Source organism: Kitasatospora sp. NPDC036993 (genome assembly GCF_055607525.1).
Genome location: NZ_JBVJRP010000005.1, coordinates 1 through 115,343 on the forward strand (window position 1 = coordinate 1; position 115,343 = coordinate 115,343).

Genomic DNA, 115,343 nt, shown 5'->3' on the forward strand with positions numbered 1-115,343 from the left:
CGGAACAGGCCGAGGCTCTCGCCGATGGTGACGACGTCTGTCATGGAACCGCTCCTGAACCGCGGGTCCGGGAGGCGCTGCGGGAGGCTCCACGCGTGTCTCCCACGCCTCTCGTGCCGCACGCTGTGACCCCGCGTACGACTACAAGGCTCACCCGGAACCGGAGGTCGTGCATCCCCGTGGCAGGCGCTCGCGGGCCCGGACCTGCTCCGTGGGGGACAGTAGCGGGTCGCCGGGCGGTGCGGCCGGGCGTGCCGTCCCCTACGCCAGGTCCTTTCCCATGATCGTGCACATGGTCTCGTACCTGCGGATCGAGCCGTCCGGCGCCTCCTCGTCCCAGGCGTCGGGCTTCCGGTCGAAGGCCGTGTATCCGAGCCGCTCGTACAGCGCACGGGCCCGCGGGTTGTCGTCCTCCACAGCGAGTTCGGCCCGCCGGAGGCCTCGCGCCAGGATGCGGTCCTCGGCCGCCCGGACGAGCAGGGTGCCGAGTCCGCAGGACTGGAGGGCCGGGAGCACGGCGAGCTGCCACAGCGTGCCCGCGCCCGGGGCGGCCCGGTAGTCGACGCCGCCGATCGCCACGGGGAGGCCGGCGGCGGTGCACACGGCGAGGTAGTCCACCTCGCCGGCCTCCGCCCGCACCAACTCCCGTGCGACATGGCGCAGATGGGTCGCGGATCCCGACCAGGTGCAGGACGGCAGGTCGGCGGACGTCAGATCGCGGACGTGGACGGGTACGACGACCTCGGTCGGTTCGACGGGAAGGGAAGTCATGCCTCCATCCCACCAACCCGAGGGCGTTCCCGCGACCGAATTCCACCGTGCGCCGGCGACCGCGCGTGCCCGTGACCGTGTGCGCCCGCGACCGCGTGTTCCGCGCGGCCGACCGTCGGCCGTGCTGATCGCCGCCGCCGACGCGACGTCGGCCCTCACCACCCGAACCCGGCGGCGAGGACCGACGTCACGGCCGGGGCTCAGCCGCCTCCCGGCAGTGTCCGGTCAGGTGGGCCGGCCGTCACCTCTTGGCCGGCGAGCGGACGTAGACGTGCCAGTCGGAGCCCTCACCGCCCGGGACCAGGTTGGGGCTGTTGTCGCCGAACAGCACCGTCCTGCCGTCGTCGGTCACGAACGGTTCGAGGGAGGCGCCGTCCTGCTCCCCGCCGTCGGGGGCCGTGCTGAGGAGTTCGGTGCGCCCTGTCCTGAGGTCCTGCCGGTACAGGTCGTGGCGCGCCTGGCCGGCCCGGATGATCGTGTCGGAGCAGCCGCCGGAGAAGTAGATCCACCGGTCGTCGGCGGTGATGGCCGCCGACGCGTCCCCCCAGCAGATCGCATCCGGGTTGGCGGACGTCCTGATGCTCAGGACCCGGTCCGTCCGGAGGTCGTGGACGAAGAGCTCGGTGCGGGACTTGCCGCCAGGCAGCGGGGTCGCGCTGAGGCCGTACGCGGCGTAGCGGCCGTCGGGGCTGAGGCGCAGGCGCGGGTCCGCCGAGCCGGGCGTCCCGTCGGCGGTGAGGCCCGCGACGACGGTGGTGCCACTGGTCAGGCTGGTGGCATAGACGGTGGTGTAGCGCGGCCGGGCCAGGCCTGCGGTGCCGCCGTCCGTCGCCGGCAGGAGGTTCGTGGCGTGGGAGCTGAAGCCGACCGTCCTGCCGTCCCCGCTGATCGTCGGGTGTTCGGAGGCGCCGTCCGCGGCCTGCCCGTCGGCTCCGCGGCTCACCAGGCGGGTGGCGCCGGTGACGCGGTCGGTGACGTAGACGTTCCGGGTGTTCGGCGTGACGGGTGCCCCCGGCACGACATCGGCGCCGGCCGACATGAAGACGATGCGCCGGCCGTCGGCGCTGATGGCCGGATCGTAGGAGCCGGAGTCGCCCTCGCCGGACGCGGTGCCGTTGGTGACGGCGCGGGTGTGGCCCGTCACCCGGTCGCGGACGTGGACGTTGAACACCCCGTTCGCCTCGGCGGAGAACACGACGTAGCGGCCGTCGCCGCTGATCCCGGCCGTCTCGCCGGTCGAGGTCAGCGGGGTACCGTCGTCTGCGCGGCTGACGAGTTCCGTCCGGCCGGTCCGCAGGTCGCGGACGTACAGGCCGAACAGGAGGCTCGCGCCGTCCGGCACCAGGTTCGTCGCGGACGAGCCGAACAGCGCGTACCGGCCGTTGCCGCTGACGCCCAGGGTCACGGAGTGGTTGTTCGCCCGGGCGCCGTCCACGCCGAGGTCGACCTGGGTGATGGGGCCCCACGCCGGCGCGGCCTGGGCAGGTGCGGCGGTGACGGTGACGGCGGCGGCCATGGCGAGCACGCCGGCGGCGTGCGCCAGTCGACGGGCGCGGGTCGTTCTGTTCGTCGGTTGCATGGTGATGTGTCCTCCCCGGGTGGTTGGTCGGGCCCGCTTCTGCTCCCCGTGTCGGCGGGCCCGGGGGAGAGCCAAGCGCCGGTTTCCGCCCGCAGTCAACGGTGCGGGCGGAAACCGATCGAGAATACGCCGTCGGTCAGGGCCCACGGCCCGGGCCGTCAACTCCCGTCCCGTGCGCGGCTCCTGGACGACATCGATGGATGACGCCAGAGGACGGCCGGCCTGATCACCCCCTCCTGCCGCACTGATCCCGGTTCAGGACCCGGCATCCACCCGCCCGTTCCGGCAGCCCGCCCCGTCGGCCCCGGCGTCGACACCCGAGCCTCACCACTCGACCGGCGAGCCGGGCTGCGACTAGATTGTCAGGTTCCCGACACTATGTCGGGGCAGGTCGCAGACCGCCTTCCGGGAGGACGCCCGTGCACCGCACCGCCGCCAGAACCACCACCGCCCTGCTCGCCGCCGTACTGGCCGGGACTGCCCTCGGGGCCGCGCCCGCCTGGAGCCGTCCGGCCGAAGGCCCCCGGGCGGTACACCAGGTGGAGGTGTTCGCCGAGGACGGCGGCATCTCCCGCGCCCAGGCCCCGACCGGCTCCCCCTACCTCGCCGACCGCCCCCAGGGCCTGGCGCCGGTGCGGGGCGACGGCGAGGTGACGGCGCTGGTGCACAACGGCGAGCCGGCCGCCAAGCTGGACGTGGTGGTGATCGGCGACGGCTACACCGCGCAGGAGCAGGAGAAGTTCCGCGCCGACGCGACCGCGAAGTGGCGCGAGCTGACCGCCGTCGAGCCGTACGCCGCCTACCGCGGGCTGTTCAACGTCTGGGCGGTGTCGGCCGTTTCACCCGAGTCGGGGGTGACCGGCGATCCGGACCAGGCGACGGTGCGGCACACCGCGCTGGGCTCGTACTTCTGGTGCGACGGCGTGGAGCGGCTGCTCTGCGTGGACGAGAAGGCGGTCGAGTCGTACGCGGCGAAGGCCCCGCAGGCGGACCTGGTGCTCGTGGTGGCCAACACCACGAAGTACGGCGGCGCCGGCTACAACGACGTCAAGTCCCCGCTCGGCTACGAGGGGATCGCCACCGTGGCGGGCGGCAACGCGAAGTCCGGACAGATCGCGGTGCACGAGATCGGGCACTCGCTGGGCAAACTGGCCGACGAGTACGCGTACGACGGCCAGGGGACGTACCAGGGCGACGAACCCGCCGAGGCCAACATCAGCACGCTGACCGCCGACCGGATGCGGCAGCAGGGCGCCAAGTGGTCGCGCTGGCTGGGCCGGACCTCGCCGGACGGCGGCACGGTCGGCACCTACGAGGGCGGCGGCTACTACCCGGCCGGACTGTACCGGCCCACCGAGAACTCGATCATGCGCTCGCTCGGACGGGAGTTCAACCTGCCCGGACGCGAGGCGATGATCGCGGGCTTCTACCGCCACGCCACGCCGCTCACCAGCTCCACCCCCGCCGGCAGCCGGCTCACCGCGGCGGACCGGCTCACCGTCGAACTCCCGGTGTCCGGCACCCGGCTGCGCTGGTACCTGGACGGGCGGGAGCTGCCCCGGCTGGGCGGCCGCACCGCGCTGGACCTGGCCGAGCTCAAGCTGACCGGTCCCCGCTCCCGGCCGCACCTGCTCACCGCCGTCGCCACCGACCCGACCCCGGCCGTCGCCGACCCGGCGCTGCGCCCGAGGCTGACGGCGAGCCTGTCCTGGACGGTGACGCGATAGCCGGTCCTCCGGCCGGGAAGCCTTGCCCCCGCGCCCGTCGGCCCATCGTGGGATGGTCCGACGGGCGCGGGGTGCCGCCGTCCACTCAGCTGCACCAGCCCGGGCCGGTCCCCCACCAGTCGCCGGAGTTGTAGTCCCGGCCGCCGAAGTAGATGCACTGTCCGGGGGCGTACAGGTAGGCCGTGGCGTAGTAGCTGAAGTTCGCCGGCTCCTCCTGCCTCCCGCTGCCGTCGCCGAAGGTCAGGTAGGCGCCGGTCAGCGTCGGGGTTCCGATCCTGGTGTTCTTGATGGTGGCGACGCAGTTCTTGCCGGTCGACCTGCTGTAGGTCAGGTAGACCGTCGAGGTGCCGCCCGGCAGGTCGAAGGAATGGGTCCTCACCGGAACGCCGCGGGGCGCCGGCGTGTTCTCCGGCCGTCACCTGCGCCCCGGCGATGTCGTGGAGGTCGAGGTCGAGGGGATCGGTGCGCTCCGCAACCGGGTGGCGGCCGCCCCCGATGCCACGAGTGCCGGTCTCCCCTCGGGCGTGGGGAGACCGGCACCGTGAGCCGGGCCCGCTACGGCAGCGGGATGCGCACCACCTGAGGGTCGTGGTCGCTGAGCTGGGCGGCGAACTCGCTGTTGATGTGGACGATGTCGTAGGCGTACGACGTGGCCGCCAGCGAGCGGGAGATCAGGATGTGGTCCAGCACCTGCGAGTTGCCCTCGTACACGTAGGTGTAGCGCTCGGGCAGCGGCAGGGTGCGCGGCAGGTCGGTGAGCGAGCCGCCGGCCGTGAGGATGTCGGCGGTCTGGGAGAACTCGAAGTCGTTGAGGTCGCCGAGCACGATGACCGAGGCGTTCGGATCCACGGCCAGGATCTGGTCGGTGAAGCCCTTCACCACCGTCGCCTGGGCGTGCCGCTGGCTCTCCGAGGGGTGGGTCGGCTGCTGGTAGCGGCCGAAGAGGGGCTGGTCGCCGCCCTTGGAGTTGAAGTGGTTGGCGATCACGAAGACCGGCTTGCCGTTCCAGCGGAACTCACCGGCCAGCGGCTTGCGGCTGGCGTTGAACGCCGCGTTGCCCGGGTCGATCCGCCCGGGCGAGTACGCCAGCTGCGGCGTGCCGCCCGCGTTCACCACGGAGTCGGCGGTGGTGGAGCCGGCGCCGGGGCGGTCGGTGAAGGAGAGGCCGCGGTCGGTGCGGAACAGGAACACCTGGCGGATGTTGCCGCCGGGCTGGCCGCCGTCCTGGTCGTTCACCGGGTCGATCGCTCGGTAGGAGTAGGCGGGGCCGCCGGCCGCGGTGATGGCCGCGGTGAGCTTGGCCAGGGTCTGGGTCGCGCTGACCGTGCCGTCGTCGGTGGCGCCGGTGTTGTCCTGGATCTCCTCCAGGGCCACCAGGTCGGGCGAGCGCAGGTTGGTGACGATGCCCGCCGCGAGGCCGTCGAACTTGCTCTGCGGGTCGGACGGGGCGAGGTTCTCCACGTTGAAGGTGGCCGCGGCGAGCTGGCCGGCCGTCGGCGCGGCGGTGACCTCGGGGGCGATGCCGCCGGAGGTGACCGCCGGGGTCGCCGTGACCTGGAGGGTGAAGTTGCCGAAGGCGTAGTCGAGTACGCCGACGGTGGCTCCGGTCAGGGTGTCGCCGACGTTGGCGGTCGGGGTGGGCGCGAGTGCCTTCCCGAGGACGACCCGCTCCGGGTTGCCGTCGTTCGCCTGGAGCAGGATGCCGCCCCGGTTGGTGCGGGTGGTGCTGCCCTGCGGGACGACCGGGACCTCGCCGAACTTGTTGGTCGGGCCGACCACGGCCGCGTTGTCGATCTCGACCCGCATGCCCTCCAGGGACTCCCAGAAGTCCAGGCCGTCGGTGGCGGGCTGGAAGTTCCCCGCGGTCTCGACGTCCCCGGAGGTGACGCTGGAGATGACCGCGGACGGGGGTATCCGCCCGCCCGGGCCGACCAGGGTCGCGGCGGGCAGCGGCGCGTTGTGGGCGACCACCGTGACGGCGGGCCCGGTCAGTTCGGTGATCGACAGGTTGGTGGTGCCGCCGGTGCCGCCCGGGCGGTACTGGCTGACGGTGGCGCTCACCGTCACCGAGTCGCCGACCGCGACCGAGGGCGCGCCCGCGGTGTAGACGTAGACGCCCTCGCTGGTGCCGGGGTCGTTGTCGGGCTGCGGGTCCTGGTACCAGAAGCCGCTGGGGCCGACGGCCGTCACCACGCCGGGCACGGCGCTGACCGCGGTGCCGGCCAGCGGGGAGGTGCGGGCGGCGCCCTGGATGTCGTGGATCCGGGTGCCGCCGGGGTTGCCGCCCCCGCCGGTGAAGGAGGAGTTCCGCGGCGTGGGCGCGGTGACCGCGAAGTCCGCCGCGTTGTCGTCGGTGTCGGTGGCACCGCCGCCCGCGCGCAGGGCGGCGGTGGCGTTCGCCAGGTTGCCGGTCGGCGAGCCCTCGGCGGAGCTCGCGCCGCTGCCGTAGCCGACGAGGTCCTTCACCCCGGACTGGCCCGCGCAGCCCGAAGCACAGGTCAGCGCCGTGCCGTTGGTGACGAGGGCGACCTTGCCCGAGGTCGCGGACATCGCGATCGTGCCGGTGGCGTCCGGCGTCGGCAGCGCGGTGCCCGCACCCGCCCCGGCGGCCTCCTGGACGAGGAGGTAGTGGCCGGGCGCGATCGTCCCGGAGAGGGCGGTCTTCGACCAACTGGCGCCGGCCGCCGAGGCGTACTGCACCGTCCAGCCAGTGACGGACACCGGGGTGGTGCCGCGGTTGTACAGCTCGACGAAGTCGTTGGCGTACGGGGCACCGGAGTTGCCGCCACCGCCGTACACCTGGCTGATCACGATGTCGGGCGACACCGCCTGCGCCACGCCGCCGGGCAGCGCCACCAGCGCCGCCACCACGGCCGCGGCGGAGGCCGCCGCCAGCGTCCGGCGCCGCACGCGCGGCGCGCTCGGGGTGATCCGGGGATTCGGGGTGCTCCGCATGAGGCTTCCTCCTGACCGCCGTCCGGGCTCGCGGCCCGGCGGTGTGACCACGGATGGGAAAGGTTCGGCGCTGAGGTTGTAGCAGTGCCACCAGATCCCTACCGTTCGCTTCGGGCAACGGCCAGAGGTACGGCGGAAGAACGTTTCTACGCGCGACAAGTGGGAGGCCGTGCTCCGCATGACCGCACGCGGTGTCAGCGGCAGGGCCCGGCCTGCCGCGACGACCCCCGGGGTCGGGCCCGTACCGCCAACACCTCTTCACTGAAAGGGACTTGAACGACAGAGCCCGGGCCAGGCAGCGCCCTCGCCGCCGGACCCGGGCCGGTCCGCGTCACCGCGCGCGGCACTCCGCGCATCGCTCCGCCGGGTTCAGTCCGGTCGCCGTTGCACCGGCGCCGCCAGGGGCGGGCGCCGGCGCAGGGGTGCCAGTTCGCGCTCCAGGGTCCGGACGTCCAGCGCTATCCGCGTCGCGATCTCGCGCGGACCGGTGCCCAGGGGCAGCCGGCGCGACCAGGAGCGCGGCTTGGCCGGGCCGTCCTGGACCATGTCGAAGTTGAGCCGCACCGCGTCGGCGGCGTCGGCCAGGCTCACCAGGATCCTGGTGTCCGCGAGGTCGATGCTGACCTCGTTCCCGATGCACGAGCAGGCCACCAGGCCCTCGATGTCCTCCTCCGCCAGGTACCTGGCCAGGGGTACCGCCCTTCCCCGGACCAGAAACGGACGTTCCACCGGAGTCACCGGAACCGCCTCCTCCCCCAGCAGTCGTACGGAGCCTCGGCCGCGGCGCAAACGCGCCGCAACAGACCGGGCCCGGCCCATGCTCCACCACATCCGCGTGGATAGCCAACGGGGTGTCCGAACTGGCCAATTGGGCGAACGCACCGACCCGGCGCACCGGCGCACGCCCCAGCGCACCGCCCTCGCCGGACGGCCTGGCGGCAGGGGCGTCCCGCACCGGACGGGACGGCGCGAGTGCCCGCCCGCACGACGCGGACGGGCACAGCGGTGGTACTCGGTCCCGCCGGCCCCGGAGCCCGCCGGGGCTCGGCGGGCGGCCGGGACCCAGCGGCTGCCACGGCCGCGCTCGGCCACGAGGCCCCGCCGGAGTGCTCGAACGCGCTTGCACCCCGAGGTCAGTCGCACGATTGGAAACGTATCGAATTCCTGCTCGCACCTACTTGACTGATCATCAGACTTCTTGCCCATAGGGAGATTGTCCGTGCACGTGCTCCCGATCCATGGATAGCATCTGAATTCCATTCTGTTCGAGCGCTAATCGCCTGGGAGGGGCGGCGCCGGACAGACCGACAGGAGTCTTCACAATGCGCGTGTCCAAGCACGTCCACCCCGTCAGCAACCGCCCGACCGCGGCCGACGTAGCCCTGCCACCGGCGCTGCCCTACCCCGACGGCTGGTCCGCACTCGCCTTCTCCGCCGAGCTCAGGCCCGGCGCCGTCCTGACCCGCCGGCTCGCGGGCGAGGACGTCGTGCTCTACCGGCTGCGCAACGGCCGCCTGCGCGCGATCCGCCCGTACTGTCCGCACCTGGGCGCCCACCTCGGCCTGGCCTCGGTCGAGGGCAACGACCTGGTCTGTCCCTTCCACCGGTTCGCCTTCGACGCCGACGGCCGCTGCGTGCGCACCGGGTACGGCAGCACCCCGCCGCCCAAGGCCGCGCTGGCGCAGCTGCCGGTGCGCGAGGTGAACGAGGCGGTCTTCGTCTGGCGCCACCACGACGGCCGGGAGCCGGACTGGGAGATCCCCGCCTGGCACCGGCTCGGCGACGGGCGGCAGCCGCTGCGCTACGCCTCCTTCGAGATGCCCGGCTACGCCCAGGACGTCATGGAGAACTCCTTCGACCTGGGTCACTTCGTCACCCTGCACGGCTGGCCGGAGGGCGAGTTGGCGGCACCGGTGGAATTCGACGGGACCAGCTTCCACATCTCGATGCTCGTCCGGGAGACCTTCCCGCTGCTCGGGATGCGCGAGGTCCACGTCGAGGTGGACGGGTACGGCCTCACCGCCCTGCACACCGACGTGCACACGCCCTCGCTGGGCCTGGAGATCTGCTCGCTGGTGATGGCCACCCAGGTCGCCCCCGGCCGGATGCAGCTGCGACAGGCGGGCCGCTTCGTGCTGAACGAGCCCGCCGGGCTGCCGCCGGCCCTCGCCCGGGCGGTCAGCCGGTCGGTGACCAGGCTGCTGGCGGGCTTCATGTTCAAGCGCAACCTGGAGTTCACCTCGGCGGACTTCCCGATCTGGTCCACCAAGCGGTACGTGTCGCCGCCCCGGCTCGCCCCGGGCGACGGGCCGATCGGCGCGATGCGGCACTGGGCCCGGCAGTTCTATCCGCAGGACCACCAGGCGCACCTGCCCGGGCCGGGACCGCTCGCCGACCGCAACGGGCAGGACGCGCCCGCGCCCAGCGGGGTCTCCCAGGGCTGAGCCGGCTCTGCCTCCCGCCGCCTGAACCCGTCTGGATCCATCCGGACCCGCCTCTCGACCCGCCCCTGATCCGGCCCCTGATCCGCGCCGACGGCCCGGACCGGAACCGGGCGTCCCGGCGGTACCGTCTGCGTGGAGTACGGACGGGCGGGGCGGGGCGAGGGGAGTCGGCGTGGAGGCACTGGGGGACGGGGATCCGCGGCAGGTGGGCGAGTACCGCCTGCTGCGGAGACTCGGCGCGGGCGGGATGGGCCGGGTGTACCTGGGCCGGACGGCGGGCGGCCGTACCGTGGCGGTCAAGCTGGTGCACGAGCAGTACGCGGCGGACCGGGAGTTCCGGATCCGGTTCCGCAACGAGGTGGCCGCGGCCCGGCGGGTCGGCGGGCGGTGGACGGCCCCGGTGCTGGACGCGGACACCGAGGGCGCCCAGCCCTGGGTGGCCACCGGGTACGTCGCCGGGCCCTCGCTGGCCGCCGCGGTACGGGAGTTCGGCCCGCTGCCCGAAGCCGCCGTCCGCTCGCTCGGGGTGGGGCTCGCGGAGGCCCTGCGCGCCGTGCACGCCCAGGGGCTGGTGCACCGGGACGTCAAGCCGTCCAACGTGCTGCTGGCGCTGGACGGACCGCGCCTGATCGACTTCGGGATCACCCGGGCGCTGGACGCGACGACCGCGCTGACGCGGTCCGGCTTCGTGGTCGGCTCCCCCGGCTACCTCTCCCCCGAGCAGGCCGGGGGCCGCGGCACCGGGCCCGCCTCGGACGTCTTCTCGCTGGGCGCGGTGCTCGCCCACGCGGCCACCGGCACCGCGCCGTTCGGCTCGGGGGTGAGCGCGGCCGTGCTGCTCTACCGGGTTCTCCATGAGGAACCTGAACTCGACATACCCGACCGGGAGTTGCACGCCCTGGTGACGGACTGCCTGGCCAAGGACCCGGACCGCCGCCCCACCCCGGCGCAGCTGCGCGAGCGGCTGACGGCCACCGATCCGGCGGCGGGCGAGCGGCTGGAGCGGCGGGGCTGGCTGCCGCCCGCGATCGCCGCCGCGCTGGCCGCGCTCGCGGTGGAGCTGCTGGACCTGGACGGCGAGTCCCCCGCCCGGCCCGCCGGGCCCACCGGGCGGTTCGGCCCGGCGGAGCCGTGGCCCGCCGGGCCGCCGATCCCGGGCACGCCGACGCCGTACCCGTCACCGCAGCCCCCGCCGTACCCCTTGCCGTACCCGCACGCACCGCACTCGGCGACGCAGCCGCGGCCCGCCCGCAACCGGCCCGGTCCCGGCACGCTGCTGCTCATCGCCGTCCTGGCCGTCGCCATGGCGGGCACGGCGGTGTTCCTCGCCACCCGCGACGACGACACCCCCTCCGGCGGCTCCGGAAGCACCTCGCCCACCGCCGGCTCCGGCTCCGCCTCCCCGACCCCGGACGGCGAGGTCCCGGACGCCTTCCTCGGCTCCTGGCAGGGCACCCTGGGCAGCCAGCAGACCCTGCTCAAGCCGGACTTCTCGATCACCATCGCCCAGGGCCGGGCCGACGACCCGGTCGCCCAGATCCACAACAACGAGGGGGCCGGGACCCGCTACTGCGACGCGACCGCCAACCTGGTCCAGGCCACCGCCGACCGGGTGGTCCTGCGCACCGCCCCGATGAACTCGCTCAGCGGCTGCGCCCCCGTCCCGTACGACCAGGTGTACACCCGCAATCCGGACGGCAGCCTGCACCTGCTGGTCGGCGGCTTCTCGGGCGATCTGCGGAAGAAGTAGCCCAGCTCCCCCACTCATCGCAGGACGGCCCCAACTCCCTTGGACTGTCACACCGTTCGGCTCTGCCGGGAATCCCTCACCAGAACACCCGGAACCGCGCTCGACGCGCACTTGAGGAATCAGGCCCCCGGCTCCGCAGCCGGGCCGCCGCCTGGGGAGCGGGCGAGAGCAGCGCGCTCCAGGCGGCCTGGGCGCTGCTGCTGTACCGCGCCGAGCAGTCGGACCGGCCCCGCAGCCCCAACGGCGCGGTGCGGGTCGGCTTCGCGGTGACGGTCTCCGGTCGGGGCATCCCGCTGGACGGCATCGACCGGCTGCCCGGCGCCCTGCGCAACCCGCTGCCGGTCTCCGTCCGGGTGCACCCGGGCACCACCGTGCCGCAGCTGCTCGCGGCGCTGCGCGACGGGGTGCTCGACCTCGCCGGGTACGAGTGGGTCTCCCCCGGCCAGGCCCACCGCTGGACGCCCGGCGCGCGCGGGCAGCGGCCGAACAGCCTGGTCGTGCTGGAGCACCGGTCCGCCGGTACGCACCAGCTGCGGCTGGAGACCGACCTGGCCGCGCACGGCATCCACGTGGAGAGCCCCGTCCCGGCCGGCACCTTCACCTCGTACCCCATCACGCTCGCCGCCCACTACGACACCACCGGTGGGCTGGTCCTCACCAGCACCCACGACCGGGCCCTGCTCGCCGACCGCGACGCCGTCGAACTCCTCGACCAGAGCGCCCACTTGCTGCGCTGCTTCCCCGAGCTGCCGAGCGGTCTCGGCACCACCGAACTGCTGCGCTCCACGCTCGCCGGGCAGCCCGCGCCCCGGCCGGGCGCACCGGCCGGTACCGCGGAGCCCCCGGAGCCGGCCGGGCCCGCGGTGCGGCTGGACGTGCTGCGCGGAGCCGGCCGGCCGGGCGCCGGCTGGGTCCTGCTGCTGCCCCCGGCCGGCGACCCGCAACCGCGCCACCCGGGCGCCGCCCGCGGCCGGCCGGGCCCGCAGGCCCTCGGGGTGCTGCGCCCGGCCGTGCCGGCCCCGCCCCCTGCCGCGTACCGCCCGGTACTCGGCCCGCTGCTGGAGTCCCGCGCGCCGATCGCCCTGGTCGCGCCGCCGGGGCTCGGGATCACCGCGTACGAGATCGCCCGGCTGGGGGCTCCGGCGCAGCCGCCGCTGGTGGTGCTGCTCGACGAGGAGGGCGACCTGGCGACGGTGGCCGGCCTGCTGGCGGGGCTTCCGCGCCGTCGCTGAGGCCTGACCCGGAGCCGGAGCCGGAACCGGAGCCCGAGCGAGCCTGAGCCGAAGCCTGAGCGAGCCTGAGCCGGCCGACAGTAGGGTGGCGTCCGTGGCCCGATTCGTCCTGACCCGCCGTTCGCCGCTGCCGCCCGCCGAGTGCTGGCAGCGGCTGACCGCCTGGCCCCGGCACGGGGATCGGGTGCCGTTCACCCGGGTCTCGGTGGCCCGGGGCACCGGCCGGGAGACGGGTGACCTCGTCCTGGCCAGGACGGTCCTCGGGCCGCTGCGCGTCGACGACCCGATGGAGATCACCGAGCTGGTCGCCCCCGGCCCCGGCCGGGACGGACGGTGCCTGCTGGTCAAGCGCGGCCGCCCGGTGCGGGGGTGGGCCGAGCTGCGGGTCCGGGCGGTGGGCGGCGGCAGCGCGGCGGTCTGGACGGAGGAGCTGACGGTCGCCGGGCTGCCCCGGCCGCTCGACCCCCTGCTCGATCCCGTCCTCGCCCGGGCGGGGCGCCTGGTCTTCGGCCGGGTCCTGGAGCACCTCCTGCGGCCGTAGCCCGAACCGGCCTCCACCCGAACCCCGGGACACCTGGCCCCCGACGCGGACGGTCGCGGCCGTGGATCGGGCACCAGGCTCCGGGCACCGGGCACCGGGCACCGGGCACCGGCCGTACGGGAATTCGTGGACGTGCCCCCTCCCGCCACGACCCCGTCCCGCCCTCCCCGGCCCGCACGGACCGCCTGCCGGGAACGGGTCAGCCGGGAAGGCGCGGCCCCGCGCCGAGCGGTACGCCGAGGCGCTCGGACTGGGCGACCGAGGCGGGTGAATCCTGGCTCCGGGCCGCCTCCGTCGGGATCCGCGGAGCCGTGGCCGGCCCGCCCGGGGCCGGGGTGTAACCGGGCAGGTGAACGGTGCCCCAGGTGTACGGGTCGGCCTGGGCGCTGCCGAACGGGGACCAGGCCAGACGGCTCCCGCCGGTCCTGTCGGTGGTGTCGGAGTCGTACACGAGGACGTTCGCGGTCATCCGCTCGGGGTCGACGGCGGCCGGCAGGTCCGCCAGCGGGATCCGCACCTCGACGGTGTAGCCGCGGTAGGGATCGGTGACCCGGGAGGCGACGGTCAGCCCGGGGGCGGTGCCGGCGGCCGGGCCCTGGTGGTTGTCGGCGTCGCGCTCCGCGCAGGGCCCACCGCCGTTCGCCGTGAACGGCAGGACGCCGGCCTTGAACGTGGTCGAGGTGTCGTCGGAGTCGCCGCGCGGATCGATGCCGATCTCGACGGCGTCGGTGCGCCAGTGCCGCTTGCAGTCGTTCAGGGCGTCCAGGGCGCTGCCCGTCCGGTCGTCGGTGACCTGGACGAGCACGTACAGGTCGTCGCCGTGGCGGGAGAGCCGGGCGGTCGCGGAGCAGTCGGCGGGGGCGCAGTCCTGGCCCGCCCAGTGCCGCAGCGGGAGTTCGGGCCCGGGGTACTCCCCGGGGCCGGCGGTGCCGTCGACGACGGGCGGGCGGTCGAGTGCCGGAGCGTCGGTCGCGGGAGCGGCGGGGTAGCCGGGCTGGGCGTCGTCGGCCAGCCAGGGCATCTCCACCCGCCGGGTCCAGTCGCGGAACTCGGCGTACAGCGGCCTCAGCCCGGCCTGGTCCCGGACGGGGGCGGGGACCGGTTCGCCGGCCCGGGCGAGGACGGTGAACCACTCGCACGGCAGCTGCCCGGGCGGGGTGTCGACGGTGGCGGGCAGCGAGCCGAGACCCTGGGTCAGGTACCTGCGGGCGGCGTTGCGCTCGATCTGGGCGAAGGTCTCGCCCGAGGAGCCGGAGCGCGCGCCGGTCCACACCCCCTCCACGGGGAGCCCCGTGTGCGGATCGGTCAGCCGGGCGCTGGCGCAGGACGGTCCGACGGGCCCGTCGAAACCCCAGTTCTGGGCCAGCAGCCGGGAGGGCCGCCACGGCCGGTACCCCTCGTCGGTGATCTGCTCGGGGAACGCCGTCGGATCGCCGGCGAGCCGGAACGCCTCGACGGCCAGCCGGGCGGCCTCCTGGTGCCCGCCGTGCTGGTCGAAGGGACGCGGGTCCATCGTCACCACGGTGGCCGGGGTGGTCGCCCGGAGGAGGCGGACGATCCGCGCGAGCGTGTCGGCGGGCTGTTCGGGCACCCCGTTCCAGACGGAGGAGACCAGCGGCGCGGAGAGGGTGTACCAGAAGTCCGGCTTGTCGAGGTAGAAGACGTTGTCGATCCCGGCGAGGCCGACGGCCTCCCGTTCCTCCGTCTCACGGATCAGGCCGAGCCGGGCGCCCTCCTCCGGCCCGACGGCGTTCCCGCCGCCCTCGCCCCGGGTGATGGTCACCACCCCGGTGCTCCGCCCGCTTCGCTCCCGCCACCGGGCGAAGGTGGCCAGCGACTGGAACTCGTCGTCCGGGTGGGCCCCGATGAACAGGACGTCGGTGTGGGCCGGGTCCCGTCCGGCCGGTGCCACGGCACCGGCGGCGGAGCGGGGCGCCGCGCTGTCGGCAGGCACGGCGAAGGCGCAGGCCGTGGCCGCGGCGACGAGGACGGCCGGCCAGCTCCGCCGTACCAGGTTCTGGATCACGGTGCGTGCGTTCCCTTCCGTGCGGCTGTCGCGAGGTGACCGGCGCCCACGGCTTCCCTCGCCTTCTGGTGCCGCCGCACGGCGGCTCGGGCGCGATCCATGCTAGGGATGCCCAGTCGCGGCGGAGTGACACCAGGCCCGGGCAGCGGGCCGGCAGGACCCCGGCGGGGCGGCCGTGCCGCCCGGCCCCGTGCGGAGCCGGAGCGGCACGCCCCCCGCCCGGCGGCCTCACCGGTGGGTGATCAGGCCGGATCCAGGTAGTAGAGGTCCGGCTTGCTGTCCTGAACCACCTGGGCGATCTCGTTGCTGTGGTTCGAGGAGGCGACCCATGTGCCGGAAACCTGGGCCTGGATCGCGAACAGGTTGCTGCCCGCCACCTTCGACTGGTTCTTGGGGCGCACCAGGGCGCGCCCGACCGGAGCGCGGGTCAGCAGCGCCCTCCGCCGAGCATGATCCGCGCGATCAGCTCCTGCCGGCTGCCCACCCCGGTCTTGGTGAACACCGACTTCAGGTGGTCCTGCACCGTGTACGGCGTCATCGCGAGCAGCCGGGACACGTCCCTGGTGTCGCTGCCGCGCACCAGCAGCAACGCCACCTCCCGCTCACGGGCGGTCAGCCCGTACGCGGCCAGGTAGAGCGGCATCACCTCGGCCGGCGAGGCGGGCGAGGCCACCACCGTCACCGCGTCCCGCGCCTCGCCGCCGCGCAGGGCCGCGCCGTGCAGCAGGTACCAGCGGTCGTCCCTGGCCCACACCCGCACCGGCAGCTGCGGTACGACCAGCCCGTGCGCCGTCCGGCGGGCGTGCTCGGCGGCCATCGCCACGCTGGTCGGGACGGTGAGCGAGCTCGGGGTGGGATCGGCCAGCCGGGCGAGCAGGTCCTCGGCCGGCCCGGACAGGGCCTGCAACCGGTTGCGCCGGTCGAGCACCAGCACCGCGGGCCCCTGGTCCGCCCCGTCCGGGGCACCGCTCGCGGACCCGCCCGGCGCGTGGCACGCCCTCAGCGCGTTGCCCAGGTGCCGTGCGGCGACGTCGGCGAGCTCGCGGTGGCGCGCCAGGTACGGGCCGCGGTCCGGGGCCCGCAGGAACGCCGCGCACCCCCACATGCCGCCCGCCGCGTCGAACACCGCTCGCAGCTCGTCCCCGAACCCGGCGGGCGCGACCTGCTCCCTGAACCGCACGCTCTCCTCCAGCCGCCCCCGGCTCGCCCGGCTCAGCGTCTCGGCGTGCACCCCGCTGCGCCGGATCTTGGGAAAGGTCGCCAGATCGTCCGCCCACACCTCCAGCCGCACGGCGTGCTCGAACCCGTCGAGAGTGAGGTCCTCACTCTGCACCGAGTTCACCAGCCCGGTCGCCGGATCCGCGGTGTGCCAGCACACCGCGTCGAACTCCAGGACCGGGCGCAGCAGTTCGTCCGCCCGCCGGAAGACCTCCGGCGCCGTCAGCCCCGCCCCCGCGAGCTCCCGCATCCCCTCGATCGCCGACCGCGCCGCCACCCCACGAGCCCCACGTCGTCCCATGCGGGGAAGCTAGCATGCCGTTCGCACTCGCACCCGTACGGCCGAAAACGGTCGCCTTCCGCACGCGAGGATCCGGCCCCGACAGGTGACGACACCTCAGAAATGGCCGTGGGTCAGCTACTTCGGTCTCCCCGCCGTGCTCCGGCGGAGGCCCGGCGCCAGTCCAGGTACTGCTGACGGACGTATGCCCGCGTCTCGTCGCCGTCGGCGGTGACACCGTCGTGCTCGGTCAGGTACCCGGCCGCGATCCGTGCCCCCGCCACCTGCTCGCGGTCCGCGTCACCGCCCGCCAGCGCCAGGCGGTCGGCCCGGGCGGCGGTGCGCAGCAGGTACTCTCGCCGCCTGCGGGGCGAGCTCCTGGTGGCACTCCGGCGGCCGGCCAGGTCCTTCTCCTCCTGCTCGACACCCGGGGCGTCCGCGTACGCCTCCGCCGCCGTCGGCACCGGTCCGGCCGGTACGACCGGCACCGGCCGGGGCGGCAGCGGCGGCAGGCCGCGGACGTGGAGCACGTCGTTCGCGAACTCCGGCTGGTCGACGGGCAGTCCGTGCCGGCCGAACACGGCGAACAGCTCGGCGAGGGCACGCGGCTCGACACCGCGTGGCCGGTCGTCGCCGGTGACGCCGATCCGGCCGAGCTGCGGGCCCCAGAACCGGCCCGGCGGGTCCACGAGGCGCAGCCGGAGGGTGAGGTGGTGGCCGCTGGTCTCGGTCTCCTCCTCGAACTCCATGGCCAGGCCGCGGATCTCCGACCAGGCGTAGCGGCGCGGGACCAGCAGCCGGACCAGGGTGAGGCCGTCCTCCTCCTCCCGCAGCCAGAAGGTGTGCGGCACCGTGACGGCCGCCGCCACGGCGATCAGCACGCCGATCAGGGTGGCCTCGCCGGGGCTGCCGGCACCCGATCCGACCAGCGCGAACATCGCCACCAGGGCCAGCGCGCAGCCGATCCCGATGTTGCCTCCCCACTGCCGCATGAACGACAGCCGTACCGTCCGCATCCCGCCCCCTGGTGTCCGTCGGTGTGCCGGCTCCACGCTCCCGGGGAGCACCGGGCCCGGGCAAGCACCAGCGGGGAGCTGTGACGGCCCCGTGACGAAGCCGCCGTACCGCGTCACGATGTGTCGGTTCGCTCTATGACACCGTCAGGGCCGGGCCGGCCGCGAGAACCCGGCACAGCCCTCCGATCGGAAGGAACTTCGATGACGGAGCCCGACCACACCACCGAGCACCACCAGGCCGAACGACGGCTGCACAGCTCGTCGTTCGGCCGGGCAGCGGTCGCGTACGCCGAGCACCGCCCGGACTACGCGCGGGCCGCGGTGCGCTGGGCCCTCGAAGCCGCGCCCGGCCCGCGGGTGCTCGACCTCGGCGCGGGGACGGGCAAGCTCACCGCCACCCTGGTCGCACTCGGCTACGACGTCGTCGCGGTCGAACCCGACCAGGCGATGCTGGCCGGACTGCGCGGCTCGCTCCCGGCCGTCCGCGCGCTGCCGGGCAGCGCCGAGGCGATCCCCCTGGCGGACGGGTCCGTCGACGCCGTGGTGTCCGGCAACGCGATGCACTGGTTCGACATGGACGTCGCGGGCCCGGAGATCGCCCGGGTGCTCGCACCCGGCGGAGTCCTGGCCGGCCTGTGGAACGTCTTCGACGACGGGGTCGACTGGGTGGCCGGCCTCGCCCGGGTCGCCGGCCCCGCCGCCATCGGCCCGCGCGACGTGCCCGCGAGCTGGCGCACCGCCACGGCCCGGATGCACCTCCCCGCGTCGGGCGGGGCCGCCCGCTTCGACTCCCCGGAGCAGGCGGAGTTCCCGCACGGGCAGGACCGCACCGCCGACTCCCTCGTCGCCACCCTCGCCACCAAGGCGGGCATCCTGGTCATGCCGGAGCAGCGGCGCGAGGCCCTGCTCGGCGAGGCCCGCGCCTACCTCGCCGCCCGCCCGGAGACCGCCTCCGGCGAGTTCACCCTCCCGATGCTGACCAGCGTCCTGCGCGCCCAGCGGATCTGACCGCCTCGCCGCCGGATCCGGCGGTCGAAGGATGGAGGCCTCAGTCCCCCGCCGGTGCCGGGGCCTGCGCCGGCCCGGCCGGGTGGTCGGGTTCGAGGACGAAGACCGGGATCACCCGCGGCGCCCTCTCCTGGTACTCGGCGTACGGCGGATACGCGGCGACCGCGCGCCGCCACCACCGGGCCCTCTCGTCCCCGGTGAGCTCACGGGCCGTCATGCCCTGCCGCTCGGGGCCGTCCTGGAGGTCCACCTTTGGGTCGGCCTTGAGGTTGAAGTACCAGTCCGGGTGGCGCGGGAAGCCGCCCTTCGAGGCCACCGCCGCGTACCGCCCCTCGTGCTCCACGCGCATCAGCGGAATCTTGTGGATCCTGCCGCTCTTCGCACCGCGCATCGTGACGATGACGACCGGCAGGCCGGTGTCCCGCAGCGTGGTTCCCCGCGTGCCTCCCGAGCTCTCGTACAGCTCGACCTGTTCGCGCACCCACTGCGCCGGACTCGGCTGGTACTCGCCCTCGAGAGGCATCGCATTCACCCCACTGTCGTGTACGGACCGTGCCGGGACGGTCCGGACGCAGGCCTCGCACGAAGGGGACACCGCCGTCCCCGCTCTGCCGACACGGCCAAGTGTGACGGCAACGCTCCGGTGTCGCACCCGGCTCCACGTCCCCGCAGGTCATCGACCGTTCGTGAACGCCCCCGCGGCCGGCGGGCTGCCGGGCCCGCTCCGTGGTCAGCCCCCCCCCCCGCAGGACGTGCGAACTCGACCGCCGGGCCAGTGTTTCCCCCGCGTTTCCCCACGGCTCCGGGGACGGGAAAGTGCTACGCGCGGAGGGCGGGACCGACAGGAGGCCGCCTCCGTAATCTCGTTGCAGGGCAGGCCCGCCCGACCGAAACGGGATCGCTGGAGGTTCTGTGGGATACACCGTTCTGAGCACGACCAGCGTGCCGGCCGAGCAGCGTTTCGACTGGTGGTGCGACCTGATAGGCCGCTCCGTCGCCCCGTCCGGATCCACAGCCGCCACACCTCCGACTTCGTGGCCGACGCCGGCGCCCTGGATCTGGGGGCGGTCCGGCTGACCACGATGTCCTTTGGGCAGCGCGGCCTGGGAACTGACCGCCGCCTTCCTCGCCCACCACCTCGACGCACACGACCGCCTGCCACCGGAGGCCCGCAACCGCATGCTGCTGGCCCGGATCAACGCCTTCATCGAGGACAACCTGGCCGAACCCGCCCTGTCCCCCACGTCCGTCGCAGCCCACCACGGCATCTCGGTACGGACGCTGCACTACCTCTTCCGGCAGCAGGGGGAGACCGTCGCGGCGACCATCCGCAGTCGCCGGCTGGCGCGCTGCCGGGCAGCCCTGAGCGACCCGGCCCTGCGTGCGCTGCCCGTCCACGCCGTCGGCGCGCGCTGGGGCCTCGCCGACGCCGCCTCCTTCAGCCGATCCTTCCGCGGCGCCTACGGCGTCACCCCCGCCGAGCACCGGCGATCGACGCTCCCCGTCGTCCCCGCCAACCGTCCCGCCCGCCTTGCGCACGGTGTCAAGGAAGGCTGCGCCGAGGGCCAATGACGCCGGCAGGGGGCCCGACGCAGACTTCTCGCACTGGGCCGAAGCCACGGCCCATCCCACGACCGAGGAGCGAAGATGCGAGGAGTGAAGACGCGCGCACGAGGACTGCTGCTGACAGCTGTGGCCACGCTGAGCCTCACCGCCGGCACCGTGGCCGCGGCCGCCCCGGCGAGCGCGGACAGCTGCGTCAACGGGTGGTTCTGCCTCTACTACAACTCCAACGGGGGCGGTGCGTTCGTCAGGATCGGCGGGAACATCCCCAACCTGACGGACTCAAGTTCAACGCCTGCGGCACCAACTGCAACGGCGTCGGTCAGAGCGTCTGGAACAACGCCGGCTCGGCGCGGAACACGAACGACTTCTACGCCGCCACGGTCTTCTTCAAATTCAAGTACATGGGGAACACCGACTTCGTTCCGACCAACTTCCTCAGCAATCTCCCCAATACGAAGAACGAGGACGCCTCGGTGCTGTTCGGCCCGTGAGCAGGCGAACCGTACTGACGGCGTGCGCGGTCGCCGTCTGCGTCGCGGTCGGCGGGGCGGTGGGCTACACGGCCACCGCCGGCCGCGGCCCGGACCGCGCCGGCAGCACGCGGACGGATCTCCCCGTACAGGCGTACCTGCTCACCTACCAGCAGCGCGACGACCTGAACAGCGCGTACGAACGGCTGGTGGAGCGCTGCATGAGCGAACGGGGCGCGCCGATCCAGCCGCTGGCGCACGTGCGCCCGCCCCTGAAGGACTTCCTGGAACGGCGCTACGGCCTGACCGACCTGGAACAGGCCGAACGGTACGGCTACGGGCTCCCTCCCACCAGGGACGCCGCCGCGGCCCCGGCCCCGCCGGAACTGACGGAGGCCCAGCGCCTCGTCTACGACGGCGGTCCGGGCGAGGGGCCGTCGCGGGGCTGTGCGGGCTGGGCCGTGCGGCAGATCGGCGACACCGCCAGGGTCCGGGAGACGCCGGTCGCCATGGAACTTCAGCGGAAGTCGTGGGACGCCTCGGCCAGGGACCCCCGCGTCGTCGCGGCGACGGCCAGGTGGTCGGCGTGCATGAGCGCGCTCGGTTACCACGCCTCCTCGCCCGTGGACACGGCCGCCACGCCGACGTCCGACCCTGCGGCCGAGCGGGCAGAGGCCGCCTCGGGCGTACGGTGCAGCCGTTCGTCCGGCGTCATCCGCGAGTGGTTCGCGGTCGAGGCCGCGTACCAGGACGAGATGATCGAACGGAACAAGGACGCCCTGCTCGCCGAACGGTCCGCCGCGCTGCGGGTCGTCGACCGGGCACACGCGGTGCTCGACGGCTGAGCCCGAGATGACGCGGCGTCAGAAGACGGCCGGCCCGCCCGCATGCGCCACAGGGCGAGCCGGTGCGGCCCGGTGGGATCAGGTCATCGAGCGCAGCACGTTCCGCCTGACCGGCTGCCGCCGGTTCGGCCACCGCTACCTGGCCTTCCTCGGCCCCGCCACCGCCTCGTGCCGCTTCGGTCGCCTCCTCGGGCTCGCCACAGGGGAGACGGCCGTGGCCGCGTTCGGGACGGGCGGCCGGGAGCGGAGGTCCGGGGTGGAGCGTGCGGGAACGGCCGGGGCCCGCGGCCGGGCGAACGGACATTCGGCCTGATCGCCCCGCCGCGCCCCCGGGGCCGGCCCGGTCCCCAGCCGTGGCGATGCGTGCGTCCGGCGCACCTGCGAGGGGGCGCCCGCGGGTCCGTGTGGCGGCTGTCCGAAAAGGCCTCCGCGCCCGCGGGGCGCGGTTGCGCGGGCCTGGCCGCCGGTCCCGCCGTGCTCAAGCCCGCGCTGCACCGGGAGTCCGACATCGGACCGGACGACCCCTGCGACGTCATCCGGATCCCCACGTCCGTGTTCCCCACGGTGGCACCCCGGCTGGCGCAACTGCCGTACCTCGCGCACTGCCGCGGCGCCAACACCGGGGACCGGCCCGTCCTCGGCCTCCAGGAGGACGGGCTGTTCTCCGTCGTCGTCGCCGGCCGCTTCCCGGCCGCCGGCCCGCCCGGCTCACCGCCGGACGCCCGCACCAAGAACATCGTCCACCTGGTCTCCCTGGAGGGCCACGAGCCGCTCCTCGGCCCCGACCCGGACTTCCAGGGCCGCACGTCCGTCGCCCTGCTGTCGCTGTGCGCCTGGTCGTTCTGGGCGGAGCCGGACGGCAAGGCGCACTTCCGCGACCTCGCCGAAGGACTCACCCGGACACCGGACGGCTCCCGGGCGGCCACCCGCGAGGAGATGTGGCTGCGGCTGCCCTCCCCCTACCCGGACGCCGACGGCACCCCGCCCGCCCGGCGGCAGGTGGCCCGGCGGATCAACGACGGCCACCTGCCGCTGCCGTACCTGACCCGCTCCGGCGAGCGCGCCTTCGGGTGGTACCGAGCGCCGACCTGGACGCCTTCCTGCTCTCCGACGCCGCCCGCGCGGCCGTCACCGAGGCCCTGGACACGGACGACGGCCTCAGGACACGGCTCGCGCCGGTCGTGGACTGGCTGGGGCACCTGCTGCTGCTCGCCCCGGTGCCGTTCACCCACCTCGTGCCGGACTCCCGGATGCTGCCGCCGGAGTCCCTGCGCTTCTTCCACACCGACCCGAACTGGCTGGACGCGCTGGTCGGCGGGGCGCTGGGGATCGGCGCCCAGTCGAGCCGGGACACGCTCCAGGACGCGGTGGTGGCCGCCGCCGTCCGGACGAAGGCCGCGCAGGCGGCGGCCCGCCACCGCGACCGGCAGCGCGACGCCGGCCCCGGCGATCCGGACGCCACCCTCGGCCGGGTCTGCGGGATCCTGCTGCGCTCCGCGCTGGTCTCCGGCTGGCCCCACCTCGCCGTACGGGCCGTCGACGTGACCGGTGCCCCGCTGCCGGTGCTGCGGATGGAGCACCTCTCCCCGACCGTGCTGCTGTGCCTGTTCAACGGGGTGCCCGCCACCGTCGAACTCGCCGAACCCCAGGAGGGGTTCCGCTTCGGCGTCGAGGACGACGGACTGATACCGCTGCGCAGCCTGCTGCCGGACGCCGGACCACGGCTTCCGCTGGGCGAGCAGCTCGGCCCCGACGTCACCTTCGACGTCCTGCGCCACCTGCGCCCGTCCGCCGACCCCGCCGTACGGGTCCTGGACCTCACCTCGCTCGTGCCCGCGCTGGCCACCGCCCTGGACACCGCGCACGGCACGGACGTCGGTGGGGTCGGCCCCGCCGACCTCGCCCTGCAACTGGTCAAGGTGCCGGAGGCGATCCGCTTCGACGGCCCGGACGGAGACCGCTTCCCGGCGCCCGGAGGAGACCCGCGTTGAGCACCCGCCCCGCCCTCGTCGTGCCGGTCGCGCTCGACGCGCTCGTGGTGAACCCGGCCCTGCTGCGCCGGGACGGCTTCCGGACCTGGCGGCAGAACTACCTGGCCCTGGACGACTTCACCAGCCCCGAACCCGACGAGGGCGACCGGCAGAGCGACGACCCCCAGTTCCGGCAGACCGGCGTCCACCTGCACTGGGCGCTCCCCCGGGGCCTGCGCCACGGCGTGCAGGACCCGGCGACCGGGGAGGTCGACTACCCACTGGTGCCCAACCGCTGGCTCGTCACCCGCTTCAGCGGCACCGGCACCCGGCGGGTCAGGGCGTGGGTGATCGAGAGCGACTGCCCGCACACGGCCTACGCCCTGCGGCAGGGCCACCCCCTCGAACACTCCAGCCCCCACCTGGTCACCGACGCCACGCTGAGCGCCTGGCGGGCCAGCCGGGACCCCTACCGCGGCGCCCGCACCGACGCGTCCCCCCAGGTCCTGCTCGGGCTCGCCTTCCCCCTCGCCGACGGCACGCCCTGGACCGAACGGGCCGCGGCAGACCGGCTGTTCCTCACCGCCATGGGCGCCGGCGACCAGCACTTCACCACCTACGTCCCGCACAACACCAACGTCTTCTCCTTCATCGACGACCTCTCCGACGTCACCGCGGCGGACACGCTGGGGTACCAGGTCATCGGCTGGTACTCCGACCCGGCCGCCGACGTCCTCGCCACGCTCCCGCCCGGCACCTCGTACGCCGGCCTGCTCGACCGGCTCGCCGCCTGGCTCGGGGCCGTCGGCGACTGGGGCATCCTCGCCCAGGAGCTCACCGGCTTCAACGACCGCCTCGCCGCCCGCGACACCCGCGCCTTCCGCCGCCCCACCACCCGGGACGACGACCTGCCGCACACCGCGGGCCTGGCCGGCTACCCCGACGCCGACACCGAGGACGCGCTGCCCGCCCGCTACCGGGGCCGGGTCACCAGCGTCCCCTACCTCCCCGGCGGCGAGAGCGCGGACTTCCACGAGACCCGCCAGGGCCAGATCCACGTGCGGGAACTCTTCCTCTACGACAAGTTCGGCCGCGTCCTCGACGTCGTCAGCCCCGACCTCCGGCAGGGCGGCCTGCACGAGTACCGCGGCTTCCCGCTGATCGTCGACACCTCCCTGACCACGGAGTCCTCACTCACCCCGACCGTCGCCGCCGTCTCCCAGCTGCCCCCGCGCCCGCTCCAGCCCGCCCGGCTCGACTTCGACCTGCTGGACGCGGCCACCGGCACCCGGGTGGTGGAGACGGCCGCCGACCCGAGCCCCGTCACCGGCTGGCTGCTGCCCGTCCACCTCGACCGCGCCCTGCTGCTGTACGACCCGGCGGGCCGTTTCCTGGGCACCTACCGGCTGCTCACCGACGGCTCCGGCACCCGCACCGGCCAGTGGGAGCCCCCACCCGACGGCACGGTCACCAGCCTCGCCCAGGTCGAGGCGCTCGCCCCGGACCTCGCCGGCCTGGTGCGCTCCCGGCGCCTGGCCACCGAGGCCAACCTCAGCGCGTTCCTGGACGTCGTCGACTCGACCCTGTGGACCACCGACCCGCTCGGGCGGCGCACCGACCAGACCCTGTCCGCCCTGATCGGACGGCCGCTGGCGCTGGTCAGGGCCCGGCTCCGGCTGACCCTGGACGGGCCGCCCCTGACCGACCCCGGCTGGGCGGCCACTGGACGTCGCACGACCTGACCCCGGCACAGACTAACGCGCAGTTCCCTGACCGCCCGCCGACGCTGGAGGACGGTCTGCTCCGGCTCCTGACCGAACCCGAGCCCGAACCCGAGCCCTGAACCCCCGCTCCCCCGCTCCCCCGCTCCCAGTTCGGATCCTGCCCCCGGTTCCCAGCCCCGTCCGAATCCGAGTCCGAGCCCGGCCCCGGGCAGTCAACCTCACGCACCAGGAGGCCCCGCCGTGTCCGACCAGCCCCCGCTGCTCACCTACCGCCCCTCCACCAGCCCGGCCCCGCTCCAGGCGAGCACCCCCGGGACCGGGACCGACGGCCGGGTCAACCTGGCCGTCAGCACCGGCAAGAACACCGTGTACTGCCATCAGATCCTGCTGAGCATCCCGAAGGACGCGGAGAGCGGCGGCGCCTACTTCGCTTCCAAACCGCACGTCTCCACCGGCTCCGACCGGTGGACCGTGGCGTCCCTGGTGTCCGTGTCCGCGGAGGAGATCGGCGGCAAGGGCAAGGCCGAGTTCTGGCGGGCCACCCTCAAGTCCGCGGGCGAGGAGTACGACCAGGTCGAGGGCACCCTGGACTTCGGCATCACCGGCGAACTCGGCACCAGCGCGGGCACGATGAACTGCTACATCACGGAGTACTCCGCCACCACGCCCGGCCGGAAGAACTACAGCCACGAGACGTTCATCCTGCCCCTGCCCGTCACCGGCCCGGTCTTCTACCTGCACGCCTTCCTCGCCCGCGGCAGCGCCAGTGCCACCGCCCCGAAGACGGTGTTCAACCGGAACGACTCCGTCTACCTCTCCTGGGAGAGCAACGGCGCCTACTTCCGGGTGTACGACGGCGAGGGCCGGATCGTCCACGAGGGCCCCGAGACCTTCTGTTCGCCCGGCGCCGACCACCTCACCATGGACACCACCTTCACGGTCGAGGCGTCCATGTCGTCGACGCCCGAGGGCGATTCCTTCAAGCCGGTCCACCAGTACGCCACGCTCGCCCTCAGCGTGAAGGACCCGGTCCTGGCCGCGCTGACCGTCGAGGGGGAGATCTCGGGCCGCTCCGGGCTGGACCTGGCCGGCACCGCGACGGTGTACTACCTGACGGTGAACGGCTCGGCCGGTATCGGGAGCAGCCTGTCGGTCAGCGGCAGCGCCACCGTGCAGAGCAGTCTCACCACGAACGGCTACCTGAGCGTCGGGAGCACCGTGTACGCGAACAGCGACCTGCGGGTCAGCGGCACCCTGGAGGCCAACGGGGACCTGAACGCCAACAGCACCCTGAACGCCTACGGAGAGGTCCACGCGGTCAGTGACAACTTCGTCCGGATCCGCGAACTGCGCGGCCCGTACGGCGTGAAGCTCACCATCAACAGCAACACCGAGCTGATCTCAGGATGTGAGCTGGACGTTTCTGGGGACATCAAGCGCAAGGGCCACGGGGTACTCTCCGACCAGGACACCATCGGACTCAACAACCAGTACTACGGCGGCTATCTCTACGCCAGCGACTACGAGAGGGACAGCGACCGCCGGATCCCGTACGTGTGGGTGCCGGGCGACCGGGTGGCCCAGTCGTACTGGCAGATCTCCCGCGGCTGACAGCGGCCGGGGGAAGTCTCCGGGAGAGCCTCTCCCGGATCGCTCCGCCGCCGCGCCCGCCACCACCATCACCACCACCCCGAGAAGAGGCCGTCATGACCATCGGACACCCGGACGCGGTGGTCGTCGGAGCCGGCGTGATCGGCTCCGCCATCGCCCTCGAACTCGCGCGCGCCGGACGGCAGGTGGTCGTCGTGGACAAGGCGGGCGCCGTCGGTCACGGCTCCACCAGCGCCTCCAGCGCGATCATCCGGTTCAACTACTCGGCCTTCGACAGCGTCGCGACCGCCTGGGAGGCCCAGCACCTGTGGGCGTCCTGGCCCGATCACCTGCGACTCCCCGGCCGCCGCCCGCTCGCCGCCTTCCGCCGCACGGGCGCCGTCCTGCTGGACTCCCCGTCCGTCGCGACGTCCGATTCGGCCGCGCTGCTCGACCGCGCCGGCGTCCCGTACGAGCGCTGGGACGGCCCGACGCTGCGCGAGCGCCTCCCCGGGATCGATCCCGGGCGGTACTGGCCGCCGAAGCCGGTGGACGACGACGCCTTCTTCGCCGACCCGTCGGGCGAGCTCGGCGCCCTGTTCACCCCTGACGCCGGGTACGTCGACGATCCGCAGCTCGCCGCCCAGAACCTCGCGGACGCGGCGGCCGAACTGGGCGCACACTTCGCCCTCCACCACACGGTGGTGGCCGTGGACGGGCACGCGGACCGGGTGACGGGCATCCGGCTCGCCGACGGGACACGGATCACCGCTCCCGTGGTGGTCAACGCCGCCGGCCCCTGGTCGGGCGGCCTCAACCGGCTGGCGGGCGTCGGCGACGACTTCACGATCGGCGTGCGCCCGCTGCGCGAGGAGGTCCACCAGGTCGCCGCACCGGACGGCCGGGCCGCCGGCCCCTTCCCGCTGGTAGCCGACCTCGATCTCGGCACCTACATCCGCGAAGCCCCCGGAGGTCACCTCCTGGTCGGCGGCACCGAACCGGACTGCGACCGGCACGAGTGGATCGACGACCCGGACACGGCCGACCCCCGCCCCACTCCCCGGCGCTTCCGCGCCCAGGTGACCCGGGCCGCGCGCCGGTTCCCCGCGATCGGCGTCCCCAACCGGCCCCTCGGAGCGGCGGGGGTGTACGACGTCGCCGACGACTGGACCCCGATCTACGACCGCACCGCCCTCGACGGCTACTACGTCGCCATGGGCACCAGCGGCAACCAGTTCAAGAACGCCCCGCTGGTGGGCCGCTACCTGGCCACCCTGATCGACGCGGTCGACTCCGGGCACGACCACGACAGCGACCCGGTCCACCACCGGTGCGAACACACCGGCGCCCTCGTGAACCTGGGCGCCTTCTCCCGCCGGCGCCCGGTCCGGGCGGACGCGGCGCGCACGGTCATGGGCTGATTCCCCACAGCTCCCCAGCCGTCCTCCCACGCCGACCGACGACAGTCAAGCGCGCACCGGGCGCACCGGTCCCAGCAGGGGTAATACCTCAGAGCCAGTCCTCATCACCCCGGTCGACGTCGTGCAGCGTCTCGCCGAACCGCTCCAGCGCCGCCTCCGGCCCGCAGCCGAAGGCGCGGCCGATGTACTCCCAGGTCATCATGCTGCTACGGGCCTTGCGGCCGGCCAGCAGCGCGGTCGAACCGGCCGCCCGCTCGAACCGGGCGGCCGCACGGGCGGCGGCGTACGGCCTGCCCTCCGTCAGGTCGCAGATCCGGTCCACCAGCGCCGCGACCAGCTCCTCGACCTCGCGCGGCACCACACCCTCGGCCAGGTCGACGTGCCACTCCCAGTCCGCGAACGGCCCGGTGGCCTCGCCCACGGCCTCGGTCGCCGCGTCGTCACCGAAGTCCAGCAGGTGCAGCCGCTCGCCCCGCCAGCCGCAGCTGCACCCACTGCGCACCGCGGCGGCCCGGGGACCGTCCGCACCGTTGTAGAGCCACCAGGTGGTGCGCCCGTCCGGCAACGGCTCCGGCTCGCTGCCGTCCGCCAACACCGCCGCCGGGAAACCCTGGTGGCGCCCGCTCTCCTCAAACCATGGCATGCCGTGCCCCTCGCCTCCCTGAAGTACAGCACCAGGGTTCTGAGTCCGTGACGCGCTGTCAAGGCTTCGCGACAACCGGTGCGCTCCGCAGCTCAAGGCGGCGCGCACCGGCCGCCGCGCGCCGGTCGGGGGTCGGTCGGCCGCCGGCCCCGGGTGGCGGCGCCATCCGCCCTGGCAACGGCCCGCGATGAGGCCGCCACCGGCCCCGAACCGCACCCCACCGCAGCTCGGCACATCGGCATGTCGAGGCGCGGTTCGACCGCGTCGGCCGGCCGGTCACCGGCCGTACGCCCGCTGGCACGCCTGCCTGCCCACCGGGCAGGCCTTCCCGATTACGAGATGATGCGCGACTGCGACACCCTGCTGGTGGTCGGTTCGAGCTTCCCGTACAGCAACTTCCTGCCCGGCTTCGACCAGGCCCGCGCCGTGCAGATCGACCTGGACCCGTCCATGATCGGGATGCGTTACCCGTTCGAGGTGAACCTCGTCGGCGACGCCGCCGGAATGCTGCGCCGCCTCATCCCGCTGCTGGAGCGCAAGGCCGAAGGTCCGTGGCGCAAGTCCGTCGAGGACAACACGGCCCGCTGGTGGGAGGTGATGCGGCGGCGCGCCGAGGTCGCCGCGGAGCCCGTCAACCCGGAGTACGTCGTCCACACCCTGGACGCCCTGCTGCCCGAGGACGCCATGCTGGCCGCCGACTCCGGCTCGGCGGCGAACCGGTACGCCCGGCACCTGCGGATGCGCGGCACCATGCGCGGCTCGCTCTCCGGCACACTGGCCACCATGGGCCCCGGGGTGCCGTACGTGATCGGCGCCAAGTTCGCTCACCCCGACCGCCCGGCGATCGCGATCGTCGGCGACGGCGCGATGCAGATGAACGGCCTGGCGGAGCTGATCACCGCCGCCAAGTACTACCACGAGTGGAGCGATCCGCGCCTGGTGGTGGCGGTGCTCGACAATCACGACCTGAACCAGGTCACCTGGGAGATGCGGGCGATGCAGGGCGCGCCGAGCTTCCTGCCCTCGCAGCACCTGCCCGACGTGCGCTACGCCGACATCGCCCGGTCCTTCGGCCTGGACGGGGTGCGGGTCGAGAGGCCCGAGGACGTCGGGCCCGCGTGGACCGGGGCGCTGGCCGCGCGGCGCCCGTTCGTCATCGACTTCCGCACCGACCCGGCGGTGCCGCCGATCCCGCCGCACGCCACCTGGGACCAGATCAAGGCCGCCGCCTCCGCCGTCCTGCACGGCGACAGCGACCGCGGCTCCGTCATCCGCCAAGGGGTGAAGGCCAAGGTCCAGGAGTTCCTGCCCGGCGACGGGAGCTGACCGTGACCGCGGAAGCCGGCAGCGAGGGCCTGGACCTCACGGCCCTGGAACGGGCGCTGCGCGCCGAGGTAGACGGGGAGGTCCGCTTCGACGCCGGCAGCCGCGGCGCCTACGCGACCGAAGGATCGAACTACCGGCAGGTCCCGCTCGCGGTGGTGCTGCCCCACACGGTCGAGGCCGGCGCCGTGACCCCCGCTGCCGGCCCCGGTGACACCTGCGGGTGTGACCGACACCCCCGATCGGTGGTCGCCGGCGCCGGGCAGACGGGAGAGCAGGCGTTCAGCCCGCCTCGGGGAAGCGCTCCCAGACGCGGTGCGTGCCGAGTTGCTCCGCCAGCGCCGAGACGGCCCGCGAGCCGTCCGTCTCGGTGAACACACCCGGCGCGTGCGGATCGACGCCCGCCGCGGCCCACAGGGCGCGGGCGTCCGCGAGACCGGCGATCGGCTTGGCGTGCCGGTAGGCCTCGTTCACCAGCAGGACGACCCGGGAGTCGAGCGTCCGCTGGCCGCCCGCGACCGCGCCGGACTTGGCGTCCCGTGCACCACGGTCATCGGCACCGGGCTCGGGAGTATGGGCCACCAGGAGCGCGTCGAACTCGACGGAGCGGGCGGCGGCGAAGGTCCGCTGCACATCGAGGTCGTCGGCCGCCGGCGCTCCGGTGGGGCCGATGACCAGCGGCAGCAAGCCCGCGGCACGCGCGGCGTCCCGCACGCCGCGGACGACGGCGGGGTCGCCGCCGGTGCCGGCGATGATGCCGAGCACACGGCCGGTCGCGGGCCACCGTTGCCCGAGCTGGGACAGGGCCCGACTGGGGGTGACGTCGACGTGCGCCGCGGCTGCCGGCGCCGGCAGACCCAGCCCGGTGGCGACCTCCCGGCAGAGCTCGTCGTCGATCCGCGCCAGGACGGTCAGCACGCGTTCCCTGATCGCCTGTTCGTGGACCTTGGACAGTTCGAAGGTGTAGGCGGCGATCACGTGCCCGCGTTCCACCGGGCTCAGGCTCAGCCAGAACAGCCGGGGCTGGCTGAAGTGGTCGTCGAACGAGGCGGGCGCCTCGCGCACCTTGGCTCCGGCCGCGATCGGTGTGGGGTGCTCCACGAAGGCGTGGTCGGCGGCGCCGGCGAAGAACGGGCAGCCACCGTCGAGCGAGTTCGGCTTGTACGGCGCGACGCCGCTGTGGACGGCGTCCTGGTGGAAACCGTCGCGGAGCATGTCGTTGACCGGGGCGTGGGTGCGGTTGACCGGGATCTGGGCGAAGTTCGGGCCGCCCAGTCGCGTGATCTGGGTGTCAAGGTAGGAGAAGAGGCGACCGGAGAGCAGCGGGTCGTCGGTGATGTCGATGCCGGGAACGAGGTGGCCCGGGTGGAAGGCGACCTGTTCGGTCTCGGCGAAGTAGTTGGTGGGGTTGGCGTTGAGCGTCATCAGGCCGATCGGCCGGACCCGGGCGAGCTCCTCCGGAACGAGCTTGGTCGGGTCGAGCAGGTCGATGCCCTCGAAGGTCTGCTCCGGCGAGTCCGGGAACGTCTGGATGCCGAGCTCCCATTGCGGGAACACCCCGGCCTCGATCGCGTCCGCCAGATCCCGACGGTGGAAGTCGGGGTCCATGCCGCCGATCAGCTGTGCCTCCTCCCACACCAGCGAGTGCACTCCCGCCTTCGGCTTCCAGTGGAACTTCACCAGCGTGCTCGCGCCCTCGGCGTCGATCAGGCGGAAGGTGTGGATCCCGAAGCCCTCCATCATCCGGTAGGAACGCGGGATGCCACGGTCGGACATGTTCCACAGGGTGTGGTGGGTGGCCTCGGTGTGCAGGGAGACGAAGTCCCAGAAGGTGTCGTGCGCGGACTGGGCCTGGGGGATCTCCCGGTCCGGGTGCGGCTTGGCGGCATGGACGATGTCCGGGAACTTGATCGCGTCCTGGATGAAGAACACCGGGATGTTGTTGCCGACCAGGTCGAAGACGCCCTGACCGGTGTAGAACTTGGTGGCGAACCCGCGGGTGTCACGAACCGTGTCCGCGGAGCCGCGCGACCCCAGCACGGTGGAGAACCGCACGAACACCGGTGTCTCCACCCCCTCGGCCAGGAACGCCGCCTTGGTCACGCCCGCCGCCGTGCCGTAACCGCGGAAGACGCCGTGCGCAGCGGCACCCCGGGCGTGCACCACCCGCTCCGGGATCCGCTCGTGATCGAAGTGCGTGATCTTCTCGCGCAAGTGATGGTCCTGCAGCAGCACGGGGCCGCGGGGTCCGGCCCTGAGCGAGTGGTCGCTGTCCGGCAGGCGGACGCCCTGCGCCGTGGTCAGGTACCCGCCGTTCTGCGCCCGCGCGGCGTCGGCCCCGGCGGCACGGCCTGTCGCCGACACCGCCGCGGGTGCTTCCTGGTCGGGCTTGGGCGGCAGCGGCGCACGCGGCTCGGTCGGTTCCGCCACGGACGGTGACTGCGGGCCGGGGGCACCGGGTACCTGTTCGGTCACTCTCCGCACAGGGTGGGGCTTGTCCATGACTACTCCGATCGGATGTCCGGGCCCGCCCGGGATCGGCGGGGGTACCGGACGCGCGGTTCGCCGCAGCGCCCGGGCGCTGCGGCGGCGAAGCTGGTCCGCCATCGTCTGCCCACCTTCGGCGGGAGCACGCGACCCCGGCGCCCGAAAGGGGCCACCGGTCGCCCGACGAACCTCGCCCGTCGAGCCTCCCCCGGTTGCGGCCCCGCACTGCGCGCCGTGTTCACGGTTCACCCGGGCGCTGCTCGGCCTGACGCCCGGGGCGTCGGCGCCCACCCCGGACGCCGCCGCTACAGCCCGGGGGTGTACGGGGCGATGCCGATGATCAGGATGTCGCGCCGGCCGTCCTCACCGTCGTCGCCGAGCCGGACCGGGCCGACGTAATGGCTGACGCGGCGGTCGTGAACGCCGTAGCCGTCCAGCGGCTCGGTCAGGACGAAGCGGTCGTGAAGGGCCTCGGGCGCCAGCGCGTCGGGTTGCCGCCCGGCACTCTCGGGCGTGGCGATGACGTTCTCCCCGCCCTCGACGTTCCGTCGGCCGATCAGGTGGGCGAAGGTGAAGGTGGCCGGTGAACCACCGTCCTGGTGCAGGCAGTTCGGCGAGGAGACCGCTTCCTCGTCCCGACCGTGCACACCGAGCGCGATCAGGTGGATGCCGACGTAGACGGGGACCCGATGGAGGTCATCCAGCCACAGCGCGTGCCCCAGGTCGGCGCGGATCAGGGCGTCGAGAAGCCGGTTTCCGCGCAGGGCGGGCGGGATGTCGGGCAGTCTCCGGAGCACTCGTGGGTACTCCGGGTTGTGCTCGTCCTGCCAGTACTCGGTGACGGTGCCGAACTCCTCGTCGGGCGCGCCGGGGATGTAGGACAGCTCACCGGTCCACGGCAGGTACACGGCGTGCGAGTAGCGGCGGAACCGGTTGGTCGCCCACGCATACGGATCCCGCGGCAGGTCCCGGTAAGCAGCGGCCAGCACGGCGAAATCCTCCGCCAGGGCTCCGGCGTCGACCCCCAGGTCGGCGGAGTCCAGCCGGGCGTAGCCGTCCCGCCGGACCGTCGTGGTCCGTCCCGCCGGCTGGACTCCGCCCATCCGGCCGGACGTGTTCGCGGTCTCGTCCATCGGCTGCTCCCAGCGCTCGCGGCCGGGCTCCGGCACGGGGCCGTTTCCCCGCCCTGTCCCGCCGTGCCCTTCCACGCTGGCACGCCGCGGGCGGTCGCACCGCCGGGGCGTCCGCCGTGCGGATGAGCGCGGGCCGCGGCCGGCACCAGTCGGAAGTGCGCACGGCTCCGGCCTGCTCGACCGCTGTCTCGCCCGCACCGGCATCGACGCCCAGCAGGAGGACGGCCCCGGGCGGCCGGAGGACCTCGCCAACCTCTGGACGCCGTCGGACACCTCCGACGACCACGGCGCGCACGGCCGCTTCGACAACGAGGCGCGCGAGCGCAGCGCGCAGCTGTGGGCCTCCCAGCACCACGGCCTGCTCGCCGCGGGCGGTGCGGCACTGCTCGGCGCCGCGGCGGGTTCGCTGGCGCGGCGGCGGCTCCCGGCCCTCCCCTGTCGCACGCCGGCTCCATGACCTCGGCGTGGTCCGGAACATCAGGGTCACCGGGTGGGAGCGGTTCGCCTCCCTCAGCGAGAGCCTGCGCCAGGGGCTGACCGGCCCCGGGTTCGTGGCCGACGTCGCGGACGGAACCGCCTTGTGAGGTGAATGGCGTTCACCTATAGTGGTGAACGCCATTCACTTGGAGGGGGTCCGCAGTGCCCATTGATTCGCCCTCCCCACACCCACACCCGCACCCACCCCCGTCCGCCGATCGCCGCGTCATGGCCGTGCTGGCGGCAGGGGGAATCGTCACCACGCTGGTCCAGACCGCCGTCGTGCCGCTGCTGCCGCAGTTGCCTCGGCTGACCGGCGCGGCGCCCGTCGATGTCGGGTGGGTGGTCACGCTCACGTTGCTGACCGGGGCGGTCGCGACGCCGTTGCTGGGGCGGGCCGGGGACATGTACGGCAAGCGGCGGATGCTGCTGGTCTCGCTCGGTGCGCTCGCCGTCGGGTCGCTGGTGTGCTCGTTCGCCTCCACCCTCCCCTGGCTTCTGGCCGGCCGCGGGCTACAGGGGGTGGGGGCCGCGGTGGTGCCGCTGTCGATCAGTTTCCTGCGGGGCGTGCTGCCGCCGCATCGGACGGGTTCGTCGGTGGCGCTGATGAGTTCGACGGTGGGGATCGGTGCGGCTCTCGGTCTGCCACTGGCCGCGCTGCTGGTGCAGTTCGCGGACTGGCATGCGATGTTCTGGGCGATGACCGTGCTCTCGGCGGCGGTGCTCCTGACGGCCTGGTGGGTGCTGCGGGAGGAGCCGGTTCGCTCGCCGGGACGGTTCGACGTGGTCGGGGCGTGCGGGCTGAGTGCGGGGCTGGTGCTTCTGCTGCTGGCGCTGTCCAAGGCGGGTGAGTGGGGGTGGGACAGTCGGCGGGTTCTGGGCCTGTCGGGGGCGGCGCTGCTGATCCTGGCGGGGTGGACCGTCCAGCAGCGCCGGGCGTCGCGGCCGCTGGTGGACGTGCGGCTCGCGACGCGTCCTGCGGTTCTGCTGCCGCATGTGGCCGCGTTGCTGGCCGGGTTCGCGTTCTACGCCAACTCCCTCGTCACCGCGCAGCTGATCCAGGCACCTCGGGTCACCGGGTACGGTCTGGGTCTCTCGGTGGTGGCGGCGGGTGCGTGCCTGCTGCCCAGTGGTGTGATCATGGTGCTGTGCGCCTCCCTGTCCGCCCGACTGTCCGCCGCCCGTGGAGCCAGGGCCACGCTGACCCTGGGCACGGTGGTCATCGCGACCGGGTACGGGCTGCGCTTCGTCGACAGTCGGCAGTTGTGGGCGGTCATCGCCGGTGCGGCCGTGGTCTCGGTCGGCACGGCGCTCGCCTACTCAGCGCTGCCCATGCTGATCATGCGGGCGGTACCGCTGGAGCAGACCGCCGCGGCGAACGGCCTCAACGTCCTCATGCGCACCATCGGGCAGGCCCTGTGCAGCGCGGTGGTCGCCACCGTGCTGGCGGAACACACCCGTGTGTTCGCCGACGTGTCGGGCGTGGCCGTGACGGCGCCTACCCTGGACGGGTACCGCGTGGCCTTCGCCACGGCGGGGGCGGTCGCGTTGCTGGCCCTCGCGGCCGCCCGCCTCATCCCACGCCGGCCGCGACCCGCACCGTCCCCCCTCCAGGAGGCTGAACACGATGCCCGGCCCGAGCTCCGCCTCCCCCCGCAGCGGCCACCCGCGAACGACGTCCAGGAACCCGCCGGCACCGGCACCGCCGACGTCCGCCCCGGCACCGGGCCGGGCGGCACGACCGCGTGACGCCGACGCGCGGCGCACGGAGATCCTCGCCGCCGCCCGGCGTGCGTTCGCACGCCATGCCTACGCCGACACGACCATCGCCGCCATCGCCGATGACGCGGGCGTCAGCCCGGCACTCGTGATGAAGTACTACGGCTCCAAGGAGCACCTGTTCAACCAGGTCTTCACCTTCGACGCCGACGCCACCGCCCTGTTCGACGCCCCTCTGGACGGCCTCGCCCGGCACATGGTCCTGCACCTGCTCGCCACCCAGCGCGGCCGGACCCGCGACCCGATCCTGCGCATCGCCTTCTCCCGTCACCACCTGGAACTCGGCGGTCAGGCCCGGGCCAACTTCCGCACGCAGGTCATCGACGCCCTCGCCGCCCGACTCCCCGGGCAGGACCCCGCGCTGCGAGCGGAACTGGCCATCGGCGTGCTGCTCGGCCTCGGGGCCCTGTACGCGACCGTCCAGGCCGACCGGCTGACGAGCCTGGCCCCCGACGAAGTCGCCGATCTGTACGTCCCGCTCCTGCAACCCCTGCTCAACGGCGAGGCTCCGGCACGTCGCTGAGCAGTACGTTCCCTGCACGAGCCCGGTGATCTTCCGCCGGGCACGCCCGCTCGCAACAGTGATCCCGCGTCAGACGTACACGCTCCGACGTGCCTTCCCGGACGCGCACTTTTCGAACACCCTGGCGGTCCTCGTGGCCAAGGGCTACTGGGCCAGCGCCTACCGCACCATATCCGACCCCGAGAAGCTGGCCGCCTACAACGAGCCGGCCGCTCCGGCCGTCAAGGCCGGAGGCGGACGGGTGCTCGTCCGCGGCGGGCAGCACGCTGGCCGCCGCGGAGTCGCTCGCCGGTGGCCTGCTTGCGCTGGGCCGGCCGACGCGGCCGGTGGGCGGCGCGACGACCGACCGTGAGGTCGCGCGGCTCCCCGCAATGGCTCGACGGATACGAGGAAAGGAGCAGCGCCATGGGCCGATTCGACGCATTCGCCGAATTGTTGGACTACCCGGTGTATGTCGTCACCGCGACGGCAGGGCAGGACCATGCGGGGTGTCTGGTCGGCTTCGCCGGCCAGTGCTCGATCCACCCGCCCCGCTTCGCCGTGTGGATCTCCAAAGCGAACCGTACCTATGCCGTCGCGTCGCATTCGCAGGTGCTGGTGGTCCATCTCCTGCCGACTCACCGGCATGACCTCGCGGAGCTGTTCGGCGGTCGTACGGGCGACGACGTCGACAAGTTCGCGCCGCCAGCAGCAGGGTGGAGCCCGGCGGCAGGTGCACGGTGGCGTTTCCACGGGCGGCCTCGACGCCGGTGCCCAGGAGCAGGCTGTGCGGTGCGTGGAGGAGTTCGGCTCGGCCGTCGTGCGTGACGACCAGGGGCGGCGGGTGGCCGGCGTTGGTCCACGTCCAGGTCCAGCCGGACTCCGGGTGCGGACTCAGGCGTCCCAGAACGAGGGTGGCCATCAGCCGGTCGGTGACCCGGCCCATGGCGTGGTCGAGCTGGTCGACCACGCCGCTGGGCGGGCCCGGATGGGACCAGGCGAGGGCGCGGAGCATGTTGCGCAGCTGGGCCATGCCCGCGGCGGCCTCCAGGTCGTGGCCCACGACATCGCCTATGACCAGGACGGTGGCGTCGCCGGGCAGGGTGAAGACGTCGTACCAGTCGCCGCCGACCTGGGAGGCGTCCGGCGCGGACAGGTAGGCGGCATGCAGTTCGACCCCGGGCAGGTCGGGGAGGTGGGGCAGCAGGTGGCGCTGCATCGTCTCGGCGACCCGCCGCTGGCGCTGATACAGGCGCGAGTTGGAGATCGCCACGCCGGCCCGGCGGGTGATGTCCTCCAGCAGCGAGAGGTCCCGGGTGGCGAACCGCACCCGGCCGTCACCGCGTCCCAACGTGAGCGCGCCGAGGACCTCCTTGGCACCGCGGACGGGGGCGATGGCGGCCGAACGCATGCCCGTGGCGGCGAACAGTTCGTGCTGGACGACCGCGATGCCCGAGTCGGGTCGGCCTTGGTAGACCTGCGGGCCGGCCAGGGAGGCGGCGGTGCCGCGCAGGGCGCGCGAGAGCGGCATCGGGGACTGCGGCGACACGGCGGGTATCGGCCCTTCCAGCTCCGGATGCCGGACCGGGCGGCCGTCCCGGTGCTCGACCACGCGGGTGCGCCAGATGTCGCCGGTGTCGTCGATGAGGTCGATCACCATCCAGTCGGCCAGGTGCGGCAGCACCAGGCCTGCCAGCCGGTCGACCATCTCCTCCTCGTTCATCGTCGACGTCAACGAGGTGGTGGTCTCGGCGAGCAGGGCGAGCCGTTCGAGTTCGGACAGCTGCCCGGGAGCGTCGGGAGCCGTGTCGGCCGGGCGGAGGTGGAACAGCACCAGGGTCGCCGGACCGCCGGCCGTCTGGTAGGGGGGTTGCGGTCCACTGCACCGGCAGCAGCACGCCGTCACCCCGCGCGAACCACGTGCTCGCGCCACTGCACGCGGCACGGGACAGCACTGCGTCCATGAGCGGGCACTGCGCCCGTGGGAGAACACTGCCGTCCGGGCCGCGGTGCAGCAACTCGTGGTGGTCTCGGCCGAGCACGTCCGCACGCGCCGTTCCCAGCAGCGCGAGGGCGTGGTCGTTGACCGCGACGATCAGCCCGCTGTCCTCGACCACGTACGCGCCCAGGTCGCCGACTTCCGGCGCCGAACCCGACGGCGCGACCGGCACCGGCTCCTGCCCTCGCATGGGACTCACCCTTCGCCCATCGGATGGGAGTTGGAAGGTGGCACCAGTGGATCACGCGATTGCCGCATCCGCGGGACGCGGGTAAACCACGTCCTGACCCGGTGGCACGGCGGCGAGGCCCGGAAGCCGCCCCGCTGTTCACATGCTGGTGAGCAGCTGCGGCGACAGGGTCTTGATCACGGGTGCGCTCACCCCGATCACTCCAGCGGACCGCGCGGATGCAGGCTATGCCGCGGCGGCCCCCGTGGTGTCCAGCAGCTCGGCGAGCTCGGACCGGTGACCTTTGCGGCGGCGTCGAGGGCGAGCTGGGTCATCTTCTGCTGGTGCTCGGTGGCTGTCTTCAGGGCTTCCTGGGCGCGTTCGCCGGCGGCCTTGTCGTTGCCGGCGGCGGCTTCGATGCCCTTGGTGAGCACCTGGCTCATGCTGTTGAGGCCGCTCATGTCCCGGAACAGGTTGGCGGTCGCGATGGCCTGCGCGGTCTGGAGGCCGACCGGATCGGGCATCGCCACCAGCGGCGTGAACTTCGCCTGGGAGACGCCCATGCCAGCCGCCGTGGTGTCGGGGTTCTGCGCGCGCGAGGCGGTGGAGATCGGGGCGATGTCGGCCGGTGTGATCTGGATGGGCGGGTCCTTCCAGTTCCAGAAGCGGGTGAGGTCGATCTTCTCGGCCGAGTTGGACCGACCAAGGACGGCCTCGGCGAAGACGCCGTTGGTGGCGATGGCGATCGTGCTGGCCACCGGCGTCCCGAACGTGTTGTCGCCCGCCTGGCGGGTCTTGGTCCAGTCATCACGTTCCTGCTCGCTGCCGAAGTTCCAGCGGAAGCCGAGGTAGTTGCCGGTGGCGGCGATCGGCTTCGGGTCCAGCAGCATGCCGAGCGGGACGGGTGCCGCGGTCGAACCCGACGGCGTGTAGGAGTAGTTGGCGAGGATGCGGCTGAGCGTCAACTCGTCGGCGTTGGCCCAGACGGCCCGGCTGTAGTGGCGGCGGTTGTCGTTCAGGCGGTCCAGGACCGCCTGGGGCACGCTCGCGCCCCGCACGTGGAAGCCGATGGACGAGACGTAGGTGCGGCCGCCGGACTTCACCGTCGAACCGAACAGCCCGCAGATGGCCGAGGCGCCGCCGGCGTCCTCGTTCAGGTCGGGTGCGGCGGCGGTGGTCGCGGCGATGCCGAAGTCGGCCACGCCCGAGGTCATCGTCAGGCGCAGCCCGGCGAGGCCGCCGCGGGCGGCCGTGCCGGACCAGGCGTCGACGGAGATCAGCTTGTCGGCGCCGCCGAAGGTGTAGGAGTCGTGTTGCTGCGTGCCGGAGTCGCCGGGGTCGCCGTAGCGGACGGTGCGAGTCGGGAAGACCACCTGGATGCTGCGAACTCCGGCATTGTCGGACCAGACGTCGATCCTGGACGCGTAGGAGGAGTCGTCCTTCGGCTGGTCGTCGAAGGCTGTCGGTGCCTCCCGTGCCAGGATCCGGGACAGTGTCCCGTTACTCATGAGCACCCAGTAGTCCCCGTCGGCGGCCGAGGCGATCTGCGCCAATCCGACGATGTTCTGTAGGCCACCGGTCGTGGGACGGGCCAAGGCCGTCGTACCGGGCGCCATCACGAAGGGCAGAGTCTCGGTGCTGGACTGGGGCTGTACGACGGCCCAGACCGCACCGCCGGAAGTGGAGGACAGACGCTGCACGCCCGGGCCGCCCCGTTGCAGCCAGCCGGTGCCGCTGCGCTCGTACATGGTACTGGACCGACATCGCGTGCATGTGGTTGTAGTTGGTGACGACCCGGGTGAGGACCTGGTCCTTCTCCGACTGCCACGTCTCACGGACGGCCGTCATGTTCCTGCTGCGGGCCGCGGTCGCCAGCTGCTGGGTCCGCGCGCTGATCCGCTGCGACGCCTCGTCCGCGACCGACCGCACACCGGTTGAGCGCGACACCGCGGTCGCGATGCCCGTGCTCGACGACCTGCTCCAGTCGCCGCCGATGCCGAAGAGTGAGACGCCGACGCTGCCGCCGGAGCTGGACGACTGGCTGGCCTGGAACCCGAAGGAGTCGCCGTACTGCTCCTCGCGGGCGATCGCGTTCGCGACCTCGCTGATCGACCGGTTCTGGTCGGTGATTCCGGACAGTGCCTCGTTCTCGGACGCCGTCTCGGTGCCGGTGGCCTTGGTGGTGCGTTGCCAGTCGACGACCGCGACCCTGGTGCTCTCGCCGGGCGCGAGCGCGAGGCTGTGCAGCAGTCGGCCGAGCGTGACGCCCTGAGCCGACCAACTCTGCTCCGTGGTGACGATCATGCCCTCGGCCGGGCGCTCGTAGAACGGCAGGTTCTCCTCGCCGGGGTCGATGGCACCGGTCAGTTTGCGCGCGGGCTTCGCCCCGGGGATGTCGGTCAGCACCACCGAGCGGTACCGGACGATCTCCGTCGGGTAGTTGCCGGTAGTCGGAAGCAAGTCCCTCGGTGTCGCACCGTCAAGAGCCGCCTTGTCCACCTCCGTCGTGGGCGACGCACTCGTCGGACCCGTCGAGGTGGCCGTTGGCGTGGTGGCAGGTGTTCCGGTGGTCGGGGTGGTCATCCCGATTCCCGTCTGCGAAGAGGGCGAGGGAGATACCGACATGGCCGCCAGGACTTGCAGCGCCTACGCCAAAAGGCGAATGGCGCCTTCCAGGCCGCTCGAAACTACACAGCCTGATCACAGCATCAGCACAGTTGGCCGAACTTGGCCGGAACCAGTTCCCGCCCCGAGGCCCTTCGGTAGCACCGGCTCCAGGAGGTCGTGCGTAGCCAAACGGCACCGCGCGCCCCGGCACCACGCAGGGCTCACGGCACGACCGGCGACCCAGGAGGTCCGCGGAGCAGCTGCCGAGCCGGAGGCGGGCCGGGGCGGTTGGGTTCAGGCGCGGGCGGGGTGGGTGAGGCCGTGCCAGGCGGCGTAGCCGCCGAGGAGGTCGGAGACGTCGGGGTGGCCGTGGTGGCGGAGCAGGCTGGCGGCGATGGAGGAGCGGTGGCCGCCGGCGCAGTGGACGACCAGGGGGCGGTCGGTGGGGATCTCGTCCAGGCGGGCGGGGAGTTCGGCCAGGGCGATGTGCAGGGAGCCTTCGACGGATCCTGCTTCGCGTTCGCCGCTGGTACGCACGTCCAGGACGGTGGGGGGCTGCTCGCCGTCGAGGGCGGTGCGGAGTTGGTCAGCGGTGAGGCGACTGGCGGGGGTGAGGTCGTCGGCGAGGGCGGGCAGGGCGTTGCCGGGGTTGCGCAGGTAGCCGGCGATGTGGTCGAAGCCGATGCGGGCGAGGCGGGTGACGACCTCGTCCTCGCGGTCCTGGGGCGCGATGATCGCGAGGGTGCTGTCGGGGGTGAGGACGGTGCCGGCCTGTTCGGCGAAGCGGCCGTCGAGGGGCACGTTGACGGCGCCGCGCACGTGTCCCGCGCCGAAGTCCTCGGGGCTGCGGGCGTCGAGGACGACGGCGCCCGCGGTGCGGGCCTGCCTGAAGCTCTCGGGGCACAGCGGGCGGGCGGCGTTCGCGCGGTCGAGCAGCGGGCGGTCCTGCCGGTTGAGGGCGGCGTCGTGGCCGAAGTAGGCGGGGGCGGCGGACTGGCCGGCGGTGACGATGCGGACGAAGGTGTCCTGGTCCATCGGCCGGCAGGCGTAGTTGGTCCGGCGCTGCGCGCCGATGGTGGACCGCTTCTCGGTGGAGAGGTTCTTGCCGCAGGCCGAACCCGCCCCGTGGGCGGGGAAGACCAGGGTCTCGTCGGGCAGGGCCATCAGCTTGCGGTGGACGCTGTCGTACAGCATGGCGCCGAGTTCCTCGGCGGTGACGCCGACCGAGGCGAGCAGGTCGGGGCGGCCGACATCGCCGATGAACAGCGCGTCGCCGGTGAGCACCCCGTACGGGACGGTGTCGTCGGGCTGCTCGAAGACGAGGATGCTGATCGACTCGGGCGTGTGCCCGGGCGTCTCCATGATCTCCAGGGTGACGTCGCCCAGCTCGATCCGCTCTCCGTCGGCCAGCTTGCGGATCGGGTACTCGGTCTCCGCCCGCCGCCCGTACCCGATCCAGGCGCCGGTGCGGTCGGCCAGTTCGAGGTGACCGGCCAGGAAGTCGGCGTGGAAGTGGGTGTTGATTACCGCCTCGACGGTGAACCCGTGGGCCTCGGCGTCGGCGACGTACTCGTCCACGTCGCGGCGCGGGTCGACCACGACGGCGCGGCCGGTGCGCTCGTCGGCGATCAGGTACGAGGCCTGGGAGAGGCAGTCGAGGTAGAACTGGGCGAAGTACACGGGAACCCTCCTGGGCCGCATCGGGCGCCACAGCGCCGTCGTGATACCCCCCTCGGTATATTTGCCAGCATACGGCCTCCGAGGCCGATACGGGCGGGGGTATCGGTGAACGATTTCGATAATACCCCCGGGGGTACTATGGTGGACATCGAGGGGGACGGCCGCCGCCACCGAGCCAGGTACGGGCGGGGCCGAGGAAGCGCCGGCCACGCCGCCGTACCGGGCCACCGGGCCCGTACGGACACCCGTGCGCCCGACGCCGCCCCCGATCCGCCGGACCGCCGCGGTCCGGCCTGCACCACTGGAGACACCCCATGCCTTTGCTGCCGCACGCCCACGGGCCCGGCCCCGATGGGCACAGCGCCCCCGGGCAGACCACCCCCACCAAGGCCCAGGAGCTCGCCCGTACCGGCGCCGCCGTCCTGCTCGACGTCCGGGAGGCCGCCGAGTTCACCGTCGGCCACGCCCCCGGCGCGCTGCACCAGCCGCTGATCGCCCTGGTCGCCGGTGTGCCGCTGCCGCCCGAGGCGGCCGACCGGACCGTGCTGGCGGTCTGCCGCTCCGGCAATCGCTCCCAGCGCGCGGCGGAGCTGCTCGCGCAGCGCGGTGTCGAGGTGCTGAACGTGGCCGGCGGCATGCGCGCCTGGGCGCTGGCCGGGCTGCCGGTCACCACGCCCGGAGGCAGCGCCGGGCACGTGATATGACCACGCTGCTCCTGGCGCTCGCCGCCGGTGCGGTGGTCGGGCTCGCGCTGGGCGGGCTGGGCGGTGGCGGCAGCATGCTCGCCGTGCCCGCGCTGGTCTACCTGCTGGGCTTCAGCCCGGCGCTGGCCACCACGGCCAGCCTGGTGATCGTCGCGGCGACCTCGCTGACCGGGCTGCTCGCCCACGCCAGGGCGGGCCGGGTCCGCTGGCGCACCGGCGCGCTGTTCGCCGCCGCCGGACTACCGCTAGCCGCGGCCGCGGGGGCGCTGTCCGCCCACCTGCCGGGCGCGCTGCTGACCGGGGCCTTCGCGGTGCTGGCGGCGCTCGCGGCCTGGCGGATGCTGGTACCGCCCAAGGCGCAGGCGCAGGAACGTTCTGCCGCAGGCCTCGGCCGCTCCACGGCGGCGGGCGCCGGGCTCGGCGCCGTCACCGGACTGCTCGGCGTCGGCGGCGGCTTCCTCGCCGTGCCTGCCCTGGTCTCGGTGCTCGCCTTCACCATGGCCGAGGCCGTCGGGACCAGCCTGCTGGTCATCTCCGCCAACTCGCTCGCCGCCCTGCTGCCCCGCCTCGGCGCGACCGGCACCATCGACTGGGCCGTGGCCGCCCCCTTCACCGGGGCCGCGATCCTCGGCGCCTGGGACGGCAAGCGGCTGGCCGACAAGCTCAACGGGCGCACCCTGCAGAAGGTCTTCGCCGTCGCCCTGCTCGGCGTCACCGCGCTGATGCTGGTCACCACGCTGACCTGATCACGGCACCGGGCCCACCCCCACAGTCCCTCCTTCCCGACACCCGGACACCCGGACACCCGGACACCCCCACCGTTCCCCGAGAGGACCCGCATCCCCATGACCACGCCGCTGACCGTCGAGCAGTTCCAGCCCCGCCTCGGACAGCTCACCATCATCGACGTCCGCTCCCCCGGCGAGTACGCCGCGGGCCACATCCCCGGCGCCCTGAACGTCCCGCTGAACCAGCTGGACCGCGCACTGCCGGCGCTGCGCGAGGCCGCCGGCCACAACGAGATCGCCGTGGTCTGCGCCGCCGGGCCGCGCGCCGCCAACGCCTGCGGCCGGCTCGCCGAGGCCGGCATCCCGACCCTCACCCTGGCCGGTGGCACCAACGCCTGGGCGAGCGCCGGACGGCCGCTGGACCAGGTGGCCGGCGCCCGCCGGACGTGGGCGATGGACCGCCAGGTCCGCATGGTGGCCGGCTCGCTGGTACTGGCCGGCCTGCTGGTCGACCTCGCTCTGCCGGGCGCCCGCTGGGTCTCCGCGGCCGTGGGCGCCGGGCTGGCCTTCTCGGCGCTGACCAACACCTGCGCGATGGGCTCGGTGCTCTCCAAGCTCCCGTTCAACCGGCCCCGCCCCGGCGCGCCGGGCCTGGACGAGACGCTCGCCACCCTGAAGCGCTGAAGCACTGACCCGCCGAGCGGCTGACCCGCCGACCCACTGAGCCGCCGACCCACTGAGCCGGTGCGCCGCCGAGCCCGGTCCCGGCCCCGACCGTCACGGGGCCGGGACCATCCCCGAGGACGTGAAGGTCCCTGCCCACCCCCGCCGGGCAGGGACCTTCACCTTTCCCGCCGATCACCTCCCGGAAGCCGTCACCGCGCGGCCCGTTGACGCGAACGCGCCCACCATGTGAAATGTCACCCATCACATGCGATGCATCCTAACCCTGAACCTCATCCGATTTGAACGTTCAAACCGCATCGCCCCGTCCCCCCGACCGGAGGTAGCCAAGCCATGCCGCCCCGCACCCGCGCCTTACCGACCGGTGTCGCCCTGCTGGCCGTGCTCGCCGCCCAGGCCCTCGGCGCCGCACCGGCCCCGGCCGCCTCCGGCACCCCGCTCGTCGACGGCGGCAGCTACCTCCTCGGCTCCGCCCTGGACGGCAACTGCCTCGGCCCGCAGTACGCCCAGCCCGCCCCCGGCACCCCGGTGACCGGCGCGGCCTGCGGACGGCCGCTCAGCCAGCGCTGGCAGCTGCGCCGCACCGGCGACGCGTACCTGCTGGTCAACGCGGCCACCGGCCGCTGCCTCACCCTCGGCGGCCCGGAGCCCCGGCCGGCCACCGCCGACTGCGGCGCCTCCCCCGAGGCCGAGCGCTTCACGATCTCCCGCGCACCGCAGGGCACGTACACCCTCACCGCCCGCGGCACCGGCGCCTGCCTGACCGCCGACGCCACGCCGGCACGCCACCACTGCGACGCCCGCCCCGCCCACCGGTGGACGCTCACCCGCACCGAGCCGCTGGTCCTCGCCGACCCCGGCTTCGAACAGGGCTCGGACGGCTGGACCTTCACCGCCCACACCGGCACCGCCGCCAACAACCCGCACGGCGGCAGCCGCCTCGCCTACCTCGATGCCGGGCCCGGGTACGCGGTGAGCCAGCAGGTCACCGCCGTCACCGCGGGCAGCTACGACCTGTCCGCCTGGATCGCGACGGGCGGCGCGGGCGGCAGCCTCTCGGTCAGCGTCAACGGCACCGTGGTGCACTCCCTCCCGCTGCCCGAGCAGACCGTCTACGCCAAGTACTCCCTCCCCCGGGTGCCGGTCTCCCCCGGCGACCGGCTGACCCTCACCGTCGGCTCCTCCCCCACCGGCTGGATCAACGTGGACGACGCCGCCGTCGCCCCGTCCGCCCCGAACGACCCGGTCATCAGCTCCTCCGACCCCGAGGTCGTCGCGCTCTTCGACTGGGCCAAGACCAAGGCCAACAGCTGGGTGCAGCAGGCCGGCACCACCGGCGTGCTCGACCAGGACGAGAACCACCCCGGCGGCACCGGCACCACCACGTACGACGCCACCTACTGGGCCGGCTACCCGTTCCGCTCCGCCTTCTACAGCCGCGACTTCGCCCACCAGCTGGTCGGCGCCCACCTGCTCGGCCTGGACGCCGAGAACAAGACCATGCTGCGCGGCTTCGCCGGCTCCGCCACCGAGGTCAACAAGCTCTACCCGGTCTGGGCGCTCGACTTCGACGCCCGCAGCTACGCCGCCATCGACTACCGGAGCCCCGAACGCTTCGTCCGCGAGCTGCCCGCACCGTTCGAGCTCGTCCAGCAGACCGGCGAGGCCTTCCGCTGGACCGGCGACCGCGACTACGCCGACGACCCGGCCCTCGGCCGGTACGTCCGCAACACCCTCGGCCCGTTCATCGCCGCCCGCCCCGGCCCGGTCGACAACCGCGGGCTGCCGATCCCGCAGGCCACCAGCCGCAGCATCTTCGCCGGCACCGCCAGCTACGCCGAGAACGCCACCCGCACCTACGCCGAGGCCGGGGACGCGATCGGCGCCCAGTACCAGGCCTACCTCGCCGCCGCCACGCTGGCCGAAGCCCGGGGCGACGCCGCCTCCGCCGCCGGCTACCGGAAGGCCGCCGAGGACCTGCGCGGCTACGTCAACTCCACCTGGAGCGTGGACGGTTCACAGCCCGGGGAGGTCGTGCACGGCTACGACACCACCGGCAAGCCGGTCACCGGCTGGGGCTACGAGGCGAGCGTGCTGATGCCCGTCAAGCAGCTGCTCGACCCCGGCCCGCGCCGGGACGCCTTCCTCGCCGCCATCGACGCCGCCGACTCGGGCCCGGAGCGCTCGGCCAACCTGGAGGCCTACACCTACCTGCCCGACGCGTTCTTCGCGAACCACGACGGCACCACCGCCTGGAAGTGGATGCGGCAGATCCACCGGAGCACCGGCGAGCAGCACGCCAGCGGCGCGATGCTGAACGGCGACTACCCCGAGGTCCCGTTCACCCTGCTCTCCCAGACCGTCCAGGGCCTGCTCGGCGTCACCCCGGACGCCGCCGGCCACGCCCTCGCCACCACCCCGCAGCTGCCCGCCTCGATGGACTGGCTCCAGGTCGCGGGCATCCCGGTGGGCGGCGGCACGGTGACCGTCCGCCACGACGGTGCCCGGCGCAGCACCGTCACCAACACCGGCGCCGAGCCGCTCACCTGGGAGGCTCGCCTCCCCGGGCGGCACGCCCGTGTCACCGTCGACGGCGAGCCGCGGGAGGCCCGCACCACCACCGTCGACGGCGCGGCCTACACCTCCACCACCGTGATCCTGGCCCCCGGGCGCTCCGCGACCGCGGGCGTCACCGACTGACCCCCACACCGCACCACCCGCGGCCGGCCGGCCCCACCCGGCCGGCCGCACCCCCTCCGCTTCCTGACGGCCCATCATCTCGACATCCCCACCCCCTCAGGAGGGCGCACATGCGCCGAACCCGCCGCCGTCTCGCGGCAACCCTGCTGTCCCTCACCCTCGCCACCGCCGGCCTCGGAGCCGTCGGCCTCGGCACCGCCGCCCCGGCCGCCGCGCTCGGCAACGGCAACGCCCTGACCCCGCCCATGGGTTGGAACTCCTGGAACTCCCTCGGCACCGAGGTCACCCAGGAACAGGTCGTCCAGACCATCGACTTCATGGCCGCCAACGGCCTGGTGGCGGCCGGCTACGACACCGTCACCATCGACGACGGCTGGTCGCTGTGGCACCGCGACGGCCAGACCACCGACCTGGTCCGCAACGCCGACGGCGGCATGCAGCTGTACGACGCCGCCGGGAATCCGGTCAGCGGCACCGACGGCACCGGCAACGACCCCACGTCCGGCCACCTGATCCCGCGCCCCGACCACTTCCCCGCGCAGACCGTCGACGGGCACACCGTCAACGGCATCGAGTACCTCGCCCGCTACGCCCACGGCAAGGGCATGAAGTTCGGCCTCTACGCCACCGACACCTACCTCACCTGCCAGATGCACCCCGGCAGCCTCGGCCACGAGGGCACCGACGCGGCCGACTTCGTCTCCTGGGGCGTCGACTTCGTCAAGTACGACGACTGCCCGTACGGTCCGAAGATCACCGGCCCGGACGGCCACGACTACGGGACGCAGGGCGAGGGCAAGGAGCTGACCCGCTCGATCTACGCCCGGGTGCAGACCTTCCAGCACGCGCTGGACGCCGCCTCCGCCGCCCAGGGCAGGCCCAAGGTCACCCTCAGCGTCTCCGCCCAGCCCGTCCACACCGGTGCCCCGCCCCTGCTCGCCGCCGACGACCCGGCCCGCACCGACCCTGTGGTCCAGGCCGCCGGGACGGCCCCCTTCCACGCCCCCGGCTACGCGCCCACCGGCATCTGGTGCGGCCAGGTCGCCAACCTCTGCCGGATCGGCGGCGACCGGAGCAGCGATCTCGACGCGGTGCTCTGGAACGGGCAGTTGCCGACCGCGCTGGCGTACCCGGGCAACGTCCGCCCGGGCAGCTGGAACGACCTCGACCTGATGTTCACCGGCTGGCACGACGTCTACGGCCTGTGGGGCACCACCGACACCTGCCCCTGCCACAAGCCCTTCACCGACGACGAGTCCCGCACCGAGACCTCGGTCCTCGCCATGCTCGCGGCGCCGCTGATCTCCAGCGCCGACCTGCGCACCGCCGCGCAGTCCCGGCGCAGCGAGGACGGCCACACCTGGTCCACCGGGATCGACGAGGCGAGCCTGGCGATCCTGAAGAACCGCGAGGTGATCGCCGTCGACCAGGACAGCCTGGCCAAGCCCGCCACCCTGGTCGGCGCCAAGCCGGCCGACGGGCACGCCCCGGTGGTGCTGAAGCGGCAGCTCGCCAACGGCGACACGGCCGTGCTGCTGGTCAACCAGGACCCCTCGGCCGGGCGTACGGTCGCCACCAGTCTCACCGAGCTGGGTCTCGGCGGCTCCGGCTACCGGGCCAAGGAGCTGTGGACGGGCGCGAGTTCGACCGTCACCGGCCCGCTCGGCGCCGCCCTCCCGCCGCACGGCGCGGCCCTCTACCGGCTCACCGCGACGTCGGCGGGCGGGCCGTCGGGCGTGGTCGACGACGGCGCGTACCACGCGCTGACCATCGGCGGCGGCCTCGCTCTCTCGCTGCTCGGCTCCTGCACCGCGCCGCTCGGCTCGATCACCGACCTGGAGCCGCGGCGCGGCGCCGACCCGGCGCAGCAGTGGACGTTCACCGGCAACCCCGACGGCACCGTCCGGATCAGCGACGACTGCGACACCCCCACTCATCGGCACACCGTGCTCTCCGCCGGAGCCTCCGCCGGTGACAGCGCCTACCTGCTCGACCTCGCGCCCGGAAACCCCTGGCAGGAGTGGAGGCTGACCCAGGACCCGGCCGGTTCCGTCACCGTGGCCAACGTCGCCACCGGCCTCGTCCTCGACGCCGGCCCCGGCACCGCCGGGACCCCCGTCACCACCCGCCCGGCCGCCGGCCAGAGCTGGGCGCTCGGGTCCTGAGCGGCCTCCCGTTCCCGGGTGCCGGCCGTCCGCCCTGCGGGGCGGGCGGCCGGCATCCGTGCCAGCACGGCCAGGCTGAGGCCGAAGATGAGCACGCCCAGCGGGACGTGGACCGACGGGACGTGCGCGACGCCCAGGACGACCTGCGCCGAGGCGAGCACCAGGAAGCCGGAGGCGTACAGGATCGGGCGGGGCGATCCGCCGCCCGGCCGCCAGGCCAGGACGGCGGCGAGCAGGTACAGCATCGCGGCGCCGTACATCACCCGGGCGCCGACGCTGTGCAGCGTCTCGCCGTAGGAGGTGGAGAGCAGCAGGCCGGCCGTGACCGCCTGGAAGAAGACCGCCGCGGTCTGGAGCGCGACGGTGACCCGCAGGTAGCCGCGGGTGCGCTGCTCCACCACCGCCTTCGACGACGCCTCCGGCGCTGCCCCTGCCGTGCTCTGGATGGCCATGGTGTGCCGTCCCCTCTTCTGCCTCGCGGCGGTCGGTCGGTAGTGTCCCGCTGATCCGACGACGCAGGCCCGCGAAGTGTGAGGCGGGGTTCCGCACCGAGCCGATGTCACACACCGGCGGGCCGAGTGGCCGGAGTGGCGACGGACGAGCAGAACCAGGGAGCAGCACCGACCATGGGCACCGAACCGGACCTGAGCGTGATCGTCGGCGAGCGGCGGCAGCTGGTCAACCTCGCGTACCGGCTGCTCGGTTCGCTGGCCGAGGCCGAGGACGCGGTGCAGGAGGCGTACGCCCGCTGGTACGCGATGTCGCGGCGGCAGCGGGAGGCCGTCGCCTCGCCGGGCGCCTGGCTGACCACGGTGGCCACCCGGGTCTGTCTGGACCTGCTCGGCTCGGCACGGGCCAGGCGGGAGCGCTACGTGGGCGAGTGGATCCCCGAGCCGCTGCCCGACCGCGCCGAGTGGATCGGCGGCTCGGCCGGCGGCGGACCGGCCGATCCCGCGGACTGGGTCACCCTGGACGAGTCGGTGGGCATGGCCTTCCTGGTCGTCCTGGAGGCGATGACCCCGGCCGAGCGGGTGGCGTTCGTCCTCCACGACGTCTTCCGCTACCCCTTCCCCGAGGTCGCCGCGATCGTCGGCCGCACCCCGGCGGCCTGCCGCCAGCTGGCCACCTCGGCCCGCCGCCGGATCGGCGCCGCGCCGGCCCCGACGACTCCGACGGGCGAACAAGCCGGTCTGGTGCGGCACTTCAAGGAGGCCTGGGAGGCCAGGGACATCGCGGCCCTGGTCGGCCTGCTCGCCCCCGACGCCACGATGACCACCGACGGCGGCGGCGTGGCGGGCGCGGCCCTGCGCCCGGTGGTGGGCGGCGAGCCGATCGCCCGGTACCTGGTCCACTTCGCCGCGAAGGCCCCCGGGCTGACGCTCCTCGAACGGTCCGTCAACGGCGGCCCCGGCCTGGTCGCCCAGCACACCGGCGTCACCGCGACGGTGGCGGCCTTCGCCCTGGCGGACGGCCGGATCACCCACATCTGGGCGGTGCGCAACCCGGACAAGCTGCGCCCGTGGACGGCGAGCGCCCCGCAGGGCGGCTGACGCCCCCACCGAGGGCCCTCGGTCGGCGGCCCCGCCCCGCACCGACGCGCCTACAGCTCCTCCACCACCTCCACCCCCGGGCACTCCCGGGCCAGCTCCCGGAAGAGCCGGTCCCCGTCGATCACGGCCTCCGGCGGGTGCACCCCCGCCGGCCCCACCGTGCCGTCCAGCAGCTGTGCCAGGCCCAGCCCGGCCGGGACGCCCGTCGCCTCCGCCATGTCGGCCAGCAGCGCGTCCGCCCCGCTCAGGTGGGCGAGGACCACCGCCGGGCGGCCGTCGCGGGTGCCGGTGGCGGTGGCGAAGAACGGCGGGAGGGTGCCGGGGCCGCGGAAGCGGGGGGCGCGGGCGGCGGCGCGCAGGGTGCGGCGCACGGAGGGGTGGTCGAGGTCGGCGGCGGCGCTCTCGTTGGTGAGCCGGCCGTCGTCGAGGTCCTCGCGCAGCACGTCCAGGTAGGCGGCCGTGCCGGCCCTGACCACCATCAGGTCGGCCGCGGCGCCGGCGGGCCGCAGGGTGCGGCGCAGGGTGACCGGTTCCGGGTGGCCGACGGTGTAGGCGGTGCCGCGGCGGCCGCCGGGCAGATCGAGGGTGACCGGGCGCAGCGGGGGCCGCCGGACGAACCGGCCGCTCTCCACCACCGCGACGGTGCCGCTGATCTGCTGCATCCAGTGCACGGCGGCGGCCGAGACCGCCCCGCCCGGGTCCCGGAGGGAGGTGTCGGGCTGAGGGCCGACGTCGACCGGCCAGGCGGTGTACACGTCCGTCAGGGTGTCGAGGCGGGCGGCGGCCCTGGCGGCGAGCAGGTTGCTGATGCCGGGGCTGGCGCCCATGCCGATGACCGCGCGGACTCCGGCGGCGCGGGCCTCCTCGTCCAGGTCCAGCATGGCGACGGTGGGTTCCCAGTCGTCGCAGATGTCCAGGTAGTGGGTCCCGGTGCGGATGGCGGCACGCAGCACGCCGAGGCCGTAGCGGTAGTACGGGCCGACGGTGTTGAGCACGGCGTCGGCGTCCGCGAGGGCGGTGTGCAGTTCCCGCTCGTCCGTGACGTCGGCCCGGGTCGCGCGCACGGGCACCGGTGAGCCGGCGGCGAGTGCGGCGGCGGCGCGGCGGGCGGCGTCGAGGTCGCGGTCGGCGATGACCAGTTCGTGGGCGCCGGGCAGCGCGGCCAGGACCCGGGCCGAGACCCGGGCGGCGATCCGGCCCATCGCGCCGGCTCCGCCGAGGGCGAGCAGCTTCATCGTGGGTCAGCCCTTCCGGTGGTCGAGCGAGGTCAGGAAGTCGCGGATGGAGTCGAGGTAGCCGGGGGTGAACAGGGAGCGCGGGGCGGCGATGGCGAGGACGGTGCTGCGCAGTTCCGAGTGCTCGACGTCCTCGGACACCATGGTGTGGGTGGAGTCCTGGAAGCGCCGCACCCGGAGCAGGCCGGGGGTGGTGATGGTGCGGCGGTAGCCGGCCTCGGTGTCGTCGCTGTCGACGTTGACGTCCCGGCCGCCGAGGATGAGCTGCACCGGGATGCGGAGGGCGGCGAGGTCCTCGGTGGCGTCGGAGGGGTAGTTGCGCTTGTTGAACGCCCACCGTTCGGGGGTGAGGCCCTCGGTGTCGCCGCCGGCGGCCCGGTACTGCTCGAAGGTGGTGCCGGTCCGCAGGGCGGCCTGGTTGCGGTCGCTGCGGGCGACGGCGGCGGCGGTCTCCTCGGGTGAGGCGTGCCGCTGCTTCAGCTCGGCGAGCAGGTTGTAGCGGCCCTGCTGGAGCCAGTTGACGGCGGGGGCGACGGCGATCACGAATGTGACGTCCGGGGACTGCCGGGCGGCCTTGGGCATCACCCAGCCGGCCTGGCTGGCGCCCCAGAGGCCGATCCGGTCCGGGTCGATGCCGGGCTGGGCCTTGGCCCAGCGGATGGCGGCGAGGGTCTCGTCGGCGCGGTCCTGCATGCTCTGGTCGAGCCAGTTGCCGGGGGCGTTGTTCACGCCGGGCTTGTCCCAGGAGAGCGACGCGTAACCGGCCTTCGCCATGGCCTCCCAGACCGGCCGGTAGAAGGTGTCGTGGGTGGCGTCGACCGGTCCGTCGCCGTGGACGAAGACCACCAGTCCGTACGGTCCGTGGCCGCCGGCCGGCCTGGCCAGGACGCCCTGGAGCGGCTGTTTCCCGCCGGTGACGGTGACCCGCTCCTCCGTCAGGTCGTACTCGTTCTGGTACACCACCCAGCCGCCCGCGCCGACCAGCAGCACGACCACGGACAGCAGCGACCCCCAGAGCCACCGGTGCCTGCCGAACATCTTCATATCGCTCACTCACTAGTCGATCGTTCTGAAAACGACCGTACCAGACATGAACGCACTAGGATGATCGTCATGCAGGAGATCCCGACCCGGGTACTGGTGGACGCGCTGGTCCGCGCCGACGGCACGGTCGACTGCGGCGACCTCTACGCCGTGGCCGGCCGGCTCGGCATGAGCGACCAGCAGGTCCGGCTGACCATCAGGCGCCTCACCGCCGACGGCCGCTTCGTCCAGGAGGGCCGCGGCCGCCGGGCGCTGCTGCGCGCCACCGCCGCGACCCGGCGCGAGATCGAACCGGACGTCGGGTACCTGGCCCTGATGTACGCCCAGGACCGCGGCGAGGCCCCCTGGGACGGCGTCTGGCACCTGGCGGGTTTCGCCGTCCCCGAACGCGACCGCACCGCCCGCGACGGGCTGCGCGAGGCGCTGCTGCGGCTCGGCGGCGCCCCGGTGCAGAACGGGCTGTACGTCTCGCCGCACCCCTGGGAACCGGACGTCCGGGAGGCGGCCGGCGCCCTGGGCGTCCTCGGCAACCTCACCCTGCTGAGCACCCGCGACCTGCACACCGGCGACACCGCGGAGCCCCGGGAGCTGGCCCGCCACTGGTGGCCGCTGGAGGAGATCGCCGAGGGCCACCGGCGGCTGGCCGCCTCCGCCACCGAGAAGCTCACCCGGCTCACCGAAGGCGGCCTCTCGGAGACCGAACTGCTCACCGTGGCCGTCGAGTTGGCCGCCGTCTTCACCGAGGCCACCGAGCCGGACCCGCTGCTGCCCCCGGAGCTGCTGCCGCGGCCCTGGCCCGGCGCCGAGGCCCGCGCGCTGGTCGCCCGTTGCTGGGCCCTGCTGCTCGCCGACCCGTGGCCGGGCGCGCCGCGGCTGTTCGACGCCTACGCTGAGGTGGTCGCGGAGGTCACCTCCTGACCGCAGGGCCGCACCGGTGACGCGGGCGCGACCGGCTGGGCCTCGGCCGGCGCCTTCATCGACGTGTTCCGCCGCGCCTTCGGGCACGCGCCGGGCGGGCACGCGCCGCGCTGAACACCGTTGTCCGTGCGCCGTGGCAGGCTGGGGGGCATGTGCGGCCGCTTCGTCTCCACCACCACGCCCCAGGACCTCGTCACGCTGCTCGGAGAGCTCCGGTGGGACCCGGCCGAGACCTTCGCGCCGAGCTGGAACGTCGCCCCGACCGACCCCGTCCCGGCCGTCCTGGAACGCGTCGACCACGAGACCGGCGAGCTGCTGCGCCGGCTCCGGCCGCTGCGCTGGGGCCTGGTCCCGTCCTGGTCCAAGGACCCGTCCGGCGGCGCCCGCATGATCAACGCCCGCTCGGAGACCGTCGACACCAAGCCCGCCTTCCGCAAGGCCTTCACCGCCCGCCGCTGCGTGATCCCCGCCGACGGCTACTTCGAGTGGCGTGAAGTCCCCGCCGAGGGCGACCGCGGGAAGTACAAGCAGCCGTACTTCCTCAGCACCGGCGGCGTGATGCTGATGGCCGGCCTCTACGAGTTCTGGCGCGACCGCACCCGCCCCGAGGACGACCCGCTCGCCTGGCTGGCCACCGCCACCGTCATCACCACCGACGCCACCGACTCCGCCGGCCGCGTCCACGACCGGATGCCCCTCACCGTCGCCCCCGACGACCTCGCCACCTGGCTCTCCCCCGCCCACGCCGACCCCGCCGAACTGCACCACCTGCTGCGCCGCCCCGCCGACGGCGACCTGCGCGTGCGCGCCGTCCCCACCACCGTCAACAGCGTCCGCAACAACGGCCCCGAGCTGCTCGACCCGGCCCCGGACCCACTGGGGCTGGCGGACTGACCCCGGCCCCAGGACGACCCCGACGTCGAGGCGATCACCGGGCGTGGTGCTGCCGAGGCCCAAGGCGGCGGTGAGCAGCGGGTTCCGGGTGAGGTGGCCGACCAGAACGGCGGGGGCGTGCTCGATGCCGCCGGCGGTCAGTCGCGGAAGCGGCGGGCCCTGAGGTACTCGCGGGCCAGCAGGCGCAGCGCGCCCGGTTTGCCGGGGCTCGCCGAGCGGCGCAGCAGGGCGCCGAGGTCGGCGCGGGCGGCGGCACTGGTGAGCTCCTCGACGCCGACGATGCAGCGGACCATCGGCCGGTGCGCGGGCGGCACCCGGTCGATGACGGCCCTGCCCTCGGCGAGGGTGCGGTCGGCCCGGTCCAGCAGGGCGCCGAGCAGCGCCCGTACGGCGGGCAGGTCGCGGGCCTGCTCCAGGTCGGCGCGGGTGACGCCGTGCTCGGCGAGGTCCTGCCCGGGAATGTTCAGCCGGCCGTCCGCGAGGTCCTCGGCGAGGTCGTTGACGAAGTCGAGGCGCTGGCTGCCGTCGATGAAGGTGCGGCAGGCCGCCCGGTACTCGCTCTGGTCGCCGTCCGGGCCGATCAGTGCGGCGACCACCATGAAGCCGGGCAGCGAGTACCCGTCGACGTAGGCCTGGTAGTCCTGCTCGGTGGCGAACCCGGTGAAGTCCAGGTCGGCGCCGGTCGCGGCGAGGAAGTCCAGCACCCGGTCCCGCAGGACGGGGTGGGCGTCGATGCTGTGCAGCAGGGGGCGCAGCTCGGGGTCGTCGGTGCGGCCGGTGGCGAGGCTGTCGGTGACCTGCCGCTGCCAGCGGGCGGACGCCGCCCGGCGTTCGGCGAGCGGGCCGTTGTCGAGCAGGGTGTCGGTGCGGTGCATGAACGCGGTGGCCGCGAGCACGTGCGGGACCATCCGCGCGGGCAGCAGCAGGTCGGCGGCGAGCATGGCCTCCCGCCGGTACCGGGCGACCTGCTCGCGCTGCCGGCCGTAGTCGGCCCGCAGTCCGGCCTCCCGCACCCCGGCCGCGTCCAGCGCCCGCTCCCACCTGCCCACTCGGTCCCACCCCATCGCTTGTTCGACGGGGCCGAGCGTAGCCGGTGGGAGCCGGACGGCCTATTCGGGGCCGAGGGCCCGATGTGCACGAACCCGAGGCGTCCAGCCCCGCGCCCTACGGACCCCGGCGCCGGTCAGCCCTGGCGGATGGTGGCGAACCCGCAGGCCGGGGTGCAGAGGGTGACGATGCCGCTGTAGCGGTGGGTGGTGCGGCCCCGGGTGACGCTGTGCGTCGTGTGCTTCTCGCGCAGGTTGGGCTCCCGGCAGCGCGGGCAGGCGGCGCCGACCGGCCCGCCCCAGGGGCGGTTCGGGTTGAGCTTGGCGATCGAGACGGCCATCAGGACGGCGCCCAGGCCCGCGGCACCGAAGCCGATCACCCGCCACACCCCGCTCCCGGACTCCCGACGGTCGATCATCTCGTCGTAGGAGTAGGTGCCCCCGCCGCCCCGGCTGGACCAGATCCGGCACTCGCTGTGCCGGGTCATGGTCTTGCCGTCGCAGGTCGGCGGGGTGTCCGGGTCCGCCTTGCCGACGGCCAGGGCCAGGAAGAAGCCGAGGGCGATCAGCAGGCCGAACAGGACCACGGCGACGGTCCGGCTACGGCCGCTGTGCAGCCTCCTGCGTTCGTTGTACGCCGTGTCGATCACAGTTTGGGCCATGCTGCCCCCGTCGACCGTCAACGCTCTGCTCCTGGTGTCCGTACCGCTCCCGCGGCCCGTCGTCGCGGGCCGGAGGTCTCCCTCGGCGAGGGAGCGAGAAGAACCCACCATGATCGACGGGCTTCCGTACCGGACTTGAGAAGAGTTTGACCATTCAGTGATCTGTCGTGACCGAAGCCAGGTACGCGGCGGCCTTCGCCGGGTCGAGGAACCAGTCGCCGAGGTCCGCCGGGTCGTCGAAGCCGTTGGCGAACCGGTCGGCCACGGCCTGCACCCGCCCTCCCGCGCCGAGGAGTCGGAGGACGTGCGGGGGCGGCGGGGCGAGCATCGCGTTGGTCCAGGTGGTGACGGGGCCGGCGATCCGCCAGAAGTCGTCGAAGGCGGCCTGCTGGAACTCCCGGTCGAAGGGCTTGTCGCCGTGGGCGAGGATCGCCTCCAGGTAGCCGGCCGCGCACTTGGCGGCGCAGTTCGACCCCTGGCCGGTGATCGGGTCGTTGAGCACGACCACGTCCGCGACGCCCAGCACCGCGCCGCCGCCGGGCAGTTCGCCGACCGGGTGACGTACCGCCGGGGTGAACCGCCCGGCCAACGTCGCCCCCGCGTCGGTCAGTTCGACGCCGGAGCGGGTTCGGTCGTACTCCCAGGGGAGGAAGGTCCTCATCAACTCCAGTGTCACCCGCAGGTGTTCGGCCGGGTCGCGGATCCCGTCGAAGGCGTCCACGGGACCACCGGGCTGGGCCTCCCAGAGCAGGATGTCGCACGGCCCGTCCGCGGTCAGCGCCGGCATCACGAAGAACTCCCCGACGCCCGGCACCACGTTGCAGCGCACCGCCCGGAAGTCGTGCTCGGGGCGCGGTCCGAGCCCGTGCACATAGGCGGCGGCCAGCGCGCGCTGCGGCCGCTCGTGCGGGGAGCGCACGAGGTCGCGCTCGAACAGCGAGGCCAGCGTGCCCTTCCCGGAGGCGACCAGCACCAGGTCGTACGAACCGGCCAGGTTCTGGAGGTCGGCGGCGGTCACCCGGCGCAGCTCGACCCGCCCGCCGCGCTCGGCGAACAGCTCCAGCCAGGTGGACATCTTCAGCCGCTGGTCGACGGACTGGGCGTAGCCGTCCAGCCGCCCGACCCAGTCGATCACCCGCTCCGAACCGGGCCCGGCGACCGACACCCCGACGCCCTCGATCCTGGGCGCCCGGTCGGCCCACAGGTCCAGCCCGAGGGCGCGCTCGGTGCGCAGCGCGGAGTCGAACATGCACTGGGAGGACATCACCCGCCCGCCGCGCACCTCCTCCGGGCCGCGATCGGTCAGCACCGTCACGTCGTAGCCGTGGGCCTGGAGCCCCAGGGCCAGTTGGAGTCCGGCCTGTCCGGCGCCGACGATCAGAACTCTGCGCATCGCCCCTGCTCTCCTGGTGGTACGTCCCGGACGGCGGCCCGTGCCACCCTGCCGCCACCGGCCTGCATACCAGGCATCACCGCTCCCGTCCACGGGCCGTGCCGACGGCCCGCCGACGCCGTCACGACCCCCCGCCACCGGGCCCTCCTGCCACCAGCCGATCGCCCAACGCACTACGGCGGTACAGCACATGGCGGCCGTCCCGGGCGCGGGCGAGCAGGCCCGCGGCGTACAGGACGCGCAGGTGCCGGGACGCACGGCGAAGCCGGCCGGCTCACCCCGTGACCAGCCGCCGGCCGCTGATCTCCTCCGGCCGGATCCGCACCCAGCGCGGCCGCTCACCACCGGCCCAGGGGGCGGCGCCGGGCAGGCCGCTCAGGCGGTCGAGCTCGGCGGGGTCGTCCACGTAGTGCGCCGGGCCGAAGACGAGCACGCTCCAGCCGCGGCCGAGGTACTCGTCGATGTGGTCGACCTGGAAGGAGACCGCGGCCCCCTCCTCCGGGGCGGTGGCGTTCTGCTCCCCGGTGCGGTAGGCGAAGGAGCCCCGGTCCACCACGTAGTTGACCGGCAGCACCACGGGACCGGGCTCGACCGGCAGGGCGATCCGGCCGATGCCGTGGGTGCCGACCAGCTGCCAGCACTCCGGCTCGGTGAGGTCGAGCAGCCGGGGCCGCGGGCCCGGGCCGCCCTGGCCGGGCGGGGCGTCGGCCCGGCCGGACAGCAGCTCGCCGCGGGTGCTGTCGAGCGCCGCGGCGATCCGGACGAAGCCCGCCGGGTCGAAGCCGGGCCCGGCGTCCAGCAGGCACCGCAGGTAGGTGGGGGCCATCGCGGCCCGGTTGGCCAGGGCCTCCTCGCTGAGGCCCAGCTGCTCACGCCTCTCCGCGATCCGGCGGGCCACGGCGGCGGGGTCGGGGGTGTCGTTCACGGTGGTGACTCCTCGGCTTGCCGGGGGCCGTCGGGCCGTGTCCGGGCGTTGACCAGGGCGGAGCCATCCAATCGCCCGCCCTGCGCCAAGTCGAGCAACAGCACGGCCCGTGCGTGTCGGTACGACCGGCCGGGCCGCCGCGGAGGCGGCCCCGGCCGGGCCGGAGACCGTACCGGCCCGGCTCGCCTTCGCGGACCACCCCGCGCTCAGGCGGTGGCCGCCGCCGCGCGGCCGGCCACCCGGCCGGAGAACAGGCAGCCGCCGAGGAAGGTGCCCTCCAGCGCGTTGTAGCCGTGCAGGCCGCCGCCGCCGAACCCGGCCGCCTCCCCCGCCGCGTAGAGCCCCGGCACCGGCGTGCCGTCGGCGCCGAGCGCGCGGGAGGAGAGGTCGGTCTGGATGCCGCCGAGCGTCTTGCGGGTGACCACGTGCAGCCTGACGCCGATCAGCGGGCCCGCGGCCGGGTCGAGCAGCCGGTGCGGGGCGGCTGTGCGGCCGAGGCGGTCGCCCAGGTAGCGGCGGGAGTTGTGGATGCCCTGCACCTGGGCGTCCTTGCTGTAGGGGTTGGCCAGTTGCCGGTCGCGGGCCTCGATCTGGCGGCGCACCGCCGCGGCGTCCAGCAGCGGGGTGTCGGTCAGCGCGTTCATCTTCGCGACCAGTTCCTCCACGGTGGCGGCGACCACGAAGTCCTCGCCGTACCGCTTGAACGCCTCGACCGGGGCGGGCGCGCCCTTGCCGAGCAGGCGCTCGCGCACGAAGGCGCGGCGGTCCCCGGCGGTGATGTCGGGGTTCTGCTCGGAGCCGGAGAGGGCGAACTCCTTCTCGATGATCTTCTGGGTGAGGACGAACCAGGAGTGGTCGTACCCGGCCAGCCCGGGGGCGGTGCGCAGGTGGCGCAGGGTCCCCAGGGTGTCGTAGCCGGGCAGGCAGGGCTCGGGCAGCCGGCGGCCGAGGGCGTCGAACCACATCGTGGAGGGACCGGGCAGGATCCGGATGCCGTGACCGGGCCAGACGGGGTTCCAGTTGTGCAGGCCCTCGGTGTAGTGCCACATCCGGTCGCCGTTGACCAGCCGCGCCCCGGCGTCGGCGCTGATGCCGAGCATCCGCCCGTCGACGTGGGCGGGGACTCCGGTGACCAGGTGCCGGGGCGGTGTGCCCAGGCGGGCGGGCCAGTGGGCGCGGACCAGGTCGTGGTTGGCGCCGATGCCGCCGGCGGCCACCACGACGGCCTGCGCGGAGAGTTCGAAGTCCCCGGTCTCCTCTCGGGTGGTGGCCACGCCGCGCGCCGAGTCGTCCGCGGCCAGCACCCGGCCCCGTACGCCGGTCACCGCACCGTCGGTGACGACGAGTTCGTCGACGCGGTGGCGGTGGCGGAAGGTCAGCAGCCCGTCGGCGGCGGCCTGCCGGGCGTACCGGGCGAAGGGCTCGACCACGCCGGTGCCGGTGCCCCAGGTGACGTGGAAGCGGGGGACGGAGTTGCCGTGCCCGTCGGCCCTGAGGTCGCCGCGTTCGGCCCAGCCGACGGTGGGCAGGAAGCGCAGCCCGTGCCCGGCCAGCCAGGAGCGCTTCTCCCCGGCGGCGAACTCGACGTACGCACGCGCCCAGCGCACCGCCCAGAGGTCCTGGTCGTCCCGGCGGTCGAACTGCGCGCTGCCCTGCCAGTCGTTCCAGGCGAGGTCGAGGGAGTCCTTGACGCGCATCCGGCGCTGTTCCGGTGAGTCCACCAGGAACAGGCCGCCGAAGGACCACCAGGCCTGGCCGCCGAGGCTGGCGGCGTTCTCCTGGTCGACCAGGATCACCTTGCGTCCGCGGGAGGTGAGTTCGTGGGCGGCGGCGAGTCCGGCCAGGCCGGCGCCGACGATGATGGTGTCAGTGTCCATGGGTGTCCTCGGGTCGGTGCCGTCCCGGGCTCGGCGCGAGCGCGGGCGGGTGGGCGCGGGCCCGGCCGGCGGCCGTCGGGACGGGGGAGGTCAGGCTGCCGAAGGCGGCCGGCCACGGCGCCCTGCCGCCGTGCCGAAGGCCGTCCCGGCCCTCGTGATGCCGTCCTGGCGGGTGGACCGCGGCTCCGCCGTCGTGCTTCGGGGCGGGCGGGTGACCGGAACAGTACAGCGTTCGGTTTTTCGCGACAAGACCTCCCGAGGGGGCACCGGGCGGGGCCCTAGACTTCCCGGATGGCCAACCGCAGCTCGACGCCCAAGGGACGGGCGCAGCGTGACCGCGCCCTGGCGGCGGCGTTCGAGGTGTTCGCCCGCGAGGGCGAGCGCGGGACGTCCCTGCGGGCCATCGCCCGGGAGAGCGGAGTGAGCCTGACCGGGCTCATGCACCACTTCGCGTCCAAGGACGAGCTGCTCACCGAGGTCCTGCGCAACACCGACGAGCGGGCGGCGCTGCGTTGGGACGCGCTCGCGGGGGACGCCGATCCCGGCGAGTTCATGGCCCAGGCCATGGCGGCCAACGTGGCCGACCCGGCGCGGGCCCGGCTGTACGTCCACCTCGCCGCCGCCGCGCTGGACCCCGGGCACCCCGCCCACGCGTACTTCCGTGAGCGGTTCGGGCGGTTCCGCGCCGCCGTACGCGGCCACCTGGAGGCCCGGCAGGCGGACGGCGCGGTGGACGCCGGTCTCGACGCGGACTTCACGGCCGCCGCCTTCCTGGCCCTCGTCGAGGGGGCGCAGTTGCAGTGGCTGAACGACCCGTCGGTGGACGTGCCGCAGCTGGTCCGGCGCGGGTGGCGGGCGCTGCTCGGCCCGGTCAGCTGACCGGACGGTCCTCGGGCCGGCCGGCCGGCCGGTCCAGCAGCGCGTCGGCGAGCCGGCGGATGTCGTCGGCCATGTCGATCCGCGGGTCGAGCAGCCACTGGAGCTGGAGCCCGTCCGCCGCGGCGATGAGGATGCGGGCCGCCCACGCCGCCCGTTCCCGCGCCTCGGTGCCCGCTCCTTCGGCGTCCGGCCCTTCGGTACCCACGGCTCCGCTGCCCGCGGCTGCGGCATCCGGCCCTTCGGCATTCGGCCCCACGGCGCGCGCCGCTCCGGCGAGCTGCACGGCCAGCTGACGACGGTGACGGTCGTACCGGTCGCCGAAGTAGTCGTGGGCCGGGTGCTCCGGCTCGGCGGCGGCCGCGGCCAGGTCCACGAACAGCTTGACCAGGCCGGGAGTCGAGGCGTTGGCGGCCAGGATGCTCAGGTTCTCCTCGGCGCTGCGCTCCTCCAGCGCGCCGTAGCGCTCCGCGGCGGCCTCGTCCCTGGCGGCGAGGACCGCGGTGAGCAGCGCCTCCCGCCCGCCGAAGTGGTGCAGCACCCCGGCGTCGGTCATCCCGACGCGCTGGGCGATGTCCCGCACCGACACCTTGCGGCTGCCCGCCTCGGCATAGGCGGCGAGGGCCGCGTCGATGATCTGCCGCCGCTTCGCCGAGGTCTTGGCGTAGGGGCCCCTGGGCTTGGTCATGAGCGGATTCTACGAGCGCCCGGCGGGCCCCGGCTCCAAAACATTGAGCATCAAGGTTTCCAAGGCTATGGTGACCGCACCCCCACAGCCACGGCAAAGGAGCCGTCCGTGCGCCCCGCCCCCACCCACCTCCCCCCACCCGCGGACGCGGCCGGGCCACCCGCACCCCCGGCCCCGGCCCCCGCACCCCGTCTCGGCCCACTGCTGGGCATCGCCCACCTCGGCTGGATGCTGCCGGTCACCGCGGGCTGGACCCTGCTCCAGGCGCTGTTCGAACGCATCGACCCGGACACCAAACTCGCCCACTACAGCGCCGCCGCCACGGCCGGCGCCCTCAGTTCCACCCTCGCCGTGGTCGTCTTCGGCTTCCTCTCCGACCACACCCGCTCCCGCCACGGCCGGCGCAACCCGTGGATCCTGGCGGGCGCCGTCGCCTACGCGCTGTCCGTCTCCGCGATGTCTGCCGCCGGCGGCTTCGCCGCGCTCCTCGCACTGACCGTCTGCTTCCAGACCGGCCTCAACGCCATGCTCGCCGCGCTGTACGCGGTGCTGCCGGACCGGGTCCCCGCCGAGCGGCTCGGCTGGGCCTCCTCGTGGGCGGGTCTGGGCCAACTGCTCGGCCAGGGCCTGGGAGCGGTGGCGGGCGGCCTCCTGGTGACCCACCCGGAGCAGGGGCTGCGCTGGCTGCCCTGGCTCGCCGTCCTCGGCGCCCTGGCCTTCGTCCGGTTCGCCCCCGACCGGTCGAGCCTCGACGACGCCCCTGCGGACAGCCCCGCCGGACCGGTCCGCGGCGGCCTGCTGCGCTCGCTGCTGCCGCCCCGGGACGCCGACTGCTTCTGGGCGCTGATCAGCCGGCTGCTGGCGATGCTCGGCATCCACCTCGTACTGGTCTACCAACTGTTCGTACTGACCGACCACTTGGGCCTTTCCACCCGGGAGGCGGGCACGGTCGTCACCATCGGCGGGCTGATCATCGCCGTGGCCGCCGGCACGGCGGTGGCGGTGTCCGGGCCACTGTCGGACCGGGTGCGGCGCCGGAAGCCGTTCGTCCTCGCCGCCGCGGCGCTCGCCGCCGTCGGGCTCGTCCCGCTCACCGTGGCCCCCGCGCTGTGGTCCTTCCTCCTCTTCACCGTCCTGGCCTCGCTGGGCTTCGGCTGCCTCATCGCCGTCGACCAGGCGATCGTCTCCGAGATCCTGCCGAACGCGCACAGCCGCGCCAAGGACCTCGGGTTCCTCAACCTCGCCAACACCGTGCCCCAGGTGCTGGCGCCGATCGTCGCCGGGGCGGTCGTGCCCGCGTTCGGGTACTCCGCCCTGTTCGTGCTCGCCATCGCCGTCACCCTGGGCGGCGGCCTGGCCATCCTGCCCGTACGCCGCGTCCGCTGACGGCGGCCGCCGCCCTCCCCGATCTCCACCCCCACCCCTCATCCCCCAGCGCGAGAACAGGACCACCATGACCTCCGACCGGGTTTCCGCACTGAGCCTCGCCGAACAGGCCTCGCTCACCTCGGGCGCGACCGCCTGGACCACCACCCCGGTACGCGACGCGGTCCGCGCGCTCACCCTCTCCGACGGGCCGCACGGCATCCGCCGCCCCGCCGGGGACGGCCCCGGCGTCTCCTTCCTCGCCGCCAGCCTGCCCGCCACCTGCTTCCCGCCCGCCGTCACCCTCGGCTCCACCTGGGACACCGGCCTCGCGCACCGGGTGGGCGCGGCCCTCGCCCGGGAGGCGTCCGCCTTCGGCGTCGACGTCATCCTCGGGCCCGGCGTCAACATCAAGCGCAGCCCGCTGTGCGGCCGCAACTTCGAGTACCTCTCCGAGGACCCGCACGTGAGCGGAAGGATGGGCGCCGCGGTCGTCACCGGCATCCAGTCCCTCGGGATCGGCGCCTGCGTCAAGCACTTCGCCGTCAACAACCAGGAGACGGACCGGATGCGCGTCAGCGCGGACGTGGACGAGCGGACGCTGCGCGAGCTGTACCTGCCCGCTTTCGAACACATCGTCCGCGAGGCCCGGCCGTACACCGTGATGTGCTCCTACAACCGCGTCAACGGTGTCCACGCGAGCCGCCACCGCGGCCTGCTGACCGGGGTGCTGCGCGAGGAGTGGGGCTTCGACGGCCTGGTGATGTCCGACTGGGGCGCCGTCAACGACCGGGTCGCCGCCCTGGCCGCCGGGCTCGACCTGGAGATGCCGCCGACCGGCACCGACCAGGAGATCGTCACCGCCGTCGAGGAGGGCCGGCTGGCGGCCTCCGCCGTCGCCACCGCCGCCGAGCGCGTGCTGCGGCTGCGCGACCGGGTGGACCGGGCCGAGCACCTCGCCGCCTGGGACGCAAACGCCCACCACGAGCTGGCCCGTGAGGCCGCCCGCGCCGGCGCCGTGCTGCTCAAGAACGACGGCGGGCTGCTGCCGCTCGACCCGCACGCCCGTCAACGGATCGCCGTGCTCGGCGAGTTCGCCCGCACCCCCCGCTACCAGGGCCACGGCAGCTCCCGGGTCACCCCCACCAGGCTCGACACCGCCTGGGACGCGCTCCGGGCCCAGGCCGGCCCCGAGGTCACGCTGGCCTTCGCCCCCGGCTTCACCCTGGACGGCACCCCCGACGCCGCCATGGCCGCGGAGGCGGTGGCCCTCGCCGCCGAGGCCGACACCGCGCTGCTGTTCCTCGGCCTCCCCGACAGCGCCGAGACGGAGGGCCTGGACCGCACCGACCTCGACCTGCCCGCCACGCAGCTCGCACTGCTGCGGCACGTGGCCGCCGTCTGCCCCCGGGTCGCGGTCGTCCTGGCCAACGGCTCGGTGGTGACGGTCGCCGACTGGCAGCACGACGCGACGGCCGTCCTGGAGGCCTGGCTCGGCGGCCAGGCCGGCGGCAGCGCCCTGGCGGACCTGCTGTTCGGCGCGCACAGCCCGTCCGGCAAGCTCACCGAGTCCATCCCGCTCCGCCTCCGGGACACGCCCTCCCACCTGCACTTCCCCGGGCAGGACGGGCACAGCGTGTACGGCGAGGGCCGCTACGTCGGCTACCGCCACTACGACACCCTGGACCTCCCCGTCGCCTACCCCTTCGGGCACGGGCTGAGCTACACCACCTTCCGGTACGACCACCTGGACGTGGAGCAGACCGGGGAGAACGCCTGGACCGTCCGCGCCACCGTCACCAACACCGGCTCCCGCGCCGGCGCCGAAGTGGTCCAGCTCTACCTCGCCTTCGACGAGCCACGGCCGACCCGGCCGCGCCACGAACTGCGCGGCTTCGCCAAACTCCGGCTGGAGCCGGGGCGGTCGGACCGGGCCGAGTTCCGCCTCACCGGCCGCGACCTCGCCCGGTGGTCGACGGCCCGCGGCGGCTGGCGCGTCGATCCCGGCGCCTTCACCGTCGAGGTGGGCGCCTCCTCGCGCGACATCCGGCTGCGCACCCCGCTGTGGACGCCCGGCGACGAGATCCTCGACCCGCTGACCGAGATGTCCTCCCTCGGCGAGTGGCTGGCCCACCCGACCGGTGGCGCCCTCCTCACCGAACACCTGGCCTCGCTCCCGTTCGCCACTACCCTGGCCGACAGCGACGCCCGGCTCCTGGAGGCCGCCGCCCAGGTGCCCCTGCGGAAGTTCACCGGCTTCGGCCTCGGTGTCACCCCGGACCACGTCCGCGCCCTGGTCGCCGCGGCGGCCGAACGCGAGGACCGGTAGCGGCGCCACCCCGCGGGCGCGCGGGCCTCGCTGGCCGTTCCCCCAGGCCGGTCCCGGCAGTCGCGGGGACCGGCCCCGTGGCCATAGGTCATCTCTATGACCCCATAGATCAACGCGACCTACTTCGCAGGTCAGCCGTGCGGTTTGCTACAAAGGTTCAGACCACCTTGCGCCGCGCCCGACCGGAGGACCATCCGTCATGCCCCGCCCGATCCGTGTCGCGATCGTCGGAGCCGGCCCCGCCGGCATCTACGCCGCCGACGCCCTGCTGAAGTCCGACGCCGCCCAGGCGCCCGGCGTCTCGATCGACCTGTTCGAGCGGATGCCCGCCCCGTTCGGTCTGATCCGCTACGGCGTCGCGCCCGACCACCCGCGCATCAAGGGCATCGTCACGGCCCTGCACCAGGTGCTCGACAAGCCCCAGGTCCGGCTCTTCGGCAACGTCGACTACCCGGCCGACCTCGCCCTGGACGACCTGCACCGCTTCTACGACGCCGTGGTGTTCTCGACCGGCGCGATGGCCGACCGCGCGCTGGACATACCCGGCATCCACCTCGACGGCTCCCACGGCGCCGCCGACTTCGTCTCCTGGTACGACGGCCACCCGGACGTGCCCCGCACCTGGCCGCTGGAGGCCGAGAAGGTCGCCGTGCTCGGCGTCGGCAACGTCGCCCTGGACGTCGCCCGGATCCTCGCCAAGACCGCCGACGAGCTGCTGCCCACCGAGATCCCGCCGAACGTGTACGAGGGCCTGCGCCGCAACCGGGCCGTCGAGGTGCACGTCTTCGGCCGCCGCGGCCCGGCCCAGGCCAAGTTCAGCCCGATGGAGCTGCGCGAGCTGGACCACTCCCCCAACGTCGAGGTGATCGTCGCCCCCGAGGACATCGACTACGACGAGGGCTCGATCGCCGAGCGCCGCTCGGTCAAGCACGTCGACCTGGTCGCCGCGACCCTGGAGAAGTGGGCGATCCGCGACGTCGGCGACCGCCCGCACCGGGTGTACCTGCACTTCTTCGAGTCCCCGGTGGAGGTCCTCGGCGAGGACGGCCGGGTGGTCGGCCTGCGCACCGAGCGCACCGAGCTGGACGGCACCGGCAACGTGCGCGGCACCGGCGGCTTCACCGACTGGGACGTGCAGTCGGTCTACCGCGCGGTCGGCTACTACTCCGACGAGCTGCCCAAGCTGCCCTTCGACCCGGCCTCGGGCACCGTCCCGCACCAGGCCGGCCGGGTCCTGGACGGCGACGGCGCGCACCGGACCGCCACCTACGTCACCGGCTGGATCAAGCGCGGCCCGGTCGGCCTGATCGGCCACACCAAGGGCGACGCCAACGAGACCATCGCCTGCCTGCTGGACGACCACGCCGCCGACCGGCTGCCCGGCGCCGTCGAGCCCGACCCGGCCGCGGTCGAGGAGCACCTGCGCGCCCAGGGCGTCCGCTTCACCACCTGGGAGGGCTGGAAGCAGTTGGACGCCCACGAGCGCGCGCTCGGCGAGGCCGAGCAGCGCGAGCGGGTCAAGGTCGTCGAGCGCGAGGAGATGCTCCGCCACAGCGGGGCCTGAGCCGGCACGGCCCGGACTCCCTCCGTCGGCGCGCCGAATCCCGCGGGAATTCCCTCCGGAACCCGACCCGCGGGATTTCGGCCGACGATGACACCGGGAAATCCGGTGGCCGCCGCCGATCGTCCCACCGCACCCCCGGGGTGCCCTCGTCAGGGGCGGACGATCGGCAGCAGCAGCTCGTCCACGATCTCCGCCGGATCGAGCTGCACCGGGTCCCCGCCGCACAGCTTGATCCGGTACAGCATCAGCGCCGGCACCAGGTCGGTCACCAGCGGGGTGACCGCCCCCTGACGGACCTCGCCGCGCGTGGTGCCGCGGTCCAGCACCTCGGCGATCAGCGCCGTCGTCGGCTCGACCACCCGCTCCAGCACGATCTCGACGAAGGCGTGCGCCCGCTGGTTGTCGAGTTCGCTCATGACGGCCCGCACCGCGGCGCCCAGCTCGCTGAACATCGCGCCGCGCAGCCTGGTGACCACCTCCAGCAGGTCCCCGCGCAGGCTGCCGGTGTCGGGGGCCGGGCCGGACGGCGGCAGGCTGGCCCGCAGCGCGTCCTTGACCAGTTCCTCCTTGGAGGACCAGCGGCGGTAGAGCGCGGCCTTGCCGGTCTGCGCGGCGGCGGCCACCCCCTCCATGGTCAGCCGGGCGTAGCCGTCGGTGGTGAGCTGCTGGAGGACCGCCTCGTAGATGGCGCTCTCCAGCGCCTCGCCGCGCCGCCGCAGCGGGGCGCCCGACGCCGGTCCGTGCCCGGCATCCGTCTCAGCGGTCATGGTTGCGCACCTTCTTCCGTCGCCCTTCCTCGATCCCGTCGCGCCACGCATTCGCCCGCGATCTCCGGGAAATCCCGGACCGGGCGCGCGGTGGTGAATGTATTTCCTATCTCACGGACATCGCCGGGGGCCACTTTCGATGTTAGTGAACGAACCCGTTCCGGTTACCGTCCGGGTTCCGCACGATCCGACCCGATCCGGTGTTCGATTCACAACAGGACCGGGACAGGACAATCGCCCCATGCGGCTGGGGCGGCACAGGCGGTGGCATGGAGGAGCAGGTCGAAGCGGAAAGGCCTGCGGAAGCCCTCGTGGAGGATCCCATGACCGACAAAAAGGCCAGTACGGCACTGGCCGCCGCCGGTGCCGCCGCGGCCTTCGCCGCGGTGAGCGCCGGCGCTGCCATCCGGGCGTGCCGATGCCTGCTCGCGGGCGCCGAGGGAGCGCGACCGCTCCCCGAGCCCAGTGCGGGCGTCGCCCCCGCCGAGCTCAGCGCCAGGCGCTGCACACCTCCGGACCGTTGTTGACCCTCTCTCCGCCGCTCCGCTCGGAGCCCCGCCCCGCCCCCGGCCGACGCCCGTCGCGCCGGGGGCCTTTCCTGCCCTGGGGGCCTTCTCACCTTTGGACCGGCTGGGCGGCGCCCCGCGGTTCGGGCGCTGCCCGCTCAGCCGCCCGCGGGCCGGCGCGGCAGCACCGCGTGCACCCGGGTGCCGTGCCCCAGGGCGTCCACGGTGCAGCTGCCGCCGATCTCCGCGGCCCGCTCCGACATCGACCGCAGCCCCACCCCCGGCTGCGCCGGAAGGCCGTGGCCGGCGCCCGTCCCGTCGTCCTCGACGTCGAGTTCCAGCCGCCCGGCGTCCACCCGGACGACCACCGTGGCGCTGCTCGCCCGCGCGTGGCGCAGCACGTTGTTGAGCGCCTCCGCGGTGATCCGGTAGACCGCGACCTCGACGGCGGCGGGCAGCGCAGGCAGCGGGTCGGGCTCCAGCCGGGTGCTGACGACGAGGTCGGGGCCGCTGAAGGTCTCGGCGAGCCGGCCGAGCGCGCGGGACAGCCCGTAGTCGCCCAGCGCGGTGGGCCCGAGCCGGTCGGTGATCCGCCGGACCTCCCGGACGGCCGAGGCGAGGTCGTCCGCGACCCGGTCCAGCACACTGGAGTAGAGCGTCGGGTCGTCCACCGCCGCGGCTCCCTGGAGGCGCAGCCGCAGCCCGGCCAGCATCGGGCCGAGTCCGTCGTGGATGTCGCGGCGCAGCTGGCGGCGCTCCTCCTCGCGGGTCGCGACGATCTGCTCACGGCTGGCCCGCAGGTCCTCCGTCAGCTGGAGCGAGGCGACGGCGGGCGCGGCCTGGTCGGCGAGCGAGCGCAGGATGTCGCGGTCGCTGTGGTCGAGCACCCGCTGGCCCTCGCGCGGGGCGACGGTGAGCCGTCCGATCCGGGCGCCGCGGTGGACCAGGGGGAAGGCCTCGCCGCTGCCCGAGAGCTCCCCGACGGCGGCCAGCGACCGTTCACCGCCCCGGGTGGAGACGGTCAACTCCACACCAGGAAGCCGCAGTTCGTCGCCGACGGTGCGGCACAGCACGCCCGGCACCTCCTGCGGGTCGACGGTCTGGCTGACCCGCCCCGCCAGGCTGCGCAGCACCTGGTACGGCTGGGCGCGCGAGCCGTAGTACCAGCGGTCCACGACGCCGGAGGCCCAGCGCACCCCCCGGGGCAGACCGATCGCGAGCAGGAAGACGGCGGCGACCACCGTCAGCGCCCCGAGGCCGTGGCCCGGCATCAGCATGGTGGACAGCACGCAGGCCACCACCACGAACACCACGGCCAGCCCGGCGGCCACCAGCAGGCCGACCAGCACCCTGCGGGCGGCCCGGTCGAGCCGCCAGGACCCGTCCCTGACCACGACGGCGGCCAGGGTGACCGTCCACAGCGCCGAGGTGAGTGCGAACGCGATGTACGAGACCGTGCTCTGGTCGAAGTAGTCGCCGAACTCGGCCCCGCCCCACAGCAGGTACACCCCGAGGGCGATCAGCACGTTCTGTCGGCGCCGCCCGGACACCCCGCGGATGCGGGCGAGCGGGACGAGCACCACCAGGACGGCCAGCGCGACGAACACGGCGAGCTGGGCGTCGTACAGCCGGTCGTTGAGGGCCCCCAGCCACTTCGCGAAGGCGCTGCCGGCGAACGGGTTGGGCTGCCCGAACACGGTGGGCTCGGAGAAGGAGAAGCAGGCCGGGGCCAGCCGCCACAGGCCCACGGCCCCGATCGCCGGCCACCACCGCCTGCTCGGCAGCGTCCCGTACGGCAGCCACAGCGGCAGCGCGTGCCACAACGGGCCGCTGACGGCGTAGCCCGCCGACACCAGGACCACCATGGCCCCGACCACGCCCGGACTTCCCCCCTCCACCCAGAGCGGGGCCTGGGCGGCGAGCGGGACGATCAGCGCCGTCCCGTACACGAGCAGCACCCAGCCGAGCTGGTTGCCGGGCCGGTGGGCGTGCAGCAGCACCCCGCCGGCGACGGCGGCCAGGCCGTAGCCGAGCACCGGCAGGAGGCGGGCGGGCGAGGAGATCCCGGCGACGCCGAGGTGGCTCACCACGTACCCGGCCCACAGGCCGCCGGCCACCAGGCAGAGGAGGGCGCACAGCCCGGCCGCGGTCAGGTGTCGCTCCGCGGGTCCGGACCGCGGCCGCCACCAGGCTCCTCGCGCGCTCTCCGCAGCCATGTCCGCCCTCTCGTCACCGGGCCAGTCCGGATGGTTGAAGACTGCTCCACCCGTTGTCCCGGACGCATGAGGCAGCGGCCCCGTGACCGGCTCAGGATGCGTGCCGCGGCCCGACGACGGCCCGCGCCCACCGGCCGGCCCGGCCGTCAGACCGGCGGGTTGGGATGGGTCAGGCCGCGGTCGTAGGCGAAGATCACGGCCTGGACGCGGTCCCTGGCGGCGATCTTCGACAGCACCCGGCTGACGTGCGTCTTCACGGTCGACTCCGCCAGCACCAGGCGCTGGGCGATCTCGCTGTTGGACCAGCCGTGGGCGATGGCGACCAGGATCTCCCGCTCGCGGTCGGTCAGGGCGTCCAGCCGCGGGTCCGCGGCGGGCGCGGCACCCGGCGGGCGGACCGGCAGGCGGTGGGCGTAGGCGTCGAGCAGCCGCCGGGTGACCGCGGGGGCGACCACGGCGTCCCCCTCGGAGACCGCGCGGATGCCGGCCAGCAGTTCCTCCGGGCGGACGTCCTTGAGCAGGAAGCCGCTGGCCCCGGTGCGCAGCGCGGCGTGCGCGTACTCGTCGAGGTCGAAGGTGGTCAGCACGAGAATGCGGGAGCGCCCGCCGCTGGCGACGATGTGGCGGGTGGCCTCGATGCCGTCCATGCCGGGCATCCGGATGTCCATCAGGACGACGTCGGGGCGCAGGTCGGCGGTCAGCCGGACGGCCTCGCCGCCGTGGGCCGCCTCGCCGACCACCTCGGTGTCGGGCTGGCTCTCCAGCAGCATGCGGAAGCCGTAGCGCTGCAAGGGCTGGTCGTCCACGATGAGGACGGTGGTCACGTCGGGCCGCCTGTCGGGTCGGGGGTGGAAACCGGGCCGGGGACGGAGTCCGGGCCGGGGGCGGAGTCGAGGCCTGGGTCCGGGCCCGGGGTGAGGTGCAGGACGGCCTCGACGGTCCAACCCGTGCCGGGGGCGGGGCCCGCCGTGACGGTGCCGCCGTACAGGGCCGCGCGTTCGCGCATCCCGGCCAGCCCGTGGCCGTACCCGTCCGTGCGCCCGTGCCAGCGGGAACCCCCGGGCGGGCCGGTGTCCGCGACGCGTACCCGCAGCCGCTCGGCGTCGGCGGTCAGGGTCACGTGTGCCCGGGCCTCGGGGCCCGCGTGCTTGAGGGTGTTGGTGAGCGCCTCCTGGACGATGCGGTAGGCCATCAGCTGGACGCCGCGGTCCAGCCGGTCCAGCGCACCGGAGGCCGTGTACACCACCTGGGGGCCGGCGGCACGGATCCGGGCGCACAGCCCGTCGACGTCGGCGATGCCGGGCTGCGGGGTGTAGTCGGCTGCCTGGCCGCCCTGGTCGTGCAGCACGCCGAGCATCCGCCGCAGTTCGCCGAGCGCCTGCCGGCTGGTGTCACCGATCAGCAGCAGCGCCTCCCGGCCGCGTTCGGGGGCGGCCTGCGCCGCGTACGCGCCGCCGTCGGCCAGGGTGACGATGACGGACAGGTTGTGGCCGATGATGTCGTGCATCTCCCGGGCCACCCGGGTGCGTTCGGTGGCGGCGGCGAGCCGGCTGCGCTGGTCGCGCTCGATCTCCAGCCGGGCGGCCCGCTCCCGCAGCCCGGCCAGCTGGGCGCGCCGGACGCGCACCGCGATGCCCAGGGCCACGGCCGCCGTCGCGGCGCTGAACAGGAAGAACAGCGCGTCGCCGACCGGCAGCCCGCCACCGGAGACGGCCACCGCGACCAGGGCGACGGCCACCGCCATGGCCGCGCAGGACCACGCCAGGTGCCGCAGCCGACCGTGCAGCGCCAGGCTGTAGAGGGCGACCAGCAGGGCGGCGTCGGCGCGCAGGCCGACGTCCAGCGACCACTGCAGGACGAACACGGCCATGATCGCGGCGAAGGCCGCCGTGGGCCGGCGGCGGCGCCACAGCAGCGGCAGCACCAGGCCCGCTTGCAGGGCGAGCGTCTGCGGCAGCGGCAGCCGGGCGAGCACGATCCGGTGCTCGCGCGGCCCGCCCTGGGCGTGGGCGGGGAGGAGGTCGGGCAGGCAGAACAGCAGGAAGGCGACGACCACCACCGCGGCGTCGAGCGCCCAGGGGTGGTCACGGTCCGCCTGCCGCAGCCGCTGGTTGAACCGGGCCAGGCGGGCGAGCAGCGGGTGACCGGACAGGGTGTCGGCGGCCACCGTGTCGACGGCCGCTGGGCCGGCGGGCGCGGTGTCGACGGCGCCTGGGCCGGTGGGCGCTGAGCCTGCGACCGCTGGGCCGGCGGCCGCGAACGGGCTCGGGGTGGCGGTGTGCTCGCTCACCGGTGGCACCTCCCTGGTCGGCCGGGCGTCGTGGTCGTGCGGGCGGCGCCGGTTGCTCCCGGCGCCGCGGCGGATGTCCTCGGTACCGAGTCTCTCAGGCGTCACCGGGTCTCTCAGGCATCGGTGCGCACCAGCCGAACGGCCGCCGCGCCGAGGGCGAGGACCGTCCAGCCGAGGAAGACGGCCAGTCCGGCCGTCGGCGAGAGCGTGGCCGAGTCGTGGTGCAGGGCGAACATCGCCTCGCCCGCGTGGCTGGGCAGGTAGGGGCTGAGGTGGCTCTGCCAGGAGCTGGGCAGCAGCGAAGTCAGCCCGGGGACCAGCATCAGCGTGGCCACCAGCACGGCGATGCCGCCGGCCACCGAGCGCAGCAGCGCGCCGAGCGCGACGCCGATCACGCCGACCAGCGCCAGGTAGAGCCCGGCGCCCGCGAGGCCCCGCACCACCCCGGCGTCGGAGAGGGTCATCGCCGCTCGCGTCCCGGAGAGGACCCCGCTGTCGGCGGTGAAGACCGCGAACGCCCCGACGGTGCCCAGCACCAGCGCGATCAGCCCGTACACGGCGGCCTTGGACCAGAGCACCGGCAGTCGGCGCGGCACGGCCGCCAGGGTGGAGCGGATCATGCCGGTCGAGTACTCCCCGGCGGCGACCAGCACGCCGAGGACGCCGAGCGCCAGCTGGGCGAAGTTGGTGCCGAACAGCGACAGGCTCAGCGTGCTCGCGCCCGCGAAGTCCCGGTCCATCGGGCGGCCCGAGGTCATCCGCGACCTGAACTGGTACGCGGCGATCAGCCCGAAGCCGACCAGGAAGAGCAGGGCCAGCCCGAGCGTGATCCAGGTGGAGCGCAGCGACCACAGCTTCGCCCACTCGGAGCGCAGCACCCGCAGCGCCGTCACCTTGTACGCGGGACGCGCCGGCCTCGGGTCGGCGGACGCGGACGCCCGGCTCGATGCGATGGTGGTCATGCCACGCTCCTCGGGCTCTCGGTACCGACGGCGGTGGCGGCAGCTTCGGCGGTGGTGGTGCCGTGGTACTCGACGGCATCGCGGGTCAGGTCCATGAACGCCTCCTCCAGGGAGACCGTCCGGGGGGTGAGCTCGAAGAGGGCGATGCCCTGCCCGGCGGCCGCCAGACCGATCTCGCGGGCGGTGCGCCCGGCGACCAGCAGTTCCTCCGAGCCCGCCCGGCCGGTGACCTCCACACCCGGGCCGGCCAGCGCGGTGCGCAGCCGGGCCGGATCGGCGCTGACCACCTTGACCACGTCCCCGCCGGCCTGGCGGACCAGCTCCTGCACGGTGGTGTCGGCCAGCAGCCGGCCCCGTCCGACGATGATCAGGTGGTCGGCGACCAGGGCCATCTCGCTCATCAGGTGCGAGGACACGAAGACGGTGCGGCCCTCGGCGGCGAGCGAGGTGAGCAGGTTGCGGATCCACAGCACGCCCTCGGGGTCGAGGCCGTTGACCGGCTCGTCCAGCATCACCGTGGCGGGATCGCCGAGCAGCGCCGAGGCGATGCCGAGCCGCTGGCCCATGCCGAGCGAGAACGCCCCGGCACGCTTGCGGGCCACCGACGACAGTCCGGTCAGCTCGACGACCTCGTCGACCCGGCGGCGCGGGATGCCGTGGGTGTGGGCCTGGACCATCAGGTGGTTGAACGCGGAGCGGCCCGGGTGGATCGACTTGGCCTCCAGCAGGGCGCCGACCTCCTGCAGCGGCGCCTCGTGCTCGGCGTAGCGGCGGCCGTTCACCCGCACCGAACCGCCGGTGGGCGCGTCCAGCCCGACGATCATCCGCATCGTGGTGGACTTGCCCGCGCCGTTCGGCCCGAGGAAGCCCGTCACCGTCCCCGGCCGGACCGTGAAGTCCAGCCGGTCCACGGCGGTCTTCTCTCCGTACCGCTTCGTCAGCTGGTGTGCTTCGATCATCGCTCACCTCGGTGCTCCGGAGCCGGTCCGTCCCGGCCGCCCTCGCCTTACACGCTAAGTGCGGAGGCGACTCCGATCCGTGGTACCGGGGGCTGATCATCGACGCGCCCGTAGTACCGCGGTACCACCCCGGCATGGCACGGCGGCAGGTCCGACGGTCGGGCAGCGCCGGACCTGTCGCCTCCTGCGCCCGGTGGTGATGGCCCAGGCCTCGCGCAGGGCACCGGGGAGGCCGCGCCCCGCTCTGGGCGGTCAGCCGTTCGCCGCCAGGACGGCCTGGACCTCCGCCAGCAGGGTCCGGTGCTCCTCGCCGTACGTCGCCACCGCCGCGTGGACCGCGTCGGCGGCGGCCCGCAGCGGGTCCGGTCCGGCCGCGCCGAGCAGGGCGGGCAGAGCCATGTGCGGCTGCGAGAACCGCTGGAAGGGGTCCGGCGGGCCGCCCAGGTAGGTGAGGGTGCCGAACGCCGAGGTCCCGCCGTCCGTTGGCACGGGGAGTACCGACACCGCGTCCGGTTCGAGGGCCTCGTCGCCGAAGGCCACCGCGTCGAAGACCACCACACCGTGGACCACCGGACCCGGCTTGGGCATCGGCTGCGGGGCCCGGGGGTCCACGTGCGGCGGCCGGAAGGGCTCGCGCTCCGGTGGGACGGCCCGGCGGACGGTCCGGCCGGGGACGCGCGGGTCGGTGGCCAGGGTCCGCCAGAGCCGCGCCGGGTCGTCGAAGGGCGGCGGCAGCGGCCGGCCCTCGTCCAGGGCGGTCAGCCCGGCGGCGACCCAGTCGAGGCCGTCCAGGCCGGCCGCTGTGCAGGCGCGCCGGGCGGCGAACCGCGCCACCGCACGCTGGGCCCGCGGGCCGGCGTCGTCCAGGGCGTGCAGCAGGAGGGCGTCGAAGTCCAGCAGGCCCCGCACGTGGCCGGCCACCCGTCGCAGGGCCTCGCTCGGCCGCCGTCCGCCCCACTCCCACAGCTCGGCGGCCTCCCGGTTCTCCCGCTCCAGCCGCTCCTGGGCGAGGCGGGCGCGGAGCTCCTCCGCCGCCTGCTCCTCGGGAGTGGGGGGCGGCGGCAGTTTCCGGACCTCGTCGTGCCAGTACCCGGCGGTCTCCGAGGTCTGCCGCAGGACGCGGGCCGGCTCGGGCGGGGCGGGCCAGAACTGGAGCAGGTAGTGCTCCGCGTGCGGCTCGTCGGGCATCCGGGTGTCGTGCCCGCGCCCCTCGTCGATGCCCCGGGCGCAGTAGCGCACCCGGTGGTCGGTCTCGGCGAGGTCCAGGTCCCAGGCGCCGCCGCCGCCCCACTCCGTCAGGAAGGTCCGTTCGCCGGACGGACGGAAGGAGACCTCGACCACGTCCTCCCAGTCCGGGCCGGGCGGCGGGGCCTGCTCGTGCACCTCGACGGTGAAGCCGACGCTGCCGGTGTGCAACCCCGTGGTCAGCCAGAGGGCCCCGGGAACGGCCGCGCCGCAGAGTCCCACGCACTGGCCCGCGAACGCCTTCGCCCAGTCGGGTCCCGGGTCGTCGGGATCGCTCTCCACGTAGATCTGCCCGTAGTGGACCCAGACCTCGCCGTCGACCGGCCTGCGCACCTTCACGTCGCCCTCCCCCGCGCCCGCCGCCTCCCTCCCCGGAGGCGGCACGGCCCGATCGTAGGCAGTGCCACCGACAGTGGCGGGGCCGCGCCCCGGGAGGCGGGGGGTGCGGCGCCCGCCGATACTGGGCCTGTCCTCGGGCTCCCGTCGTTCGCCCGGAGGGCGGCGACCTCCTGGAGGAACCATGGAGTACGGTCTCGGCGTGCGGCTCGACCGGCCGTTCGGGCAGGCGGTGGAGGCGGTCACGGCCGCGCTCAAGGAGCAGGGCTTCGGCGTCCTGACCACGATCGACGTCCGGGCGACGCTGCGCGAGAAGATCGGCGCCGAGGTCGAGGACTACCTGATCCTCGGCGCCTGCAACCCCGCCCTCGCCCACCGGGCGCTCCGGGCGGACCGCCGGATCGGGCTGCTGCTGCCGTGCAACGTGGTGGTCAGGGCGGACGGCGACGGCACGGTGGTGGAGGCCGTCGACCCGCAGACGATGGTCACCCTGGCCGGGCCGGGGAACGGGCTGGGCGAGGTCGCGGACGAGGCGGCGCGGCGGCTGACCGCCGCCCTGGACGCACTGCGCGGATGAGGAGCAGACCATGACCGCACCCGTCGTCGCCGGCTTCGACGGCTCGCCCGAGAGCCTCGCCGCCACCGAGTGGGCCGCCCACGAGGCCCGGCGCCGTGGCTGCCCGCTCGACCTGCTCGAAGCCTGGCCCTGGCCGCACCGGGACGTGGTCGGCAGCGAGGAGACGTACCGGCACGCCCTGGACCGGCTGGAGCTCCGGGCACAGGAGCTGCGCCCGCTGGCCGGAGCGGGGCCGGTCACCTCGGCCATCGTGTCGACCGACCCGGCCGAGGCGCTGGAGGCCGCCGGGAGCTCGGCCTCGCTGATCGTGCTCGGCTCGCGCGGCCTGGGGGCGGTGCGCGGCTTCCTGGTCGGGTCGGTCAGCCAGGAGGTACTGCGCCGGGCGGGCTGCCCGGTGGTGCTGGTCAGGGCCGAGCCGGTCGAGTCCGACGGCCCGGTGCTGGTGGGCCTCGACCTGGCCCATCCGATGGACGACGTGCTGGCCTACGCCTTCGACGCGGCCGCCCGGCGCGGGGCACCGCTGCGGGTGGTGCACGTCTGGTCGCCGCCGGTCGCCAGCGAGTACATGGCGCTCCAGGCCATCGGCGGGTTGGAGGGCGAGCTGTCCGCCGTCGAGCGGAAGCGTTTCGCGGAACTGCTGGACCCCTGGCGCGAGCGCCGTCCCGAGGTGACGGTGACCGCCGATCTGATCCGCGGCAGCGCGTCCGTCGCCCTGGTGGACGCGGCGGCCGGGGCCCGGCTGCTGGTGGTCGGCCGCCGCATCCGCCGCACCCTGATCGGCGCCCACCTCGGCCCGGTCGCGCACGCCACGATCCACCACGTGCACTGCCCGGTCGCCCTCGTCCCGCACGGCTGACCGGAGCGGCCCGGCGCCGGTGAGCGCTCGGGGCCGGCGCCCGGCGTCGCGATCATCGACTTCCCCCGTTCGGCCCCCGGGGCGGGTGGTGCGGGGCGTACGGTCCGGTGAGGACCGTGACGGGCGTGACAGCCGGCCCCGTCCGTCCACCACCCGGATCACCCAGGTACCCACGGAGGCAGTCACAGTGAAGCGCATCGGCATCATCGGCGTGGGCGAGATCGGCCGGGCCATCGTGACGGGCCTGCGACACGGGGGCGACACCGGGTCCGAGGTGTACCTCTCCCCCCGGGGTGCCCGGACCGCCGCCGAGCTGGCCGAACGCCACGAGGACGTCCGGGTGTGCGGCGACAACCAGGAGGTGGTGGACCGCTCCGACCTGGTGATCCTCGCCCTGCGCCGGCGGGACTGGCGCGAGGCCGTGGCCGGTCTCCGGGTGCCCGCGGACCGGATCGTGGTCAACGTGATCCCCGGCGTGGGCACCGAGGAGCTGCGCCGCGCGCTCGGCACCGACGCGCCGATCACCCACGCCATCCCGCTGCCCCCCATCCGTGAGCGCGGCTCCGTCACGGTGGTGTACCCCTCGCACCCGGACGCGGACGCCTTCTTCGAGCGGCTGGGCGGGGCGCTTCCGGTCGCGGACGAGGCCGCGCTCAACATCATGTCCGCCCTGACCTCGACGCTGACCAGCCACTACGCGTTCCTGAGCACGCTCACCGCGTGGGCCGCCGGCCACGGCATCCCCGCCGAGGACGCCGACCGCTTCGTCCGCGGCGTCTTCCAGGGCGTCGGCCGTTCCCTGGGCGACGAGAGCAGCTCGCTGGAGCGCCTCGCCGCCGACCACGAGACCCCGGGCGGGAGCAACGAGCGCATCCGCACCACCTGGTTCGACCAGGCCAACAGCGCGGCGCTGCGCGGGGCCCTCGACGGACTCCTCGCCGACCTCGGAACCGGCCCCGAAAGCGACACCGGAACCGGGCCCGGGACCGACCGCCGCTGACCCTGAACACCGGAGCCGTCGACCGCCACCGGCGGCGCCGGCTCCGAGATCGGCCTGGTGGAGCCGTATCACGTCCGGCTGACGACCGTTAGCATGACGGGTATGACGCCGATGGTTGGCGTCGGTTCGCACAGATTCCACCGCGGTGTCAAGGAGTTGACGATGAGTCGCGCTTTCCCTCTGTCCCGGACGACCGGTCCCGTATCCGAGGAGGAGCGACGCACCATCCTCGCCGCGCCGGGGTTCGGCAAGTTCTTCACCGACCACATGGCCTCGGCCACCTGGACGCCCGCCGAGGGCTGGCACGACCGCGGGGTCGGCCCGCTGACGCCGTACTCGATGCACCCGAGCGCCGCCGTGCTGCACTACGCCCAGGAGATCTTCGAGGGGCTGAAGGCGTACCGCCACGCCGACGGCGGCGTCTGGCTGTTCCGCCCGGAGTTCAACGCCCGCCGTTTCGCCCGCTCCGCCGAGCGGCTCGCCCTGCCGGTGCTGTCGGAGGAGGACTTCCTCACCAGCGTCGAGGAGCTGGTCCGCGCGGACGAGGCGTGGGTGCCCGATTCCGGTGACGAGAAGAGCCTCTACCTGCGGCCGTTCATGTTCGCCTCGGAGGCCTTCCTCGGCGTCCGGCCCGCCGAGCAGGTCGCCTACTCGGTCATCGCCAGCCCGGCCGGCCCGTACTTCGCCGGCGGGGTCACCGGCATCACGCTGTGGGTCAGCAGCAACTACACCCGCGCCGGGCGGGGCGGCACCGGCGCCGCCAAGTGCGGCGGCAACTACGCCTCCAGCCTGGCCGCCCAGCTGGAGTCCAGGAAGCACGGCTGCGACCAGGTGCTGTTCCTGGACGACACCGGCGGCGAGGGCGACCTGGAGGAGTCCGGCACGATGAACCTGTGCCTGGTCACCTCGGCCGGCGAACTGGTCACCCCCGCCCTCGGCAACATTCTCGACGGGGTGACCAGGGACTCGATCCTGGCCCTGGCCGGGGAGTTCGGGCTGACCTCGGTGGAGCGCCCGGTCACCCTCGCCGAGCTGCGGGCCGGCGCCGCCGACGGCACGGTCACCGAGGTCTTCGCCGCCGGGACGGCCGCGGTGGTCACCCCGATCGTCGGGTTCAAGGGCGAGGGCTACGAGTTCACCATCGGCAACGGCACGCCCGGCAAGCAGACCCTCGCGATCCGCGAGCACATGATGGACATCCAGTACGGGCGCGCCGAGGACGTCCACGGCTGGATGCGCCGGGTGGTCTGACCGCCCCGGGGGCGGCCCTGCCGGGCCGCCCCACCCCGGTCAGGGCTCGATGCCCCGTCGCGCGAGATCGGCCGCGATGCCGTCCAGGACACCGGCGAGACCCGAGGCGAACAGGGCGTCGAGGTCCCAGGGATCGGCGCCCGCGCGCATCGCGCGGGCGAGCCGGGGGTAGGCCCCGGGTTCGTACAGCGGGTCCTGGACACGGTCCGCCGCCCTCGCCTCCCGCGGCCCGGCCGCCTCCGACTGCCGGGCCGCCTCCGCGTCGCTGACGAGGGTCACCGCCACGCCTTGCACGTACGAGGCGAACATGAACATGTAGCGGAAGGCGTCGGCCGGTTCGAGGTCGAGGCCGTCGAACGAGGCGAAGGCGCTCTCGCTGTCCGCCGCGAGCGCCGGGCTGAAGTACGCGCGGGTCGTCACCATGACCCTCGGCAGGATCCACGGGTGACGGTGGTACAGCTCCCAGTCCCGGTGCGCGGCCCGTTCGAGGCCGTGCCGCCAGTTCCGCGCCGGTGAGCCGGGCAGCGGCACGTCGGCCATCGCCGCCTCCACCATCAGGGTCACCAGGTCGTCCTTGGAGGCCACGTGCCGGTACAGGGACATCGTGCCGGTGCCGAGTTCCGTGGCGACCCTGCGCATCGACAGCGCGTCCAGCCCCGCCGCGTCCGCGACGACGATCCCGGCCCGCACGATGCGCTCGACGGTGAGGTGCGGCGCGCCGTCGTCGCTCCCCCGCACCTCGACCGGGCCCTCCACCCTGCGCGCCCGGTAGGCCCTCGCCTGGCACGCGCGGGAGCAGTAGAGCCTGGGCCGCCCCCGGTCCGCGGGCTCCAGCGTCTTTCCGCAGGACGCGCATGACACGCATGACGCGCCGGTCGGCTGCACGGACATCGGTGAACTCCTTTTCGTCACACTCCAGGCGTGTGTCGAAATCCTAGCCCGTCGACGCGAGCGCGTGCGCGATTCAGGGTGAATTCGCAGGTCAAAAATGCCGTTGTGCCATTCGAGCACATGCGCCTAACCTACCCGTGTCGTTGCGTACAAAGTACGCACCGAGGGTGGTCACATCCGCCCGGACCAACACGGCTCAGGAGAGGGCATGGCTGGAGAAGAGACACGGGCCGGATCCAGGGAGTGGGTCGGCCTCGCCGTCCTGGTGCTGCCCTGCGTCCTGGCGTCCATGGACATGGCCGTCATGTTCATCACGCTTCCGTCCCTGGCGGCCGACCTCGGCCCGAGCAGTTCCGAGCAGCTGTGGATCATGGACGCCTACGGCTTCCTCCTCGCCGGCCTGCTCATCACGATGGGCACGCTCGGTGACCGCTTCGGGCGCCGGCGGGTGCTGCTCACAGGTGCCGCGGCCTTCGGCGTCGCGTCGGTCCTGGCGGCCTGCGCGAGCAGCCCGGGAACACTCGTCGCGGCCCGCGTGCTCCTGGGCATCGCCGGCGCCACGCTGGCACCGTCCACCCTCTCCCTGATCCGGAGCATGTTCCACGACACCGCGCAGCGGGCCACCGCGGTCGGCATCTGGACGACGGGCTTCGCGGGCGGCGCCGTGCTCGGCCCGATCATCGGCGGCCTGCTCCTGGAGCACTTCTGGTGGGGATCGGTCTTCCTGGTCAACGTGCCGGTGATGGTCCTGCTGCTGATCCTCGGCCCGCTGCTGCTCGCCGAGGACCGCGACCCCGCGCCCGGCCGTTTCGACCTGCTCGGCGCCGCCATGTCCCTGGTGGCCGTGCTCGGCGTCATCTACGGCGTCAAGGCCACCGCGGAGCACGGCTTCGGGCTGATCCCCCTGACGTGCTGCGCCGTCGGACTCGCCGTGGGAGCGGCGTTCCTGCGCCGCCAGCACAGGTCCGCGAACCCGATGCTCGACATGGCGCTGTTCCGCACCCGCCGGTTCACCGTCCCCCTGCTCATCGACGCGCTGGCGACGTTCGGGCTGGTCGGCTTCAGCCTGTTCAACTGGCAGTTCATGCAACTCGTCCTGGGCATGGGTCCGCTGGAGTCGGCGCTGTGGTCCCTGCCGACCTTCCTGGTGATGCCCGTGGGCATCGCCCTGGCCACCGCGCTCGCCCCGCGCGTCGGCAAGCACAACGCGGTCGCCGGCGGGCTGCTGGTGGCCACCGCCGGCTACGTCGTGCTGACCCTGCTCCGGGCCGACTCGGGAATCGTCCACCTCGTCGGCGGCATGACCGTCGTCTCGATCGGCATCGGCGCCGTCGCCGCGGTCGTCACCGAGGTGATCCTGTCCGCCGCACCACCGGAGCGGGCCGGAGCGGCCTCCGCCACGGCCGAGACCTCCGCCGAGTTCGGCGGGGCGCTGGGCATCGCGCTCCTGGGCAGCATCGGCACCGCCGTCTACCGTTCCGACCTGGCGGACAAGGCTCCCGACGTCCTCACCTCCGAGCAGCTGGAGGCGGCGAGGAGCACCCTCGGCGGCGCCGTCGAGACCGCCGCCACCCTCCCGGGCGGCACGGCCGACTCCCTGCGGCAGGTGGCCTTCGACGCCTTCGCCCGGGAGGCCCGGATCGCGGCGGTGGTCAGCGCCGTCCTGATGGCGGGCGCGGCGGTCCTGATCGCCACCCTGCTCCGCGGCGCGGGCACCCGGCCCGAACCCGGGGCCCCCCGATCCGCGGCGGAGCGGGACGGCGGGACCCCTGCGGGCGACCGGCGTTCCCGGGCCGCCTCGTCCTGAGCGACACGCTCAGGCCGGGGTCGGCCCCGGGCCGACGTGCCCGGACGGCAGGTCGGTCCCCTCGGGGACGACGACCTCGCGCTTGAGGATCTTCCCGGTCGGCCCCTTGGGCAGCGCGTCGGCCGTCCAGACCAGCCGCGGGTACTTGTACGGGGCCACCCGCTCCCGGACGAAGTCGCGGATCTCCTCGGGGGTGGCCGTCGCGCCCGCGCGCAGCACCACGGCGGCGGCCACCTCCTGGCCCCGGGTGGGGTGGGGGACACCGATCACCGTGGCCTCGGCCACGGCCGGGTGCTCGTACAGCACGTCCTCCACCTCCCTCGGGTAGACGTTGAAGCCGCCCCGGATGATGACGTCCTTGCGGCGGTCCACGATGCGGAAGTCGCCGCGCTCGTCGCGGGTGCCGAGGTCTCCGGTGTGCAGCCAGCCGTCCCGGACGGTCTGCTCGGTGGTGTCCGGCCGGCGCCAGTAGCCCTTCATCACGTTGTGGCCCTTGATCACCACCTCGCCGACGGTGCCGTCCGGCACCTCCTTGCCGGACTCGTCGACGATCCGCATCCGCACCCCCTCGATCGGGATGCCGATGGTGCCGGCGACCCGCTCCCGGTCGCTGCGGTTGATGCAGGCCAGTGGCGAGGACTCGGACAGCCCGTAGCCCTCCAGCACGACGCAGCCGAAGTTCGCCTCGAAGCCGCGCAGCACCTCCGGCGGCGTCGGCGCGCCGCCGCACAGGCCCACCCGGAGCGAGGAGACGTCGTACTCGACGCGCCGCGGGTGGTCGAGCATCAGGGTGTACATGGTCGGGACGCCGAGGAAGACGCTCACCCCGTCGCGCTGGATCACCGCGAGCGCGGCGAGCGGGTCGAAGCGCGGCACCAGGGTCAGGCAGGCCCCGACGGAGACCGCGCAGTTGAGGCCGATCACCTGGCCGAAGGAGTGGAACAACGGCAGTCCGCCGAAGATCACGTCCCGCTCGGCCAGGCCCAGCACCCGCGCGCCGGCCCGGACGTTGGACACGATGTTGCGGTGGGTCAGCTCGGCGCCCTTGGGCGCCCCGGTGGTGCCGGAGGTGTAGAGGATGACCGCGGTGTCCGCTCCCCCGCGTCCCGCGGTGCGCGGCGGGCGGGCCGGCCGGCCGGCGAGCGCCGCGGCGAGGGCGGCCGGCTCGACGGCGACCAGCCGGGTCCCGGTGCGCCGCGCGCCCTCGACCGCCTGCTCGGCGCCCGCGTGCCAGGCGAGCAGCACGGCGGCCTCGGCGTCGGCGAGGCAGTGCTCGATCTCGCGGGCCTTCAGCAGCGGGTTCATCGGCACGACCACGGCCCCGGCCCGCAGGATGCCGTAGTACAGCACCGCGAAGTCCGGCACGTTGGGCAGCAGCAGGGCCACCCGGTCGCCGGGCGCGACGCCGAGGGAGGCCAGCCAGTGCGCGGCCCGGGCGCTGCGGGCGTCCAGGGCGGCGAAGGTCAGCACCTCCTCGTCGAGCCGGAGGGCGGGGCGCTCCGGGCACCGCGCGGCCGTCGCGGTGAGCAGGTCGGGGACACCGTACGGCAGGTCGGTGCTGCTGCCGGGCGGGGCGGGGACGACGGACATGCGGGCGCTCCTCGGTCTGGTCCCTGAACGGTCGAGTCCCTATGCGGTCGGGCGGACGCCGCCGTACGGAGCGGTGTCCGCCCCTGCTCCGGCGGCCGTGGCCTCGCCCGCGGCCGTGGCTGTGGCCGTGGCTGTGCCTGTGGCCGTGGCGAGCAGCCAGGGGGCGATCCGCGCCACCAGCCCGCGGTTGTGCCGGATCCAGCGGAAGTGGTCCAGCGGGCGGCCGTCCGCCTGCTCGGCGGTGTAGCTCCAGCGTTCCACTCGCGCCGAGGACAGCTTGGCGCACAGGTGGTCGACGGCGCGCGGCGGCGCGAGCTCGTCGCCCTGCACGTCCACCGCCAGCACCGGCAGGTCCACCTCGGCCAGCGCCCGTTCGTAGTCGGTGACCGCGCCGCGCACCCGGTAGCGGCCGGTGCGCATCTGCCGCGCCCAGTCCCGCATCAGCCGGGGCGCCTCGCGGCCGCCGAAGCCGAACCGCTCGCCCGGCCAGTGGCCGACCGCCGCCGAGGCCACCACCGAGAACTGGCTCAGCGCCAGCCGCCGCAGGCCCGCCCGCACCCCGAACGTCCGGTACCAGGCCGACCCGCTGGCCACCAGCACCACCCCGGCGACCCGGGGCCGGAACACCCCGCAGTGCACCAGGCCCAGCTGCCCGCCGAGGCTGTGCCCGAGCAGCAGGCGCGGCGCGCCGGGGAAGGCCCCGGCCACCGCGTCGAGCACCGCCCCGAAGTCGTGCTCGACCAGCTCGCGGAAGCCGAAGGAGACCCCGCGCCCGGGTACCGGCCCGCTCTCGCCGTGGCCGCGCAGGTCACAGGTGGCCACGCTGAGGCCGGCCGCGTGCAGCGCGCGGACCAGCGGGGTGTAGTGCCGGGCGGCCGTCCCCATCGCCGGCAGGACGACCACCACCGGGGCGGCCGGCTCGGGCCTGGCCAGCGCCCGTACGGTGATCCCGGCACCGTCCGGCGCGGCGATCTCGGCGATCACCGGGAACCGCGCGGTCCTCACCGCTCCTCCGCCGGTCCGGCCCCGGCGCCCGGCCGCCAGCCGATCACCCCGGCGCCCCAGGTGATGCCCGCGCCGAACGCGGCGAGCCCGAGCAGCTTCGGGCCGTCCAGCAGGCCCTCCTCGCGGGCGTGGGTCAGGCCCAGCGGGATCGAGGCCGCGGAGGTGTTGGCGACCCGGTGGACGTTCAGGTACAGCCGCTCCGGCGGCAGCCCCACCTCCTTGCCGACCGCCCGGACGATCCGGGCGTTGGCCTGGTGGGCGACGAACAGGTCGAGGTCCTCGCAGGTCAGGCCGCGCCGGGCGAGCACCTCGCGGGTGGCGTCGGACATCTTCTCCACCGCGTGGTCGAACACCTCCCGGCCGTCCATCCGCAGCTTGCGGTCGTCCCGGTCCGCGTAGAGCAGCGGGATCTGCTCGCCGTCGCTGCCGAGCGAGAAGCACGGCTCCGGCGCGCCGGGCACGTCGGCGACCACCGCGGCGCCGGCGCCGTCGGCCAGCAGCACGGCGGTGCCGCGGTCCTCGTGGTCGGTGATCCTGGTCAGCGCGTCGGCGCCGCAGACCAGGACCGCACCGGCCCGGCCGGTCTCGATCAGCGCGGCGGCGTGGTCCAGCCCGTAGACGAAGCCGGCGCAGGCCGCGTGCAGGTCGAAGGCGGCGGCCTGCGGCATGCCGAGCCTGGCGGCGACCTCCACCGACACCCCGGGCGTGACCCGGTCCGGTGTGATGGTGGCGACCAGCACGTGCCGGATGCTCGCGGCGGAGCGCCCCGAAGCCCGCAGCGCCTGCTCGGCGGCGGCCACCACGAGGTCGGCGAGCCGGCCCTCCGGTGGCAGGAAGCGGCGCTCCTGGATGCCGGTCCGCTTGACGATCCACTCCGGGGAGGCGCCGATCCGCTCGAAGTACTCGTTGGGGACGACGCGTTCGGGCAGGGCCGCGCCCACGCCGACGATGGCCGCCGTCATGCCGGGCCCCCTTCGGCGAAGGCCGGGCCGGTGCCCATCCGGACGGCGTGCATCCCGCCGTCGGCGTGCAGGATCTCCCCGCTGACGGTCACCGCCAGGTCGGAGAGCAGGAACAGCACGGGACCGACCACCACCGCGGGGTCGGTGCGGTCCCAGCCGAGCGGGGCCTCGGCCTGCCAGCGGTCGGCGATCCGGTCGAAGGTGCTGATCGCCTGACCGGCGACGGTCTCCACCGGGCCGGCCGCCACCAGGTTGACCCGGATGCCGGACGGGCCGAGGTACATCGCCAGGTACCGGCAGACCGCTCCGAGGGCCGCCTTGCTGACGCCCATCCAGTCGTAGCCGGCCCAGGCGCCGGTGGCGTCGAAGTCCAGTCCGACGACGCTGCCGCGCCGCCCGTCCGCGCTCAGCAGCGGGGCCAGCGCGGTGGCCAGCGAGTGCAGCGAGACGGCGGCGGTGTGCAGGGCGGTTCCGGCGGCCTCCGGCGGGGTGGTGAGGAAGTGGCCGCTCAGCGCGGTCTGCGGGGCGGCGGCGACCGCGTGCAGCACGCCGTCGACCCCGCCCCAGCGCTGTTCCAGTTCCTCGACCAGCCGGGCGAAGTCCTCGGGCCTGGTGACGTCCAGCTCCAGCACCTCGGCCGGCCCGGGCAGCACGCCCGCCGCCTTCTCGGTGATCCGCCGGGCCCGGCCGAAGCCGGTCAGCAGCACCTCGGCGCCCGCCTCCTGGAGCGCCCTGGCGGTGTGCCAGGCGATGGAGTCCTCGTTGAGCACCCCGGTGATCAGATAGCGGCGTCCGTGGAAGCCGAGCATCACTCCTGGCCTTTCGTCGTACCGGGACTCGTACCGGAGTTCGTGTCGGAACTCGTGCCGGGACTCGTACCCGAGCTCATACCGGCACCGGCGGCCGCCGCCAGCACCAGGGCCGCGTTGTGCCCGCCGAACCCGAAGGAGGTGGAGAGCCCGACCCGGCGGCCGCCGGGCAGGGTGGCGGGGGCGAGCGGGGTGGCGCCGCGGATCAGGTTCAGCCGACCGAGCTTCTCGTCCGGCTCGCGCAGCCCGACGGTGGGCGGCGCGGTGGCGTGGCGCAGCGCCTGCACCGTGGCGATGGCCTCCACCGCGCCGGCCGCACCGAAGAGGTGGCCGGTGCAGGACTTGGTGGAGGACAGCGGGACCTCCTCCAGGACCGGTCCGAGGGCCAGCCGCAGCGCCTCGCACTCCGACCGGTCGTTGAGGACGGTGCCGGTGCCGTGCGCGTTGAGGTAGCCGAGCTGCCCCGGGGTGACGCCGGCCGCTTCGAGCGCCAGGGTGACGGCCCGGGCGGCGGGTTCGCCGCTCGGGTGGGGGGCGGTGAGGTGGTGGGCGTCGCAGGTGGCGCCGTAGCCGAGCACCTCGCCGAGCACGGTGGCGCCCCTGGCGGCGGCGCCGGCCTCCGTCTCCAGGACCAGGATCCCGGCGCCCTCGCCGATCAGCAGGCCGTCGCGGTCGCGGTCGAAGGGCACCGACCGGCCGCTCTCGGAGAGCGCCCCCGCCGTCCTGAAGGCCGCCCGCACCAGTGCGGAGGTGGAGGCCTCGGCGCCGCCGACCACCACCGCGTCGGCCGCGCCGGCCGCGAGCAGCAGCAGCGCGGTGCCGATCGCCTGGGTCGCGCTGCTGCACGCCGAGGCCAGGCAGAGCGCCTCGCCCCGGAAGCCGTACTGCTGGGCGATCTGCGAGGCCGCGGCGTTGGCCATCATCGCGGGCACCATGAGCGGGGAGACGAACTCCCCGCCCTGCTCCCGCAGCACCTCGGCCTGGCTCTCGAAGCTCGCCGTCCCGCCGAGCGCGCAGCCCACCACGCAGGCGATCCGCTCGGCGGGGTAGGGCGCCTGGCCGTCCGTCCACCCCGCCTGGGCCAGGGCCTCGGCGGCGGCCACCAGCGCGAGCTGGGTGAAGCGGTCGGTGCGGCGGACCTGCTGGCGCGACAGGTGGTCGGCCGGCCGGAAGTCCCGGCACAGCCCGAGCCCGTCGGCGAGCCCGCTCTCGCCGGCCACCGCCCGCCGGTGCAGCGCCTCGGCGCCCACGCCCAGCGGGGTCACCGCGCCCAGGCCCGTGACGACGGCCCTGGGCCTCACTCCAGCCCGGCCTTGCGGCGGCACAGGGCGAGCACCTCGCCGACGGTGTAGAGCTGGTCGAAGTCCTTCGGCTTCACCGGGATGCCGAGCTGCTTGCGGATGGACTGGCTGAGTTCGACCATGTCGAGCGAGTCGATCTCCAGCTCGTCCAGGGCGGCGTCGTCGACGATGCCCTCGCGTTCGACGCCGAGGTCCACCAGGGCGTCGACGACGAAGTTCTCGATGGCGGTGCGGTCCAGTGTGTCGGGCATGACTCTCCTCCACCGCGCGGGGCGGCGCTGCGTCAGGGGCGGTGCGTCAGGTGCGGTGCGCAAGGTGCGGTGCGTCAGGGGCACTGCGGCACGGGCGGTCTGCGGGCGGCCTCGGGGCCGGCGGGCTCAGGCCGTGGTGCCGGCCTTGGCGGCGTGGTACGGCGCCCAGTGCCACTGCCGCCAGTAGCTCTCGGCGATGTCCAGCCACTGCTCCAGCCGGGCGGCGTCGTCCAGGAAGCGGTTGGCGCTGACCACCAGCCAGCTGTAGACCGCCTGGCTGTCGCGGCAGCCGCCGCAGTCGCCCGAGGTGCAGCAGAACTGGAGCGACTCGTAGTCGGCGCCCCAGACGTTGAAGCCGGGGATCACCGGGTTGCCGTTGGCGACGCGGTCCTCGTGCTCGGGGGCGTCGACGCTGAGGCTGGGGCAGACGTCGTAGCCGAACCGGCCGCCCCAGTGCGTCCGGCCGGTCACCAGGGTCCGGATGAAGTACGGGTGGCTCACCACCGTGTCCGGGTACAGCTCCTTGACCCGCAGCGCCTCGTCCAGCACCCGCTGCTCGTTGGCGATCTTCAGCGGGGTCTCGGTGCCGTGCTCGCTGTAGAAGTTGAAGGTGACGATGTTGCCGTTCTCGGCGATCTTCCGCACGGTGGGCTCGATGTGCTGGACCCCGGCCTCGGCGAGCGCGTAGATGAACAGCACCCGCTGGTCGTCCTTGTAGTGCGAGAGCGCGGTGTCGAACAGGCCGGTGAACTTGGAACCGTTGACCCGGATCGCGCGCAGGTCGTCGTCGAGCGTGCCGCCGCCGAAGATGCTGACCGCGATGGCGATCTTCTCGAAGCCCTGCTTGGGCATCGGGCGCAGGCCGTTGGTGGAGATGGTGATGTGCGGCAGCTGTTCGACGAAGGCCTCGACCCGGCGCGGGACGAGGGTGGGCTCGCCGCCGATCAGGGTCGCCTGGTTGACGCCGTCGTCGGCCAGCTTGCGGGCGAAGGCCCGGATCCGGTCAAGGTCCGACAGTTCCTTGACGGCCGTGTCGAAGCCGCCCTCGAAGTACCAGCAGCCCTTGCAGCGGATGTTGCAGGTGTTGGTGAGGTGCACCTCGCAGGAGCGGACCTCGCGCCCCAGCCGGCGCAGCCGGTGCAGGCGTTCGGCCAGGTCGGGCCGGTCCGCGATGAGTTCGGCGGTGCGGGCCTTGGCCTCGCGCCGGCTCAGCGGGCGCTGTTCTATGGTGACGGGTGTTGCCATGGCGGTGGGCTCCTCGGGAGTCGCGGGATCGGCGTGCTGCTGCTCCCGCTACTCCGGGAGGCGCAGGCCCAGGTTCTTGACGCGCGGCGTGACCTTCTCGCGCCACAGATCGCAGGCCTCTCCGTTGGTGGTCTGGCGCAGCCCGAAGCGGACGGCCAGCTTGGCGCGTTCGGAGCGCGGGCTGCCGAAGATCCGGACGAAGGTCGGCCACAGCCGGTCCAGGGCCTCCTGGAGCTGCTCGCGGCCGTCGTCGGTGGCGGCGAGGTTGCGGCAGACCCGGGCGCCGTGGGCGATGTGCACCTTCTCGTCGAGAATGATCGTGCGCACCGCGTCCGCCCAGGGCCGGTAACTGCTCTGCGCGAATTCGGAGATCATCACCATGGCGGTCTCCTCTCCGATGTAGGAGAAGATTCCGCGCTCGGCCCAGGTGGTGCAGTTGTGGAACTCCTGGGCGCGGAACAGGTTCCGCTCGGCCAGGGTCTGCGACTCCATGTAGGTGGTGTCCACGCCGATCTCGGCGAGGACCCGCTTTCCGATCTTGTAGTGGTCGTACTCCTCGGCGGCGCGCTCGGCGCACACCTGCCGCTCCTCGGCGTCGGGAGCCAGCGGCAGGAAGACCTGCACGTAGTCGTCCCCGCCGGAGAGTTCCCCCTCGGTGTTGACGACCATGCCGCGGATCGCGATCTCCCGGTACTCCTCCGGCATCGCCAGGAACTCGCCGGGAGTACGGACCACCACCGCCTCGTCGTCCAGGATGGAAATCCCCATGACGCAACACCCCGTTTCCGAAGCAGGAATCGATAGAAACGTGAACGACCGGGGGCCGCTCCGCCGCGGCCCTCCGTGACGACCACAGGAATGGGACGCCGCCCCCGGCGGCCTGCGGAGTCCGGCACTCCGCGAACTTCCTCGGAGCGTAGGGGCTGGTTTTTGCAAGGAACAAGGTCCCTGGCGAATCATGCCGCCCCGATTCGGCCATCGAACGCTTCCGGCCGCCCGGTGACGATCTTCCCGACATCCTCCGGACATGCGCAATTATCCTTCCCGTAACGGATCTTGACGGCTGACCAGGGGAATCGAAGCTGGCCGGATCCAGGCCTGGACCGCGCCCGGCGCACCGCCGGACCGACCGTTACGCTGAGGCCCATGACCACCGACTCGAACACGGCGGTCGCCACCGTCGACGTCCTGCTGGGCCCCGATCAGCTCAATGACCTGATCATCGGTCAGTTTCCCGACTACACCGCCTGCCGGGTCGTGGAGGCGGACGGCCGCACCCTGACCATGGCGGTGGACGGCGACCTCCTGCGCACCCGTCCGGGCGGCACCGTCTCGGGCCCGGAGCAGGCCGGCCTGTGCGACCTGGCCGCGTTCCTCCTGATCAACTCCCGGCTCGGGCCCACCCTGATGGCGCTGACCAGTTCCCTTCAGATCAGCTTCCTCAGCCGGCCGCGGCCGGGAACGCTGCGGGTGCACGCCAGGACGGCCAAGTTCGGGCGCCGGCTGTGCGTGGTGCTGGCCGAACTGCTGGACGCCGACGAGGCCTTGGTGGCCACCGCCACGCTGACCTACGCGATCCCGCCGGCCCGCACCGGGACGGCCTGACGGCGCCTCTCACACGTCACCCCGTCCTGGGTCGCCAATCGGCCAGGTTGGCGTGAAACATGACAGCGAGTCGGCCGGACGGTGGCCTTTCGGACAGTAAGCGATCTCGGCATTGATCTCCCCTCCACTCCCCCTCTACATTTCGGCGCAATATCACACGGAACTGCCATGACAGCGTGCCGAGGGGATTGACGGTGCAGGACACCACAGTTGAAGCACCGCACCGGGTCGAGAACAAGCTCCCCCGGGTGTTCTACCGGCTGGCGGCGGGCGATGCCCTGTCCACCTACGGGAGCCAGCTCAACATGGTCGCCCTGAGCCTGTTCGCGTACGAGGCCTCGGGAAACGCGCTCGGCACCGCCGGGTTCCTGGTCCTGCGGCTGACCGGCGGCTTCAGCGGCGGGCTGGTCGCCGGGCGCCTGGTGTCCCGGCTGGAGCGCCGGCGGCTGATGACGGCATGCTCCCTGGCCCAGGCGGTGGCGCTGGTCGTGGTGGCCCTCGCCCCCACCTCGGCGCGCATCCCGGTGCTCTACCCGCTCGCCCTGGTCCTCGGCGGCGCGGCCGCGGTGAACGCCGTCGCGCTGCGGACCAGCATCCCCGAGATGGTCGGCTCCGGACGCCGGGCCCACGCCAACAGCCTGATGGCGACCTGCCGTTCGACCGCGATGGTGATGGGCTTCGCCTCCGCCGGCGTGGTGGTGGCCTGGTCCGGGTTCCGCGCGGCGCTGCTCATCGACGCGACCAGCTTCGTGCTGTACGCGGCGCTGGTGATCCGGCTGCCGCTGCCCACCCGGGCCGCGCCCGCCGAGGTCGCGGAACCGGACGGATCCGCGGCCAAGCCGGAAGGGCCCGCGGCCGCGCCGAAGCGTTTCGGACAACGGTGGCAGGCCCTGGTCGTCCTGCGGGCCGCGCCCGTGGTGGGCGCCATGGCCGGAATCAGGCTGCTGGACGCCTTCGGCTCGGCCGCCCACAACATCAGCCTGCCGGTCTTCGCCAACGAGTCCTCCCCCGGCAACCCGGCCGCCCTGCTCGGCACCTTCTGGGCCACCTGGGCGATCGGCAACCTGAGCGCCCAGCAGCTGGTCACCCGGCTCATGCTGCGCCGGGGCATCGAGCCCGGCGAACGCGGCTTCGCGCTGGGCACCATCCTGATGTCCGCCTCCTTCATCCTGGTCTTCACCGACCTCCCGCTGCCGCTCTTCCTGCTGGTCGCGATCTGCGCCGGACTCGGCGACGGCTTCACCGAGATCTCGTACACCACCCGCATCCAGGCCCTGACCGACGACCGGCGCGGCCAGGCCTTCGGCATCCTCACCTCCGCCGAGAACGTCGGCATGGGCACCGGGATGCTGCTGAGCGGATCGCTGCTGGCGCTGCTCAGCCCGCTCACCGTGGTCGGCGTCTCGCACGCCGTCCCGATCGTGCTGGCGCTCGCCTTCCTGGTGCTGATCGCCCGGACCCGCCGCTCCCTGGGCTCCCCGGCGCCGAACGCCACCGCGTCCGACTGAACGGCCCGGCACCGGACGCCACCGCGTCCGGCCGCCCCCGTTCCGAACGAGTCACCGAACAAGTCACCGCCCGAGTCACCGCCCGAGTCACCGAACGGCCCGCACCACTTCGCGGTACCCCCGCGCCGTACGCGACACCCCTCCGCTCCCACCTCCCTGCCCCGGGGCGGCCCTCTCCCGCGCCCCTGCACCGATCCGAAAGGTGCCGAACCTCATGAGCCCCACCGGTCCCGACCACGGCCGGCTGCGCGCCCTGGAAGCCCGGCTGCTGCTCCATCCCGAGATCGCCGACTGCGCGCTGCTGCCCCTCCACCGCGACAGCGGCCGTCCCGGCCTGCTCGCCTACCTGGTGCCCGCCGCCGACGGCGATCCCGAGGCCCTGCGCCGCCGGGCCGCCGCCGTGCTGCTGGACGCCGACCCGAGCGCCGAGCTGCACCTCCTGGACGGCATCGTCCGTACCCCCGAGGGCGAGCCCGACCCGGCCGCCCTGGCCGCCGCGCTCGCCCGGCCGCCCGCCGGCCCCGGCCCCGCCCTCCGCCACCTGAGCGAACTCACCGAGCACTGGCGGCCGTTCGGGGAGGCGTCGGCACCACCCGGAGCCGCCCCCGAGCAGCCCGCCGCCGCGCCCGCGGGCCCCGGCGTCGAGGCCGTCGGCATCCCGCTGCCCGCGCCCGCGCCGGACGCGCCCCGGACCCTGCCCGCGGCACTGCTGCGCGCCGCCGAGCTGCACCCCGACCGCGGCCTGCACCTGGTCAGGGCGGACGGCGGCACGACCCGTGTGACGTACCGCCTGCTGCTCGCCCGCTCCCGGGAGATCCTGGCCACCCTGGCCGCCGCCGGGCTGCGGGCCGGGGACCGGGTGATCCTCCAGCTGCCGGACCCGGAGTTCTACTTCCCGACCCTGTGGGCCTGCCTGCTGGGCGGGATGCAGCCGGTCACGGTGGCCCGCCCGCCGGACTACCACGAGCGCAACCCCGTCCTGGAGAAGCTCTGGGCCGCCTGGCAGACCCTGGAGGAGCCGCCGGTACTCGCCTGCGGTCCCGCGGTGGACGGCCTCGGGCGGCTCGGGGAGCTGTACCCGGCGCCCGGCCTGCGGGTGATCGCGGTCGACCGGCCCGCCGAGAGCGACCTGGCACCCACCCCCGACCAGGCGCCCGCCGCCCGGGAGCACGCCGCCGCCCCCGCCGACGTCGCGATCCTCCAGCTGTCCTCCGGCAGCACCGGACGCTCCAAGGCGGTGCAGATCACCCACCGCGGCATCCTGGAGTACGTGGCCGGCGCCGTCGCCCACGGCTGCGACCCGGCCGACACCACCGTCAACTGGCTGCCCCTGGACCACGTCGCCGGGCTGCTGATGTTCCACCTGCGCGACGTGGTGCTGGCCGCCGACCAGGTGCAGGTGCCCACCGAGCTGGTGCTCGCCGACCCGCTGATCTGGCTGGACGCGCTGGAGCGCCACCGGGCGGCGCACTCCTGGTCGCCCAACTTCGGCTTCCGGCTGGTCGCCGAGGCGGTCAGGGCCGCCGGGCCCGGCCGCCACTGGGACCTGTCCGCGCTCAAGTCGCTGATCAACGCCGGGGAGCAGTGCACCGAGGCGGTGCTGGACGAGTTCCTGGCCACCACCGCCCCGTTCGGCGTCCGCCCCGAACACCTGCTGCTCGGCTGGGGCATGGCCGAGACCTGCACGGTGATCACCTACAAGCGCTACCACGAGGACGGCGCCCGCCGCCTGGTGCGCACCGACTCGCTGACCGGCCGGCTGGAGCCCGCCGACCCGGACTCGGCCGAGCGCGGAACCGGCTTCCTCAGCATGGGACGGCCCGCGCCCGGCTCCCGGATGCGGGTGGCCGACGACGAGGGACGGGCGCTGCCCGAGCACTGGGTCGGCCGGCTCCAGGTGCACTCGGGCCGGGTGACCCCCGGCTACCTGAACAACCCGGCCGCCAACCAGGAGGCCTTCGTCGGCGACGACTGGTTCGACACCGGGGACCTGGCCTTCCTGGCCGACGGCGAGGTGATCCTCACCGGCCGTCGCAAGGAGATCATCATCGTCAACGGCGTCCACTACTTCTGCCACGAGCTGGAGGACGTGGTCGCCTCGGTGGCGGGGGTGCGCTCCGGGCACGTCGCGGCCTTCGGGGTGCCGGACGAACGCACCGGCACCGAGCAGCTGGTGATCGCCTACGTCCCCGCCGACCCGGACGCCCCCGCGGCGCCCGTCGCCGCCGAGGTGCGGCAGCTGCTGGCGGCCCGCCGGCAGCCCGCGCCCGCCCTGGTGCTCCCCGTCCCGGCGGCCGACTTCCCGCGCACCACCAGCGGCAAGATCCAGCGCACCGCGCTGCGCCTCCGGCTGCTGGGCGGCGAACTCGACGAGCACATCGTGGCGTTGGACCTGGCCGAGGCCAACTCCAGGACCCTGCCCGACTGCGTGCGGCAGCTCGCCTGGGAGCCGCGCCCGGTTCCCGGGGCCCCGGCGGCCCCACTGGCCGAGGAATCGATCCTGCTGCTCGGGCCCACCGGCCCCGGCACCCTCACCGGGGCCCTGGCCGCCGCCCTGCCGAACGCCTCGGTGCTGGACCAGCCGCCGACCGCCGACCCCGAGGACTGGCTGCGAGTCCTCGGCGAGCGGACGGCCGACCGGCTGGTCTACCTGTGGAGCGCGACCGCCGACGAGGCGGCCACCCCGGCCCACGAGGCGCTGCTCGCCCTGCTGCGGACGCTCCCGACCCTGACGCCCGTCCGCGAACTGGTCACCGTCAGCACCGGACTGCACGCCGTGCTCCCCGGTGAACTCCCCCGGCCGCGGGCGGCCCTGACCGCCGCGCTGACCGCCGGAGCACGCGCCGAGCACCTGGTGCCCGAGGCCCGGCACGTCGACCTCCCGGACGGCGCACCGGCCGCCGACCAGGCCGCCGCACTGCTCGCCCTGCTGGCCGCACCGCGCCCCGAGCCGGAGTGCGCCTGGCGTGCCGGCCGCCCCTGGGTCCCCCGGCTGGCACCGGCCGAGAACGGCCCCGGACCGGACGGGGCCGGCTGCTCCGTACTCAGCCCCGGCGCCCGCTACCTGGTCACCGGCGGCCTCGGCGGGATCGCCGCCGAGCTGCTGCCCGGACTGCTCCGCGACCACGGCTGCCGGCTGCTGATCGTCGGCCGCAGCGACCTGGACGCCCCGACCGCCGAGGCGGCCGAGCGCCGCGCCGCACTGCGCCGGCTGGCCGCCCAGGGCGGCCGGGTCAGCTATCGCCAGGCCGATGTGACGGACAGCCGGCAGCTCGCCGAGGCGGTCGCCGAGGCCGAGCGGGAGTGGCAGGCGCCGCTGGACGGCGTGCTCCACCTGGCCGGCGCCTACCGGCTCGGGCTGCTCTCCGACACCGGCACCGAGGACTGGCGCGACGCCGTCCGGACCAAGACCGAGGGCACCGACCACCTCGTCGAGCTGGTCCGGCAACGGCCCGGCGCGCAGCTCGTCGCCTTCTCCTCGATGATCGGCATCCAGGAGGCGGTCGGCTCCACCGCGTACGCCGCCGCCAACCGGTACCTGGAGAGCGCCGTCGAACGGCTGCGCCGGGAGACCGGCGCTCCGGCCTGGACGATCTCCTGGGGCCTGTGGACCGGGGTCGGCATGAACCGCGACACCGAGAACGAGCGGGCCGCCGCCGGTCGGGGCATCGCGGTGCTGAGCGCCGCGCACGGCCGCCGGATTGCCACCCTGCTGCTGGCCGGCGCCCCCGGCCACCGGTACGCCGGGCCCGACCCGGTCTCGCCCGCCGCCCGGCGCCGCCTGCTCGCCACCGCGCCGCGCCCGGTCGTCGCCGCCGCCGCACCTTCCGCGTCGGCATCCTCCACCACGGCATCCTCCACCACGGCGTCTTCCACCGCGGCGTCTTCCATCACGGCGCCGGGGACCGGGCCCGCCGTACGGCCCGTCGCCGCACCGGCCGGCGGCCCCGTCGACCCCGGGCTGCGCAGGCTGGTCCTGGACGCCTTCGAATCGGTCCTCGACACCCCGCTCGACCCGGGCCGTCCGCTCGCCGAACTCGGCATCGGCTCCCTCCAGTTGATGCGGGTGCACGGAGCCCTCGCCGCCGCGCTGCCGACACCCCCCGCGCCCACCGAGCTGTTCCGCCACCCCACCGTGGACGCCCTGGTCGCGTACCTGGCCGCCGGGCCCGTCACCGCCGCCGCCCCCCTCGCCCCCGCGGCCGCGGGCCCCGGCGACGACCGCCGGGTGGCGATCGTCGGCCTGGCCCTGCGCCTGCCCGGCGCCGACACCCCCGAGCAGTACTGGCGGAACATCGTCGAGGGCGTCCGCAGCACCACCCGGTTCACCGAGGAGGAGCTGGCCGATGCCGGACTGCGCCCCGAGGAGTACCGCCACCCGGACTTCGTCCCGGTCACCGGGGCGCTCACCGGCATCGACCACTTCGACGCCGAGGCGTTCGGCATCAGCGGCACCGAGGCCGCCCTGATGGACCCGCAGCAGCGCCTGCTGCTGGAGATCTGCCGGCAGGCGCTGGAGGACGGCGGGTACGACGCGCCCGACACGGACCGCAGGATCGGGGTCTTCGCCGGCACCGGGATGACCCTGTACGCGCTGCGCAACTACTACCAGCACACCCTGGCCGCCACCGCCGACCCGGCCGAACCGGTGGCCGCCCTCCAGACCGCGATCGGCAACCAGGCGGACTTCGCCGCCACCCGGGTCGCGTACCGGCTGGGCCTGACCGGCCCGGCGATCGGCGTGCAGACGGCCTGCTCCACCTCGCTGGTCGCGGTGCACCTGGCGGTGCAGTCGCTGCTGGCCGGCGACTGCGAGCTGGCCCTGGCCGGCGCCGCCGCCCTGCACGTCCCGCAGGCCGCCGGCTACCGCTACGAGGAGGGCTCGATCCTCTCCCCCGACGGCGCCTGCCGGGCCTTCGACGCCGAGGCCGGCGGCACCGTCGGCGGCAACGGCGTCGCGGCCGTCCTGCTCAAGCGCCTGGACCGGGCACTCGCGGACGGCGACACCGTGCACGGGGTCATCCTCGGGTCGGCCGTCAACAACGACGGCGGACGCAAGGTCGGCTACACCGCGCCCAGCGTGGACGGACAGGCGGCCGTGGTCGGCCGGGCCCTGGACCTGGCGGGCGTGCCCGCCGAGAGCATCGGCTACGTCGAGGCACACGGCACCGGCACCCCGCTCGGCGACCCGATCGAGTTCCGGGGCCTGGCCCAGGCGTACCGCGCCAGGACCGAGGCCGCCGGGTTCTGCTCGCTCGGCTCGGTGAAGCCCAACATCGGCCACCTGGACACCTGCGCCGGGATGGCGGGCCTGATCAAGGCGCTGCTGGTACTGCGGCACGGCACCATCCCGCCGCTGGTGAACTTCAGCCGGCCCAACCCCGCCCTGGAACTGGCCGACAGCCCGTTCCTGCTCGCCGCCGAACGCCGGGACTGGCCCGCCGGGCCCACCCCGCGCCGGGCCGGGGTCAGCGCGCTGGGCGTCGGCGGCACCAACGCCCACCTGGTGCTGGAGCAGGCCCCGGCCGCCGCGGAGGCGGTGCCCGCCTCACGCCCCGCCCCGACCGTGCTGCCGCTGTCGGCCCGCACCGAGCACGGCCTGCGCGAGCTGGCCGCCCTGCTCCGCGACCGCCTCGACGCCGAACCCGCCCTCGCCCCCGGCGACCTGCCGCTCACCCTCGGCGCCGGCCGGCGCGCGCTGCGCCACCGGCTGGCCGTCACCGGACCGGACCCGGCCGCCCTGCGCAAGGCCCTGGACGCCTACCTCGCGGGCCGGCCCACCGCCGGCGCGGCCCACCGCGAGACGGGGCGCGCCGAGGTCCTGCCGGTGCTGCTCTTCACCGGCCAGGGCGCCCAGTACCGCGGCATGGCGGCCGAACTCCACCGCTCCTTCCCGGTCTTCCGCGCCGTCCTGGACGAGTGCGACCGGCTGCACCGCGAGGCCTGGGGCGAGCCGCTGCTGCCGCTGCTGCTCGACGCCGCGCCGCAGGGCACGGAGGACGTCTGGACCACCGAGGCGGCGCAGCCCGCCCTGTTCGCCCTCCAGGCGGCCTACCTGCGGCTCTGGCAGGAGCTCGGGATCCGGCCCGCCGCGGTCGCCGGGCACAGCGCCGGGGAGTACGCGGCCTTCCACGCGGCCGGCGCGCTCGACCTGGCCGACGGGATGTTCCTGACCGCGCTGCGCGGCCGGCTGATGCACCGGCTGACCGAGCCGGGCGCCATGACGGTCGTCTCGGCCGGGCTCGACCGGCTCAGCGGGCTCGGCGACCGGCTGCCCGGGGTGGAGCTCGCCGTGGTCAACGGCCGGGGCCAGTGCGTGCTGGCCGGCCCGCCGCGCGAGATCGCCGCCGCCGAGGCGGTGCTGGCCGCCGACGGGATCTCCACCGAGCGGCTGGCCACCGACCGGGCCTTCCACTCCCGCCTGCTCGACCCGGTGCTCGACCCCTTCCGCGACCAGCTGGCCCGGCTGCGCCTGCGGCCGCTGGCCGTACCGCTGGTCAGCAACCTCGGCGGCGAGGTGCTGGCGCCGGGGACCGTCCCGACGCCCGAGTACTTCGTCCGGCAGACCCGGGAGACCGCCAGGTTCGACCAGGTGCTCGCCGCCCTGGACGGGCTCGGCCACGAGCTCTTCCTGGAGATCGGCCCGCACCCGACGCTGACCGGCATGGGCCGCCGGGAGCTGCCGGAGCGCCACTTCGTCGCCGGCGGCCGGCGCGGCGCCTCGCCGGAGCAGCAGTTCGACGCCGCCGCGGCCGCGCTGTGGTCGCACGGCGTCCCGCTCGACTGGGCGGGCTTCGCCGCCGCCCGGGACTGGCCGGACGGGCCGGCCCGCCGCGTCCCCCTGCCGACCACCGTCTTCCAACGCCGCCGCCACTGGTTCACCGCCCCTGCCAGGACCACCCCCGAGGACCCCGCCATGCGCCAGGACCCACCCCAGCAGAACGATCCGGCCGCAGCGCCGGTCGCCGAGCCGGCCGCCGAGCCGACGTCGGGGCCGAGCCCCGAGGAGCTGGCCGAGCAGGCCGTCCTGCGGCAGGTCGTCGAGCAGACGGCCCGCCAGCTCGGCTTCGACGAGGACTCGGTCGGGACGGACGAGCCGTTCTTCGACCTGGGCGCCGACTCGCTCTCGATGATCAACATGATCCGGGACCTGGAGCGCGCGTTCCGGGTGCGGGTGTCGATGCGCGAGCTGTTCGAGGCGGCGGACACCCCGGCCCGGCTGGCCGGGCTGATCGCCTCCCGGCTGGAGCCGGCGGTGCTGGCCACGCTGCTGCCGGCCGCCGAGCCGGAGCCCGTGGCCGTCCCCGAGCCCGTGGCCGCGCCCGCCCCGGTGCCGGTCGCGGCCGAGGCGCAGGCTCCGGTCCCGGTCGCCCAGGTCACCCCGGTGGCCCCGGTGGCCCCGGTTCCGGCCCCGGCCCTCCAGCTGCCCGCCCCGGCGCCCCAGCCCGTACTGCCGGTGCCCGCCGCCCCGGCGGCCGCCACCGCGCTCCCGCCGGTGACCGACGGCACCGGCCTGATCGAGCGCCAGCTCGCACTGCTCGGCCAGTTCTCCGACCTGATGCGCGACCAGCTCGGCCTGCTGGCCGGCGGTGCGCCCGTCCTCCCCGCGGCCCCGGTGCCCGCGGCGCTGCCCCCGGCGGCCGTCCAGGCCACCGCCCCGGCTCCGACGCCCGTCGCCGCCCCCGCCGCCGAGGCGCCCGCCGCCGCTCCGGCCCCGGCCGCCCCGCAGGTGCACGGCCCCCGGGTGACGGTCTCCCGCGAGTCCGGCATGGCCTCCGGCGGCCTGACCGACCAGCAGCGCACCCACGTGGACGAGCTGGTCGCCCGCTTCACCGCCCGCACCTCCGCCTCCAAGGCGATCACCCGCCGCCACCGCCGCACCCTCGCGGACAGCCGCGCCGTGGTCGGCTTCCGCTCCGGCACCAAGGAGATGCTCTACCCGCTGGCCGCCCGCCAGGCCAGGGGCTCCCGGCTGGAGGACGTCGACGGCAACCCGTACGTCGACATCACCATGGGCTTCGGTGTGCTGCTCTTCGGCCACGAGCCCGAGTTCGTCAACGAGGCCGTCCGCGAGCACCTGTCCTCCGGTCTGCGGCTGGGCCCGCGCGGCCCGGAGACCGGCGAGGCCGCCGAGCTGCTGGCCGAGCTGACCGGCACCGAGCGGGTCGCCTTCGCCAACTCCGGCACCGAGGCGAACGCCGGGGCGATCCGGCTGGCCCGCGCGTACACCGGCCGGGACAAGATCGTCATGTTCGAGGGCTCCTACCACGGCCACTTCGACCACACCCTGGGCCGCACCCTGGGCCGCGGCGCCGACCGGGAGACCGTCCCGGTGTCGATCGGCATCCCCGGCAGCGCCGTCGCCGACCTGCTGGTGCTGCGGTACGGCGATCCGGAGAGCCTCAAGGTCATCGAGGAGCACGGCGACCGGATCGCCGCCGTCCTGGTCGAGCCGGTGCAGAGCCGCCACCCCGGCCGCCAGCCTGCCGACTTCGTCCGCTCGCTGCGCGAACTCACCGCCAAGCTCGGCATCGTGCTGGTCTTCGACCAGATGCTCACCGGCTTCCGCCCCCACCTGCGCGGCGCCGAGGGCTTCTGGGGCGTCACCCCGGACATGTCCACCTACGGCAAGGTGCTGGGCGGCGGCTACCCGATCGGCGCGATCGCCGGCCGGGCCGACATCCTGGACGGGATCGACGGCGGGCACTGGGACTACGGGGACGACAGCTACCCACCCAAGGACACCACCTTCTTCGGCGGCACCTACATCCAGCACCCGCTGGCGATGACCGCCGCGGGCGCGGTGCTGCGCCACCTCAAGGCGGCGGGCCCCGGCCTCCAGGAGCGGCTGAACGCCCGCACCGACATGCTGGCCACGACGCTGAACGGCTTCTTCGAGGAGGAGGAGTTCCCGCTGCGGCTGGCCCACTTCGGCTCGCTCTTCCGGTTCGAGCCCAGGGCCGACATGGAGCTGCTCTTCCCGCACCTGCTGACCCGCGGGGTCTACGTGTGGGAGTGGCGCAACTTCTTCCTCTCCACCGCCCACACCGACGGCGACGTGGAGTTCGTGATCGACGCGGTCCGCGAGTCGCTGCGCGACCTGCGGCGCGGCGGCTTCTTCCCGGCCTCCCCCGGCGTGCGGCTGCCCGCCCCGCGCCCGGCCGCCGAACTCCCGGCGACCGCCGAAGCCGTCCGCACCGAGACCGTCGCGACCACGTACCAGCCGGTCAGCGACCCGCAGCGGCCGGTCGACTTCAGCCTCTACTTCTTCGGCGACTACCCGCTGGACTCCCCCGAGGACGAGAAGTACCGCATCGTCCTGGAGAGCGCCCGGTTCGCCGACCGGCACGACTTCCACTCCGTCTGGCTGCCCGAACGGCACTTCCACTCCTTCGGCGGCATCTTCCCCAACCCCTCGGTGCTGGCCGCCGCGCTCGCCCGGGAGACCAGCCGGATCCGGCTGAACGCGGGCTGCGCCGTGCTGCCGCTGCACCACCCGGTGCGGGTCGCCGAGGAGTGGTCGGTGGTCGACAACCTGTCCGGCGGCCGGGTCGGCCTGGGCTGCGCCAGCGGCTGGCACCCCAACGACTTCCTGTTCTTCCCCGACCGCTACGGCAGCCACAAGGAGCTGATGCACCGGCAGATCGACACCGTCCGGGCGCTGTGGCGCGGCGAGCCGTACCAGGGCCGCAACGGCAACGGCGAGCCGATCGAGGTGACCCTGCACCCCCGCCCGCTCCAGGACCTGCCGCCGATGTTCACCGCGATCGTCGGCAACCCGGACAGCTTCCGCGAGGCGGCCAGGCACGACCTCGGCGTCATCACCAACCTGATGACCCAGGACATCGCGCAGCTGGCCGAGAACGTCGCGATCTACCGGCGCACCCGGGCCGAGCACGGGCTCGACCCGGAGGCGGGCCGGGTGGTCGTCCTGGTCCACACCTACCTGGGCACCGACCTGGCCACCGCGCGCGAGCAGGCCTACCGGCCGTTCTGCCACTACCTGCGCTCCTCGCTGTCGCTGTTCGGGCAGATGGCCAACAGCCTCGGCCTGACCCTGGACTTCGAGAACGCCCGTGAGGACGACCTGGAGTTCGTGCTGGAGCGCGCGTACGAGCGCTACTGCGCCTCCCGCGCGCTGATCGGCACGCCCGAGAGCGTCCAGGGCGTGCTGTCCGAGCTGCGGGCGGCCGGCGCCGACGAGATCGCCGCCTTCGTGGACTTCGGGCTCTCCCCGGACCTGGTGGCGTCCGGCCTGCCGCAGCTCGACGCCCTGCGCCGGGACACCCTGCGCGGCGCCCAGCTGTCCTACGCCCAGCAGCGGATGTGGTTCCTGCACCGGATGCTGCCCGACGGCGGACAGTACAACGAGATCAAGGCGATCGCCCTGGACGGTCCGCTCGACCCGCGGGCCCTGGACACCGCGCTGCGCGGGCTGATCCAGCGCCACGTCGCGCTGCGCACCGTCTTCCGGGAGCAGGACGGTCAGCCGTTCCAGCAGGTGCTGGCGCCGCCCGCGGGGCCGGTGCTGGAGCGGGTCACGGCCGACGGCGCCTCGCCGGACCCGGTGGCCGACCTGGTCACCGCCGAGGGCGAGCACCGCTTCGACCTGGCCGAGGGCCCGCTGTTCCGGGCCCTGCTGCTGGAGCGGGCGGCCGACCGGCACGTCCTGGTCCTGTCGATGCACCACATCGTGATCGACACCCTGTCCACCGAGGTGATCACCCGCGAGCTGGGCGAGCTGTACCAGGCCGCCAGGGAGGACCGCGCCGCCCGGCTGCCGGTGCTGGCCACCGGACCGGCCGCCGAGGCCGCCAGGGAGCGGGCCAGGGTGGCCGCCGGCGAGTACGACGAGAGCCTCGCGTACTGGCGCAAGGTGTTCAGCGGCGACCTGCCGGTGCTGACCCTGCCCACCGACCGGCCGCGCCCCACGGTGCCGGACGGCCGGGGCCGCGCCTACGTCCACCACCTGCCCGCCGAACTCGCCGACGGACTGCGGCAGTTGGCCCGCTCGCGGCGCTCCACCCTGTTCATGGTGCTGCTGACCGCCTTCGCCGGCGTGCTCCAGCGGTACGCCGGCCAGGACGAGATCGTGGTGGGCACCCCGGTGGCCAACCGGGCCGAGGGCACCGAGGACCTGATCGGGTTCTTCGTCAACACGCTGGCGCTGCGCCTGGACCTGTCCGGCGAACCGGACTTCGCCGAGGCCCTGGGCCGGGTCCGCTCCACCGCGCTGGACGCCTACGAGCACCAGCAGCTGCCCTTCGAGGTCCTGGTGCAGGAGCTCAACCCGCAGCGCGACACCAGCCGCAACCCGCTCTTCCAGGTCATGGTCGAGTTCGAGAACCACGCGGTCTTCGAGCTGGACCTGCCCGGGGTGACGGCCCGCCCGCTGGACCACGTCGCGGACCGCTCCGCGTTCGACCTGACGCTCTTCCTGACCAGCCTGCCCGACGGCATCCGCTGCCACGTCGAGTACGCCGAGGCGCTGTTCGACCGGGCCACCGTCGACCGGCTGGTCGGCGCCTTCGAGCGGCTGCTGACCGCCGCCGTCGCCGACCCCGAGCGCCCGCTCGCCGAACTCACCGCCGTACCCGCCGACCAGGCCGACGAGGCCCTGGAGAGCGAACCGGTCCTGACCGAGACCCCCGAGCACCCGCTGGCCGTCGTCGCCGCGACCGCGTCCGAGCGACTCGACCAGACCGCGGTGGTCGCCGCCGACGGCACCGAGACCGACTACCGGACGGTGCTGGCCAGGGCCGAGGAACTGGCCGGCCGGCTGCTGGCGGCCGGCGTCCGGGAGGGCGACCTGGTGGCCGTGCTGCTGCCCCGCTCGGTGGACCTGGTGGCCTCGCTGCTCGCCATCCTGCGGCTCGGCGCCGTCCACGTGCCGATCGACGTCCTCCAGGGCCCGGAGCGCTGCCGGCTGATCGCCGCCGACAGCGACCCCGTCGTCGTGCTCACCACCTCGGAGGCCGACCCGGCGCAGTTCGGCCTGACCGCCCCGACGGTGCTCACCGACGTCCCGACCACGGACGCCGGCCCCGTCGCCCTGCCCCCGCTGCCCGTCCCCTCGGCGCAGGCGCCCGCGTACCTGCTGTACACCTCAGGGTCCACCGGCCGGCCCAAGGGCGTGCTGATGCACTCGCTCGGCCTGGCCCACTTCGTGGCCTGGAACATCGCCGGGCACAACGCGGCCCGCACCCTCCAGTACGCCTCCTGCGGCTTCGACGTCAGCGTCCAGGAGATCCTGACCACGCTCGCCACCGGCGGCACCCTGCTGCTGATCGAGGAGGAGACCCGCTACGACGTGACCGCCCTGGCCGCCGTGGTCCGGGCCACCAGGGCCGAACGGGTCCACATGCCGTACACCCCGCTGAACGCCCTGGTCGACGCGCTCGGCGAGGAGCCGGCGCCCCACCTGCGGGAGCTCATCTCGGGCGGCGAGCAGGTGCTGGTCAACCCCGGCATCCGGGCGTTCCTGCGCCGCAACCCCGGCTCCCGGCTGTTCAACCACTACGGCCCGACCGAGACCCACGCGATGACGGCCTGCGAGATCGACCCGGAGTCCACCGAGTACGCGCCGATCGGCCGCCCCACCCCGGGCAGCCGGGTCGTCATCCTGGACGCCGCAGGGCGCCGGGTGCCGCCGGGAGCGATCGGTGAGATCCACGTCCGGGGCGTCCAGGTCGGCATCGGCTACCTCAACCGTGACGCGGAGAGCGCCGCCGTCTTCACGGACACCCCCGAAGGCCGCAGCTACCGCACCGGCGACCTCGGCCGCTGGCGGCCGGACGGCGCCGTGGAGTACCTCGGCCGGGCCGACCGCCAGGTGAAGATCCGCGGCTACCGGGTCGAGCCCGGCGAGGTGGAGACCGTGCTGCGCAACGTGCCCGGCGTGCGCACCGCCGCGGTGGCGGCACGCCGGACCCCGGCGGGCACCGTGCTCGCCGGGTACGTCGACTGCCCGGCCGCCGACCTGCCCGTGGTCCGCGACCGGCTCGCCGAACTGCTGCCCGACTACATGGTGCCCGGGCTCTGGGCCGCCGTGGACACGCTGCCGTTCACCGTGCACGGCAAGCTGGACACCGCCGCCATGCCGGAGCCCCGCCCGCTGGGCGCGGACGAGCCCGAGGCCGCGCCGGTCACCGAGCTGGAGCGCACCGTACAGCGGCTCTGGGAGGAGGAACTCGGCCGCCCCGCGGGGGTGGAGACCTCCTTCTTCGACCTCGGCGGGCACTCGCTGGCCGCCACCAAGCTGCTGAACCGGGTCCGCGAGGCGACCGGGATGCGGATCGGCGTCCTGGACTTCTTCCGCCGCCCGACCATCCGCGCGATGGCCGCGCACGTGCCGGCCGCCGCCGAGCAGCAGGCCCCGGCGTTCGAGGAGGGCACGCTGTGACCACCACCACCGACGCCACCACCGGCACGACCCCGACGGACGAGGGCTGGAAGCGGCTCCTCCAGCTGCTCGACGAACGCGAGATCGTGCTGCGCACCACCGGCGAGCGGCTCTCCTACCTCGCCCCCGCCGGGGCGATGGACGAGGAGGTGGCCGGCCTGGTCCGGGCCCACCGCGACCGGCTGCTGACCATCCTGACGGGTGCCGGGGCCGCCGAGTCCGCCGCGCCGGCCTCGGTGGGGCAGCGGCGGATGTCCGGGACCCACGCCCGGTCGGCCGACCCCGCGGTGTGGAACGTCAGCTACCGGGTCAACGTGGGCGGGCAGCTGGACCCCCCTCGCATGGCCGCCGCGCTGACGGCGCTGATCGAACGCCACGAGAGCCTGCGGACCCGGATCCTGGACACCGAACTCGGAGTGCTCCAGCACGTGCTGCCGAGCACCCCGGTGGTCCTCCCGGTCGAGGACCTGAGCGCGCTCCCGCCCGCCGAGCGGGAGGCGGCGGTGGCCGGCGCCGTCGAAGCCGAGCTCAGCCGCCCGTTCGACCTGGCCGCACCCCCGCTGGTGCGGACCCGTCTGCTGCGGGAGCCGGCGGACGGGTGGGTGCTGCTGCTGACGATCCACCACATCGCGATCGACGGCTGGTCGATGGCCACCGTGCTGACCGACCTGGCGGAGCTCTACCGCACCGGAAGGCCGCTGCCGGAAGAGCCTGCGCGGATGACCGACTACGCCTGCTGGCAGCTGACCGTGGTCAACCGGGCCGGCATCGAGGCGGCCACCGACCACTGGGTCGAGGCCCTCGGCGAGGACCCGCTGGCGATGGACCTGCCCACCGACCGGCCGCGCCCCGAGCGGCGCTCCGGGCGCGGCGACACCCTCGAACTGCGGCTCCCCGCGGTGCTGGCGGACGCGATCGGGCAGTACGCCGCCGCCCGCTCCACCACCGCCTCCGCCGTGATCGTGGCCGCGTGCGCCCGGCTGCTCTGCTCGATCGGCGGGGCACCGCAGGCCCTGGTCCTGCTCTCCAACGCCAACCGCACCCGGCCGGTCGACGAGGGGGTGGTCGGCCTGCTCACCGGCGGCCTGCCGATCCTGGTGCGCACCGAGGATGCCGACGGGTTCGGGGACCTGGTCGACCGGGCCGGGCGGGCGATCGCTTCCGCCCTCGACCACGCCGTCGTACCGTTCGGCCTGCTGGTCCCCTCCCTGCGCGAGCGCGGCGTGCAACTGCCCCCCACGTACCCGGAGTTCCAGCTCGCCGTGCAGAGCACCCCGCCCATCGCCCTGGACCTCCCCGGGCTGACCACCGAACTCATCGACATACCGGGCACCTCGGCCCGCGGCGACTTCGTCCTCGCCCTCACCCCCGAAGCCGACGGCTACGCGGGCCTGGTCGAGTACGACACCGACCTCTTCGACGAGAGCACGGTCCGGTCCTGGCTGGATACCCTGGCCACCGACCTGGCAGGGGAGCTGGGGGTCCCGCTGCCCTGACCCGACGGTCCCCGGCGGGCGGTGCGCCGCCCGCCGGGGACCGCGAGCCCAGGATTCGACCCACGGCCCGGGCAGCGAGCGCGCCCACCCCGGGGCCCGCACCACCTGACTGCCCGTCGGCCCGGCCGTCGCGGCACCGGGCCGGGAGAAATCCGGTGGTCACGGCCGCACTGCCGATGGTAGACATGTGACATGTTACAAGGCGCTCTCATCACCCTCCGGGCCCGTCACGATGCCGACCTGCCGGTGCTCCAGTCCGAGTTGTACGACGACGTGGCCACGCGCTCGCGGGCCGACTCCCGGCCCTGGCGGCCCCTTCCGCCCGGCTCCGCGCACTCCCCGTACGTGGCCACCGGGCCGTCCGACGAGGCCGCGTGCTTCTCCGTGGTCGAGACGGCCTCCGGGGAGCTGGCCGGCGAGGCGATCCTGTGGGGCATCGACAGCCACAACCGCAGCGCCCACCTGGGCGTCGCCCTGCTGCCCGGCCACCGGGGCCGCGGGTTCGCGCCCGACGTCCTGCGGGTGCTCTGCCACTACGCCTTCCCGGTCCTCGGCCTGCACCGCGTGCAGTTGGAGACGCTCGCGGACAACGCCCCGATGCTCCGGGCCGCGGGCCGGGCCGGATTCACCGTCGAGGGCCGGTTGCGCGGTGCGGCCTGGGCGGACGGGAGCTTCGTGGACCAGGTGGTGCTCGGACTGCTGGTCGAGGAGTGGCAGCGCTGAACCGGGTGCGGCGCTGAAGCAGATGCGGCGCTGAACCGGGTGCGGTCCGGGCCGGCACCCGGCGCACCGGCGCCGTCGGCGAGGGCCAAGTTTATGACGGATCGTCAGGTCCGGGAAGGGCGCGTACGGCCGAGGGCCCCCGGAGAGGTCAGCGGTCCAGGCGCAGCAGGCGGCGCACCCGGGGCCGGTGCGAGGCGTCGACCAGGAAGCCGGCCGCCGTCAGCAGCCAGGCGGCCACCCCGATCCACAGCAGCACCCGGCCGAGCGGGTCCAGCCAGTCGACCCCCGTCGCCGTCCCGGCGACCAGGGCGGCGACGGCGGTCATGCCGAGCGGGAAGACGGTGGCCCAGCGGCGCACGTCGTAGGCCGGGCGCGGGCTGCGCAGCTCCGCCGCCAGGAGGACGGCGTAGCCGGCGAGCGCCAGGCCGAGCAGCACCCAGGTGGCGGTGCGCAGGGCGTCGCGGAGGCCGGGCGTCCAGTCCGGCAGGGCGGTGAGCTTGCCGGCGGCGAGGGCCGAGATGGACAGTGCCCCGGCGATCACCCACTGGTCGCCGGCCCCGGTGAGGATCTGGCGGAGGTCGAAGCGGACCAGGGCGCCGAGGTAGAGCACGAGGCCGAGGCAGAAGAAGGCGAGCGCGGCGGGTGCCAGCCGGTCGGGTCCGCCGGCCGCGGCGACGGTGGCGGCCAGGACGGCGAGCGACTGGGTGGAGACGCAGACCAGGAAGACGGCCCCGGGCATGCCGCGCCCCCAGTGGCGCACCACGGAGGCCAGCAGGAACGGCCAGACCAGGACGGCGAGGGCGAGCAGCCCGAGGGCGACGCCCTGTTCGCCGAGCAGCGAGATCCGGGTGCCGAGGACGCCGGTGGAGGCGACGGCGGTGAGGGCGGGCGGGGTCGCGGCCTTGAGCGTCCAGTCGGTGCGGGTGTTCAGCAGGGTCAGGGCGAAGGCCGCGGCGAGCAGCACCCAGAGGCCGGCGGCGAGGGCCAGCAGGACGGCGGAGAGCACCTCGCGCCCGGCCAGGTGGAGGCCGACGGACAGGATTCCGGTGGCCATCACCGCCGCCCCGGCCGCGGGCGGGACGGTGGTCCACCATCCGTTCGGGGTGTTCTGCCGCGTGCCCCGGGGGCTGGTCACAGAGTTCATGTGCCCATTCGAGCGGAACTCCTGACGGGGAGCCAGGGCCGCCACGCCGGTACCGCCGTTGTGGCGATTCGTCTGCTTCGACCGCATAACTTGGTCCCCGGTCGATCCGTGGTCAGCAGTGGTCAGGAGTCCGTCATGGCTGAGTCGCCGCCCGAACCGTCCGAACCGCCCGAGTCGCCCGAACCGCCTGAACCGCCTGAACCGGCGGAGCCGGGCGCGCTCCTGTTGCGGGCCGGACGGTTCTTCCGCCCGGGGAGGGCCTCCGCCGACCTGCACCGGGTGGAGGTCGAGGGCGGCCGGGAGGGCGACGTCTTCTACCGCGACCGGTGGAGCCACGACAAGGTCGTGCACTCCACCCACGGGGTCAACTGCACCGGGTCGTGCCGCTGGAAGGTGTACGTCAAGGACGGCATCATCACCTGGGAGACCCAGGCGACGGACTACCCGTCGGTGGGCCCCGACAGCCCCGAGTACGAGCCGCGCGGCTGTCCGCGCGGGGCGGCGTTCTCCTGGTACACCTACTCGCCGAGCCGGGTGCGCTACCCGTACGTACGCGGTGTGCTGCTGGAGCTGTTCCGCGAGGCGAAGGCCAGGCTCGGGGACCCGGTGCTGGCCTGGGCGGACCTCCAGGCCGATCCGGAGCGCCGTCGCCGCTACCAGCGGGCGCGCGGCAAGGGCGGTCTGGTGCGGGCGAGTTGGGACGAGGCGGTGGAGATCGTGGCCGCCGCCCAGGTGCACACCATCAAGGCGTACGGCCCCGACCGGATCGCCGGCTTCTCCCCGATCCCGGCGATGTCGATGGTCTCCCACGCGGCCGGCGCCCGCTACCACAGCCTGATCGGCGCGCCGATGCTGTCCTTCTACGACTGGTACGCGGACCTCCCGGTGGCCTCCCCCCAGGTGTTCGGCGACCAGACCGACGTGCCGGAGTCCGGCGACTGGTGGGACGCGGCGTACCTGCTGATGTGGGGGTCCAACGTGCCGGTCACCCGGACGCCGGACGCCCACTGGATGGCCGAGGCCCGCTACCGGGGGCAGAAGGTCGTGGTGGTGGCGCCCGACTACGCCGACAACGCGAAGTTCGCCGACGAGTGGCTGCACCCCCACCCGGGCACCGACGCCGCACTGGCGATCGGCATGGGGCACGTGCTGCTCAGGGAGTTCTTCGTCGACCGCGAGGTGCCCTTCTTCACCGACTACGTCCGGCGGTTCACCGACCTGCCGTTCCTGGTCACCCTCGCCGAGCGGGACGGCGGGTACGTGCCGCACAAGTTCCTCCGGGCCGCCGACCTCGGCGACGGGGGCGAGGGCGCGGCCTGGAAGACGGTGGTGCTGGACGAGGCCACCGACGGCCCCGCCGTGCCCGGCGGCTCGCTGGGCTTCCGCTGGACGGAGTCCGGCAAGGGCCGCTGGAACCTCGACCTCGACGGCCTGCGGCCCGCCCTGTCCCTGCACGGGCGCGGGGGCGAGGCGGTCGAGGTGCTGCTGCCGCGCTTCGACACCGAGGGCGGCGAGCACGGCCAGGGGCGCGGCGAGGTGCTGCGCCGGGGCGTCCCGGCCCGCCGGCTCGGCGGTGCGGACGGCCCGCTGGTGACCACCGTCTTCGACCTCCTGCTCGCCCAGTACGGCGTCGCCCGCCCGGGCCTGCCCGGTGTCTGGCCGACCGGCTACGAGGACGCCGAGGCGCCGGGCACCCCGGCCTGGCAGCAGCGGCACACCTCGGTGCCGGCCGCGGCCTGCGCCCGGATCGCCCGCGAGTTCGCCACCACCGCGGAGAAGTCCCGGGGCCGCTGCGTGATCCTGATGGGCGCGGGCACCAACCACTGGTTCCACTCCGAGACGATCTACCGCTCCTTCCTGGCGCTGCTCCAGCTGACCGGCTGCCAGGGCCGCAACGGCGGCGGCTGGGCGCACTACGTCGGGCAGGAGAAGTGCCGGCCCTCCACCGGCTGGGCGACGCTCGCCGGGGCCGCCGACTGGTCCCGCCCGCCCCGGCAGGCGATCGGCACCGGCTGGTTCTTCCTGCACACCGACCAGTGGCGCTACGACCACTTCAGGGCCGACGTGCTCGCATCCCCGCTGGGCTCCGGCGCCTTCCGGGGGATGACCGGCGCCGACTGCCTGGCCCAGGCCGCCCGCACCGGCTGGATGCCCTCGTACCCGACCTTCGACCGCAACCCGCTGGACCTCGGCGACGGAGCGGACCCGGTCGCCGCCGCGGTGGCCGAACTGCGGGCCGGGACGCTGAAGTTCGCGGGAGAGGACCCGGACGCCCCGGAGAACTGGCCCCGGGTGCTCACCCTGTGGCGCTCCAACCTGTTCGGCTCCTCAGCGAAGGGCGCCGAGTACTTCACCCGGCACCTGCTCGGCACCCACTCCGGCCTGCGCGCCGCCGAGGCCCCCGAGCCGGTGCGGCCGCGCGACGTGCGCTGGCGCGAGGAGGCCCCGGAGGGCAAGCTCGACCTGCTGCTCTCGCTGGACTTCCGGATGACCTCCTCCACCCTGCTGTCGGACATCACCCTCCCGGCCGCCACCTGGTACGAGAAGCACGACCTGTCCAGTACCGACATGCACCCCTTCGTCCACGCCTTCGCCCCCGCCATCGACCCGCCCTGGCAGGCCAGGACCGACTTCGACGCCTTCCACGCCATCGCCCGGCGGTTCAGCGAACTGGCCGTCACCCACCTCGGCACCCGCCGCGACCTGGTCGCCACCGCGCTCCAGCACGACACCCCCGGCGAGACCGCCCAGCCCGGCGGCACCGCCCCGGACTGGCGCGCCGGGGACTGCGAGCCCGTGCCCGGGCGCACCCTGCCCAGCCTCACCGTGGTCGAGCGCGACTACCCCGCGGTCGCGGCGAAGATGGCGGCCCTCGGCCCGCTCGCCGAACGGCTCGGGCTGCCCGCCAAGGGCATCGCGCTGCACCCGGACGACGAGATCGCCGCCCTGGCGGCGGCCAACGGCACCGCCCGCGGCGGGCCGGCGGACGGCCGCCCGCTGCTGGACACCGCCGTCAAGGCCGCCGACGCGATCCTCGCGCTGTCCGGCACCACCAACGGCCGCCTCGCCGTCCAGGGCTTCCACACCCTGGAGCAGCGCACCGGGCAGCCGATGGCGCAGCTCGCGGCCGAGCACGAGGGCAGGCGGGTCGCCTACGCGGACACCAGTGCCGCGCCCGTCCCGGTGATCACCTCGCCGGAGTGGTCGGGCAGCGAGGCGGGCGGGCGGCGGTACACCGCGTTCACGCTCAACACCGAGCACCTCAAGCCCTGGCACACCCTGACCGGCCGCCAGCACTTCTTCCTCGACCACGACTGGATCCACGAGCTGGGCGAGGCCCTGCCGGTGTACCGTCCGCCGCTGGACATGCACCGGCTGTTCGGCGAACCCGTGCTCGGCCCGGACGGGCAGCACGAGGTGACGGTCCGCTACCTGACCCCGCACAACAAGTGGTCCATCCACTCCGAGTACCAGGACAACTGGTTCATGCTCTCGCTCTCCCGCGGCGGCCAGCTGATCTGGATGAGCGACCACGACGCCGCCGCCGTCGGCGTCGCCGACAACGACTGGGTGGAGGCGGTCAACCGCAACGGCACCGTCGTCGCCCGGGCCGTGGTCTCGCACCGGATGCCGCGCGGCACGGTGTACATGCACCACGCCCAGGACCGCACCGTCAACGTCCCCAGGACGGAGCGGGAGGGCCGGCGCGGCGGCACCCACAACTCGCTCACCCGGATCCTCCTCAAGCCCACCCATCTGATCGGCGGGTACGCCCAGCTGTCCTGGGGCTTCAACTACCTGGGCCCGACCGGCAACCAGCGCGACGAGGTCACCGTGATCCGCCGCCGCTCCCAGGAGGTGCAGTACTGATGCGTGTCATGGCGCAGGTCGCGATGGTGATGAACCTCGACAAGTGCATCGGCTGCCACACCTGTTCGGTCACCTGCAAGCAGACCTGGACCACCCGCTCCGGCGTCGAGTACGTCTGGTTCAACAACGTGGAGACCCGCCCCGGCCAGGGCTACCCGCGCCGCTGGCAGGACCAGGAGCGCTGGAAGGGCGGCTGGCGGCTCAACCGCCGCGGCCGGCTCACCCTGACCTCCGGCGGCCGGGTCGAGCGGCTGGCCAGGATCTTCGCCAACCCGGTGCTGCCGACCGTCAAGGACTACTACGAGCCCTGGACGTACGACTACAACAAGCTCACCGACGCCCCGCTCGGCGACGACTACCCGGTGGCCACGCCCCGCTCGCTGCTCTCCGCCAAGCCGATGAAGATCGAGTGGAGCTCCAACTGGGACGACAACCTCGGCGGCCTGCCCGAGCACGCCGACGAGGACCCGATGGTCGCCCTGGTGCGCCG

84 protein-coding genes and 6 pseudogenes (1 of these 90 running past the window's edge) are annotated in these 115,343 nt (G+C 74.2%); 46 read left to right on the forward strand and 44 right to left on the reverse strand.

The features are described from left to right. Positions 1–261 precede the first annotated feature (261 nt). Positions 262–771, reverse strand: a complete 510-nt coding sequence (locus ACZ7C5_RS11750) for a GNAT family N-acetyltransferase (RefSeq protein WP_401081443.1) — start codon at positions 769–771, stop codon at positions 262–264. A gap of 241 nt (positions 772–1,012) precedes the next feature. Beyond that, the gene (locus ACZ7C5_RS11755) at positions 1,013–2,350 is read right to left on the reverse strand and encodes a TolB family protein (RefSeq protein ID WP_470322471.1); all 1,338 of its coding nucleotides are present in this window, start codon (positions 2,348–2,350) and stop codon (positions 1,013–1,015) included. A gap of 419 nt (positions 2,351–2,769) precedes the next feature. Between ACZ7C5_RS11755 and ACZ7C5_RS11760 the strand changes: the two genes are divergently transcribed. Continuing rightward, positions 2,770–4,077, forward strand: a complete 1,308-nt coding sequence (locus tag ACZ7C5_RS11760) for a M64 family metallopeptidase (RefSeq protein ID WP_401081449.1) — start codon at positions 2,770–2,772, stop codon at positions 4,075–4,077. A gap of 85 nt (positions 4,078–4,162) precedes the next feature. Here the strand turns inward: ACZ7C5_RS11760 and ACZ7C5_RS11765 are convergent, their stop codons facing one another. Continuing rightward, positions 4,163–4,456, reverse strand: a complete 294-nt coding sequence (locus tag ACZ7C5_RS11765; RefSeq protein WP_470322472.1) for a hypothetical protein — start codon at positions 4,454–4,456, stop codon at positions 4,163–4,165. A 22-nt stretch (positions 4,457–4,478) separates the two neighbouring features. Here ACZ7C5_RS11765 and ACZ7C5_RS11770 point away from each other — a divergent pair, with 22 nt between their 5' ends. Then, positions 4,479–4,622 carry a hypothetical protein gene (locus ACZ7C5_RS11770; RefSeq protein ID WP_470322473.1) on the forward strand — a complete coding sequence of 48 codons (144 nt, stop codon included), beginning with the start codon at positions 4,479–4,481 and terminating at the stop codon, positions 4,620–4,622. Positions 4,623–4,632: 10 nt separating this feature from the next. Here ACZ7C5_RS11770 and ACZ7C5_RS11775 read toward each other — a convergent pair whose 3' ends face one another. Both ACZ7C5_RS11775 and ACZ7C5_RS11780 read right to left on the reverse strand, forming a co-directional pair. Continuing rightward, on the reverse strand, positions 4,633–7,032 hold the full coding sequence (locus tag ACZ7C5_RS11775) for a lamin tail domain-containing protein (RefSeq protein WP_470322474.1): 2,400 nt from the start codon (positions 7,030–7,032) through the stop codon (positions 4,633–4,635). A 369-nt stretch (positions 7,033–7,401) separates the two neighbouring features. After that, a complete protein-coding gene (locus ACZ7C5_RS11780) occupies positions 7,402–7,761 on the reverse strand; it encodes a hypothetical protein (protein WP_188298949.1) in 360 nt (119 codons plus the stop codon). A 593-nt stretch (positions 7,762–8,354) separates the two neighbouring features. On the opposite strand from ACZ7C5_RS11780, the gene ACZ7C5_RS11785 reads away from it, so the two are divergent. From ACZ7C5_RS11785 to ACZ7C5_RS11800, 4 genes are all read left to right on the forward strand, one after another. Further along, on the forward strand, positions 8,355–9,476 hold the full coding sequence (locus ACZ7C5_RS11785) for a Rieske 2Fe-2S domain-containing protein (protein ID WP_401081461.1): 1,122 nt from the start codon (positions 8,355–8,357) through the stop codon (positions 9,474–9,476). 172 nt (positions 9,477–9,648) lie between these two features. Further along, complete coding sequence (locus tag ACZ7C5_RS11790) at positions 9,649–11,226, forward strand: serine/threonine-protein kinase (RefSeq protein WP_470322475.1); 1,578 nt, start codon at positions 9,649–9,651, stop codon at positions 11,224–11,226. A gap of 266 nt (positions 11,227–11,492) precedes the next feature. Further along, the gene (locus ACZ7C5_RS11795) at positions 11,493–12,458 is read left to right on the forward strand and encodes a condensation domain-containing protein (protein WP_470322476.1); all 966 of its coding nucleotides are present in this window, start codon (positions 11,493–11,495) and stop codon (positions 12,456–12,458) included. Between the two features lie 94 nt (positions 12,459–12,552). Further along, complete coding sequence (locus ACZ7C5_RS11800) at positions 12,553–12,999, forward strand: SRPBCC family protein (RefSeq protein WP_401081470.1); 447 nt, start codon at positions 12,553–12,555, stop codon at positions 12,997–12,999. Between the two features lie 199 nt (positions 13,000–13,198). Here the strand turns inward: ACZ7C5_RS11800 and ACZ7C5_RS11805 are convergent, their stop codons facing one another. From ACZ7C5_RS11805 to ACZ7C5_RS11820, 4 genes are all read right to left on the reverse strand, one after another. Beyond that, positions 13,199–15,025 (reverse strand): sugar-binding protein, encoded by a 1,827-nt coding sequence (locus ACZ7C5_RS11805; protein WP_470322477.1) that lies wholly within the window; start codon positions 15,023–15,025, stop codon positions 13,199–13,201. 242 nt (positions 15,026–15,267) lie between these two features. Continuing rightward, positions 15,268–15,426 carry a hypothetical protein gene (locus tag ACZ7C5_RS11810; RefSeq protein ID WP_401081476.1) on the reverse strand — a complete coding sequence of 53 codons (159 nt, stop codon included), beginning with the start codon at positions 15,424–15,426 and terminating at the stop codon, positions 15,268–15,270. A 26-nt stretch (positions 15,427–15,452) separates the two neighbouring features. Next, positions 15,453–16,544, reverse strand: a complete 1,092-nt coding sequence (locus ACZ7C5_RS11815; RefSeq protein WP_401081479.1) for a helix-turn-helix transcriptional regulator — start codon at positions 16,542–16,544, stop codon at positions 15,453–15,455. A 113-nt stretch (positions 16,545–16,657) separates the two neighbouring features. Further along, on the reverse strand, positions 16,658–17,515 hold the full coding sequence (locus ACZ7C5_RS11820; protein ID WP_401081482.1) for a hypothetical protein: 858 nt from the start codon (positions 17,513–17,515) through the stop codon (positions 16,658–16,660). Positions 17,516–17,740: 225 nt separating this feature from the next. Here ACZ7C5_RS11820 and ACZ7C5_RS11825 point away from each other — a divergent pair, with 225 nt between their 5' ends. Next, positions 17,741–18,547, forward strand: coding sequence for a class I SAM-dependent methyltransferase (locus tag ACZ7C5_RS11825; RefSeq protein ID WP_470322478.1), 807 nt, complete (start codon positions 17,741–17,743; stop codon positions 18,545–18,547). A gap of 40 nt (positions 18,548–18,587) precedes the next feature. On the opposite strand, the gene ACZ7C5_RS11830 is transcribed toward ACZ7C5_RS11825, so the two are convergent. After that, positions 18,588–19,070, reverse strand: coding sequence for a nitroreductase family deazaflavin-dependent oxidoreductase (locus ACZ7C5_RS11830; protein WP_470322479.1), 483 nt, complete (start codon positions 19,068–19,070; stop codon positions 18,588–18,590). Between the two features lie 566 nt (positions 19,071–19,636). On the opposite strand from ACZ7C5_RS11830, the gene ACZ7C5_RS11835 reads away from it, so the two are divergent. The 8 genes and pseudogenes from ACZ7C5_RS11835 (at position 19,637) to ACZ7C5_RS11870 (ending at position 28,133) form a co-directional block, all read left to right on the forward strand. Further along, positions 19,637–20,119, forward strand: a complete 483-nt coding sequence (locus ACZ7C5_RS11835) for a helix-turn-helix domain-containing protein (protein ID WP_401081490.1) — start codon at positions 19,637–19,639, stop codon at positions 20,117–20,119. A 75-nt stretch (positions 20,120–20,194) separates the two neighbouring features. Continuing rightward, a pseudogene (locus ACZ7C5_RS11840) lies at positions 20,195–20,335 on the forward strand (hypothetical protein); the annotation flags it as partial. Continuing rightward, positions 20,314–20,604, forward strand: coding sequence for a hypothetical protein (locus tag ACZ7C5_RS11845; protein ID WP_401081492.1), 291 nt, complete (start codon positions 20,314–20,316; stop codon positions 20,602–20,604). The pseudogene ACZ7C5_RS11840 and the gene ACZ7C5_RS11845, both read left to right, overlap by 22 nt. Then, entirely contained in the window at positions 20,601–21,428 is an 828-nt protein-coding gene (locus ACZ7C5_RS11850; protein ID WP_401081494.1) for a hypothetical protein, read from the forward strand. Before ACZ7C5_RS11845 ends, ACZ7C5_RS11850 begins: the two co-directional genes overlap by 4 nt. 1,070 nt (positions 21,429–22,498) lie before the next feature. Continuing rightward, a complete protein-coding gene (locus ACZ7C5_RS11855; RefSeq protein WP_470322480.1) occupies positions 22,499–23,419 on the forward strand; it encodes a hypothetical protein in 921 nt (306 codons plus the stop codon). Beyond that, entirely contained in the window at positions 23,416–25,140 is a 1,725-nt protein-coding gene (locus tag ACZ7C5_RS11860; RefSeq protein WP_470322481.1) for a hypothetical protein, read from the forward strand. The genes ACZ7C5_RS11855 and ACZ7C5_RS11860 overlap by 4 nt, the downstream gene beginning before the upstream one ends. 222 nt (positions 25,141–25,362) lie before the next feature. Then, entirely contained in the window at positions 25,363–26,733 is a 1,371-nt protein-coding gene (locus ACZ7C5_RS11865) for a hypothetical protein (protein WP_470322482.1), read from the forward strand. A gap of 95 nt (positions 26,734–26,828) precedes the next feature. Next, positions 26,829–28,133, forward strand: coding sequence for an NAD(P)/FAD-dependent oxidoreductase (locus ACZ7C5_RS11870; protein WP_401081502.1), 1,305 nt, complete (start codon positions 26,829–26,831; stop codon positions 28,131–28,133). Positions 28,134–28,221: 88 nt separating this feature from the next. Here ACZ7C5_RS11870 and ACZ7C5_RS11875 read toward each other — a convergent pair whose 3' ends face one another. Then, a complete protein-coding gene (locus ACZ7C5_RS11875) occupies positions 28,222–28,776 on the reverse strand; it encodes a hypothetical protein (RefSeq protein WP_188295735.1) in 555 nt (184 codons plus the stop codon). A gap of 327 nt (positions 28,777–29,103) precedes the next feature. Between ACZ7C5_RS11875 and ACZ7C5_RS11880 the strand changes: the two are divergent. Both ACZ7C5_RS11880 and ACZ7C5_RS11885 read left to right on the forward strand, forming a co-directional pair. Next, positions 29,104–30,102, forward strand: a pseudogene (locus ACZ7C5_RS11880) (thiamine pyrophosphate-dependent enzyme); the annotation flags it as partial. Beyond that, positions 30,099–30,287: pseudogene (locus tag ACZ7C5_RS11885) on the forward strand (hypothetical protein); the annotation flags it as partial. The pseudogenes ACZ7C5_RS11880 and ACZ7C5_RS11885, both read left to right, overlap by 4 nt. Positions 30,288–30,381: 94 nt before the next feature. On the opposite strand, the gene ACZ7C5_RS11890 reads toward ACZ7C5_RS11885, so the two are convergent. After that, complete coding sequence (locus ACZ7C5_RS11890; RefSeq protein ID WP_470322483.1) at positions 30,382–32,601, reverse strand: catalase; 2,220 nt, start codon at positions 32,599–32,601, stop codon at positions 30,382–30,384. 290 nt (positions 32,602–32,891) lie between these two features. Continuing rightward, positions 32,892–33,755, reverse strand: coding sequence for a 2OG-Fe dioxygenase family protein (locus ACZ7C5_RS11895; RefSeq protein WP_401081508.1), 864 nt, complete (start codon positions 33,753–33,755; stop codon positions 32,892–32,894). 669 nt (positions 33,756–34,424) lie between these two features. On the opposite strand from ACZ7C5_RS11895, the gene ACZ7C5_RS11900 reads away from it, so the two are divergent. The 4 genes and pseudogenes from ACZ7C5_RS11900 to ACZ7C5_RS11915 all read left to right on the forward strand — a co-directional run bounded on the left by ACZ7C5_RS11900 (position 34,425) and on the right by ACZ7C5_RS11915 (position 37,305). Continuing rightward, complete coding sequence (locus ACZ7C5_RS11900; RefSeq protein WP_470322484.1) at positions 34,425–35,945, forward strand: MFS transporter; 1,521 nt, start codon at positions 34,425–34,427, stop codon at positions 35,943–35,945. Positions 35,946–35,967: 22 nt separating this feature from the next. Continuing rightward, positions 35,968–36,498, forward strand: coding sequence for a TetR/AcrR family transcriptional regulator (locus ACZ7C5_RS11905; RefSeq protein ID WP_401082840.1), 531 nt, complete (start codon positions 35,968–35,970; stop codon positions 36,496–36,498). 133 nt (positions 36,499–36,631) lie between these two features. Continuing rightward, positions 36,632–36,790: pseudogene (locus ACZ7C5_RS11910) on the forward strand (DUF1330 domain-containing protein); the annotation flags it as partial. A 113-nt stretch (positions 36,791–36,903) separates the two neighbouring features. Further along, positions 36,904–37,305 (forward strand): flavin reductase family protein, encoded by a 402-nt coding sequence (locus ACZ7C5_RS11915; protein ID WP_470322666.1) that lies wholly within the window; start codon positions 36,904–36,906, stop codon positions 37,303–37,305. On the opposite strand, the pseudogene ACZ7C5_RS11920 reads toward ACZ7C5_RS11915, so the two are convergent. The 5 genes and pseudogenes from ACZ7C5_RS11920 to ACZ7C5_RS11940 form a co-directional block, all read right to left on the reverse strand. Next, positions 37,244–37,927: pseudogene (locus ACZ7C5_RS11920) on the reverse strand (PP2C family protein-serine/threonine phosphatase); the annotation flags it as partial. The gene ACZ7C5_RS11915 and the pseudogene ACZ7C5_RS11920 overlap by 62 nt on opposite strands. Further along, positions 37,815–38,666, reverse strand: a complete 852-nt coding sequence (locus tag ACZ7C5_RS11925; protein ID WP_401082843.1) for a PAS domain-containing protein — start codon at positions 38,664–38,666, stop codon at positions 37,815–37,817. The gene ACZ7C5_RS11925 and the pseudogene ACZ7C5_RS11920, both read right to left, overlap by 113 nt. 197 nt (positions 38,667–38,863) lie before the next feature. After that, positions 38,864–40,198 (reverse strand): hypothetical protein, encoded by a 1,335-nt coding sequence (locus tag ACZ7C5_RS11930; RefSeq protein ID WP_470322485.1) that lies wholly within the window; start codon positions 40,196–40,198, stop codon positions 38,864–38,866. Beyond that, on the reverse strand, positions 40,146–41,228 hold the full coding sequence (locus tag ACZ7C5_RS11935) for a hypothetical protein (RefSeq protein WP_470322486.1): 1,083 nt from the start codon (positions 41,226–41,228) through the stop codon (positions 40,146–40,148). The genes ACZ7C5_RS11930 and ACZ7C5_RS11935 overlap by 53 nt, the downstream gene beginning before the upstream one ends. 318 nt (positions 41,229–41,546) lie before the next feature. Beyond that, entirely contained in the window at positions 41,547–42,932 is a 1,386-nt protein-coding gene (locus ACZ7C5_RS11940; RefSeq protein WP_401081518.1) for an MBL fold metallo-hydrolase, read from the reverse strand. 314 nt (positions 42,933–43,246) lie between these two features. On the opposite strand from ACZ7C5_RS11940, the gene ACZ7C5_RS11945 reads away from it, so the two are divergent. The 5 genes from ACZ7C5_RS11945 (at position 43,247) to ACZ7C5_RS11965 (ending at position 49,913) form a co-directional block, all read left to right on the forward strand. Continuing rightward, entirely contained in the window at positions 43,247–43,636 is a 390-nt protein-coding gene (locus ACZ7C5_RS11945; RefSeq protein ID WP_470322487.1) for a rhodanese-like domain-containing protein, read from the forward strand. Further along, positions 43,633–44,382 (forward strand): sulfite exporter TauE/SafE family protein, encoded by a 750-nt coding sequence (locus ACZ7C5_RS11950; protein ID WP_470322488.1) that lies wholly within the window; start codon positions 43,633–43,635, stop codon positions 44,380–44,382. Before ACZ7C5_RS11945 ends, ACZ7C5_RS11950 begins: the two co-directional genes overlap by 4 nt. 99 nt (positions 44,383–44,481) lie before the next feature. Next, positions 44,482–45,048, forward strand: a complete 567-nt coding sequence (locus ACZ7C5_RS11955; RefSeq protein ID WP_401081527.1) for a rhodanese-like domain-containing protein — start codon at positions 44,482–44,484, stop codon at positions 45,046–45,048. A 333-nt stretch (positions 45,049–45,381) separates the two neighbouring features. After that, entirely contained in the window at positions 45,382–47,748 is a 2,367-nt protein-coding gene (locus tag ACZ7C5_RS11960) for an RICIN domain-containing protein (RefSeq protein WP_470322489.1), read from the forward strand. A gap of 110 nt (positions 47,749–47,858) precedes the next feature. Continuing rightward, on the forward strand, positions 47,859–49,913 hold the full coding sequence (locus ACZ7C5_RS11965) for an alpha-galactosidase (protein WP_470322490.1): 2,055 nt from the start codon (positions 47,859–47,861) through the stop codon (positions 49,911–49,913). A gap of 56 nt (positions 49,914–49,969) precedes the next feature. Here ACZ7C5_RS11965 and ACZ7C5_RS11970 read toward each other — a convergent pair. Continuing rightward, positions 49,970–50,365, reverse strand: a pseudogene (locus ACZ7C5_RS11970) (hypothetical protein); the annotation flags it as partial. Positions 50,366–50,539: 174 nt separating this feature from the next. Between ACZ7C5_RS11970 and sigJ the strand changes: the two are divergent. Continuing rightward, positions 50,540–51,463, forward strand: a complete 924-nt coding sequence (sigJ, locus tag ACZ7C5_RS11975; protein WP_401081541.1) for an RNA polymerase sigma factor SigJ — start codon at positions 50,540–50,542, stop codon at positions 51,461–51,463. A 50-nt stretch (positions 51,464–51,513) separates the two neighbouring features. Here sigJ and ACZ7C5_RS11980 read toward each other — a convergent pair whose 3' ends face one another. Together ACZ7C5_RS11980 and ACZ7C5_RS11985 are read right to left on the reverse strand one after the other, a co-directional pair. Further along, the gene (locus ACZ7C5_RS11980; RefSeq protein WP_401081543.1) at positions 51,514–52,698 is read right to left on the reverse strand and encodes a saccharopine dehydrogenase family protein; all 1,185 of its coding nucleotides are present in this window, start codon (positions 52,696–52,698) and stop codon (positions 51,514–51,516) included. A 6-nt stretch (positions 52,699–52,704) separates the two neighbouring features. Beyond that, positions 52,705–53,742 carry an alpha/beta hydrolase family protein gene (locus ACZ7C5_RS11985; protein ID WP_401082846.1) on the reverse strand — a complete coding sequence of 346 codons (1,038 nt, stop codon included), beginning with the start codon at positions 53,740–53,742 and terminating at the stop codon, positions 52,705–52,707. A 69-nt stretch (positions 53,743–53,811) separates the two neighbouring features. On the opposite strand from ACZ7C5_RS11985, the gene ACZ7C5_RS11990 reads away from it, so the two are divergent. Then, positions 53,812–54,660 carry a PaaX family transcriptional regulator C-terminal domain-containing protein gene (locus tag ACZ7C5_RS11990; RefSeq protein ID WP_401081546.1) on the forward strand — a complete coding sequence of 283 codons (849 nt, stop codon included), beginning with the start codon at positions 53,812–53,814 and terminating at the stop codon, positions 54,658–54,660. A gap of 150 nt (positions 54,661–54,810) precedes the next feature. Then, on the forward strand, positions 54,811–55,554 hold the full coding sequence (locus ACZ7C5_RS11995; protein ID WP_470322491.1) for an SOS response-associated peptidase: 744 nt from the start codon (positions 54,811–54,813) through the stop codon (positions 55,552–55,554). A 137-nt stretch (positions 55,555–55,691) separates the two neighbouring features. On the opposite strand, the gene ACZ7C5_RS12000 is transcribed toward ACZ7C5_RS11995, so the two are convergent. From ACZ7C5_RS12000 to ACZ7C5_RS12020, 5 genes are all read right to left on the reverse strand, one after another. Next, entirely contained in the window at positions 55,692–56,603 is a 912-nt protein-coding gene (locus ACZ7C5_RS12000) for a phytoene/squalene synthase family protein (RefSeq protein WP_470322492.1), read from the reverse strand. 134 nt (positions 56,604–56,737) lie between these two features. Continuing rightward, positions 56,738–57,283: a hypothetical protein gene (locus tag ACZ7C5_RS12005; RefSeq protein ID WP_470322493.1), complete on the reverse strand. Its 546-nt coding sequence runs from the start codon at positions 57,281–57,283 to the stop codon at positions 56,738–56,740. A 133-nt stretch (positions 57,284–57,416) separates the two neighbouring features. Continuing rightward, positions 57,417–58,655 carry a styrene monooxygenase/indole monooxygenase family protein gene (locus ACZ7C5_RS12010; RefSeq protein WP_401081558.1) on the reverse strand — a complete coding sequence of 413 codons (1,239 nt, stop codon included), beginning with the start codon at positions 58,653–58,655 and terminating at the stop codon, positions 57,417–57,419. A 274-nt stretch (positions 58,656–58,929) separates the two neighbouring features. After that, positions 58,930–59,580, reverse strand: coding sequence for a helix-turn-helix domain-containing protein (locus ACZ7C5_RS12015; RefSeq protein WP_401081561.1), 651 nt, complete (start codon positions 59,578–59,580; stop codon positions 58,930–58,932). A 206-nt stretch (positions 59,581–59,786) separates the two neighbouring features. After that, on the reverse strand, positions 59,787–61,457 hold the full coding sequence (locus ACZ7C5_RS12020) for an FAD-binding dehydrogenase (protein WP_470322494.1): 1,671 nt from the start codon (positions 61,455–61,457) through the stop codon (positions 59,787–59,789). A 291-nt stretch (positions 61,458–61,748) separates the two neighbouring features. Here ACZ7C5_RS12020 and ACZ7C5_RS12025 point away from each other — a divergent pair, with 291 nt between their 5' ends. Further along, entirely contained in the window at positions 61,749–62,336 is a 588-nt protein-coding gene (locus ACZ7C5_RS12025) for a TetR/AcrR family transcriptional regulator (protein ID WP_470322495.1), read from the forward strand. On the opposite strand, the gene ACZ7C5_RS12030 is transcribed toward ACZ7C5_RS12025, so the two are convergent. After that, a complete protein-coding gene (locus ACZ7C5_RS12030) occupies positions 62,329–63,021 on the reverse strand; it encodes a TetR family transcriptional regulator (RefSeq protein WP_470322496.1) in 693 nt (230 codons plus the stop codon). The genes ACZ7C5_RS12025 and ACZ7C5_RS12030 overlap by 8 nt on opposite strands. Positions 63,022–63,129: 108 nt before the next feature. On the opposite strand from ACZ7C5_RS12030, the gene ACZ7C5_RS12035 reads away from it, so the two are divergent. The 3 genes from ACZ7C5_RS12035 to ACZ7C5_RS12045 all read left to right on the forward strand — a co-directional run bounded on the left by ACZ7C5_RS12035 (position 63,130) and on the right by ACZ7C5_RS12045 (position 68,279). Further along, positions 63,130–64,407, forward strand: coding sequence for an MFS transporter (locus ACZ7C5_RS12035; RefSeq protein ID WP_401081573.1), 1,278 nt, complete (start codon positions 63,130–63,132; stop codon positions 64,405–64,407). A gap of 67 nt (positions 64,408–64,474) precedes the next feature. Next, positions 64,475–66,715, forward strand: a complete 2,241-nt coding sequence (locus ACZ7C5_RS12040) for a glycoside hydrolase family 3 C-terminal domain-containing protein (protein WP_401081576.1) — start codon at positions 64,475–64,477, stop codon at positions 66,713–66,715. 199 nt (positions 66,716–66,914) lie between these two features. Beyond that, positions 66,915–68,279 (forward strand): FAD-dependent oxidoreductase, encoded by a 1,365-nt coding sequence (locus tag ACZ7C5_RS12045; protein WP_401081579.1) that lies wholly within the window; start codon positions 66,915–66,917, stop codon positions 68,277–68,279. Positions 68,280–68,428: 149 nt separating this feature from the next. Here ACZ7C5_RS12045 and ACZ7C5_RS12050 read toward each other — a convergent pair whose 3' ends face one another. Continuing rightward, complete coding sequence (locus tag ACZ7C5_RS12050) at positions 68,429–69,046, reverse strand: TetR-like C-terminal domain-containing protein (protein ID WP_188296716.1); 618 nt, start codon at positions 69,044–69,046, stop codon at positions 68,429–68,431. Positions 69,047–69,369: 323 nt separating this feature from the next. Here ACZ7C5_RS12050 and ACZ7C5_RS12055 point away from each other — a divergent pair, with 323 nt between their 5' ends. Next, positions 69,370–69,573: a hypothetical protein gene (locus tag ACZ7C5_RS12055; protein ID WP_188296715.1), complete on the forward strand. Its 204-nt coding sequence runs from the start codon at positions 69,370–69,372 to the stop codon at positions 69,571–69,573. A gap of 137 nt (positions 69,574–69,710) precedes the next feature. Here ACZ7C5_RS12055 and ACZ7C5_RS12060 read toward each other — a convergent pair whose 3' ends face one another. From ACZ7C5_RS12060 to ACZ7C5_RS12085, 6 genes are all read right to left on the reverse strand, one after another. Next, complete coding sequence (locus tag ACZ7C5_RS12060) at positions 69,711–71,768, reverse strand: GAF domain-containing sensor histidine kinase (protein WP_401081583.1); 2,058 nt, start codon at positions 71,766–71,768, stop codon at positions 69,711–69,713. Between the two features lie 146 nt (positions 71,769–71,914). Then, complete coding sequence (locus tag ACZ7C5_RS12065) at positions 71,915–72,592, reverse strand: response regulator (protein ID WP_401081586.1); 678 nt, start codon at positions 72,590–72,592, stop codon at positions 71,915–71,917. Further along, positions 72,589–73,935: a sensor histidine kinase gene (locus ACZ7C5_RS12070; RefSeq protein WP_401082849.1), complete on the reverse strand. Its 1,347-nt coding sequence runs from the start codon at positions 73,933–73,935 to the stop codon at positions 72,589–72,591. The genes ACZ7C5_RS12065 and ACZ7C5_RS12070 overlap by 4 nt, the downstream gene beginning before the upstream one ends. Positions 73,936–74,171: 236 nt before the next feature. Continuing rightward, the gene (locus ACZ7C5_RS12075; RefSeq protein ID WP_401081589.1) at positions 74,172–75,020 is read right to left on the reverse strand and encodes an ABC transporter permease; all 849 of its coding nucleotides are present in this window, start codon (positions 75,018–75,020) and stop codon (positions 74,172–74,174) included. After that, positions 75,017–75,979 carry an ABC transporter ATP-binding protein gene (locus ACZ7C5_RS12080; protein WP_401081592.1) on the reverse strand — a complete coding sequence of 321 codons (963 nt, stop codon included), beginning with the start codon at positions 75,977–75,979 and terminating at the stop codon, positions 75,017–75,019. The genes ACZ7C5_RS12075 and ACZ7C5_RS12080 overlap by 4 nt, the downstream gene beginning before the upstream one ends. A 252-nt stretch (positions 75,980–76,231) precedes the next feature. After that, positions 76,232–77,608, reverse strand: a complete 1,377-nt coding sequence (locus ACZ7C5_RS12085; protein ID WP_401081595.1) for a hypothetical protein — start codon at positions 77,606–77,608, stop codon at positions 76,232–76,234. A 136-nt stretch (positions 77,609–77,744) separates the two neighbouring features. Here ACZ7C5_RS12085 and ACZ7C5_RS12090 point away from each other — a divergent pair, with 136 nt between their 5' ends. The 4 genes from ACZ7C5_RS12090 to ACZ7C5_RS12105 all read left to right on the forward strand — a co-directional run bounded on the left by ACZ7C5_RS12090 (position 77,745) and on the right by ACZ7C5_RS12105 (position 81,244). Further along, positions 77,745–78,137 carry a DUF302 domain-containing protein gene (locus ACZ7C5_RS12090; protein WP_401081598.1) on the forward strand — a complete coding sequence of 131 codons (393 nt, stop codon included), beginning with the start codon at positions 77,745–77,747 and terminating at the stop codon, positions 78,135–78,137. A gap of 10 nt (positions 78,138–78,147) precedes the next feature. Next, complete coding sequence (locus tag ACZ7C5_RS12095; RefSeq protein ID WP_401081600.1) at positions 78,148–78,993, forward strand: universal stress protein; 846 nt, start codon at positions 78,148–78,150, stop codon at positions 78,991–78,993. Positions 78,994–79,180: 187 nt separating this feature from the next. Further along, positions 79,181–79,993 (forward strand): NAD(P)-binding domain-containing protein, encoded by an 813-nt coding sequence (locus tag ACZ7C5_RS12100; RefSeq protein ID WP_401081603.1) that lies wholly within the window; start codon positions 79,181–79,183, stop codon positions 79,991–79,993. A 162-nt stretch (positions 79,994–80,155) separates the two neighbouring features. Next, on the forward strand, positions 80,156–81,244 hold the full coding sequence (locus ACZ7C5_RS12105) for a branched-chain amino acid aminotransferase (protein ID WP_470322497.1): 1,089 nt from the start codon (positions 80,156–80,158) through the stop codon (positions 81,242–81,244). Positions 81,245–81,283: 39 nt separating this feature from the next. On the opposite strand, the gene ACZ7C5_RS12110 is transcribed toward ACZ7C5_RS12105, so the two are convergent. Next, positions 81,284–82,135: a TetR/AcrR family transcriptional regulator C-terminal domain-containing protein gene (locus ACZ7C5_RS12110; protein ID WP_401081609.1), complete on the reverse strand. Its 852-nt coding sequence runs from the start codon at positions 82,133–82,135 to the stop codon at positions 81,284–81,286. A 208-nt stretch (positions 82,136–82,343) separates the two neighbouring features. On the opposite strand from ACZ7C5_RS12110, the gene ACZ7C5_RS12115 reads away from it, so the two are divergent. Further along, positions 82,344–83,942: an MFS transporter gene (locus ACZ7C5_RS12115; protein ID WP_470322498.1), complete on the forward strand. Its 1,599-nt coding sequence runs from the start codon at positions 82,344–82,346 to the stop codon at positions 83,940–83,942. A gap of 9 nt (positions 83,943–83,951) precedes the next feature. Here the strand turns inward: ACZ7C5_RS12115 and ACZ7C5_RS12120 are convergent, their stop codons facing one another. The 8 genes from ACZ7C5_RS12120 to ACZ7C5_RS12155 all read right to left on the reverse strand — a co-directional run bounded on the left by ACZ7C5_RS12120 (position 83,952) and on the right by ACZ7C5_RS12155 (position 91,873). After that, positions 83,952–85,532 (reverse strand): long-chain-fatty-acid--CoA ligase, encoded by a 1,581-nt coding sequence (locus tag ACZ7C5_RS12120; protein ID WP_470322499.1) that lies wholly within the window; start codon positions 85,530–85,532, stop codon positions 83,952–83,954. 39 nt (positions 85,533–85,571) lie between these two features. Then, a complete protein-coding gene (locus tag ACZ7C5_RS12125) occupies positions 85,572–86,537 on the reverse strand; it encodes an alpha/beta hydrolase family protein (RefSeq protein ID WP_470322500.1) in 966 nt (321 codons plus the stop codon). Next, on the reverse strand, positions 86,534–87,499 hold the full coding sequence (locus tag ACZ7C5_RS12130) for a beta-ketoacyl-ACP synthase 3 (protein WP_401081621.1): 966 nt from the start codon (positions 87,497–87,499) through the stop codon (positions 86,534–86,536). The genes ACZ7C5_RS12125 and ACZ7C5_RS12130 overlap by 4 nt, the downstream gene beginning before the upstream one ends. After that, on the reverse strand, positions 87,496–88,308 hold the full coding sequence (gene fabI / locus ACZ7C5_RS12135) for an enoyl-ACP reductase FabI (protein WP_470322501.1): 813 nt from the start codon (positions 88,306–88,308) through the stop codon (positions 87,496–87,498). Before fabI ends, ACZ7C5_RS12130 begins: the two co-directional genes overlap by 4 nt. Beyond that, positions 88,308–89,609 carry a beta-ketoacyl-[acyl-carrier-protein] synthase family protein gene (locus tag ACZ7C5_RS12140; RefSeq protein WP_470322502.1) on the reverse strand — a complete coding sequence of 434 codons (1,302 nt, stop codon included), beginning with the start codon at positions 89,607–89,609 and terminating at the stop codon, positions 88,308–88,310. The genes fabI and ACZ7C5_RS12140 overlap by 1 nt, the downstream gene beginning before the upstream one ends. After that, positions 89,606–89,860, reverse strand: a complete 255-nt coding sequence (locus ACZ7C5_RS12145) for an acyl carrier protein (protein WP_188301678.1) — start codon at positions 89,858–89,860, stop codon at positions 89,606–89,608. Before ACZ7C5_RS12145 ends, ACZ7C5_RS12140 begins: the two co-directional genes overlap by 4 nt. Positions 89,861–89,986: 126 nt before the next feature. After that, positions 89,987–91,105, reverse strand: coding sequence for a radical SAM protein (locus tag ACZ7C5_RS12150; protein WP_470322503.1), 1,119 nt, complete (start codon positions 91,103–91,105; stop codon positions 89,987–89,989). Between the two features lie 48 nt (positions 91,106–91,153). Then, entirely contained in the window at positions 91,154–91,873 is a 720-nt protein-coding gene (locus ACZ7C5_RS12155) for a Phenylacetic acid catabolic protein (protein WP_401081634.1), read from the reverse strand. Between the two features lie 378 nt (positions 91,874–92,251). Here ACZ7C5_RS12155 and ACZ7C5_RS12160 point away from each other — a divergent pair, with 378 nt between their 5' ends. The 5 genes from ACZ7C5_RS12160 (at position 92,252) to ACZ7C5_RS12180 (ending at position 109,839) form a co-directional block, all read left to right on the forward strand. Then, positions 92,252–92,710 (forward strand): PaaI family thioesterase, encoded by a 459-nt coding sequence (locus ACZ7C5_RS12160; protein WP_401081637.1) that lies wholly within the window; start codon positions 92,252–92,254, stop codon positions 92,708–92,710. A gap of 176 nt (positions 92,711–92,886) precedes the next feature. Next, positions 92,887–94,218, forward strand: coding sequence for an MFS transporter (locus ACZ7C5_RS12165; protein ID WP_401081640.1), 1,332 nt, complete (start codon positions 92,887–92,889; stop codon positions 94,216–94,218). A gap of 214 nt (positions 94,219–94,432) precedes the next feature. Next, entirely contained in the window at positions 94,433–107,620 is a 13,188-nt protein-coding gene (locus tag ACZ7C5_RS12170; protein ID WP_470322504.1) for a MupA/Atu3671 family FMN-dependent luciferase-like monooxygenase, read from the forward strand. Then, entirely contained in the window at positions 107,617–109,116 is a 1,500-nt protein-coding gene (locus ACZ7C5_RS12175; protein ID WP_470322505.1) for a condensation domain-containing protein, read from the forward strand. The genes ACZ7C5_RS12170 and ACZ7C5_RS12175 overlap by 4 nt, the downstream gene beginning before the upstream one ends. 192 nt (positions 109,117–109,308) lie before the next feature. Then, positions 109,309–109,839 (forward strand): GNAT family N-acetyltransferase, encoded by a 531-nt coding sequence (locus ACZ7C5_RS12180; protein WP_470322506.1) that lies wholly within the window; start codon positions 109,309–109,311, stop codon positions 109,837–109,839. A 148-nt stretch (positions 109,840–109,987) separates the two neighbouring features. Here ACZ7C5_RS12180 and ACZ7C5_RS12185 read toward each other — a convergent pair whose 3' ends face one another. Further along, positions 109,988–110,983 carry a tellurite resistance/C4-dicarboxylate transporter family protein gene (locus ACZ7C5_RS12185; protein ID WP_470322507.1) on the reverse strand — a complete coding sequence of 332 codons (996 nt, stop codon included), beginning with the start codon at positions 110,981–110,983 and terminating at the stop codon, positions 109,988–109,990. A 135-nt stretch (positions 110,984–111,118) separates the two neighbouring features. On the opposite strand from ACZ7C5_RS12185, the gene ACZ7C5_RS12190 reads away from it, so the two are divergent. Together ACZ7C5_RS12190 and narH are read left to right on the forward strand one after the other, a co-directional pair. Continuing rightward, positions 111,119–114,853: a nitrate reductase subunit alpha gene (locus ACZ7C5_RS12190; RefSeq protein WP_470322508.1), complete on the forward strand. Its 3,735-nt coding sequence runs from the start codon at positions 111,119–111,121 to the stop codon at positions 114,851–114,853. Beyond that, positions 114,853–115,343: the beginning of a nitrate reductase subunit beta gene (gene narH / locus ACZ7C5_RS12195; RefSeq protein WP_401081658.1), read on the forward strand. 1,102 nt of this gene lie beyond the right edge of the window; only the first 491 of its 1,593 coding nucleotides appear in the window; its start codon is at positions 114,853–114,855; the stop codon falls past the right edge of the window. The genes ACZ7C5_RS12190 and narH overlap by 1 nt, the downstream gene beginning before the upstream one ends.

Excerpts from the sequence above, each read along its gene's own strand:
- ACZ7C5_RS11750 (WP_401081443.1), bottom strand. The coding sequence starts at position 771 with ATGACTTCCCTTCCCGTCGAACCGACCGAGGTCGTCGTACCCGTCCAC.
- ACZ7C5_RS11755 (WP_470322471.1), bottom strand. The coding sequence starts at position 2,350 with ATGCAACCGACGAACAGAACGACCCGCGCCCGTCGACTGGCGCACGCC.
- ACZ7C5_RS11775 (WP_470322474.1), bottom strand. The coding sequence starts at position 7,032 with ATGCGGAGCACCCCGAATCCCCGGATCACCCCGAGCGCGCCGCGCGTG.
- ACZ7C5_RS11785 (WP_401081461.1), top strand. The coding sequence starts at position 8,355 with ATGCGCGTGTCCAAGCACGTCCACCCCGTCAGCAACCGCCCGACCGCG.
- ACZ7C5_RS11815 (WP_401081479.1), bottom strand. The coding sequence starts at position 16,544 with ATGGGACGACGTGGGGCTCGTGGGGTGGCGGCGCGGTCGGCGATCGAG.
- ACZ7C5_RS11820 (WP_401081482.1), bottom strand. The coding sequence starts at position 17,515 with ATGCGGCAGTGGGGAGGCAACATCGGGATCGGCTGCGCGCTGGCCCTG.
- ACZ7C5_RS11825 (WP_470322478.1), top strand. The coding sequence starts at position 17,741 with ATGACGGAGCCCGACCACACCACCGAGCACCACCAGGCCGAACGACGG.
- ACZ7C5_RS11830 (WP_470322479.1), bottom strand. The coding sequence starts at position 19,070 with ATGCCTCTCGAGGGCGAGTACCAGCCGAGTCCGGCGCAGTGGGTGCGC.
- ACZ7C5_RS11870 (WP_401081502.1), top strand. The coding sequence starts at position 26,829 with ATGACCATCGGACACCCGGACGCGGTGGTCGTCGGAGCCGGCGTGATC.
- ACZ7C5_RS11875 (WP_188295735.1), bottom strand. The coding sequence starts at position 28,776 with ATGCCATGGTTTGAGGAGAGCGGGCGCCACCAGGGTTTCCCGGCGGCG.
- ACZ7C5_RS11890 (WP_470322483.1), bottom strand. The coding sequence starts at position 32,601 with ATGGACAAGCCCCACCCTGTGCGGAGAGTGACCGAACAGGTACCCGGT.
- ACZ7C5_RS11900 (WP_470322484.1), top strand. The coding sequence starts at position 34,425 with ATGGCCGTGCTGGCGGCAGGGGGAATCGTCACCACGCTGGTCCAGACC.
- ACZ7C5_RS11915 (WP_470322666.1), top strand. The coding sequence starts at position 36,904 with ATGGGCCGATTCGACGCATTCGCCGAATTGTTGGACTACCCGGTGTAT.
- ACZ7C5_RS11925 (WP_401082843.1), bottom strand. The coding sequence starts at position 38,666 with ATGCGAGGGCAGGAGCCGGTGCCGGTCGCGCCGTCGGGTTCGGCGCCG.
- ACZ7C5_RS11935 (WP_470322486.1), bottom strand. The coding sequence starts at position 41,228 with ATGACCACCCCGACCACCGGAACACCTGCCACCACGCCAACGGCCACC.
- ACZ7C5_RS11945 (WP_470322487.1), top strand. The coding sequence starts at position 43,247 with ATGCCTTTGCTGCCGCACGCCCACGGGCCCGGCCCCGATGGGCACAGC.
- ACZ7C5_RS11950 (WP_470322488.1), top strand. The coding sequence starts at position 43,633 with ATGACCACGCTGCTCCTGGCGCTCGCCGCCGGTGCGGTGGTCGGGCTC.
- ACZ7C5_RS11955 (WP_401081527.1), top strand. The coding sequence starts at position 44,482 with ATGACCACGCCGCTGACCGTCGAGCAGTTCCAGCCCCGCCTCGGACAG.
- ACZ7C5_RS11960 (WP_470322489.1), top strand. The coding sequence starts at position 45,382 with ATGCCGCCCCGCACCCGCGCCTTACCGACCGGTGTCGCCCTGCTGGCC.
- ACZ7C5_RS11965 (WP_470322490.1), top strand. The coding sequence starts at position 47,859 with ATGCGCCGAACCCGCCGCCGTCTCGCGGCAACCCTGCTGTCCCTCACC.
- sigJ (WP_401081541.1), top strand. The coding sequence starts at position 50,540 with ATGGGCACCGAACCGGACCTGAGCGTGATCGTCGGCGAGCGGCGGCAG.
- ACZ7C5_RS11980 (WP_401081543.1), bottom strand. The coding sequence starts at position 52,698 with ATGAAGCTGCTCGCCCTCGGCGGAGCCGGCGCGATGGGCCGGATCGCC.
- ACZ7C5_RS11985 (WP_401082846.1), bottom strand. The coding sequence starts at position 53,742 with ATGAAGATGTTCGGCAGGCACCGGTGGCTCTGGGGGTCGCTGCTGTCC.
- ACZ7C5_RS11990 (WP_401081546.1), top strand. The coding sequence starts at position 53,812 with ATGCAGGAGATCCCGACCCGGGTACTGGTGGACGCGCTGGTCCGCGCC.
- ACZ7C5_RS11995 (WP_470322491.1), top strand. The coding sequence starts at position 54,811 with ATGTGCGGCCGCTTCGTCTCCACCACCACGCCCCAGGACCTCGTCACG.
- ACZ7C5_RS12010 (WP_401081558.1), bottom strand. The coding sequence starts at position 58,655 with ATGCGCAGAGTTCTGATCGTCGGCGCCGGACAGGCCGGACTCCAACTG.
- ACZ7C5_RS12020 (WP_470322494.1), bottom strand. The coding sequence starts at position 61,457 with ATGGACACTGACACCATCATCGTCGGCGCCGGCCTGGCCGGACTCGCC.
- ACZ7C5_RS12025 (WP_470322495.1), top strand. The coding sequence starts at position 61,749 with ATGGCCAACCGCAGCTCGACGCCCAAGGGACGGGCGCAGCGTGACCGC.
- ACZ7C5_RS12030 (WP_470322496.1), bottom strand. The coding sequence starts at position 63,021 with ATGACCAAGCCCAGGGGCCCCTACGCCAAGACCTCGGCGAAGCGGCGG.
- ACZ7C5_RS12040 (WP_401081576.1), top strand. The coding sequence starts at position 64,475 with ATGACCTCCGACCGGGTTTCCGCACTGAGCCTCGCCGAACAGGCCTCG.
- ACZ7C5_RS12045 (WP_401081579.1), top strand. The coding sequence starts at position 66,915 with ATGCCCCGCCCGATCCGTGTCGCGATCGTCGGAGCCGGCCCCGCCGGC.
- ACZ7C5_RS12050 (WP_188296716.1), bottom strand. The coding sequence starts at position 69,046 with ATGACCGCTGAGACGGATGCCGGGCACGGACCGGCGTCGGGCGCCCCG.
- ACZ7C5_RS12055 (WP_188296715.1), top strand. The coding sequence starts at position 69,370 with ATGACCGACAAAAAGGCCAGTACGGCACTGGCCGCCGCCGGTGCCGCC.
- ACZ7C5_RS12060 (WP_401081583.1), bottom strand. The coding sequence starts at position 71,768 with ATGGCTGCGGAGAGCGCGCGAGGAGCCTGGTGGCGGCCGCGGTCCGGA.
- ACZ7C5_RS12075 (WP_401081589.1), bottom strand. The coding sequence starts at position 75,020 with ATGACCACCATCGCATCGAGCCGGGCGTCCGCGTCCGCCGACCCGAGG.
- ACZ7C5_RS12080 (WP_401081592.1), bottom strand. The coding sequence starts at position 75,979 with ATGATCGAAGCACACCAGCTGACGAAGCGGTACGGAGAGAAGACCGCC.
- ACZ7C5_RS12090 (WP_401081598.1), top strand. The coding sequence starts at position 77,745 with ATGGAGTACGGTCTCGGCGTGCGGCTCGACCGGCCGTTCGGGCAGGCG.
- ACZ7C5_RS12095 (WP_401081600.1), top strand. The coding sequence starts at position 78,148 with ATGACCGCACCCGTCGTCGCCGGCTTCGACGGCTCGCCCGAGAGCCTC.
- ACZ7C5_RS12105 (WP_470322497.1), top strand. The coding sequence starts at position 80,156 with ATGAGTCGCGCTTTCCCTCTGTCCCGGACGACCGGTCCCGTATCCGAG.
- ACZ7C5_RS12110 (WP_401081609.1), bottom strand. The coding sequence starts at position 82,135 with ATGTCCGTGCAGCCGACCGGCGCGTCATGCGTGTCATGCGCGTCCTGC.
- ACZ7C5_RS12115 (WP_470322498.1), top strand. The coding sequence starts at position 82,344 with ATGGCTGGAGAAGAGACACGGGCCGGATCCAGGGAGTGGGTCGGCCTC.
- ACZ7C5_RS12120 (WP_470322499.1), bottom strand. The coding sequence starts at position 85,532 with ATGTCCGTCGTCCCCGCCCCGCCCGGCAGCAGCACCGACCTGCCGTAC.
- ACZ7C5_RS12130 (WP_401081621.1), bottom strand. The coding sequence starts at position 87,499 with ATGACGGCGGCCATCGTCGGCGTGGGCGCGGCCCTGCCCGAACGCGTC.
- fabI (WP_470322501.1), bottom strand. The coding sequence starts at position 88,308 with ATGCTCGGCTTCCACGGACGCCGCTATCTGATCACCGGGGTGCTCAAC.
- ACZ7C5_RS12145 (WP_188301678.1), bottom strand. The coding sequence starts at position 89,860 with ATGCCCGACACACTGGACCGCACCGCCATCGAGAACTTCGTCGTCGAC.
- ACZ7C5_RS12150 (WP_470322503.1), bottom strand. The coding sequence starts at position 91,105 with ATGGCAACACCCGTCACCATAGAACAGCGCCCGCTGAGCCGGCGCGAG.
- ACZ7C5_RS12155 (WP_401081634.1), bottom strand. The coding sequence starts at position 91,873 with ATGGGGATTTCCATCCTGGACGACGAGGCGGTGGTGGTCCGTACTCCC.
- ACZ7C5_RS12160 (WP_401081637.1), top strand. The coding sequence starts at position 92,252 with ATGACCACCGACTCGAACACGGCGGTCGCCACCGTCGACGTCCTGCTG.
- ACZ7C5_RS12170 (WP_470322504.1), top strand. The coding sequence starts at position 94,433 with ATGAGCCCCACCGGTCCCGACCACGGCCGGCTGCGCGCCCTGGAAGCC.
- ACZ7C5_RS12180 (WP_470322506.1), top strand. The coding sequence starts at position 109,309 with ATGTTACAAGGCGCTCTCATCACCCTCCGGGCCCGTCACGATGCCGAC.
- ACZ7C5_RS12185 (WP_470322507.1), bottom strand. The coding sequence starts at position 110,983 with ATGAACTCTGTGACCAGCCCCCGGGGCACGCGGCAGAACACCCCGAAC.
- ACZ7C5_RS12190 (WP_470322508.1), top strand. The coding sequence starts at position 111,119 with ATGGCTGAGTCGCCGCCCGAACCGTCCGAACCGCCCGAGTCGCCCGAA.